This window comes from Pseudomonas sp. MAG002Y (assembly GCF_019400845.1).
Taxonomy (GTDB): domain Bacteria; phylum Pseudomonadota; class Gammaproteobacteria; order Pseudomonadales; family Pseudomonadaceae; genus Chryseomonas; species Chryseomonas luteola.
Map to the genome: position 1 here is coordinate 1 of NZ_WOEJ01000004.1, position 115343 is coordinate 115343.

Genomic DNA, 115343 nt, shown 5'->3' on the forward strand with positions numbered 1-115343 from the left:
ATCCATCAGTCTTACAGCACAAGCACCCACACGAATTGCTTGATTCAACTTGTTAAAGAGCGGTTGGTTAAGACCTTGTCTCAACCGAGGCGCGCATTCTACGCTAACCTCTTGTCCTGTCAAGCTTTTTGTTCAACCGGTCTAACCTGCCGAACTGCTTGCCGGACCTGCCGGATCAGGAAACCTGTTCTGGCAGCGGGAGGCGTATTTTACACAAACCCAGGGGCTTGTCAACCACCACTTCCCTCTTTCCGCTTCTGGCAGACCGGAGGCCTGACCCCGACTAAACAGCTAAGCCATTGATCTACAAGGCTTTCTGCTGTCCCATTGCAGCGGAAGTGGGGCGCATTATAGGCCCCTCCGCTCACAGGTCAAGCTTTATTTTGAACTACTCAGCTTTAATAACTATGCGGGCAAATGCCTTCTTGCCTGCCTGACAAACATGAGTAGCACCCAACTTGAAGACAAAGCTTCGATCTACTACTTCACCATCAACCTTTACGCTACCTGCGTTCAGCAAATCACGTGCAGCAGCTGAGTTCTTTACCAGACCTGCGCGATTGAGCACTGCGGCTACGGGCATATCCTCGGCAGTCGTTAACGTTACCTCTGGAATTTCCTCTGGCAGCTCGCCGTCCTTCATGCGATTGCCAGCAGAACGGTGAGCGGTAGCAGCTGCCTCCTCACCATGGAACCGGGCAACGATCTCCTCGGCCAACTTGATCTTGATATCGCGCGGATTGGCACCCGCCTCTACATCATGGCGAAACGCTTCAATCTCACTCATCGCCCTAAAGCTTAAAAGCTCAAAATATCGCCACATCAGCGAGTCAGGCATTGAAACGATCTTATTGTACATAACGCCAGGCGCTTCCTGGATACCTATATAGTTGCCAAGCGACTTGGACATCTTCTTGACGCCATCCAGCCCCTCAAGCAAAGGCATAGTGAGAATGGACTGCGCCTCTTGGCCATAGGCACGCTGCAACTCGCGGCCCATTAACAAATTAAATTTCTGATCAGTTCCACCAAGCTCGACATCTGCTTTCAATGCAACCGAGTCATATCCCTGAACCAGGGGGTACAAGAACTCATGAATAGCAATGGGTTGATTAGTCGCGTACCGCTTACTGAAATCGTCACGCTCAAGCATACGTGCGACCGTGTACTGAGACGCCAGGCGGATAAAGTCAGCCGGTGTAAGCTTGTCCATCCAAGCAGAATTAAACGCCACTTCAGTCTTCGCCGGATCCAATATCTTGAATACCTGAGCTTTATAGGTTTCAGCGTTTTCAAGAACCTGGTCACGCGTCAATGGCGGACGAGTCGTGCTTTTACCACTGGGATCGCCAATCATGCCTGTGAAGTCACCAATCAGGAAAATGACCTGATGACCCAGCTCCTGGAATTGACGTAGCTTATTGATCAGAACGGTATGGCCTAAATGAAGGTCTGGAGCTGTAGGATCAAAGCCTGCTTTGATACGCAACGGAGTCCCTTTCTCAAGCTTTGTAATGAGCTCAGATTCAACCAAAAGCTCGTCAGCTCCACGCTTGATCAGCGCTAACTGTTCTTCTACCGATTTCATTAGCCAATCCCGCTTAAATTAATGGCGCAACCATACAAGATCACCTGATAAAAACAAGATTTCCAGAAACCTCTACCTATCAGGCACATATTGAAAATTATTAAGGGTTGTTCGGAACTTTATTTGATTATATTTTAGGCAGTTATTCATGCTCAAAAGCACCGCTACGTCATGACACAACCAACTCCAAAAAGCCCGTTGTATCCTAAAAGCCATATCCTGGCTGCTAGTGGGGTCGCTGCGCTTCTGAGTTTGGCTCTGCTGGTGTTTCCTTCTCGCGATGTCGAGGCAAAGAAAACGCTCGTTAATATGGATATTCAGAATAGTGCTGAGCGCATTATTCAAGAAAAGGATGACCTTCGACAGCTAAGCACTCTCTCAGAGCCTGAAGCGTCCACAACTGAAAGTCCGTTCGCCAGTATTCCTGAGTCAACCGAAACGGCTCAAGAACCCAACTCAGCTGAACCCTCTTCTACCGAAAGCCTTGCCTCAGTTGACTCTCAGTGGAAAGTCGAAACTGTTAAAAATGGCGACACGCTTTCCACATTATTCTCGGCAGCCGGTTTGTCAGCAAACGTGCTGCAAGACGTTTTAAATAGCGACAAAGAAGCCAAAGCCCTTAGCCGAATTCACATAGGCCAAAAGCTCGAATTCAAGGTATCTCAGACCGGTGACCTGCTCGGCTTCCGAAGCAAGCCAAACGCCTTGGAAACCATCACGATCTCCAAAGCTGAAAGTGGTTATGACTTTAAGCGTGAAATAGCACAGCCTGATGTTGAAAAGGCTTATGCACGCGGCGTTATTGATAGCTCTCTATTTACAGCTGGCCGACGCGCCGGCCTATCCCACGATATGATCATGTCACTGGCCAACGTGTTCGCCTATGATATTGACTTCGCACTGGATATACGAGAAGGCGACGAATTCGAGGTCATCTACGAAAAGAAGGTGGTCGATGGAAAGCGTGTCGGCAACGGCAACATTTTAGCGGCGCGCTTCACCAACCGCGGTAAAACCTTTACGGCAGTCCGCTATACCAGCAAGCAAGGCACTACGAATTACTACACGGCTGACGGTAGCAGCATGCGTAGGGCATTTATTCGTACTCCAGTAGAGTTTACCCGTATCAGCTCCCGTTTTTCCCTGGGTCGTTACCATCCTGTCCTGAGCAAGATTCGTGCGCATAAGGGTGTGGACTACGCAGCACCAACCGGTACGCCTATCCATGCGACAGGGGATGGCAAAGTGGTAGAAGCTGGGCGCAAGGGTGGTTACGGAAACGCCGTAGTAATCCAGCACGGACAGCGCTACAGCACTGTTTATGGACATATGAGCAAATTCGGTCAAGGCATTCGACCAGGCGTACAGGTTAAGCAAGGACAGGTTATTGGATATGTAGGCATGACAGGACTCGCAACGGGACCTCATTTGCACTATGAATTCCGCATCAATGGTACGCATGTCGATCCGCTCGGCGTAAAGCTACCTATGGCTGATCCTATCGCAAAAAATGAGGTGAAACGTTTCTTGAGCCAAAGCCAGCCTTTAATGGCCCGCATGGACCAGGAAAAGTCCACTCTTCTTGCCATGAACAAGCGTTGACAGGTATGACGCTTTATATAGGGCTAATGTCTGGTACCAGCTTGGACGGACTGGACATTGCCCTTATTGATCAAACAGCTACTAGATGCACGCTTATCGGCTCTCATTATGTGCCGATGCCATCGAGCCTCAAACATAAGCTTCTTGAGCTGTGCAGTGCTGGCGACAACGAACTGGAACGTGCCGCACTGGCTGAGCAGGATTGGGTCCAGTTGGCTGCCCAAGGTATTGAGCAACTCCTCAGCGAAGCGCAGCTATCGACCTCGCATATCAGAGCGATTGGTAGTCACGGGCAGACAGTCAGGCATAGTCCATCTGATGGCTACACGATTCAGATCGGCAACCCGGCACTTCTTGCAGAGCTGACAGGGATTGATGTTGTTGCAGATTTTCGTCGACGGGATGTAGCTGCTGGTGGACAAGGTGCTCCCCTCGTCCCTGCTTTTCACGCGGCCATCTTTGGAGATCCGGCGAAAGAGCGAGCTATTCTTAACATCGGCGGATTTACCAATATTACATTGCTATCACCCGGCCACCCTATAGAAGGCTTTGATTGCGGCCCAGGTAATGTATTGATGGATGCATGGATAAACGAGCACAAAGGCGAGCCTTATGACCAGTTTGGTTCCTGGGCTGCCAGTGGCTCCATTTCATCCATGCTTCTTAATGCCTTTTTGTCTGATCCTTTCTTTGCCAAACAGGGGCCTAAAAGTACTGGGCGCGAGCTATTCAATTTAAGCTGGTTAAAACAAAAGCTCTCAGTGCTTCCTGCGATACCGGTAGCCGATGTTCAGGCAACCCTGGCCGAGCTTACCGCCATTTCTGTCTGTGATTCGCTGCGACTGGTTCAACCCACATGTGCCGAGCTATTTATCTGCGGCGGCGGTGCTCACAATGAGTTTCTGCTTAAGCGACTCTCTGCTCATTTACCAGAAACGCTCGTTACAACCACAGACGAACTTGGCGTTTCGCCAGACTGGGTAGAAGCAATGGCATTTGCCTGGCTGGCACATTGTTTTGTTGAGCGCATACCGGGTAACTGCCCGGACGTAACAGCGGCTAAGGGGCCTAGAATCTTAGGCGCGCTGTATCCTGCCTAAGCGAAAGCGCCGCGTTTAAACGCGGCGCCTCAGTAAAGCCTTCTTAGATTGAGAAAGACTGACCGCAGCCACATGTAGTTGCCGCATTAGGGTTCTTAATGACGAAACGCGAACCCTCCAGCCCCTCCTGATAATCGACTTCAGCGCCAGCCAGATACTGGAAGCTCATGGGATCGACAACCAGACTTACGCCGTCACGCTCTACAATGGTGTCGTCTTCAGCCGTATCTTCATCAAATGTAAAGCCGTACTGGAAGCCAGAACACCCTCCCCCCGTCACAAACACGCGCAGCTTAAGACGAGGGTTGCCCTCCTCATCGATTAAGTTCTTTACCTTATTGGCTGCACCGGGGGAGAACAATAAGGGAGTCGGAATGAAGGTTTCGATGGTCATGCTTGAATCTCCCGGCTTTCGCCGATACCAACTGCAATATGCAACATTATCCGCTTAACCCAGAAAAATGGTCAACTATTCTGCGACCGACCGATAATTAAAACTTAAATCGCTTATAAGGTGACGCCTGTAACACGGGCATCTACTATCTCTGGTTTTATATTGCCGGAGATACTTGATGCTCTATCTATGGATCAAAGCGTTACACATCATAGCTTTAGTCTGCTGGTTTGCCGGTCTGTTCTATTTGCCCCGACTGTTTGTCTACCACGCGCAAAGTGAAGACACCGTTAGCCGTGAGCGCTTCATTCTGATGGAGCGAAAGCTGTATCGAGGAATCATGCTGCCTTCAATGTTGGCTACGCTTGTTTTCGGCATTGTATTACTGGTCCTGAATCCAGGCTGGCTGAGTCAGGGCTGGATGCATACCAAGCTTGCACTTGTCTTTTTGCTGGTCGGCTATCACCACATGTGCGGTGCCATGCTGAAACGCTTTGCGCGAGGTGAAAACAAACACAGTCATGTATTCTACCGCTGGTTTAATGAAGCTCCTGTCCTGATCCTGATTGCGATCGTGATCCTGGTTGTCATCAAACCCTACTAAATTTCCAGACGCAGCATATCCTGACAATATGCTGCGTGCCTCTTCTATTGTGCGACAAGGAAGCTCGCCATGTCCGATACGCGTTACAAGATTACTTTTGATGGGCAATTGATCCCCGGTGTCAGTCGAGATGATGTACTGGAGAATCTTGCGAAACTTTTCAAAAGTGATACGCAGAAAATAGCCCAGCTGTTTCGCGGTCCCGTTACATTAAAAAGGGACCTTTCGGAACCTGAAGCTGATCGTTATCTGGCAGCCTTGAGACAAGCTGGCGCTCAAGCCAGGAAAGAACAGGACTTGGCCTCCATGCTTACGCTGGTTGAGGACAAAGAAACACCAGCAAAAGAAAGCACACGGTTAATGACTTGTCCAAAATGTGGACATGAGCAGACCAAGCGCGACGAATGCGAGCAGTGCGGCATTATTGTTGAAAAGTACCTGGCACGTCAGGCTGAGCTAGCGTCAGAGCCGCCCGCACCGTCAACTGCGCCAGTCATGGCCGCGTCTCCTTATGCTCCGCCTCAAGCAGACCTTTATACCCATGGCGAACATGAATACGGTACCTTGAAGGTCTTCAGCCTCAAAGGTCGAATAGGACGCCTGCGCTTTTTAGCTTGGTCGCTTGTAGCATCTGCCGCTTTTTTTGCCGCCTTTTTTGCACTACTGACAACGGTAGGGATCGCAAGTCTCATGACGTCGCATCCCTCAATCCTTACAGGGCTTGGGCTTAGTGCGCTGCTTGGTCTTGCAATGCTATTTATTAACCTGAGCATAGGTGTTCAACGCTTGCATGATTTAGGCTGGTCAGGCTGGCTCTGGCTTTTGAGCATCGTTCCGCTCATAGGAGGCCTGTTTACTTTCGTGCTGATGGTCTTACCAGGATCACGTACAGCCAATCGCTATGGTGCACCGCCTCCACCTAACGGCATAGCGGTCAAGCTTTTAGCGGGTATCTGGCTATTTATTGTGATCGCTGTGATTCTGGCCTCCCTTGTGCGCCCTAGCTAAGGGCACCCTGCCACGCCGGAGCGGTCCAACTCCATGCCGTACTTCTGAGGGAGCATCATGCCTCGCTATGCATTAATTACTGGCGCCTCTAGTGGAATAGGCCTTGCGCTTGCTGAAGCACTGGCGCGCCGCGGTCATCCCTTGATCTTACTTGCCCGAAAGCGGGAGGCACTTGAAAGCATTGCCAGTGAACTGGCCCAGCGATTTGGCGTGGAAGTACTTTATCGCGTTTGCGATCTGTCGGAGCCGCTGCATGTGACAGGGCTTCTGCACGAGCTTGAGCAGAGCGAGAAGGTTATCGACCTGCTTGTGAACTGTGCAGGCATGGGGACTGGCGGCCCCTTTCTTTCCTCCGACTGGTCACGCGAGCAGCACCTTATTGAGTTAAATGTGCTGGCCCTGACTCGCCTCTGCCATGCCCTAGGTGCGCACATGGCTCAACAGGGCGGCGGACAGATTCTCAACGTAGCTTCGACGGCCGCCTTCCAGCCCATTCCGCTTATGAGCAGCTATGCCGCCAGCAAGGCGTATGTCCTGCATTTTTCCGAAGGGCTGCGTGAAGAGTTAAAAAGCCGAGGCATTTCCGTCTCAGTGTTATGCCCCGGCCCAACGCGTACAAGCTTTTTCCGCAAAGCGGGCATGCAGACTGCCTCAATGGAGAAAGGCAAAACCATGATGGGCGCCGAGGAGGTTGCATTGATCGCCATGCATGGCCTCGCCAAGCGCAAGGCCATCATTCATTGCGGATGGCGAAACCGCCTGACGACAATGGTACCTCGTTTTTTGCCACGCTCACTTGTAAGAAAAGTTACCGCCAGAATAGGCCGCATGCTGACATCACCTTGACTTGCGTCTGTGCGCAAAAGATAACCCTCGCTACACTTTGATCTTCAAATACACAGGAGACATCCATGGACTGCCTGTTCTGTAAAATCGTGGCGGGAGAGATTCCAGCCCGCAAGCTTTATGAGGACGATCATGTCATTGCCTTCCATGACATATCGCCTCAGGCCCCCGTTCATTTTCTTGTCATTCCCAAGAAGCATATCGCCACGCTTCATGACCTGAGCGAAACCGATGACAAGACGCTAGCAGGTCATATCCTGTTTACGGCACAACGCCTGGCCCAGGAACAAGGTTGCGATGAAGGCTTCCGGGTGGTCATGAACTGTAATCCAATGGGTGGACAAACGGTTTACCACATCCATATGCATGTACTTGGCCAACGGCAAATGACGTGGCCGCCGGGTTAAGCGTTCCTTTACCCTCCCCTGATTTGAACCTGGAGACTGGAATGGCTAACGATCGTCACTATTCCCCTGCAGATCACCTGTTCATGCAGGTTGATGCCGCATTAAAAACACTACTGCCTTTCAATGGACACCCTAATAGGGCCTCCCCTGCGCTGAGTCATTCGGAAGCCGAGCTGGATGAGTCCAGCACCCGGCACGTGGCTGGACTGATGCGCATCAACCACACCGGAGAAGTGTGCGCACAAGCGCTCTATCAGGGACAGGCCTTGACAGCCAAGCTGCCTGAAGTCCGAAGCGCCATGGAAGAAGCCGCTGACGAGGAGATTGATCACCTCGCCTGGTGCGAACAGCGAATTAAAGAGTTGGGAAGCCATACCAGCGTACTTAATCCATTGTTCTATGGCCTATCATTTAGCATCGGCGCGACTGCTGGCCTGATCAGCGATCGTCTCAGCCTTGGCTTTGTCGCCGCGACAGAAGAGCAAGTCTGTAAGCATCTTGATGAGCACCTGATGCAGCTTCCTTCGGAAGACAAGCGCTCCCGAGCGATTCTTGAGCAGATGCGCATTGACGAGGAGCAACATGCGGATCATGCCCTGGATGCAGGCGGGCTACGCTTCGCTACGCCTATCAAACTTGGCATGACGCTTCTTTCAAAGGTCATGACCAAAAGCACATACCGCATTTAAGACAACAAAAAGGGCGCTCAAAGCGCCCTTTTAATTTCAACCTGCTGCTTAACGAGGCAGGTTACGACCAGAAAATATCTCACGCATCTCATGCTTGAGGCGTTGCGTTACCTGCTCACGCTGCTCACGCGAAAGATTCTGAGTAGCATCACCAAACAGGTAATTTTCTAGCTCGAACTCTTTCAATAGCATCTTGGTGTGGAACAGATTGTCCTGATAGACGTTTACATCCGTCATCTGATAGGCCGAACGCGTGTCTTCAGACAGGTAGTTCTGGATGGAATTGATCTCATGATCGATAAAGTGCTTGCGTCCTTCCACATCGCGGGTAAAACCACGAACGCGATAGTCGACAGTCACAATATCCGAATCAAACTGATGAATCAGATAATTCAATGCCTTTAGCGGTGAGATGACGCCACAGGTAGACACATCGATATCGACACGGAATGTGGCGATGCCGTCAACGGGATGAATTTCCGGATAGGTATGAACCGTAATATGGCTTTTATCCAGATGCCCTAGAATTGTTTCGCGTAGCGGACCGGGTGATTCCTCGATCTGGCTTTCGGTAGGCTCAACAGGCTGCTCCGAAATGAGAATGGTCACGCTGGCGCCCTGAGGGTCGTAATCCTGGCGAGCGATATTCAGAATATTGGCACCGATGATATCCACGACGTCTGTCAGGATCTGAGTCAGACGCTCGGCGTCATACTCTTCATCAATGTACTGTACATAGGCTTGCTGATCTTCTGACGTCTCTGCATAGCAGATGTCATAGATATTGAAGCTCAAGGTCTTCGTCAGGTTGTTGAAACCATGGAGCCTGAGTTTACTTTTCACCGTAGGGAACTCCCATAGGTACGGTCTCTGACCGTGGTCGTGAATGCCCGTCATCTGCATAAGGCGCAGGTGCGTAGGGCCGTTTCATACCTCTTCGCATTGGCGATTGTGGCTGTGCTTGTCGGGCCTTGCCCTGAAAAGGGGCGCATTATGCAGAGCCTGAGGGCTATCCGCCAGAGGTTGCGCCCGAAAGACGATGAATTGATGACAGTCAGGGCTTAATTAAGCTCTATGATCTCGTATCCGTGCGAAATCTCGACGCCCGCACGCTCCAGCATGATGGAAGCTGAACAATACTTTTCTGCAGACAGCTCAATGGCGCGCTTGACCTGCGCTTCCTTCAAGTCACGGCCCTTGACCACAAAGCGGATGTGTATCTTGGTAAATACCTTGGGTTCGGATTCAGCCCGCTCAGCCTCAAGAAAGGCCTCACAGCTCTCTACAGCCTGGCGAGATTTCTTTAAGATACTCATCACATCAAAGCTGGTGCAGCCACCCAAGCCGATTAGCAGAGCCTCCATTGGGCGGACGCCCAGGTTACGACCGCCATGATCAGGAGGGCCGTCCATGACAACCACATGGCCACTGCCCGACTCGCCCAGAAACATGGCCTCACCGGCCCATTGAATTCGTGCTTTCACCATGAGACTCCACAGCCAGTAAAAAAATAGAGTACCACAGCCCCATAAATGTGATGGAATGCCATCAAACTGCCATTAAACTGTTAGTCACGTCGCACACTTCACAAGTCGTGATCTGCAGAGTAAAAATTCACTTTAATTTAGTGGCAAACTTGCCGATATGTTCAAATCCCTGTAGACAAGGCTTGTCTCAACTTCAGGAACCAGCATGGCCGCTATTATTCCTCCTGCAAAACTTCAACATCTCGATAAACTGCTCGCGCATTGCTCGCGTCGCCGCTATACCGCCAAGACGACGATCATTTATGCGGGTGATAACAGTGAAAGCCTGTTCTTCATCCTCAAAGGGTCGGTAACGATTCTGATTGAGGACGACGAAGGTCGCGAAATGATCATCGCCTATTTGAATGCGGGCGACTTTTTCGGCGAGATGGGGCTATTTGCCAAGGAAGGAAGCGAACCCGAACGCAGCGCCTGGGTTCGTGCACGCACGGAGTGCGAGGTTGCCGAGATCAGCTACAGCCAGTTCAGAGAACTGAGCCAGCAAGATCCCGACATGCTCTTCTCGCTGGGCCGCCAGATGGCCGAGCGTCTGCGCCAGACTACGCGTAAGGTAGGTGATCTTGCCTTCCTGGACGTGACTGGTCGTGTCGCTCGTACGCTGCTTGACTTGTGCAAACAGCCCGACGCCATGACGCATCCGGACGGTATGCAGATCAAAATCACGCGCCAAGAAATTGGTCGCATCGTTGGATGCTCACGTGAAATGGTCGGTCGCGTACTCAAGTCTCTGGAAGAACAGGGCCTTGTCCATGTGAAAGGCAAGACGATGGTTGTGTTTGGTACTCGCTAAACACACCATGCTCTGACAAAAAAGCCGGCTCGCGCCGGCTTTTTTATTAATCACTCTACGTCGGGGGAGGAGATCCCCGCGCGTCTTTCAGGAAAGAACAGCCGGTGCAGCTCGTGTCCGGGATCCTCTGCACGCATGAATGCTTCACCTACTAAAAAGGCATGCACATCGCTGACTTGCATCAGCTCAACGTCAGCCCTGTTCAGAATGCCACTCTCGGTTACCACCAGACGTTCTCGTGGAATAGACGGCAAAAGGTCCAGTGTTGTTTCCAGGCTCACCTCAAATGTATGCAGATTGCGGTTATTGATACCGATCAGCGGCGTGTCGAGTGTTTTCAGCACTCGCTCCAACTCATTTGCATCGTGAACTTCAACAAGCACATCGAGGCCAACCGACTTTGCCGTAGCGGCTAGCTCTGCCATCAAGGTATCGTCCAGGGCGGACACGATGAGAAGAATGCAGTCAGCACCAATCGCACGGGCTTCAATGACCTGGTATGGATCGATCATAAAGTCTTTACGAATGATAGGTAATGAGCAGGCTGCCCGGGCTTCCTTCAAATAGGCATCGCTGCCCTGAAAGAAATCGATGTCCGTCAGGACCGAAAGACAGGTCGCGCCGCCTGCTTCATAGCTTCGCGCAATATCTGCCGGCACGAACTCCTCCCGCAGGACACCCTTACTGGGCGAGGCCTTCTTGACCTCAGCAATGACCGCTGGTTCTCTTCGCGCCACGCGATCCATCAGGGCCTGGGCAAATCCCCTTGGTGATTCAGAGGCCTGCGCCAAGGCCTCCAGATCGGCCAGTGGAAGCGCTGACTTACGCTGTGCTACTTCTTCAGCTTTGCGGGCCAGGATTTTTTGCAGAACGGTAGGTACGCTCACGCTTGATTCTCCACTTTGTATACCGCTGTAAAGCTGGCCAACTCATCCATTTTTTCCCGGGCAAGGCCGCTGTACAACGCGTCATGCGCCAGATTGACACCTTCTTGCAAACTTGAAGCTAGATCAGCTGCATACAATGCGGCTCCCGCATTAAGCACAATCATGTCAGCGGCCTTTTGCCCAGCCTCGGTTTTCCGACGCCCCAGGGCATCCCGGATCAGACCTAATGAAGCCTCCGGGCTGTCGACTGTAAGCCCGATCAAGCTCTGACTCTTGATACCAACATCCTCCGGAAGGACTTCATACTCTTGAATTTGTCCATCCTTGAGTTCAGCAACACGTGTAGGCGCCGCCAGGCTGAACTCGTCAAGCCCATCCCTGGAGTGAACAACCAGCACATGCTTGCTGCCTAGCCGCTGCAGCACTTCGGCAAGGGGACGGCACAGTGCAGGCGTGAATACCCCTACTACTTGATGCAAGACACCGGCTGGACTGGTCAACGGACCTAGCATGTTGAATAACGTACGCAGCCCCAGAGACTTTCGAGGGCCTGCAGCATGGCGCATCGCACTGTGGTGCGATTGGGCAAACATGAAGCCTACCCCTATCTCATTAACGCAACGGGCTATTTGTTCGGGCGTCAGGTTGAGATAAATCCCCGCCGCTTCAAGCAGGTCGGCACTGCCGCTTTTACCTGAAACAGCACGGTTGCCGTGCTTGGCTACTTTTCCCCCAGCAGCCGCGACAACAAAAACAGAAGCCGATGATACGTTGAAGATATTGGCACCATCTCCTCCTGTTCCCACGATATCCACAACGTGCTCAAGGCTGGGCAATTCAACCTTGGTAGCCAGCTCGCGCATCACGCTTACGGCACCACAAATTTCATCGATGGTTTCGCTCTTGATACGCATGCCCATGAGAAAAGCGCCGATCTGGGCATCATCACATTGCCCGGTCATGATCTGGCGCATGACGTCCTGCATTTCGCTTGTGGTCAGGTCGAGTTGACTGACGATTTTGCCGAGCGCTTCCTTGATATCCATGACTAGCGTGCGCCTCCGGTCTGCTTGAGGAAATTGGCCAGCAGGTCATGACCGTATTCGGTAAGAATCGACTCGGGGTGAAACTGGACACCTTCCAGCATGTACTCGCGGTGACGGAGCCCCATGATTTCATCCATGGTTCCATCTTCGTGTTGAGTCCAGGCAGTAATTTCCAGACAGTCCGGCAGCGTTTCTCGTTTCACCACAAGCGAATGGTAGCGCGTGACCGTAAAGGGGTTGGGCAATCCGGCAAATACACCCTCACCCTTGTGATAAACCAGGCTCGTTTTACCATGCATCGGCTCACGCGCTCTGACCACCTCACCTCCAAATGCCTGCCCCAGGCTCTGATGACCAAGGCACACACCCAAAGTAGGCACTTTGCCTGCGAAATGTTTCAGCAGTTCGAGTGAGACGCCTGCCTCATTCGGTGTGCAGGGGCCTGGGGAAACGACAATGCGCTCCGGCGCCAGCGCATCGATTTCGTTTACGGTCGTTTCATCGTTGCGTACGACTTTTACGTCTGCCCCTAACTCGCCCAGGTATTGCACGAGGTTATAGGTGAAGGAGTCGTAGTTATCCAGCATCAGTAACATAGTAGCGCTCCTTCAGGTACGCGAAGTCGTAGAAGTTTGTTCAGCCAGTGCAACCGCGCGGAACATCGCACGACGTTTATTGATCGTTTCTTCCCATTCCGCAGCAGGTTGAGAGTCTGCAACGATGCCCCCACCGGCCTGAACATGAAGCTCACCGTTTTTGATGACGGCAGTACGAATCGCGATGGCAGTATCCATATTGCCATTCCAGGCCAGATATCCTACGGCACCGCCGTAGACACCTCGCTTGACAGGCTCCAGCTCGTCGATGATTTCCATGGCGCGGATCTTCGGCGCGCCGGACAGCGTACCTGCCGGCAGGATGGCACGCAGGGCATCCATGGCATTGAGACCGTCCTTGAGCTGGCCGGTCACGTTGGACACAATGTGCATGACATTGGAATAACGCTCGATCACCATTTTTTCGGTCAGCTTGACCGAGCCGGTCGACGATACGCGGCCAACATCATTACGACCTAGATCGATCAGCATCAGATGCTCGGCAATTTCCTTTTCATCACTGAGCAGATCTTTTTCGAGCTCAAGATCCTGCTCCTCAGACGCTCCTCGTGGACGCGTTCCGGCGATAGGTCTAACCGTTACCAGCCCTTCCTCTACTCGAACAAGGACTTCCGGCGAACTGCCTACGACATGGAAATCACCGAAGTTGAAGAAGTACATGTAGGGCGTTGGGTTGAAGCAGCGTAGCGCGCGATAGAGGTCGATGGGGGCGGCCTTGAAATCGATGGACATCCGCTGGGAAGGCACGACCTGCATGCAGTCCCCAGCCAGGATATAGTCCTTGATCTTGACAACCGCCTGCTCGTAATCCGCCTGAGTAAAGCTGGCTCGAAACTTGGGCTCCTGCGCCTGAGGTGCACTGAAATCGAGCCCACGGCGCGGCGTAATAGGCCGACGCAGGCGCTCCAGTAATTCATCCAGGCGCGCTTTGCCTTGGTCGTAGGCATTTTCATCGGCCGGGTCGACCAGCACGATGGCATGCATCTTGGTAGATAGATTATCGAACACCACGACAGCATCAGATACCATCAGCAGGATATCGGGATTGCCCAGCGGGTCAGGATTGGGGCAGGCACCCAGGCGCTTTTCAACGTAGCGGACACAGTCGTAGCCGAAATAGCCGACCAAGCCACCATTGAAGCGCGGAAGGTTAGGCAGTGTGGGCACGCGATAGCGCTGCTGGAATGCTTCGATAAACGCTAGCGGGTCCTCGACCTCAACGGTTTCGACGACCTCATCGCCCTCATGAATCGTGGCTTGGTGGCCATAGACTCGCAATACGGTGCGACTGGGCAGCCCGATAATGGAGTAGCGACCCCATTTTTCACCACCTTGGACAGACTCAAGCAGGTACGTATTGGTGGTATCGGCCAACTTGAGATAAAGCGACAGCGGCGTGTCGAAATCAGCCAGGGTTTCGAATGTCAGGGGAATACGGTTATAGCCGGCAGCGGCCAAACGCAGGAATTCTTCGCGGGTCATGATCAGCCTCGTGGAGGGTAAAGGTCAGGTGCAAAACGCGCCGGGCATGCCGGCCAGGAATGAGTCAGGCGCGCCAGCGCCAACGCGCCAGGGCCTTGATGACCTTCATCCACAGTTTGCAGGTGACCACCACGATTCGATCTCTTCGCCGGGTAGATAGGAATACGGCCACACTAGCTCAGGCAACTCGCTGAATCAACCTCTTTGCCATAGCGAGTGTGGCATTTTATCGCTAAGCCAGTAACTGCCTAAGGTCGTCCAGTAGCCAGTCAGGTGACTCATCAGCTATGGGCTGACCATGATTGTAGCCATAGGTCATCGCGACGCAGCGCACTCCGGCAGCCCGTGCGGCGCGGATATCGTTACGTGAGTCGCCAATGAACAGGGCGTCGTCAGGCTTGGCACCCGCCTTGCCCATGACATAGAGAAGCCCGGCAGGATCAGGCTTTTGTTGAGGTAACGTATCCCCTCCTACGATCCATGAGAAAAAATCGCCTAACTGCATGTCATCCAGAAGTGGGCCAACAAAGCGCTCCGGCTTGTTGGTAATGACGGCCATCGCAATCCCTTTGGCCTTGAGCGTCGCCAGCGCTTCCTGAACGCCGGGGTACACGACTGTGAGCTCGTGGCTGCCCCCATAAAGAGACATGAAAAGGCTCAGTGCCTCATCTGCCTCAGCCTCCGTGATGTGGCTGTGCTCCATCTGATCTGCCAAGGCACGACGAACCAGCACACGGGCTCCATTGCCAATCCACAGCCTGACCTTATCCAGCCCTGCAGAGGGTCGACCTAGCGTTTCAAGCATGGCATCAACCGCTGCGGCCAGATCTGGGGCTGAATCGAGAAGCGTGCCGTCAAGATCAAACATGATCAGCCGTGGCTGCTTTCCATCAAACAAGGTTTCCAGCACGCCTTGACTCATACCGCACGTGCCTTGGCCAGCTCATTACGCATGGTCTTGATGACCTCTGCATAATCCGGCGCATTAAAGATGGCGGAGCCCGCAACAAACGTATCGGCACCGGCACGTGCGATTTCACCGATGTTGGAAACGTTGACGCCGCCATCGATTTCCAGACGAATCGGCAAGCCGGAGGCATCGATCAGCTCACGTGCCTCGCGCAGCTTGTCGAGTGTTTTCGGAATGAACTTCTGGCCACCAAAGCCCGGATTCACACTCATCAGCAACACCATGTCGATCTTGTCCATGACATATTTCAGGCAGTCCAGGGACGTCGCCGGGTTAAAGACCAGCCCTGCTTTACAACCACCTGCCTTAATGAGCTGCAGTGAGCGGTCGATATGCTCTGAAGCCTCGGGGTGAAAGGTGATGAACGAGGCGCCCGCCTCGATGAAATCACCGATAATACGATCCACTGGCTTGACCATCAGATGCACATCGATAGGCGCCGTCACGCCATACTTGCGTAGCGCCGAACAGACCATGGGGCCAATCGTAAGATTGGGCACATAGTGGTTGTCCATAACATCGAAATGGACGATATCGGCGCCCGCTGCGAGCACCTTGTCTACATCTTCACCCAGACGGGCAAAGTCAGCGGAGAGGATCGACGGAGCGATAGCATAAGGTTGCATGGAAAAGCCTCAAGGCAAGTCAGCGGAAAGCGGCATTGTACCCAATGCAGCGGCTGGGCATTCATGCATTAGAGAGCTGACAACCGGCATTTCTCCCCGCTGCTGTCTTGCACAGCACATCTTGCAGGGCACACTTGCCGCTTGTGGCGGTCAGTGCAAGTAGATGCCTCTTATTTGCGTGCCGCGGTAGACATCGCCCATGACAGCATGACCAAAGGTGATTAGTCTTCCGCCCATTCTGGACAGGACGAAGTGCACTTCATGTTTAGCCGACCCGGTGTGTTCAACAAGACCCTGCTGCTGATTGCTCTTGGCATGGCCAACAATGCCTCTGCCGAAGAAGCTACTACCCCGCCAGCCCCTGCTGCCGAACGAGCAGCTCCGATTGGACGCAGTCAGGATACTGCGCAGGCGCTGGAGCGCACGCTCCCCAAAAGCGAGCAGCAGACCCTGACGGCGGGCAACGAGCAATTCCTGGCGTTATGGAAACCTGCCAATACTGCCCAGCCTCAGGGAACGATCGTCCTGATACCGGGCGATGGCGAGTCCGCTGACTGGCCCAACACCATCAGCCCACTCAGGCAAAAATTGCCCGACGAAGGTTGGCAGACACTTAGTCTGACCCTGCCCGACCCGCAAAACCAGGCTCCACTGCCGCGTAACGCCAATGGGGCGACTTCTGCTCCTGCCGATGCCGATGCATCCACTGCAGAGGGTGCGTCCCCCACACCCGTAGAAGGTGTGACCGGCACCGCACCAACACCTGAAACCCAGGCTGAAATAGGTAGTGGCGAACCCGCACAGGCAGGCAAGGCACCCTCGGATGCCAAAGCATTGCAGGATGCCTATGCGGAGGGCGTCATGGCTAGACTGGCGGCCGGAATCGACTTTGCGCTACAGCGAGGCTCCAAGCAGGTGATTCTGCTCGGTCACGGTACCGGAGCCTATTGGGCAGCTCGCTACCTCGCTGAACGAGAGCCCAGCGAGCTTCATCACTTGATTATCATTGATGGCAAGGCACCGGTTAATTCGGGCTCAAATCTGGATGCAATCGTGCCCAAGCTCAAGGTAGCAACAGGCGACTTCTATCATAACCAGTCTTCGATCGCTCAAGCCTCGGCCCAGCAGCGCCGCCAGGCTGCCAAGCGGGAACAGGCCAGCGATTACATCCAGATTGCCCTAAAGACGATTCCCGGCGACCCCTCCAATGAGCAGGAACAGTTGTATCGTCGTGTGCGAGGCTGGCTTAGCACACACATAGCGGCAGGCGGTGGAGAGCAGCCTGCGCCCTAACGAAAGCCATGCCGTTCTTTGATAAGCCGATAGGCTGCGTGCAAGGCAGCGGTTTTTTCCGCTGCCTCCTGAACCACATATTTATTGGCGCCGGCACCTTGAACCTTGTCGGGATGATGCCTGCTGAGCAATCGCCGATAGGCTTGCTTGATACTTTTGCTATCGCTGCTCTCGCTTACCCCTAGCAGCGCCAAAGCCTCTTTATAGCCATTGTTTGCACGCGGCTTCTTCGCTGACCGCATGGGCTGCAGTTCATCTACTCGCGTTTGTGAGAGCCCGGCCCACAATCCCCATTGCCGGATCAGGTCCCGCTCACCAGGCCGGACGCTGCCGTTCACCCATACCATTCGCCAACAGGCACGAATGATAATTTCAGCCTGACTTTCCGCTGCAACCAGCCGGGTACGAGCCGAGCGAACTGCCGTTTTACCCTGATTGAACGCAGCGATTGCACGGCGGCGGCCCTCAACGTCCAAACCCAATCGCTTAATTTCACCTTCAGCCTGGCGAATATGTGCCGTCGACACTTGCCCCCCTGCCTTGGCCAGATGGCCGAGCAGTTCAAACAAGAGCTGATGCTCAAAACCAACCTGCCCCAGCCGCAGGCGCAGCGCAGACCAGGAGGTGAGTCCCAGCTTACGCTCGGCCGCATGCCCTAACATTGCACCCAGCAATGCTCCAGAAAGATCAGCTGCCGCCCAGCCGGTAAGCGCCCCGGACAGCGTTAAAGGCCATGGCCAGAACACTAGGCGCTCGCCTCGATCAGTTGCTCGACTTCTGCCAGCCGCTCATGGGTTCCTACATCGACCCAACGACCGGTATGCAGCGTCCCGCTGACGCGCCCTTCTGCAATGGCTGCGCGCAGTACAGGCGCCAACTTGAAGGCGCCTGCCTCGCAGGTGCGAAATAGATCAGGATGCAGTATTGCAATACCGCTGTAGGTAAACCTGTCGCAAGCCTCGCCAGCTTCAACCACGCGTCCATTACTCAAAAAGAAATCCCCTTCAGGGTGGTGAAGAGGGTTATCGACCAAAATCAGATGCGCTAAATCGCCGGCGGTCAGCTGTAACTGCCGATAGTCGTAATCCGTCCAGATATCGCCATTAGCCACCAGGAAAGGCTCTTTGCCTAACAGCGGAAGCGCCTTGAAGATGCCGCCGCCGGTTTCCAGCGGCTCACCTTCAGGCGAGTACACGATACTGACGCCTAACCGCGAGCCATCTTGCAGGTAGTCTTCTATCTGCTGCCCCAGCCACGCATGATTGATAACAAAATCGTTGAAACCAGCCGCCTTCAAAGCCCGAATCTGGTATTCGACCAACGGTACACCGCATGCTTTAACCAAAGGCTTTGGAGTATGCAAGGTAAGCGGGCGAAGCCGCTCTCCACGCCCTGCCGCAAGAATCATAGCTTTCATACGGTAGAGGCCTCCCGAAGCTCGGCGAGCAAGGCCTTCAAAGGCGCGAGTTCAGGGCGCCGCGCGATAACCGCCTCGATATAGGCGAAGAAACGCGGCACGTCAGCCAGATACTTGGGCTTGCCGTCTCGATGGCAAATGCGCGCAAAGATCCCGATGACCTTGAGGTGTCGTTGTACGCCCATCAGGTCGCTGGCTCGGTAAAAATCTTCAAAATCATCGCCAACCGGCAAGCCTTGCTGCCGGGCACGGGTCCAGTAAGTTTCGAGCCACCCTCTGACACACTTCTCCGGCCAGCTCAGGAAGGCATCCTTGAAAAGGCAGGTCACGTCATAGGTAATCGGGCCGTATACCGCATCTTGAAAATCCAGGACACCCGGATTTGGCGTACTGACCATCAAGTTGCGCGGCATGTAATCGCGATGCACCAAGACGCGCGGCTGCGCCAGTGCGCTGTCAATCAGCAGCTCACAGACCGACTCCCACGCGTCCTGTTGCGCCGCATCGAAGCGATGATCAAGAACGTAGCGGACATACCAGTCAGGAAATAGCTGTAGCTCACGCGCTAACAGGGCGCGGTTGTACTCTGGCAGATGACCTTCCGTCGGAAGAACCTGATAGGTCAATAACGCATTCAAAGCGTCATTAAAAAGCGCGTCGGCATTATCGTATGTCAGGACGTCAAGGTATGTTTGCCGCCCCAGATCATCCAGCAGTAAAAAGCCCTGTTCTATATCCTGAGCCAGGATTTCCGGCACATGCACACCGGTCTCGGCCAGTAGCGCGGCCACATGCACAAACGGCCGGCAGTCTTCCTGTGGAGGTGGTGCATCCATAACGATCAGGGTACGGCCGTCACATTCCCAGCGAAAATAACGACGAAAACTTGCATCGCTACTAGCGGGGGTCAGCTCGCCTTCTCCAGGCGCTCCCCAGCCTTTTTTATTGAACAATTCAGGCAGACACGCGTCCAGCCACTGACAGAGTTGGGTAAAGCGAACATCTTCAGACATTTATAACGGTTTCCCTCGGCCCTAGCCGTTGCGCAGGTCATGCTTTATTATCCGATATCTTTTTGAGCCCATCGAGAGGCCTGCGGTCCGTTTCCGGGCCGATGGCGCGCAGGATAACTTTAAGGATGGCCGTGAAATCCCCCGCGTTTCGCAGAAAGTTTCCCTTGCTGGTTACTGGCAGTCTGCTGGCTTTTCAGCCGCTGACCTCCGTTCTTGCTGCTCCGGCAGCCCAGCAGTTCAACTGCGCTCCTTCCGCCACAGGCGGCTGGGCGTGTAATACTACCGAGGCCACGAGTAATGTGCCTCCCCGCCCAGCTCATACGGAGTCGGCTGTCAGTGCAGGCGATGGCCCGCAGACCGCAGCCGCCCGCGAGCCGGAGAAGACGCTGGTCACCGAGAGCGAAGGCCGAGGCCTTGCTTCCCGAAGCGCGGACTATAGCCATCTGGATTGGGTGCCGCGTGAAAAGCTGACCCCTGCGCAGCTGGCGGAAACAGGCCCCTACTGCTCGGGCGCCTATGTCGAGCCACAGCGCCCCGGCATGAATGACAAAACGCCGATGAGCGAATCGCCGACGTACGTCACTGCCAAGGTGTCTCGCTATCAGGAAGAGACTCAGACCGCCACCCTCGCAGGTGATGTAATCCTGCGGCAAGGTCACATGCAGGTCGAGGCGAATGAGGCCAACCTGCATCGGACTGAAAACCGGGGCGAGCTGAACGGCAACGTCAAGTTCCGTGACAATGGCATGCTCGTGGTGGGCGACAATGCTCAAGTGCAACTCGACAACGGCGCTGTCCAGGTGGATAACGCCGAATACGTTGTGCACCAGAGCCGCATTCGGGGCAGCGCGCTGTATGTCAAGCGCGGCGAAGACGCCATTATCCGCCTGAAAGACGGTACCTATACGACATGCGAGCCGGGCAGCAACTCATGGACCGTCAAGGGCAATAACGTTACGTTGAACCCGGCGACCGGCCTGGGCTATGCCACCAACGCGACCCTGCGTGTCAAGGACTTCCCAGTCCTCTATACACCATTCATTTATTTCCCGATCGACAATCGTCGTCAGTCAGGCTTCCTGCCGCCGACCATTGCCTCGTCGAGCGATAATGGTCTTACCGTCGTAACGCCCTACTACTTCAACCTGGCGCCCAATTACGACGCAACTCTGTACCCACGCTACATGACCAAGCGCGGCCTGATGATGGAAGGTGAGTTCCGTTATCTGACACGCAGCAGCGAAGGTCAGATTAGCGCGGCGTACCTGAACGACCAGGAAAATGATCATGAAGGCATGCCGGAAGCAACGGACAGACGTTGGCTGTACGGTTGGAAAAACCGCACAGGCCTGGACTCCCGCTGGCTGGCAGAAGTCGACTACACCAAGATCAGCGATCCGTATTACTTCCAGGATTTGGATACCGATCTAGGCATCAGCAAACCCACCTACGTCAACCAGCAGGGCCAGCTGACGTACCGGGGTGATACCTATACGGCGCGCTTGAACGCTCAGGCTTACCAGATGGCTACGGTATCCGACGTGACACCGTATAACCGCCTGCCACAGCTGACGTTGGATGGACACCTACCCTACAGCCCAGGCGGTCTGCAGTTTACCTATGGTACTGAGTTTGTTCGGTTCCAACGCAGTCTGGATGACAAAACCTATTTTGACCTGGACGACGACGGTAACGAAATCAATCGTCGCTCTCGCCCTGATGTAAACCTGTTTGGCTTAACGCGAGCCGAAGGTGATCGTATCCATGCTGAGCCGGGTATTTCCCTGCCGATGAATGCCAGCTGGGGCTACCTGACGCCCTCTGTTCGATATGCTTATACTCGTTACGATCTGGATCTGGATAGCCAAGGTCAAAGTGATCTGAACTCTTCATTCTCAGACGCTCGCCGTCGCTTTGCAGGCTCTAGTCTACAAAGCTTCAACGATAGCCCAAGCCGTTCTGTGCCTATCGTAAGCATCGACAGCGGTCTGTATTTCGATCGTAATTCCAACCTGTTCGGCGAAGGCGGCAAGCAGACCCTGGAGCCTCGTGCCAAGTACTTGTATGTCCCATACAAGGACCAGGATGACATCCCGGTATTCGATACCAGCGAATATACCTTCAGCTATGACTCTCTGTGGCGCGATAATCGCTTCACAGGCAGAGACCGGATTGGCGATGCCAACCAGCTGGCCCTGGGTGCAACCTCCCGCTTCATCGAGCCGAGTGGCTTTGAGCGAGCCAATGTCAGCTTTGGTCAGCTGTTCTATTTCCGCGACCGCCGCGTACAGCTGCCAGGCTTGACGGAAGATGATATCGCCTATGCCCGCAGTCTAGGTCAGAAGGTCGATAATCCTCAGGCTGATTCCTGGCGCTCGCCCTATGCATTGGCAGGTATGTACCGCTTCAACCGCGACTGGCGCGTCAATGGAGAGTTCAACTGGGATCCGACCATTAACCACACGGACTCTGGCAGCGTAATGTTCCATTACCAGCCGGAAAACGATCCCCGGAAGATCGTCAACGCAGGCTATCGCTACAGAAGCAATACACGCATCTATGATCCAAACCTGGGCCGTTTCGCTTATAACAGCAGTGACTACAAAATCGACCAGCATGATTTTTCTGTCATCTGGCCGATCGTTCCGCAGTGGTCCGCCATTGCCCGTTGGCAATTCGACTACAACAAGAGCCGTACACTCGAGGCCTTTGGCGGCTTCGAATATGACAGTTGCTGCTGGAAGCTGCGTCTGATCAACCGCTACTGGGTTGATACGGATGATGACGTCTACTACAACTCACAAACATCCAAGTCTGACCGCGGCGTCTTCCTGCAGATCGTCCTGAAAGGGCTCGGCAACGTCTTTGGTGGTAAGACCGAAGGCTTCCTGGATAAAGGCATTCAAGGCTATCGTGAACGTGAAGACCAAGCTATGTAACGCCATGCGCCCACTTGCTTTAGGTGTGGCGCTGACTATCAGCTCAATGGCCCATGCTGCCGTGGTACCGCTGGACCGAGTGGTTGCCATTGTAGACAACGATGTGGTGATGGAGAGTCAGCTCAGGCAGCGCCTGACCGAGGTGAAGCAGAACATTGCCAAGCGGGGCGGCGAAGTACCGCCCGACAGTGCTGTAGAAAATCAGGTACTGGAACGGCTGATTCTGGAAGACATACAGCTGCAGATCGCTGAACGTAGCGGCATTCGTATCTCGGAAGACGAGCTAAACCAGGCGGTTGCCACAATCGCTCAGCGCAACGGACTGAGCGTGGCTCAGTTTCGTCAGGCGCTGGCTCAGGATGGCTTGACCTATGACGATGTTCGCGACCAGGTACGTCGTGAGTTAACTATCAGTCGCGTACGGCAGCGTCAGGTAGCCCAGCGCATTCAAATCAGTCAGCAGGAAGTGCAGAATTTCCTGAACTCCGATCTGGGCCGCATTCAGCTATCAGAAGAATACCGCCTGGCCAATATTCTGATTCCTGTGGCGGATAGCGCTTCTTCCAATGAAATCCAGGCTGCTGGCCAAAAGGCTATGCAGATCTATAACAAAGCTCGTCAGGGTGCTGACTTTGGCGAACTTGCCATTGCCAACTCGGCTGGCGATAACGCCTTGGATGGCGGTGAGATAGGCTGGCGGAAAGCCGCCCAGCTTCCACCTCCCTTCGATCAGATGATCAGCTCGATGAAGCCAGGTGACGTCACTGAGCCTGCTCGTGTACCGGGCGGTATTATCATTCTCAAGGTTGAGGAGAAGCGTGGCGGCGAAAGCTCGGTGGTTGACGAAGTTCATGTTCGCCATATCCTGCTAAAGCCAAACGAAATTCGCAGCGACGAGGAGACACGTCGTCTAGCGGAACGCCTGCGTGAGCGCATCGAGGGTGGTGAAGACTTTGCCGAACTGGCCAAGAGCTTTTCGGAAGATCCCGGTTCGGCACTTAACGGTGGCGACCTGAACTGGATCAACCCGGAGTCTCTGGTACCTGAGTTCCGCGAGGTCATGAACAGCACCTCTGCTGGCCAGCTGTCTCAGCCTTTCCGTACTCAATATGGCTGGCACATTCTGGAAGTCCTGGGTCGTCGTGCTACGGACAACAGCGAGCAGGTTCGTCAACAGCAAGCCCTCAACCTTCTGCGTAACCGCAAATACGATCAGGAGCTGCAGCTGTGGCTGCGCCAGATCCGCGACGAGGCTTACGTGGAAATCAAAAAGTGACAGGGCCAAAGCGCTTTGCTTTGACGCCCGGGGAACCAGCAGGCATTGGTCCGGACCTTTGCCTGCTGCTTGCCCAGCATCCTCAGCCCTACCCTCTTATTGCTATTGCCAGCCAGTCTTTACTGGCCGAGCGAGCCCAGCAGCTGGGCCTCTCAATTTCCCTTATCAGCGTTACGCCATCTGACTGGCCTGTAGAGCCCACTAACGGCGGGGCGCTTTATTTATGGGACACACCACTAGGCGCACCCGTGGTGGCTGGCCAACTGAACCCTGCCAATGGTCACTATGTTCTGGAAACCCTGACTCGGGCCGCGCAGGGCTGCCTCAATGGCCACTTTGCCGGCATGATTACCGCACCGGTTCACAAGGGCGTGATCAATGAAGCAGGCGTTGCGTTCTCCGGACATACCGAATTTCTTGCCGACCTGACCCATACTCCGCAGGTTGTCATGATGCTGGCAACGAGGGGCCTGCGCGTGGCTCTTGTCACTACGCACTTGCCCTTACGTGAAGTGGCGGACGCCATCACTGGCGAGCGTGTCCAGCGTGTAGCGCGGATACTTCAGGCTGACCTGCAAGAGAAATTCGGTATTCCGAAGCCGCGAATTCTGGTCTGTGGCCTCAATCCCCACGCCGGCGAAGGCGGACACCTGGGCCGGGAAGAGATCGAGATCATCGAGCCTGCACTTGAGCAGTTGCGTGAAGAAGGCCTTGAACTGATAGGCCCTTTGCCAGCTGATACACTATTCACACCCAAATACCTTGATCACTGCGACGCCGTGCTCGCCATGTATCACGACCAAGGCCTGCCTGTGCTCAAGCACAAAGGCTTTGGTGCCGCGGTCAATATTACCTTAGGCCTGCCGATCATTCGTACATCGGTCGACCATGGTACCGCCCTAGATCTGGCCGGAACGGGCCAAGTCGATACCGGCAGCCTGAGCGTTGCCTTGGAGACGGCCTATCAAATGGCCGAAACACATATCAATGACTGAGCTTTATCAACACAAGGCGCGCAAGCGTTTTGGACAGAATTTTCTTCATGATGCCGGCGTCATCCACCGCATCCTGCGCGCCATCAATGGAAAGGCAGGTGAACATCTGCTGGAAATCGGCCCTGGCCAAGGGGCGCTCACGGAAGGACTACTGTCCAGTGGCGCAACGCTGGATGTCATAGAGCTTGACCAGGATCTTATCCCCCTGCTCAAGCTAAAGTTTGGCCTGAACCCTCAGTTCACCCTCCATCAGGGTGATGCCCTCAAGTTCAATTTTGCCGAACTGGTTAGTGGCGAGAAGCTGCGTGTCGTGGGCAACCTGCCCTACAACATTTCCACTCCATTGATCTTCCATCTTTTGGACCATGCAGACGTTATCTCCGACATGCACTTCATGCTGCAGAAGGAAGTCGTCGAGCGGCTGGCAGCAGAGCCAGGCGGCGGCGATTGGGGACGTCTGTCAATCATGGTTCAATACCATTGTCGCGTTGAGCACCTTTTCAATGTGGGCCCTGGTGCATTCAATCCTCCACCCAAGGTGGATTCGGCCATTGTGCGCCTTGTTCCACATACCGAACGTCCGTATACCGCTAAAAATCCAAAGATGCTTGAGCGAGTCGTACGTGAAGCGTTCAATCAGCGCCGCAAGACTTTGCGCAATACACTCAAGGGTCTCATGAACAGTGATGCCATCGAGGCTGCCGGCGTTGAGCCGGGTCTACGCCCCGAGCAACTCGATATCGCAGCCTTTGTCCGCTTGGCCAATGCCTTGGCAGATCAGCCACAGAGCAACTAAGGTCATCTGAATAACCTGAATATTTAAGAGGTCAGCCTCAGTGTCCGACCCACGCTATTCCATTAAAGTAGCTGTTTCCACACGCTACCTGCCCGAGCAGTCTCAGGAGGCGCAGAATCGCTTCGCCTTCGCCTATGACGTCACCATTACCAATGAGGGCAGTCTGCCGGCACAGCTGCATGCACGGCACTGGATCATTACCGATGGCAATGGTCGAACCCAGGAGGTGCGCGGTGCTGGTGTGGTAGGCGAACAGCCTGTACTTGCACCAGGAGCAACGCACCAATACAGCAGCGGTACGGTGCTCGAAACCCGCGTAGGCAGTATGCGTGGCAGTTATCAGATGGAGGCCAGTGACGGCCATACCTTCGATGCCGTTATTGCGCCCTTCCGCCTCGCTGTTCCAGGTTCCTTACACTGATGACGCTTTATGCCGTTGGCGACTTGCAAGGTTGCCTTGACCCGCTCAAGTGCCTGCTCGAAGAAGTAGACTTCGATCCTGCCCAGGACCGTCTCTGGCTGGTTGGTGACCTGGTCAACCGTGGCCCGCAATCACTGGAAACGCTGCGTTTCCTGTATGACATGCGGGAATCCATCGTCACCGTACTGGGCAACCATGACCTTCATCTTCTGGCGGTTTCGCTCCATCCCGAACGCATGAAGAAAAGCGATACGCTGCGCAAGATCCTCAAGGCGTCAGACTGCGACGAGCTGCTCTCTTGGCTTCGCCAGCAGCCGCTTCTTCATTACGATGAGCCGCGCGATACGATTTTGGTTCATGCTGGTCTGCCGCCGCAGTGGACGCTGGAAAAGGCACTCTCCCTGGCCAAGGAAGTAGAAGCTGTTCTGCGGGATGATGAGCACTTTCCACAATTCATAGACGGCATGTACGGCAATGAGCCGGCACTCTGGGAAGACAGCCTGGAAGGGGCCACTCGCTGGCGTGTTATTACCAACTACCTGACGCGCATGCGTTTCTGCGCACCGGACGGCACGCTGGAGTTGAAAACCAAGGAAGCCTCCGGCAGTGCGCCTGACGGCTATGCCCCCTGGTTCAGCCATCCTGGTCGTCTGACGCGTCAGCATCGGCTGATCTTTGGCCATTGGGCGGCACTTGAAGGCCGCTGCGATGAGCCTGGCGTGTTTGCGCTGGATACCGGCTGTGTCTGGGGCAACAAAATGACCTTAATGAATGTCGATACCGGCGAGCGCCACAGTTGCGCCTGCCAGGAAGGAGGCTAAAGATGAGCGAGTTTCACTGCATTGATCCTGAACAGGCGCTGGAGCTGCGCCAGCGTGGCGCAACAGTTGTGGATATCCGCGACCCTCATAGCTACGCCACCCTGCATATTGCGGGCTCTCAGCGGATCGATAACCAGACCCTGCCCGACTTCATGGCCCAGACCGATATGGATCAGCCGCTGGTTGTCGTGTGCTACCACGGTCATTCAAGCCAGAGCGCTGCCGCCTTTTTTTCCCAGCAGGGCTTCAGCGAAGTCTACAGCCTCGATGGTGGCTTCGAAGTCTGGCGAAGCGTATATCCCGACGAGACGGAAAGCGGCTCGTTTTGATTGATCCTTCAAGTGCTTAGCACACGCTTTTGACGATCCCGTTACACATAAGTCTAAAGAGGGGCTTCCACATCTCCATAATCAGACTATTCTTGGATTAGGCCTTCCCATTCAGGGAGCCGGATTTCCGGCGGGCCATCGGTACGACCATTAGGTGTTCGGGGGAATTCCAAACGGTTGCTCCGTCGACTGTTGCTGTTTTCCGTGCACGCGTACGACCGATCCCAGCCGGCTCGAGGGTATCCAGCGAGGAGACGTCATGAGCATTTTCAGTCACTTCCAGGGGCGTTTCGAAGCGACTCGTCAGGAAGAATATTCCCTTCAGGAATATCTTGAGATCTGCAAGAAGGACCGTACTGCCTATGCCAGTGCCGCTGAGCGCATGCTCATGGCTATTGGTGAACCGGAGCTGGTAGATACCGCCAGCGATCCGCGCCTTTCGCGCATCTTTTCCAACAAGGTGATCCGTCGTTACCCTGCTTTTGCAGACTTCCACGGGATGGAAGATTGCATCGAGCAGATCGTTTCGTATTTTCGGCATGCTGCCCAAGGCCTCGAAGAGAAAAAGCAAATCCTTTATCTCCTGGGTCCTGTAGGGGGCGGTAAATCGTCATTGGCGGAAAAGCTCAAGCAGCTGATCGAGCGTGTTCCGTTTTATGCCATCAAGGACTCTCCGGTCTTTGAATCTCCGCTGGGCCTATTCAATCCTGATGAAGATGGCCAGATTCTTGAAGAGGACTATGGCATTCCTCGCCACTATCTGCGCAGCATCATGTCACCTTGGGCAGCCAAGCGATTGCAGGAGTTTGGCGGAGATATCAGCAAGTTCCGTGTTGTAAAGCTGCATCCTTCCATCCTTAACCAGATCGCTATCGCCAAGACCGAGCCAGGCGATGAGAACAACCAGGACATTTCCGCGCTGGTCGGCAAGGTCGACATTCGCAAGCTTGAGGAATATCCGCAAAACGATGCAGACGCCTATAGCTACTCAGGTGCTTTATGCCGAGCCAACCAAGGCTTGATGGAATTTGTGGAAATGTTCAAGGCACCTATCAAGGTGCTGCACCCACTCCTGACCGCGACTCAGGAAGGCAACTACAACAGTACCGAAGGTCTGGGTGCCCTGCCCTACAGCGGGATCATCCTGGCGCACTCCAACGAATCAGAATGGCATACCTTCCGTAACAATAAGAATAACGAGGCCTTCATCGACCGTATCTACATCGTCAAGGTCCCGTATTGCCTGCGTGTTTCGGATGAGATGAAGATCTACGACAAGCTCCTCATTAACAGCTCTCTATCCAAGGCTCATTGCGCGCCCGATACGCTCAAAATGTTGGCGCAGTTTTCTGTACTTTCACGCCTGAAAGAGCCTGAAAACTCGAATATCTACTCCAAGATGCGAGTGTACGACGGTGAAAACCTGAAGGACACCGACCCCAAGGCCAAATCGATTCAGGAGTATCGCGACACAGCAGGTGTCGATGAAGGCATGAACGGTTTGTCGACCCGTTTTGCCTTTAAGATTCTTTCACGTGTCTTCAACTTCGATGCCAACGAGATTGCAGCCAACCCTGTTCATTTGCTGTATGTGCTTGAGCAGCAGATCGAGCAGGAGCAGTTTCCGGCAGAAGTCCGCGAGCGCTACATGCGCTTTATCAAGGAATACTTGGCACCTCGTTATGTCGAGTTCATCGGCAAAGAGATTCAAACCGCCTACCTTGAATCGTACAGCGAATACGGACAGAACATTTTTGACCGCTACGTCTTGTACGCCGATTTCTGGATTCAGGATCAGGAATACCGTGACCCGGAAACAGGTGAAATTCTCAATCGCGCGGCGCTGAACGAGGAGCTGGAGAAGATCGAGAAGCCGGCAGGCATCAGCAACCCAAAAGACTTCCGCAACGAGATCGTCAACTTTGTGCTGCGCGCGCGTGCCAATAACAATGGCAAGAATCCCAGCTGGCTCTCTTACGAGAAGCTGCGCACGGTCATCGAGAAGAAGATGTTCTCGAACACCGAGGATCTCCTGCCGGTTATCAGCTTCAACGCCAAGGCAAGCAAGGAGGACCAACAAAAACACAACGACTTTGTGACTCGCATGGTCGAGCGCGGCTATACCGAGAAGCAAGTGCGGTTGCTGTCCGAGTGGTATCTGCGGGTACGGAAATCGCAGTAAAGAACGCAGTCGTATCGTCACAGGCAGAGGCGGCGTGACCGTGCTCTGCCGTGACCTGTCCGGCGGTAGGCAAATCGCAATATGCCAAGCCTATCGTAGGACCGCGGACTGCTCCATTTCCGAGCCCGGAGGGCGTCTATGAGTTATGTCATCGACCGGCGTTTGAATGGCAAGAATAAGAGCACGGTAAACCGTACACGTTTTCTGCGGCGTTACCGCGAGCACATCAAGAAGGCGGTCGAAGAGGCCGTGAGCCGCCGTTCCATTACCGATATGGAGCATGGCGAGCAAATCAGTATTCCTGGCCGCGACATTGATGAGCCCGTGCTGCATCACGGTCGTGGCGGCAAGCAAACGACCGTTCATCCCGGTAACAAGGAGTTTTCTTCAGGAGACCGCATTCCGCGCCCCCAAGGAGGCGGTGGTGGTGGCGCAGGCCAAGGCAAGGCCAGCAACAGTGGCGAAGGCATGGATGACTTCGTGTTCCAGATTACCCAGGACGAATTTCTCGACTTCATGTTCGAGGATCTTGAACTGCCGAATCTGGTGAAAAAACAGCTGACCGGCAGTGACACGTTCAAGACAGTACGTGCTGGTATCAGCAGCGAAGGGAACCCGTCGCGCATCAATATCATCCGGACTTTACGCTCCGCTCATGCCCGGCGAATTGCTCTGTCGGGCGGGAGCCGCAACAAGCTGCGCGAAGTCAAGGCAGAGCTTGCACGCCTGCGTGTCGAGGAGCCGGACAACATCACTGATATCCAGGCGCTCGAAGCCGAGATTGTGCGTCTGCGCGCCCGGATCGATAAGGTCCCATTCCTGGATACCTTTGACCTCAAGTACAACCTGTTGAGCAAACAGCCTACGCCAAGCTCAAAGGCCGTGATGTTCTGTCTGATGGATGTTTCCGGCTCGATGACTCAGGCGACTAAAGACATCGCCAAGCGCTTTTTCATCCTGCTCTATCTGTTTCTCAAGCGTAATTACGAGCGAATCGATGTGGTGTTTATTCGTCACCACACTAGCGCGCGTGAAGTGGATGAAGAGGAGTTTTTCTATTCCCGTGAAACGGGCGGCACGATTGTATCCAGTGCATTGAAGCTCATGCAGGAAATCATGGCGGAGCGGTATCCCCTCAACGAGTGGAACCTGTATGCCGCGCAGGCCTCGGACGGTGACAACTGGAATGACGACTCGCCTATCTGCAGGGATATCCTAGTCCGCCAGATACTGCCGTTCATGCAGTACTACACCTATGTAGAGATCACGCCACGGGAACATCAGGCCTTGTGGTACGAATACGAACAGGTGCGCGGGGCGTTTCCCGAGTCCTTTTCGCAACAGCAGATCGTATCGGCTGCCGACATCTACCCGGTGTTTCGTGAACTGTTCCAGCGGAGGCTTGTGTCATGAAGCGTCAGCCTATTTCCACCGGCTCGGAATGGACATTCGAGCTCGTACAGGCCTACGACCGGGAAATCGGTCGTATCGCCAAGCGCTATGCGCTGGATACTTATCCCAACCAAATTGAAATCATCACAGCCGAGCAGATGATGGACGCTTACGCGTCTGTTGGCATGCCTATCGGCTATAACCACTGGTCTTATGGTAAGCACTTCCTGCATACCGAAAAGCATTATAAGCGCGGGCAGATGGGCTTGGCCTATGAAATCGTGATCAATTCGGATCCTTGCATCGCCTATCTGATGGAGGAAAACACCATCACGATGCAGGCCCTCGTAATTGCCCACGCCTGTTATGGGCATAACAGCTTCTTCAAGGGCAACTACTTGTTCCGGACCTGGACAGACGCCAGCTCCATCATCGATTACCTAGTGTTCGCCAAGCAGTACATCACGCAATGCGAAGAACGCCATGGCATCGATGCGGTAGAGGACCTCCTCGATTCATGCCATGCGCTCATGAATTATGGTGTGGATCGCTACAAGCGGCCCTATCCCATTTCCGCTGAAGAGGAGCGCCGTCGGCAAAAGGAGCGTGAGGAGCTCCTGCAGCGACAGGTAAATGATCTCTGGCGCACCATCCCCAAGATGGGCGACAAGGATAAACACGAAGAGGATGCGCGTTTCCCGTCTGAGCCTCAGGAAAATATTCTTTATTTTCTTGAGAAACATGCCCCGCTGCTAGAGCCCTGGCAGCGTGAAGTTATCCGGATCGTGCGCAAGATCGCTCAGTACTTCTATCCGCAGCGGCAAACGCAGGTAATGAATGAAGGCTGGGCAACCTTCTGGCATTACACCTTGCTCAACGATCTCTACGATGAAGGCCTCGTAACCGATGGCTTCATGTTCGAGTTCCTGCAGTCTCACTCAGGCGTGATCTACCAGCCAAGCTTCGACAGCCCCTATTACAGCGGCATCAACCCTTACACCTTGGGCTTTTCCATGTTCCGCGATATTCGCCGGATCTGTGAGAGTCCTACCGAAGAAGACAAGCGCTGGTTTCCGGATATCGCAGGCAGCGACTGGCTCTCTACCGTTACGTTCGCGATGAAGAGCTTCAAGGACGAAAGCTTTATCCTTCAATTCCTGTCGCCCAAGGTTATCCGGGATCTCAAGCTGTTCAGCATTCTGGACGATGATCACCGTGATGAGCTGGAAGTCGCGGCAATTCATGATGATCGGGGTTATCGCCTGATTCGTGAGCAGCTGGCAGCCCAGTACAACCTGGGCAATCGTGAGCCTAATATCCAGATCTGGAATATCAACCGTCGCGGTGATCGCTCGCTCACGTTGCGGCATACCCAGCATGATCGCAAACCCCTGGGCGATTCTACCGAGGAGGTACTCAAGCACTTGCATCGCTTATGGGGCTTTGACATTCACCTTGAAACCGCTCAGGGCGATCAGATCGTCAGTACCCAGCACGTTCCGCCCCGGGACGGCCACCGGGACCTTGACCCTCGGCGTACCGACATCGCTATCTCGCCCATCTAAATCCAAGGCCTCCTGTGAGGCCTTGTTTCTTTACATCCTTTTTGGCGTTTACCTACTTCATCGTTATCCTGCTGCCTTCAGGAGGTGAAGCATGCAGATATACAAGGTGGGTGGCGCGGTCCGGGATCGATTGCTAGGGCAGCCCGTTACGGAAGTCGATTGGGTTGTTGTCGGAGGTACCGCTGAAGAGCTTACCGCTCAGGGTTTTCGCCCCGTCGGTGCGGACTTTCCCGTCTTCCTTCATCCCAAGACCGGTGAGGAATACGCCCTGGCGCGCACTGAACGTAAAAGCGGTCGTGGCTATGGCGGCTTCACCTTTTTTGCAGACCCGGACGTCACCCTGGAAGACGATCTCATCCGCCGCGATCTGACCATCAACGCAATGGCAGAAGACGAAGCGGGCCACGTGATTGATCCCTATGGTGGCCTGAAGGATCTACATGCACGTCTGCTGCGCCATGTGTCCCCAGCGTTCATGGAGGACCCATTGCGGGTACTGCGCGTAGCTCGTTTTGCGGCCCGCTATGCTCCGCTTGGGTTCAATGTCGCTCCGGAGACCCTTGAGCTGATGCAGCGCATGGCGACCAGCGGTGAACTGGACGCCCTGACACCCGAGCGCATGTGGAAAGAAATCTCCCGGGCGCTGATGGAGTCAAGGCCGGATGTTTTCATTCAGACCCTGCATGTCTGTGGTGCGCTGGCTGTACTGATACCCGAGATCGACTCCCTGCTCAAAGCCGATGCCGATCCGTCTACCAGCCATACCTTGCGGGTACTGCGCCAATGCGCCAGTCATAAGCAACCCCTTCCCATACGCTGGTCATGTCTACTCATGCAGGTGAAGGGCGATCAACACGAGCCAAACCAGGTTACCGACACGATCGAAGCCATCAATAACCGCTTCAAGTTGCCGCGTGACTGCAGTGAGCTGGCGTTATTGGTCAGCCAGTATCACCCGCACGTCCAGCGTGCAGCCGAGCTGAGCTCAACAGCGCTTCTGGCGCTATTCCAGTGCTTCGACCTGTTCCGTCGGCCGGCTCGCTTCGAGGAGTTCCTTCAAGCCTGTGAAATGGACCACTATGACGCAGCACTCCCCTATGCGCAGGCAAATTACATGCGCTCGGTTGCGCAGGCTGCACGCGCAGTAACAGTACAACCTTTATTGGAGAGAGGACTTAAAGGCGCCGAACTTGGGGAGGCTTTGAAGCAGTCGCGCCTCGAGGCCATCGAGGCGTATTGCCGTGACTATTCAGCTGGAAAGGCCTGACACAGCGTGGCTGGCGTCAATGCCTGTCCACGCCATGTAAACGGTACCGGCCATAAACGCTGGACCTTGGGCATCGCAGCCCAAAGAGAAGCGTAATCACGGCCATCGACAGGATGCCTGACTGTGGCGGCTAATAACGAGAGCGGCCAAAGCACGAAGGCATTCTTGAGAATTTCTGCCCGCGGCAGAATCAGCCCATCCAGGTTTCCTACGAGATCGCCATAGGTCAGAATGTCGATATCAAGCGGCAAACCCGTACGATCTGCCGCGTATCGACCATTATCAGCCTCGATGTGCTTTAAGCGAACACTCAAGTCAGCCAGGGACAATTCTGTCTGGGCCTTGACGACCAGGTTGAAGAACGGCTCGCTCTTGATACCCACGGCCTCGCTTTCAAAGACGGGAGAGCATGCCAGCTCTCCGCATAAGGCGGACAAGGCCTCCAGTGCCGCCGTCAGATGCTGCTCACGCGCGGTATTGCTGCCAAGGCCCAGGTATACCGTGGTCAGAGACATCCGCGCTCGATCTCCACACCAACCCCTGCCGCCGTCGGTACGGCACCCGGTTTGGTAATCTTCAGCCGCAACCCGGGCAATTGAAACTCCTGCATCAAGAGACTGGCCAGACGCTCAGCAAACGTCTCGACCAGCTGGAAGCTCGACTGCTGGGCGAACGCTGTAATACGTTCTGCCACCGCGGCGTAATTCAACGTCTTGTCTAGTTCATCGCTCTCGGCGGAAGGACGAATGTCCCAAGCCATGGTGACATCCAGACGCAAGCATTGACGAATTTCGCGCTCCCAGTCATACACACCAATAACGGTGTCAACTTCCAGTCCCTCGATGAATACCTTGTCCACGACCCTCTCCAGCGCCCATATGCGCATTATTTGAAAAGCCCAGCCACCGTATCGCGGTCAGACGAAGATTCCCATTAGAATCTGAAGGGACTGCCCCTCCGGGAACATCATCATGGTTTGGTTGCTGGCCACTTTTGCCTACCTGCTCGGCTCCGTATCGTTTGCCGTCCTGCTCAGCCGCGCCTTTGGCCTTAACGATCCCAGAACCAGTGGATCAGGCAATCCCGGTGCAACCAACATGTTTCGTCTTGGTGGCAAGCGCCTTGCCATCCTGACATTACTAGGCGACCTGAGCAAAAGCCTCGTCCCCATTCTCCTGGCACGTACCCTGGGCCTGTCAGAGGTCGAGCAGGCCTGGATCGGTCTGGCAGCAGTACTGGGCCATGTCTATCCGCTCTACTTTCAGTTTCGCGGCGGCAAAGGCGTCGCCACAGCGGCCGGTATGTTGCTAGGCCTGTATCCCTGGGCTGCATTGCTGGCGGCTGGCACCTGGGGAATCGTCTTCGCAATGACCCGTATCAGCTCCCTGGCTGCACTGGCCGCCACGTTGCTGTGCCTGCCGCTTATCGCCTGGCAACAACATGCCGCGTTATTGCCTCTGCTCGCGCTGACCATCCTTATCGTGCTTCGCCATCGTGCCAATCTCAAAGCCTTGCTGGCAGGGCGAGAACGTCACTTCTAGAGAGCGTGGCAGCTTTTATCTCAAAACATTTGCCAGACCACGCCCTTAACGTTACTCAGACCGCCGGCAACTGTTCCATTGGCCAACGCGCCTGCACCTGAATGGCGGGGCCATCCTGCTGACCGGCCAGCAGACGCTGGCAACCGGCATACGCAATCATGGCGCCGTTGTCCGTACAGAAACGTGGGCGGGCATAAAAGACATGACCACGTAGCTCCTTGAGCATGGTCTCCAACGAAGTTCTCAGCGCAGTATTGGCGCTGACACCGCCAGCAATTACCAGAGACTTGAGGCCTGTTTGCTTAAGGGCACGCTTGCACTTGATCGTCAGCGTCTCGACGACCGCACGCTGAAAGGCCAAGGCGATATCGCAACGCGTCTGCTCACTGTTATCCCCTGCCGCCTCGCATTGCTGCCAAGTGTTGAGTGCAAAAGTCTTTAAACCGCTGAAGCTGAAATCCAGACCAGGCCGGTCTGTCATCGGACGCGGAAAGACAAAGCGATCAGGATTGCCATTGAGCGCAAGTCGAGCAATCTCCGGCCCGCCTGGATAACCGAGCCCCAGGAGCTTGGCAGTCTTGTCAAAGGCTTCCCCCGCAGCATCGTCTACCGACTCGCCCAGAAGCTGATAACGGCCGATACCGTCCACCCGTACAAGCTGCGTATGGCCACCAGACACCAACAAGGCGACGAACGGAAATTCCGGCGGCTGCTCCTCCAGCATGGGCGCCAACAAATGGCCTTCCATGTGATGAACCCCCAACGCCGGAACACCCCATGCCAGACTCAGCGCCTGAGCAAAGGAGGCGCCTACCAGCAGCGCACCGACCAGGCCCGGACCGGCCGTATAGGCAATGGCATCGACATCGGCCGGCTTGCTGCCTGCCTCAGCCAATACCTGATTAATAAGAGGAAGCATTCGTTTTACATGGTCACGGGAGGCCAATTCAGGCACTACCCCACCATAAACACGATGCAAATCGATTTGACTGAATAGCGCATCGGACAAAAGTCCACGTTCGCTGTCAAAGAGTGCGACACCTGTTTCGTCGCAGGACGTTTCGAGTCCCAGAACACGCATGGGCAGATGGCCTTCGGCCTGACGATGAATGAAGGAAGGCATGATAATCCCACCCATTTGCTCAGACCAGTGCTTTCGTCCGGAAGCTTTGCATTTACCCCGGCGAAGCGTTACTATCCGCAACCCTTAAAAACCGACGCTTTACATGGCCAAGGCCTCAAGCGTTGAATCAACCCCCGGTAAAACATTGAAGGTACGACCTGGATGCCCGCCGTCAAAGTCAAAGAAAACGAACCCTTCGACGTAGCCCTGCGTCGTTTCAAGCGCTCTTGCGAAAAAGCCGGTGTTCTGGCTGAAGTTCGCAGCCGCGAGTTCTACGAGAAGCCTACTTCCGAGCGTAAGCGCAAGGCAGCTGCTGCTGTTAAGCGTCATGCCAAGAAAGTGCAGCGCGAACAGCGCCGCCGCGAGCGTCTGTACTGATCAGACGCCTGCAAGGCTAACGGCTCCGCCCGACCACTGGTCGGGCTGAACGTATGTGATCTGCTAATCCGCACCACCTGTCAAGCATGCCCCATGCCTGGCACTTCCTGTTGAACATCCTTTCGCAACGTGCGTTAGTATGCTCAAGTTTCGATAGTCGAATTTATAATTCAACCAAGCGACCTGCGCATGAAAGCAACCGTTTTTCATCGCGTATGCTAATGGCCCTCCCTGAGCCGAATGCACCATGGCCGGATTGATCCCCCAGAGCTTTATCGACGACCTGCTCAACCGCACCGACATTGTCGAAGTGGTAGGGTCACGCATCAAGCTAAAAAAAACCGGCAAGAATTTTAGTGCGCTCTGTCCTTTTCATAACGAAAAGAGCCCTTCGTTCAGCGTAAGTCCAGACAAGCAGTTCTATTACTGCTTCGGCTGCGGCGCAGGTGGAAATGCCCTCGGCTTTGTCATGGACCATGACAATCTGGAGTTTCCCGAAGCTGTTGAAGAGCTGGCCAGAAAAGCCGGTCTTGACGTTCCCCGGGAAGAAAGCACCAGTGGCGGCCCACGCAAGCCGCGGCAGATGGTGGACTCTCCGCTGTATGCGCTGCTGGCCGATGCAGCCACGTTCTATCGTCAGTCGCTCAAGAGTCACCCCCAGCGTAAAGCCGCGGTGGATTACCTGAAGAAACGCGGCCTGACCGGCGAGATCGCGCGTGATTATGGTCTGGGATTTGCACCGCCTGGCTGGGACAATCTGCTCAAGCATCTGGCAGGTGACGAGCTTCAGCAAAAAGCCATGATCGAGGCCGGCCTGCTGATCGAAAATACCGAAAACGGCAAACGCTACGATCGCTTCCGTGATCGGGTCATTTTTCCGATCAAGGACAGCCGTGGACGCGTTATCGCGTTTGGCGGTCGGGTACTGGGCGATGAGAAACCCAAGTACCTGAACTCTCCGGAAACGCCTGTTTTCCACAAGGGGCAGGAGCTGTACGGGCTGTTCGAGGCTCGCAGAGCCAACCGGGACCTTGACGAGATCATTGTCGTGGAAGGCTACATGGACGTGATTGCCCTGGCGCAGCAAGGCATACGAAATGCTGTTGCCACCCTGGGTACGTCTACCAGCGAGGAGCACATCAAGCGCTTGTTTCGTCTGGTGCCTCAGATTCTGTTCTGCTTTGATGGCGACAAGGCCGGTCGTAGCGCAGCATGGCGCGCGCTGGAATCAGCGCTCCCCACCCTACAGGACGGTCGCAAGATCCGCTTTCTCTTTCTTCCCGAAGGCGAAGATCCAGATTCTCTCGTCAGATCAGAGGGCCCGGACGCGTTTCAGGCACGCTTCGTCCAGCAGGCGCTGCCACTGGCCGAGTATTTCTTCCAGCAACTGGCAGCCGAGGCTGACCCGTCTACTCTGGAGGGAAAGGCGCACCTGGCGACATTGGCCATACCGCTGATTGAAAAGGTCCCGGGAAATAACCTGAAAGCGCTCATGCGCCTGCGCCTGACCGAGCTGACCGGGCTCAACAACGAGTCGCTCAATCAGTTTGCCAGCGCATCAGCCGCGATACCACGGCCTACGGACGAGCCTTACTACGAGCAGGATGCCTACTACGACAGCGGCTATGATTCACCTGCGCCTGCTGCGCCCTACCCGAGCACTCGCACAGGCAAGCCCTCGTATGGCGGGAAAAATGGGTTCCGCGGCAAGAAGTCGTTCGGCTTCAAAGGTGACCCTGCCATGCGTGCCCCACGCGAGCCGGTAAAGGTTGAACCGCCTACGCTTGCCGCATTACGCAGCCTGGTGCACCGCCCTTCGCTGGCCTTGCAGGTTCAGGATGCAAAGAACCTTGCCGAAGAAAATGACCAGTACGCACAGCTTCTTGTTGCCCTGGTTGATGCCTTGCAGAAGAAGCCCGAACAGAGCACGTTGCAGCTGCTGGCACGCTGGCACGGCACTGAACAAGGCAAACTATTACGTGTTTTAGCCGAAAAAGAGTGGTTGATTTCAGGTGATAACCTTGAACAACAGTTTTTCGACACCATTACTAGGCTTGCAGCAAGCCAGCGTGAACGCAGCCTTGAACAGCTGCTCCGCAAGGCGCGCCAAAGCGAACTCAGCATTGAAGAGAAGGACCGTCTGCGCGAGCTTCTTAGCCGCCCAGCTGTGCCATCAACCTGATTCTGGCAAGAAAGCCGCCTGATCGGCTATAATACTCAGCTTATTTTTGCCCGCCTATGCCTTCGTGGAAGGGTGTTTATGTCCGGAAAAGCGCAACAGCAATCTCGTCTTAAAGAGTTGATCGCCCGCGGTCGCGAGCAGGGTTACCTGACGTACTCGGAAGTCAACGATCACCTGCCGGAGGATATCTCCGATCCAGAACAGGTGGAAGACATCATCCGCATGATCAACGACATGGGGATCAACGTATTCGAAACAGCTCCGGATGCGGATACCCTACTGCTCGCAGAAGCGGATACCGATGAAGCCGCCGCTGAAGAAGCCGCCGCCGCACTGGCAGCAGTTGAAAGCGATGTTGGTCGTACCACCGACCCCGTGCGCATGTACATGCGTGAGATGGGTACCGTTGAACTCTTGACCCGTGAAGGCGAAATCGAAATCGCCAAGCGTATCGAGGAAGGTATCCGTGAAGTCATGAGCGCTATCGCTCACTTCCCGGGCTCGGTTGAATACATTCTCAGCGAATATGATCGGGTTACGTCCGAAGGCGGTCGCCTGTCTGACGTTCTCAGCGGCTACATCGATCCCGATGACGGCACGCTGCCTGAGAGCGAAAGCGATGACATTCCTGTGCCCAAGGCCAAGGATGCCGCTGCAGCCCAGAGCGACGACGAAGAAGAAAGCGAGAGCGATGATTCCGAGGAAGAGACCGAAAGCGGTCCGGACCCGGAAGAAGCTCGTCAGCGCTTCGCAGCCGTAGCCGAACAACTGGAGAAAACCCAAAAGGCGCTCCAGAAGCATGGCCGTAGCAGCGATCAGGCCATTGAAGAGCTGGTGGCCCTGGCCACGCTGTTCATGCCGATCAAGCTGGTACCCAAGCAGTACGAGATACTGGTAGGCCGCGTTCGCGAGTCGCTGGATCGTGTTCGTGCCCAGGAACGCGCCATCATGCAGCTGTGTGTACGTGATGCACGTATGCCCCGTGCTGATTTCCTGCGTTCGTTCCCGAGCAACGAAACCAACCTTGAGTGGGTAGACAAGGTTCTCAAGAACAAGCCCAAGTATGCCGAAGCGATTGAGCGCCTGCGTCCTGATATCCAGCGCAACCAGGAAAAGCTGATTGCCCTGCAAAAGGAGCTTGATCTGACAGTTGCCGAGATCAAGGAGATCAACCGCAACATGTCCATCGGCGAAGCCAAGGCTCGTCGGGCGAAAAAAGAGATGGTTGAGGCCAACCTGCGTCTCGTGATTTCGATCGCCAAGAAGTACACAAACCGTGGCTTGCAGTTCCTTGATCTGATCCAGGAAGGCAATATCGGTCTGATGAAGGCGGTAGACAAGTTCGAATACCGCCGCGGCTACAAGTTCTCCACCTATGCGACCTGGTGGATTCGTCAGGCGATTACCCGCTCCATTGCGGACCAGGCACGGACCATCCGTATTCCGGTTCACATGATCGAGACGATCAACAAGCTCAATCGTATTTCCCGCCAGATGTTGCAGGAAATGGGTCGCGAGCCGACGCCGGAAGAGCTGGGTGAGCGTATGGATATGCCTGAGGACAAGATCCGCAAGGTATTGAAGATCGCTAAAGAGCCAATCTCCATGGAAACACCGATTGGTGATGATGAAGATTCGCACCTGGGTGATTTCATCGAAGACTCCACCATGCAGTCTCCGATCGAGGTAGCGACCAGCGAAAGCCTGAAAGAAGCGACTCGCGATGTACTGGCAGGACTGACGGCTCGTGAAGCCAAGGTACTGCGCATGCGTTTCGGCATCGATATGAATACTGACCATACACTTGAAGAGGTCGGTAAGCAGTTCGATGTGACACGCGAGCGTATTCGTCAGATCGAAGCCAAGGCCTTGCGTAAGCTGCGTCATCCGTCTCGTAGCGAGCATCTTCGCTCGTTCCTCGACGAGTAAATGAAAAACCGGAGCAAACGCTCCGGTTTTTTATGCGCTTTATTTTGCCATTTGCTTCTATATGGGTATAATGCGCCCCTCTCGTAGGGCCTGTAGCTCAGTCGGTTAGAGCAGAGGACTCATAATCCTTTGGTCGAGAGTTCGAGTCTCTCCGGGCCCACCAGAAATTCGAAAGTATCACAGGGGCGTCGCCAAGCGGTAAGGCAGCAGGTTTTGATCCTGCCATGCGTTGGTTCGAATCCAGCCGCCCCTGCCATATCTCAGCGCCAAGCGCGTAATAAAAAAGGCTTACCTCGGTAAGCCTTTTTTATTTCTGCTCTCCTTACGCCTTCAGACCTGACGATCCGGAGGCCGAGCCCTGCGCGGAATGCATACCTGTCTCTACCAGGGTCAACCTCGGCTTAGCCGATTCAGTCGCCGTCGACTCGCCGAGAGGAAGCGTCACGCTGAACGTAGCCCCCTGTCCTTCGATGCTGCAGACACCTATCGTGCCACGGTGCGCCTTGACGATCTGATCGGCGATATAAAGCCCCAAGCCCAGCCCTGCAACGCCTTCGCTTCCACTAGCGCGCTCAAACTGGCGGAAAATACGCTCCTGATTCTCAGGCGAGATACCGATACCAAAGTCGCGTACGCTAAGTACAGCGCAGCCGTCCTTGACATCCAGTTTCACATGAACGGGCTTGCCTGCACCGTAGCGCATGGCATTGGTAAGCAGATTGGCAACAACCTGCTCGATTCGGAATTCGTCCCACTCCCCTTCGATGTATTCGGGAAGCTCTACCGTGACGTCACAGCCAGTCGCGTTGAGTTGCGGCATGAAATTTTCGACGATACTGGAAACCAGTTTCACCAGATCGAAACGGGAAGGTCGGATAGACAACTTGCCCGTCCGGATACGGGATACGTCGAGCATGTCATCGATCAGACGTACCAACTTCTGTACCTGACGCTCGTCCCTCTCGACCATCTCCATCAGCTTTTCAGGCGTAAAAGCTGCCATATTATTCTTGCCCAGGTAGATCTTGCGCAGCTGGGCTTCAAGAATCAGGGTATTGAGCGGGGTCTTCAGCTCATGGGAAACGATAGACATGAAGTCGTCGCGCATCCGCACCGCATGCTGCAACTCAACTTGCGTCTGGCGCAGCTCGGCCAGCAGCACCTCCTGCTCCTGACGGCTACGCTCAAGCGCCTCAAGCTGACGCCGCATGCCCTTGCGGTGCCGGTACAGGTCCACGAATACGCTGACCTTACTCTTGACCGCATGGATGTCGAGCGGCTTGTAAAGAAAGTCTACAGCTCCGCTCTCATAGCCTTTGAAGGCATAGTTGCGGTCATGACCGGCAGCACTGACAAAGACGATTGGAATATGTTTGGTCTTCTCGGTACTTCGCATCATTTCGGCAAGCTCGAAGCCGTTCATGACCGGCATCTGCACGTCCAGAATGGCAAGCGCAAATTCGTGCACGAGCAATAGCTCAAGCGCAGCCTCGGCAGAACCTGCCTTGAATACAGAGAGGTCCTCGTGTTTCAACAACGCCTCAAGTGCCAAAAGATTCTCTGGAAGATCGTCAACGATGAGAATCTTTGCTGTATTCACTTCTTTAAGCATTGTTCTGTTCCAGCTCGACGAGCAATGTATTAATGTCTCTGACAGGCAAAATGAAATCAGGAGTAAACAACTTGAGAGCCGCTTCCGGCATCGTAGGCACGAAGGCTTCAGCCGGATCCTGAACAACGGTCAACCCACCGGCACGGTGGATCGCTCTCAAGCCTGCCGCGCCGTCCTCATTGGCTCCGGTCAGTAGAACACCACAAAGGTGCTCGCCAAATACGTCTGCAGCACTTTCGAACAATACGTCGATTGAAGGCCGCGAAAAGTGCACACGCTCTTCCCGGCTCAGGGAGAGCGTTTTGTCCTGTTCGATCAGCAGATGGTACCCAGGCGGCGCAAAGTACAGTGTGCCAGGGTGCAGCGGTTCCTTTTCATCTGCTTCCTTGACGTCTATCTCCAGACGCAGTCGGAAAATTTCCGCTAGTTTACTGTCCTTGTCCTCGGGCATGTGTACTACCACGACGATAGGCAGGCGAAAAGTTTCGACCAAGCCGACCAATAGTACACTAAGTGCTTGTAGCCAACCCGCGGAAGCGCCTACAACAATTGCTTCAATTTGCCGCTGCGGCAGCGAAAAGAGGGTATCCGGCCCTTGTTTCATGACGATTATAACCGCCTGAAAAGTCGTTCTTTTTTGACGACCGGTTCGAAATGACCCGCATAGGCAGAGAAATCGAGCGACTCCTTGCTGCCGAGCCCGAGAAAGCCCCGGTGGCACAGCGACTCATGAAACAAACCGAACGCGCGATTCTGTAAGCCTTTGTTGAAATAGATCAGAACATTTCGGCAGGAGATGAAGTGCGTCTCAGAAAACACCATGTCCGTAGCCAGGCTATGGTCGGCAAAGGTGACATTGGCCATCAGTGACTTATCAAACAGCGCCCCATCGTAGGCGGCTGTGTAATAGTCGGAAAAGGAATTCTTGCCGCCGGCCAGCTGATAGCTTTGTGTGTATTTACGCACCCGCTCCAGCGGAAAGACGCCCTGCCGGGCACGATCCAGCGATTGTGGATTGATATCGGTGGCGTAAATCAACGTACGGTCCAGCAGCCCCTCTTCCTTAAAGAGGATGGCCATGGAATAGACTTCCTCCCCCGTACTGCACCCGGCAATCCAGATCTTGAGCGATGGATAGGTCTTGAGCACAGGGACTACGTGCTCTCGAATGGCCAGGTAATAGGTGGGGTCACGAAACATCTCGCTGACCGGAATCGTCAGGAACTGGAGCAGCTCGCTGAACAGTTGCGGATCATGCAGCACGCGAGCTTGCAGCTCTGAAATAGTTTCGCATTCAAACTTCGACAGCGCATGGAGCACCCGGCGCTTGAGCGAAGCGCCGGAATAATCCCGAAAGTCGTAGCTGTATTTGAGATAGATACCCTCGATGAGCAAGCGCAGCTCAATATCCAGGGTACGGTCGGGACACATGGTTACAGCTTCTCCAGTGACGGCATCCATACCCTGATTAATGAGAACAGCCGGTTCAGATCGACAGGCTTAGCCAGATAGTCATTGGCCCCGGCACGCAGACAACGCTCCTGGTCGTCCTTCATGGCCTTGGCAGTAATAGCAATAATGGGCAGTTTTTGCAGGTAAGGAATCTTGCGAATTTCCTGCATGGCCTGATAGCCGTCCATCATTGGCATCATGATGTCCATGAGTACAAGATCGATACCTTCGATCGTTTGTACCTTCTCCACCGCCTCAAGACCATTGCGGGCGATTTCGACGATTGCTCCCTTCTGCTCGAGCGCACTGGTCAGGGCGAAGATATTGCGTACGTCGTCATCTACCAACAGGAGCTTACGACCTTCGAATGCCTTGTCGCGGCTGCGGGCAGTCTTGAGCATTTTCTGGCGCTCAGGCGGCATGTCGGCTTCGATCTTGTGCAGGAAGAGTGTGACCTCATCCAGCAGACGCTCGGGCGAACGGGCTCCTTTGATGATGATCGAGCGCGAGTACTTCATCAGGTTCGCTTCTTCATCACGGGTCAGACTGCGCCCGGTATAGACAATGACCGGCGGGAAGGAGCAGATCTCTTCATTGGCCATGCGCTCAAGCAGCTCGTTGCCTTCCATATCGGGCAGTTTGAGGTCGATTACCATGCAGTCATAGATATTGTTGCGCAGCAGCTCAAGCGCTTCTTGGCCAAGCTCTACCGCGGTAATTTCCACATCCGAATCACCGATGAGCTTGGTGATGCTGTCGCGCTGCAGCGCATCGTCTTCGACCAAGAGAATGCGCTTCATCTTCTGCGAAAACTTGGCTTCGAGTCGACTGAAGACGGTCTTGAGTTCATCACGGGTGGTGGGCTTCATGGCATAGCCAACGGCCCCCATATGCATGGCTGCCTCGACCCGATCCTCGACCGACACCACATGCACCGGAATATGCCGTGTATGGGGGTTTTCCTTGAGCCGCTCAAGCACGGTAAGGCCTGAATGGTCGGGTAGGCGCATGTCCAGCAGGATGGCATCCGGCGTGAACTCGGTTGCGACATCAAAACCTTCATCAGCCCCGTGCGCCACTAGGCAGCTGTACTTCAGCTCATGGGCCAGATCGTAAAGAATACGCGCGAATTGTGGCTCGTCCTCAATCACCAGTACCTTGCGATCCGGGAAGGGGAAGCTTTCACGGTCGTCCGGGAACGGTCTCGGGCGGGCCGGGCTTATTTCGTCAGCCGTCACTACTGGCACCGATGACGGCGCGGCAGCAACGGATGCAGCAACCGCGACTGGAGCTGGCGCCTCGCTGGCAGGACGTGGCGCAGGAGCGGCCTGAACACGGGAAGCAGGTGCGTCGGCAATGAGTGGCTGCTCATATTGCAGGGGTAGGCGTAAGGTGAAGGTACTGCCCTGCTGCGGAACGCTCTGCACTTCAATGGAGCCCCCCAGCAGCTTGGCCAGGTCGCGGGAAATAGAAAGTCCCAGACCGGTACCGCCGTAACGACGGGTCGTTGCGCCATCGGCCTGACGGAAGGCTTCAAAGATGACTTCCTGCTGATCTGGCGCAATCCCAATGCCCGAGTCGGTGACCGCGAACGCGACCTGGTTCTGGTCGAGCGTCACCTTGAGCGTAACGCCGCCTCGCTCGGTAAACTTGAATGCATTGGAAAGCAGGTTTTTGAGAATCTGTTCGATACGCTGCCGATCCGAGTACACAAAGCCAGGCAGATCGTCGGCAAGATCCACCGTGAAAGACAGCTCACGGCTATCGGCCACGGGATTGAATGAGTTTTTCAGGGTGTCGACAACACGCTTGACGGACACCTGCTCAGGCCTGATTTCCAGCATGCCTGCCTCGACCTTGGAAATGTCGAGGATATCGTTGATCAGGTTGAGCAGGTCATTGCCAGCAGAATAGATGGACTCTGCAAAACGGACCTGCTCGGCAGTAAGGTTCGCATCCGTGTTATCGGCCAACAACTTGGCCAGGATAAGCGAGCTGTTGAGCGGAGTCCGTAGTTCATGGGACATGTTGGCCAGGAACTCCGACTTGTACTGGCTGGCACGCTCAAGCTCGCGAGCCCGCTCTTCCAGTTCAGTCTGCGCTGCGTTGAGCAGGTTGTTGCGCTCGTCGAGCATGTCGCGCTGCTGTTGCAGCTCATGGGTCTGCTCGGAGAGCTGCTCATTGGTCTGCTCAAGCTCGGCCTGCTGCTGCTCGAGGTGCGCCTGAGACTCCTTGAGCGCACGGGACTGCTCTTCGAGTTCTTCGTTGGCGGTGCGGAGTTCTTCCTGCTGTACCTGCAGCTCTTCGTTGAGCTGCTGGGTCTCGGCCAACAGCTTTTGCAGACGCTGGCGATACTTGCCGGCCTCGATGGAAGAACCAATCGCTGAGGAGACAAGCTTGAGCAACTCGGTATCCCGCGCTTCCAGACTGCGGGTAAAGCCGAGCTCCACCACACCATTGACCATACCATCACTTTCAATCGGTACGATCAGGGCCGCTGCGGCAGTGGTCTCGCCGACGGCCGAGCTGACCTTCAGATAATCACGTGGCAGATCCTTCAGCTCGATGATGCGTGACTCCAGAGCCGCCTGTCCCACCAGGCTTTCACCCAAGGCCAGCGTGCGTCTCGTGGAAAGGTTCTCTTCGCTCAACGCATATTCGGCTACGCGCTCCAGCTTGCGGTTATCGTCCTGGACGATATAGATCGCTCCCGCAGAAGCGCCCAGATAACGGGCCAGGAATTGCAGGATGCTTTGCCCTAGCAGAGGCAGTGTCTGCTGGCCAATCACCTGTTCGGAGAGCTGCATCTGTCCGGCACGGTACCAAGCCTGCCGTTGCATTTGCTCGGTATGATCGAGCTGCTGATCCAGCGCAGTGGTGTAGGTGCTGGACAGGCGTGTCAGCTCACGACGCCCCAGGAAGGCCAGCAGGCCGCTCAGCAAGAGGCTGACACTCAGGAACGAGGCCACGATGATAATCGTGGCCTGGCTGGCCGTTGCACTACGCTCGGCCCGTTGTTGCTGTTCCAGGGCAATGAAATCGTTGAAGTCACGGCGAATGGCATCGATCATGTCTTTGCCTTCCCCATCACGCACATGCTTCATGAAGTCGCCGTTCTGTTGGTTCAGCGCAATCATGCGTGCCGCATATTCGCGCCAGGAACGGTGCAGGCTCTCGATCCGCTCAAGCCGCCGGAGCTGAACCTCATTGTCCGAAACCTGAATTTTCAGCTCATCCAGCTGGGCTTGCACGGTAGGCAATGCGCGCTGATAGGGCTCAAGGAATGTGGGATCATCACTCAACAGATACCCACGCATCCCTGTTTCCAGGTCTACCACCAGCCTGAATATATTGTTACCGCTGCTGATGACCCGGTCGGTATGCTCGATCCATTGGTTGACGGAGAGAAGGTAATAAACGATAGCAACGAAGAACGCCGAGGTAAGAAAGCCGATCCCTAGAGGCAGGGTCAGGTTGCGGCTCAGGATTCGACGAAAGCTTTGCTGATCGACAGGCGACTCACGATTCATGCGTTACTCAATATCAGTCATGAATGAAAAAGCGGCCACCTGCTGCAAGGCAGCCGCAGTACGGCAAGCATGCACGAAAAAACGAAAAGCGAAGCGGCCCGCGTTAAATTAATTCAATCGCGGGCCGAATTATCCATTGCCTGGACTAGCGCCGAGCGATGATCCAGACAGCATGAATAATGCCTGGAATATAGCCCAAAATGGTCAGCAGGATGTTCAACCAGAAAGCGCCTCCGAGACCAACCTGGAGGAAAACGCCTAGGGGCGGAAGGATGATGGCGCAGATGATTCTGATCAGGTCCATTTGCAAGCTCCTCGTAACAGGCCGTCGAAACAGCTATAGGACCTATTGCACGGGAGTCGGTTCCTCGAATGCCGGGCAGAAAAAACCCCGCTGTAGCGGGGCTTTGCAGACTATGGAGGATTTCCGTATCGGGCACCGTCCTGGTGCAGTCCTCTAACTCCCTGTTTTAACTGGGGCGCTTCCTGCGCTGAACTCGATAGCTGAATGATATTCCCTATAAATGTAGGGTTAATAGAGCCAAGTCATGCAACATTCTGTAAGTATTTGCTTACATCAGAATTGCTCAGCCTCCAGCTCATACAACACACCGCTGCCTGCCTTTACCGAAGCCGTCAACGAATGAATGCGAGGTAGCAGTCGGGCAAAGTAGAACCGTGCCGTGGCGACCTTGCTACTGCGCAGCTCGGCATGATCGCTTTGCAATGCGGCTTCAGCCATGCGTGCCCACAGGTAGGCATAGGCGGTATAACCCAACACATGCAAGTACTCCACCGACGCTGCACCTATCTCGTTCGGATTGCTTTTGGCCTCGTTCATGACCCACTCGGTCAGGGCGTCCAGGTTATCCAGCGCTACTCGCAGCGGTTCGGCAAACTCGGATGACGTGCCATTCAGTATTTCGATATAGGCTCTGATCTCTTCCGAGAAAGGCCGATACAGGCTTCCCGCCGAACCTACAACCTTGCGCCCCATCAGATCCAGCGCCTGGATACCGTTGGTGCCCTCGTATATCTGGGTAATACGAACGTCTCGTACAAGCTGCTCCTGCCCCCATTCACGAATGTACCCATGCCCACCATAGATCTGCTGGCCATGCACGCAAATCTCGAGCCCCAGATCTGTCAGGAAAGCCTTGGCTACAGGAGTCAATAGCGCCACCATGCCTTCGGCACGTGAGCGCGCCTGAGCATCGTTGCTGAACTTGGCGATATCGAGCTGCATCGCAACATAGGTGGAAAATGCACGACCGCCCTCGTTCAAGGCCTTCATGGTCAACAGCATGCGACGTACGTCAGGATGAACGATGATAGGGTCAGCCGCCTTTTCAGGCGCAGACGGGCCGGTTGCCGCGCGGCTTTGCAGGCGCTCACGGGCGTATTCAACGGCACTCTGATAGGAGCGCTCTCCTGCTCCCAGCCCTTGAATGCCTACGCCCAGGCGTTCGTAGTTCATCATGGTGAACATGGCAGCCAGCCCTTTATTGAGCTCACCGACCAGATAACCCTTGGCGCCATCAAAGTTCATCACGCAGGTACTGGAGCCGTGAATACCCATCTTGTGCTCGATGGAGCCGCACGCCAGGGTATTGCGCTCGCCAAGGCTGCCGTCCTCATTGACCAGGGCCTTTGGAACGAGGAAAAGTGAAATGCCTCTGGAGCCGGCAGGTGCGTCCGGAAGCTTCGCAAGCACCAGGTGGATGATGTTTTCCGTCAGGTCATGCTCACCGGCTGTAATAAAGATCTTCGTACCGGTAATGGCATAACTGCCATCCGCCTGCGGTTCAGCACGAGTGCGGATGATGCCCAGGTCTGTGCCGGCATGGGGCTCGGTCAGGCACATGGAGCCTGCCCATACACCGGAATAGAGGTTGGGCAGATACCGCGCTTTCAGCTCTTCGCTGGCATGAGCATGGATGGCCAGGCAACCGCCTGCCGTGAGCATGGGGTACAGGCCAAAGGATAGATTGGCCGCATGGACCATTTCCTCGACCTGAGCAGAAATCACCTTGGGCATGCCCATACCGCCGTACTCGGGATCACCGCCTACGCCTACCCAACCGCCTTCGGCATAGACGGTATACGCCTCCCGGAAGCCTTTTGGCGTAATCACCTTGCCCCCATCCCAACGGCAGCCCTCTTCATCCGCATTACGGTTAAGTGGAGACAGAGTGCGGGCAGCCACCTTGGCCGCTTCTTCCAGAATGGCGTCGGCCGTCTCGGTATCGACCCGTTCCGCCAGCTCAGGTAACTGCTGCCACGCCTCCTGCACTCTGAACACATCGTTGAGCAGGAAACGGATATCACGTAGGGGAGCTTGGTAGTCAGCCATGGGGCAATCCTCCAGCAGAGGCGCAGGGTATCCGGCGCTTTTTTGTGAGTATTCCCTGAGTGTAGCGAACACGCCAAAAGGGCCATAGGTTCATGATGCGACCAGACAGTCAGCTTCGGTCACCCACCCGATCCTTGTTTGAGCCAACGAAAAAGGGACGCTGTTAGCGTCCCTTTTCAAGGCTTTTACAAGCCTGCCTTGGCTTTCAATCGCCACTCGTGAAGCAGCGGCTCGGTGTAACCGTTAGGCTGTTCGCGTCCCTTTAGAACCAAGTCCCGGGCGGCCCGGAAGGCATAGGACGTTTCGAAGTTGGGCGCCATGGGGCGATACAGGGAGTCACCTGCGTTTTGCTCATCCACGATACGGGCCATCCGCTGCAACGTTTCGATCACCTGTGCCTGATTGGTTACGCCATGGCGCAACCAGTTGGCAATATGCTGGCTAGAGATACGCAGTGTGGCGCGGTCTTCCATCAGGCCGACGTTATGGATATCCGGCACCTTGGAGCAGCCGACACCCTGGTCTACCCAGCGCACGACATAACCCAGAATGCCTTGGGCGTTGTTGTCCAGCTCCTGCTGAATCTCCTCGGCAGACCAGTTGGCAGACTCGGCAACCGGAATGGTCAACAGATCGTTCAGGATGCTGTCACGAGCGGCGTTGACATCGACCTGCTCCAGTTCTTGCTGGATCGCCTGCACATCGACCTGATGGTAATGCAGCGCATGCAGGGTCGCAGCCGTAGGCGATGGCACCCAGGCGGTATTGGCGCCAGCTTTAGGATGACCAATCTTTTGCTCCAGCATGGCGGCCATAAGGTCAGGCATGGCCCACATGCCCTTACCGATCTGGGCGCGGCCACGCAGCCCGCAGGACAAACCAACCAAGACGTTGTTGCGCTCGTAGGCGGCGATCCACTTGCTTCCTTTCATGTCGCCCTTGCGCAACATCGCACCCGCTTCCATGCTGGTGTGCATCTCGTCGCCGGTGCGATCCAGGAAACCGGTATTGATAAAGGCCACGCGGGAAGCCGCCTCGGCAATACAGGCCTTGAGGTTGACGCTGGTACGGCGCTCCTCATCCATGATACCCATCTTGATCGTGTCGGCAGGCAGTCCCAGCATGGACTCGACCCGTCCAAACAATTCAGCCGCAAAAGCCACTTCCTTCGGCCCGTGCATCTTTGGTTTCACGATATAAATGGAGCCGGTACGGGAGTTGCCACGGCGCGCCAGATCATGCAGGGCGATGGTAACGGTCATCACCGCATCCATGATGCCTTCAGGAATCTCCTGACCATCGGCATACAGAATGGCCGGGTTGGTCATCAGGTGGCCGACGTTACGTACGAACAGAAGCGAGCGGCCATGCAGCGACAGGCTCTCACCATTGGCCGCCGTATACTCACGGTCCGGGTTGAGCGTACGCGTGAAGCGCTTGTCACCCTTGGTCACCTCTTCGGCCAGATCACCTTTCATCAGGCCCAGCCAGTTACGGTAAGCCAGGACCTTGTCCTGTGCATCCACAGCAGTAATCGAGTCCTCCAGATCCATGATGGTGCTGACGGCCGACTCCATCAGGATGTCCTTCACACCAGCACAGTCGGTCTGGCCGATCTGGGAGTGACGATCGATCTGAATTTCAAAATGCAGACCGTTGTGCTTGAGCAGAATGGCCGATGGTTCGGATGCATCGCCCTGATAGCCGACAAAGGCTGACGGATCGGCCAGCTCGCAGGCCCCATTCTTCATGTCTACCACGAGACGGCCGCCGTCGACCCGGTAGCGCGTTGCCTCTTTATGGGAGCCTTTGGCCAACGGAACGGTTCGGTCCAGGAAGTCGCGGGCGTAAGCGATAACCTTGGCTCCGCGAGCGGGGTTGTAGCCCTTGGCTTTCTCGGCGCCTTCGTCTTCTGGAATGGCATCAGTGCCGTAGAGTGCATCGTAAAGCGAGCCCCAGCGCGCATTCGCAGCGTTCAGGGCATAACGCGCATTGAGCACCGGTACAACCAGCTGCGGACCAGCCTGCTGCGCGATTTCAGTATCGACATTGGCTGTGGTCGCCTGGACCTTCTCCGGCTGCGGCAGCAGGTAGCCAATGGACTCCAGAAAGCGGCGATAGGTCGCCATGTCCTTGATCGGGCCGGGATTGGTACGATGCCAGTCATCCAGCTTTGCCTGGATCTGATCACGCTCGGCCAGCAGTGCCTGGTTACGCGGTGCCAGGTCATGCACCAGAGCATCGAAGCCCTGCCAGAAAGCAGCGCTATCGATTCCCGTACCGGGCAACACTTGCTCCTCGACAAAGCGATGCAAGGAGGTGGCTACCTGTAAGCGATGGCAAGAAGTGCGTTGAGTCATGTCGTAATCCCTGTGTTCTTCTTATCGGTTCAACCCAAAACAGCCGCAGCACCCGCTTTGGCCACCTGTGCATCCTGATCGGCCTTGACGCCTGAAACGCCTACCGCGCCGACGACCTGTCCCTCGACCATGACCGGTACACCACCCTCCAGCATGCCAGCCAACACCGGCGCGGACAGAAAGGCAGTGCGTCCGCCGTTGATCATGTCTTCAAACCCTTTGGACTCACGGCGCCCTAGGGCTGCGGTCCGGGCTTTTTCCGTAGAGATGTAGCCGCTGGTTGGCGCGGCATTGTCGAGCCTGAGCAGCGCCAGCGGATGTCCGCCATCGTCCACTACCGCAATGGAGACGGCCCACTGGTTGCGCTCGGCCTCGGCGCGTGCGGCCTCCAGGATGCGATTCACTTCAGTGACGGTCAGGACGGCTTTGCTTTGCATGCAGATTCTCCACGTGAGGATGGTAGGGTTCGGAATTCAGAGCGGCATCGACAATCTCGATCCAATGTCGGACCGGTGTACGACTAACACCGCCCAGATGGGTCTGGCAACCGATATTGGCGGTAACGATCAGATCGGGCTGCCCACTCTCGAGCGCGGCGAGCTTGTTGTCTCGCAACTGACGAGACAGCTCCGGCTGAGTGAGAGAATAGGTGCCGGCAGAGCCGCAGCACAGATGGGCGTCTGGCACCGTCGCCAGCGTATAGCCCAGACGCTGCAAGACCTCCTCTACAGCGCCGCCCAGCTTCTGGGCATGTTGTAGGGTACAGGGGCAATGAAAGGCCAACCGGTGATCCGCACTCACCACCAGCCGCTCCAACGGCTCGGCACGAACCACCTCGACGATATCCTTTGCCAGCTCGGATACCCGGCGGGCCTTGGCGGCATAGGCGGGATCATCCTTCAGCAGATAACCGTAATCCTTGACGAATGCGCCGCAACCGCTGGCCGTCTGCACAATTGCCTCCGCGCCTGCTTCCACGGCAGGCCACCAGGCATCGATATTGCGGCGGGCACGGTCAAGGCCGTCATGCTGGGCATTAAGGTGAAACTCAACGGCGCCACAGCATCCTGCTCGCGGCGCATCGACCACGCTAATCCCCAAGCGATCCAGCACCCGCGCCGTTGCAGCGTTGATGTTGGGCGATAGTCCTGGTTGAACACAGCCCTCCAGCATCAACACGTGTCGCTCATGACGTACCGCCGGTCGCTCTCCCGCAGGGAGCGGATCGGCAGGAAGCTTGCTCTTTAGCGCATCCGGTAAGAGTGGGCGCAGTGTTTGCCCTGCACCCGCCAGTGCCTTGAATAACGCAGGATGCGGCAGCACGGTGCGCAAGCCGGCCCGCAGGAGGCGCTCCCTCATCGGGCGAGGCACGCGGCGCTCCAGCTCGGCACGACCGATATCCAGCAGATTGTGGTAAGTCACGCCGGACGGACAGGTCGTCTCACAGTTGCGACAGGTCAGGCAGCGGTCCAGGTGCAGCTGTGTTTTCGTTGTTACGGGTCCGCCTTCCAGCATCTGCTTGATCAGGTAGATACGCCCGCGAGGGCCATCCAGCTCATCGCCCAACAGTTGATAGGTCGGGCAGGTAGCGTTGCAGAAGCCGCAGTGTACGCAGCTACGCAGTACGCGTTCGGCCTCCGCTGCCTGCGGTAGGCGACGTGCTTCTTCACTTAGTATTGTTTGCATTACAGCTCCGCATACAGTCGACCAGGATTGAACAGCCCATGCGGGTCCATTTGCTGCTTGAGCTGACGCTGATATTTGAGAAGCGCAGGTGCCAGTGAGTGGAATGGCTCGCGCGTGATATCAGGCGTGAAACAGGTGGCATGCCCCCCGACCTGCTCGACAAGAGGCCTGAGCGTGGCGGCATCCATATCGCTTTTCAGCCACCGCTGGGCACCGCCCCAATCCATCAGGACCGAGCCGGGCAGCTCCAATACAGGGCTGTGATTGGGTAGCGACAGGCGCCACAGTGGACGTGGATCAGCGAAAAATTCCAGTCGGTGCTCGCGCAGATCAGTCCAGTACGCAACGGACAGGTCTTCACCTCCAATGCGATCCCGAGCGGCCGCGACAGAACCCTCACCGCCCTCCAGACGAATATGTAATGCGCGGCCATCATGGCAGGCCCCTGCCAGCGGAATGGCCTGGCGCTCCCACTCGGCCAGCTTGCTCAGCGCGCGCGGGGCATCCAGCTCCAACCTTAGACGGGTACACGTCCGCGGCTTGGGCAGAACCTTGAGAGACACCTCGGTGATCAGTCCCAGACAACCAAAGCTCCCAGCTAGCAGACGAGACAGGTCATAGCCCGCCACGTTCTTCATGACTTCACCGCCAAAGCGCAGGTGCTTGCCCTCGCCTGTGATGACACGGGTCCCTAGAACGAAATCCCGTACCGAGCCTACCCAAGGCCGACGCGGGCCGGAAAAGCCCGTCGCAATCATGCCGCCTACCGTCGCGCCCGGGCCAAAATGCGGCGGCTCGCAGGGCAGCATCTGGTCGTTAGCTTCCAATGCAGCCTCCAACTCAGCCAGTGGAGTGCCTGTCCGTACCGTCACTACAAGCTCAGTGGGATCATAGGTGACGATGCCTCGGTGGGCGCGCACATCGATTTCCATACCATCTACCGGTCGGCCCAGGTGACGCTTGCTGTCGCCGCCCCGGATGCGTAGCGGCTGACGTTGCTCAATAGCCTGGAGCACTTCGTCCTGAAGCGCCTGAGAAGCATCATGGGAAGCAGTCATGGCGTCCATCAAAAGCGCTCCAGTTCAGGAAAAGGCAGCTTGCCGTGATGTACATGCATGCCGCCAAACTCAGCGCAGCGGTGCAGCGTCGGCACGTTCTTGCCCGGGTTGAGCAATCCCTTCTCATCAAAGGCTTTCTTGACGGCGTGAAATAACGTCAATTCATCAGGCTTGAACTGCGTACACATGGAGTTGATCTTTTCTCGCCCTACGCCGTGCTCACCGGTGATGCTGCCACCTACCTCCACACACAGATCGAGGATCTTGCCGCCCAGCTCTTCTGCGCGCTCAAGTTCGCCCGGCTGATTGGCATCAAACAGGATCAGCGGATGCATGTTGCCGTCCCCGGCATGGAAGACATTGGCAACCCGCAGGCCGTAGTGCTCGGACAGATCCGCAATTCCCTTGAGAACGCCCGGCAATGCACGGCGGGGAATGGTGCCGTCCATGCAGTAGTAATCGGGAGAAATCCGGCCTACTGCCGGGAATGCGTTTTTGCGGCCTGCCCAGAATTTCTGCCGCTCGGCCTCGTCCCGGGCTAGCCGAATCTCGGTGGCTCCGGCCCGAGCCAGGACATCACGAACGCAATCGCAGTCAGCATGAACGTCAGACTCCACCCCATCCAGCTCACACAGGAGGATAGCCTCGGCGTCCACCGGATAGCCTGCATGGATGAAATCTTCCGCCGCTCGAATAGAGAGGTTATCCATCATTTCCAGACCGCCAGGAATGATGCCTGCAGCGATAATATCGCCGACTGCTCGACCGGCTTTTTCAATATTGTCGAAGCTGGCCATCAACACCTTGGCCGTTTGTGGCTTGGGCAGAAGCTTGACGGTTACCTCCACCACCACGCCTAGAAGCCCTTCCGAACCCGTGAACAAAGCCAGCAGATCAAATCCGGGCGTGTCGAGCGCCTCACTACCCAGGGTCAGACGTTCTCCCTCAATGGTCACAATGTCGACCTTCAGGATGTTGTGAACCGTAAGACCATACTTCAGGCAGTGCACGCCCCCTGCGTTCTCAGCCACATTGCCGCCAATGGAACAGGCGATCTGGGAGGACGGGTCCGGGGCGTAATACAGCCCGTAAGGATTGGCTGCCTGGGAAATCGCCAGGTTGCGCACGCCGGGCTGAACCCGTGCACGGCGCGCATCCGGGTCAACTTCAAGGATCCGATTGAATTTCGCCATGACCAGCAGCACGCCCTGCTCCAGCGGCAGAGCACCACCGGAAAGCCCCGTCCCTGCTCCCCGCGCAACGACCGGGACGTTATGCTCATGGCAGAGCCGCATTAAGGTCTGCACCTGCTCGACAGTACTGGGCAGCACAACAGCCATGGGCGTGGTGCGATATGCCGAAAGGCCGTCGCACTCATAGGGCTTCAGGTCTTCTCGCTCATGAAGGACCTGAACGCCAGGAAGCGCCGCTTCCAACGCTTTAATCAGGCTGGCTTTGTCAACCTTAGGCAGTACACCATCGACGCGTTCGTCATACAGGATATTCATTGCCAGATACCGATCTTGTTGTTTTTGTGCCGGAGGGCCTGGCCCTTTCAAGGCCATGAGCCTTTCTTTTACTCCCCGTTTGCCAAGGCGTCTATGCCACTAAAAGCTGGTCAGACCAGTTTTTTATTTTCTAGCCATAGCCAAAAGTCTTATCGTTGCAGACATCATATGCCTTGACGAAAGATCAGGCGCTCATGCTCACTAGCACTCTCCCAACTGGTCAGACCAGCACGATGAGTACGATTGAAAGCGCTAAACGTAGACACGTTGCCGATGCGGTCAGCGAACAGATTGAACGTCTGATCGTCGACGGTATTCTGAAAATCGGACAGGCGCTGCCCTCGGAGCGGCGCTTGTGTGACAAGTTAGGCGTCTCACGCGCAGCCCTACGTGAAGGGCTCGGATTACTGCGGGCACGGGGCATTATCGAGACAAGCCAGGGCCGCGGCTCTTTCGTAGCGCGACTCAGTGTCTCAAACGACACCAGCCCTCTTCTGCATCTTTTCAGCAGTCAGCCACGAACGCTATTTGACCTGCTCGAAGTCCGCGCCCTGCTCGAAGGCGAAGCCGCTCGGCTCGCAGCCCTCCGCGGTACCGAAGCCGACTTCGTATTGATTGGGCGGCGCTACAAGGAATTATGCGAGGCCTGCGAAAATCCAGAAGCGTTGGATGCCAATACCCATGCCCGGCTGGATCATGGGTTCCACCTTGCGATCAGCGAAGCCTCCCATAATCCCGTCCTTGTGCATACACTCCAGTCTTTGAACGATCTGCTGCTAGGGTCGGTTTTTGCCTGTATCGCTAATCTTTATCATCGCCCACCCCACCGTAAGCAGATCGATCGACAGCATACGCGTCTTTATCAAGCAGTAACCCAACGCCTGCCTGACCAAGCACACCGTGCGGCACTCGATCATATCCATAGCATCCGTGACAATTTGCGAGAGATCGAACAGGAAGAACAGCGTCTGGTACGGGCAACGATGCGGCTGGAGGGGTGGGTTTAACCATTCGGGCAGGTTTATTGCCCTATGGCAATTTATATGACGTAGATCACAGTAATATACTGTCTAGTTCGGCGCTCTCCGCGCCCTGTTCTTCAAGGAAAGAGGGCTCAGCAGGATGCTGGACGCAAATGAAAGCCATATCACCCTTTCGCTCGACGGCCTGTCGACAGACCTGCAGGTCCTGAGCTTCGAAGGCCACGAGGCCCTCAATCAGCCGTATCGTTTCGATATCGAGCTCGTCAGCGAGCAGCCCGACCTTGACCTGGAAAGCCTGCTACACAAACCGGCCTATCTTGCCTTTGGTCCAAGCGGTTGTGGTGTTCACGGACTTATTTACCGTGCCGCTCAAGGCGACTCGGGTAAGCGCCTGACGCGTTACCGTCTCAGCCTTGTGCCTCAACTGGCCTACCTGGCGCACCGCGTCAATCAGCGTATCTTTCAGCAGCTCACCGTTCCCAAGATCATCGAAGCGATCCTCAAGGAGCATGGCCTGTTCGAAGGGGCTTATCGCTTCCAGCTCGGCAAGACGGTCTATCCACCGAGAGACTACTGTGTTCAGTACGATGAAAGCGATCTGCATTTCATCCAGCGTCTCTGCGAAGAAGAAGGTCTGAGCTACCACTTTCAACACAGCGGCAGCGGCCATGTGCTCGTCTTTGGGGATGATCAGACTGTCTTCCCCAAGCTGTCCTCTGTGCCTTATCAGCAAGACTCTGGCTTAGCGGCTCAGCATGAAGTCGTTCGCCGTTTCGGTGTACGGTTGGCGACGCGAACCAGCCGTGTTACACGCCGTGATTACGATTTTGAAAAGCCACGCCTCTTGATGGAAGCGGCTTACAAGGGTTCATCTTCTTCTCCAGATCTGGAAGATTATGACTATCCGGGCCACTTTACTGACCGTACCCGGGGCAAACATCTTTCCCAGCGTGCACTGGAGCGCCATCAGTCCGATTCGCAGCTGGCAGAGGGGCAAAGCGACGCAGGCTTAGTCAGCGGGCATTTTCTTCCCTTAGCCAACCATCCACGTACATCTTGGAATGCCCTCTGGCTCATCCGGGAAGTCTTTCATGAGGGTCGCCAACCTCAGGTATTAGAAGAGTCTGTCACCAGCGACGTCTCCAAAGAGGATGGTTTCACCCAGGGCTACCGCAACCGCTTTACCGCTACCCCATGGGATATCCCCTACCGCCCGGCTCTTGAGCATCCCAAGCCCGCTGTTTTGGGCAGTCAAACGGCCATCGTGACCGGCCCCCAGGGCGAAGAAATCCATTGCGATGAATACGGTCGCGTAAAGGTCCAGTTTCACTGGGATCGTGAAGGCCAAGCCAATGAACAGACCAGTTGCTGGCTCCGTGTAGCCAGTAATTGGGCCGGTGACCGCTACGGTGGCATCGCCATTCCCCGTATCGGGATGGAAGTACTGGTGACGTTTCTCGAGGCTGACCCTGACCAACCTCTAATCACCGGCTGCCTGTATCACAAGGAGAACGTAGTCCCATACGACCTGCCCGCCAACAAAACGCGTACCGTCTTCAAGACCTTGAGCACTCCAGGCGGTGGCGGCTACAACGAGCTGCGCATCGAAGACAAGAAAGGTCAGGAACAGATTTATATCCATGCCCAGCGGGACTGGGACGAGAACATCGAGCACGACCAAAAGATCCGCGTCGGCCATGAGCGGCATGACCGCATCGAGGCAAACAGCTACACGGAATTCAAAGCCGAAGAGCACCACACAACAGACCTGGACCGTAAAACCGAGATCAAGGCCAATGACCACCTTACAGTGGGCCAGAATCAGCACATCAAGCTGGGTAACGGGCAATACATCGAGACCGGTAATGAGATCCACCTGTATGCCGGAAGTAAGGTCGTTATCGAAGCCGGGCTTGAACTGACCGCCAAGGCAGGCGGCGCCTTCATCAAGCTCGACCCCAGCGGCTTTACGTTGATGGGGGCAGCGGTAAACATCAACTCAGGCGGAAGCCCTGGTGTCGGCTCCGGCATTCAGATCCTGAGGCCGCTTATTCCATGGGCAGCGGATAGTGATAAGGCGGGGAAACTACCCAAGCTAGCACTAGCCAATGTACAGCTGCAAATGGCTATAAGGGCCCGGCAGTTAGGTGCAAGCCGTTGCCCAATATGCGAGGCATGTCGTGAAGGTGTGTGTGATATAGGACATTCAGCAAGATGAGCCCTGTCTACTCGTGGATCCAAACCCAAACAAATAAGCAGCGATCACTCTATTTAATTATTGACTCATTAGCCGAACCTAACCCTATACCAGAGCTATTCGGCTCAGGGGTCATCAAGGAATACGCCAATCTTTACCAAGGGACCTCCTATGAAGAGCTTTCTGCCATCGCACCTTGGCTAATCAGAATTAAAGACATGGACAACGTAGCTATTCAACGTCTAATTCAACATCCAGAAAGGGACTGGGGTTGGTTAGCCTGTACAGAATTTCATGAATTTTCTGCTATAAAAAAAACACTTACAGGACAGGATAGAAATACATGAAGATGAGCAAATATCTCTTTACCGTTTTCAAGATCCCCGCGTAATAGCTAGAAGCCTCGCCTATTTGAAACGTGAACAAGCTCCTTATCTTCTAGGACCCTTTGAAAGTGTTTATATTGGCACGCGGAAAAATGGAAAGAATATAAAAATCCAACCCCTAGCCTCTCTCAGTTACCAGAGCCGCCTTTCCCTTGGCTCTACTCCGAACCAGACGAGATAAAGCAAGAAATTAAAATCCTAAACTTGGAACAGTGGCTATGGGAAAAGCAACCAGCCGAAACAACTGAGCTGGCCAAGCAGTTACATATACGCACGTGGCTGAAAGACTGTTTAGCTAAAGCTGAAATTTACCAATGGAAAGATGCATATCAGCTATTTTTTCTGCTTATGCATAACAGATTAAACCAACTCAATCATCCAGCATGGGCGCCCCTACCAGACGAGCCTCCCTTAGCACACTTTAATCGCTGCCAAAGTTTCTTTAGGCCTCAGGAAAAATGAAAAATTTTATTTTGCTTTTACTTCTATCAACCCTTACATCTTGTTCTTGGGTTGGCACTTTCATAAAGGAAAGCGCTATTAGCAGTGTCAGCTATTCTAGTGGCAAACACTTTGATCTAACAGGGAAAATTCCTGAGAACTACTCTTTTCAAACCACTGCTTACTACCAACAGAGCGAACCAGCTGTCTGCACTTTTTATAGTGTAGGGACGGGCGGCTATGTTCCTCGCACTCATATTGAGCAGCATCGAGCGGACTACAAAGACAAGCCACAGGACTTTAGCTATCGAATACCGCTGTCGTATCATGAGGCCGGATGCGAAATGAAGTTAGTGAATGTAGATCTAACCGTATTCGCCAAATATAGTCCTAAAGATGGGGATTTTGGTCGCGATGGTGGCCGAATAGGTATTTATACAAATTTACCTGAAACAGCTAAGCATTTTCCTGCCAGCGGAAGACTGAGTTTAAAGGGAAAGTGTATGTGGCTATTTCGGCTAATGGGTAAAAACGATGTATTCACTAAAGGCCTTGTATGTCATGGCGCTGACGAAAACTGGCAAGTACCTGACGACTATGACAAACGTGACGGCGTAGGCACTTCGGTAAGACGCGATGAGCTTGACGGAAAAACCATTAATGTTGAAATCCAAAACTCTAAAGAAGAGCGTCCATTTTTCAGAGGATCTTGGTTAAAAACAGAATCTGGTTGGAAGCCCTGTATTGAAACAAAGAAGTATATAAGATGCCAAACCCCTCCCACATTTAGGGCATTCATTATGGACGGCCGCGTGTGTACGGTCTATCCGAACTGTACGGAATAAAACTCATGGATGAGACATTCAATAAAGCTTTTAATAGCCAAAGACAAAGCTGCCCCCGAAAAAATAATTGGGTTAGCTTCCGTTTGGTTGATGAGCTTGGACAAAGCGAACCTTACGCAAACCTATCCTATTCTCTAATAGATAGCCAGGGCCTAGAATACACTGGGACTCTTGATGAGAAAGGATATGCTAAGATTAGCAATATTTACTGTGGACCTTCTATCCTCAGATTCCCTGAAAAATACAAAGGAGACATTGATAGCTGGTACGACAAAATAACAACCCGTGAAAATTTTTCTCTTCCTATTACACAACTACAAGCTGCAGCAGAGCAAACCCAAAGGCGAAACAGCAATCAATTAAGTACAAACCCTAAGTTGGCAGTCAAGGAGAATGCTGACTTTTATCGAGTAGAAGTACGTGACTTAGTGGAGATTACTAGTCATCTCCCCCCTGCCTCGAATATATTAGCGCCACGCCCTTCAAGCAAACTTTCATCCAATTCAAATCAGCATGACGGTAAATCTTTCGGCATTGGCCTTGCACCTAATAAACATCACCTATTAGAAATCAAAGCTTTAACAGCTTGGAGACCACTGCTTTCCCTAACATCAGAATTTTCAGCACTTGATGCCTATCAACTCTCACTGCTTACTACTCTAGCTTATTCAGATTTTGGAGAGAAATATGCTGAAGGCCAAGATATGCCTCCAACTTATCCTTTCCCTGGCAGCATTGGCTATATCTTAAACAGCAGACTGGCACACATCGAAACTGGCGCATTAAATGAAGAGCCTGCGCGCTTTAAAGATGTTACTCCTTACCATCTTATTTTAGAAGAAGTTCCTTACTCCAAAAGGTTAGAAATCATTCCCTTCGACCCACTCTACTACACCAAAAAAAGTGAACAAAAAAAACCTTGGCAATTGCACAGTCTAAACGACACAGATACTAATACCCAAGCATATATTAGCCATGATGATCGAATGATTTTAATTGGTATCAGGGGCACTCAGGAGGCACCAGACTTCGCGCGCGATATAGATGCTAAACAAGTCCCTTATGAAGAAGGCATAGGGCAGGCGCACCGCGGATTTTATAAGGCCTTCCTTGCGGTTAAAGAATTTATAAAGCCTTATCTATTCAACTTTTACTCTGGTCAAAAGATCGTCGTAAACGGCCATAGCCTAGGTGGAGCCATTGCACTTTTAGTAGCCGAATAGTTACGCCGTGATGCTCAAGGCTATGATGTATTACTGTATACATATGGCGCACCTCGCGCTGGCGATAAAAAGTTCGTCGAAGGTGCATCCGAACTAATCCATCATCGGCTTGTTAACCATAACGACCCTATTCCAAGTCTCCCTGCAACATGGATGGACACAGACCAGCGAATATTTATCCCTGGAATAGCGGCACTTATTACAGGGGCGACAGGGATAGGCGGCGCGGCATTCTTGGCGGGTGTTGTCAATTTAAAAGGTGACAATTATCAGCATCACGGGACACTTCATCACTTTCTACCGCTCCCTATTGGCAGAGGGGAAACTACCTCAGTACTTTGGCAACCGGAATGTTCAGGAATTGAAGAAGCGGCGTGTACTTATTATGCAGCCAACATTAAAAATGACATGCCTGACAGAGCGTTATTCGTTGCACAGCTAGCTTCCATGTCACAACACTTTACTGTAGCTGGGTATGTTCCGGCTTGTCATGCAACGCTGTTACGCTGGAAAGCTAGCGCTGCGCAGGGAGGTCAAAGTTTGACCAAACGCGAGCAAGAATGGTTAGAAAAGGAAATCTGTAGTTATCAAAAAAACTTAGAGTTATGGGAAAAGCAAGCCTGGCAAAAATATGACGTCCTACATCGACATCAAGAAGTTTCCTTAAGTCTACGCAGGCAGCAATTTGAACAAGCTATTAGCTTTGTCGCTGCCGAAAGGAGGCGCTTACCCCGTACTTTAGGCCGTATCAGGGAGCTAGCTCAAAAGCCTATTTCGCTTGAAAATTTATACGGATCTCAAATAAATAACCCTATACTTTCTAGTCTAATAGTCCGGTGGCAGCAACACGATGAAAACCTACCGTCCAAAACCCCTCAATTAGCCGCTATACCTAGATCGTATAAACCCAGTTACGTCTAGTTGATCTATAAAAGGCTTAAGCTAACCGCTTCAAAAATGCGGTTAGCTGCCAAGTTACTAGAAGACATATCGCCAACATCGAAATCGTCAAAATACCAACCTAACGTAAAACTTAAAAATCAAAAATAAGGTAATTTAAATCTTTCGGACCAAAAAGCGACAAAACAATGTACATCTAAGTATTTATATGAAATGAGCCATAGGCGAAATTACAACTAACCATCTACATCGAAATTTAACCCTCTCATCGCCCAAATAAAAAGTTAATAGATTCATAATCCTTATGCTCCTCTTGATCACTCGAGCAGCCCATCAATACGTCATGTGAGGCCTGCTACTAAAATACGCCCCTAGAAGTCACATGAATACTGCATCCAATTATAGATGAAATGGAGTCAGGACTTTACTAAATAGCATTAGCGAAAATATATAGAAGCCCAACTAAGCTTTGCGGAGCCGTAGCAAATGCAAGCTCGACAAGTTTTCTTGACCTCGCTATATTACGAAAATACGCGAAATTATTTTTTAGGAGATATCGAACTCTTAAAAGTCACCAAACCGCAAGCGGATACGCCTGAAGAAGCCGAGTCAGTTGCAACTATGCTAATAGCTCAAAATGAGCTGATGGCCTGGATTCTTGATTATACAGCTGGACAGCCAATACGGCAGATCGAAGACTCTTTCGAAAAAGTAATTTCTGCCTACGAGAACTATCAACTAGCTCTCGGGCGTTATGAAAATGAACTTAAGATGTCGCCTCTAGGTCTTGACCAACTTGAAGATTATGAAGACTGCCTCCAACTGACCGGAATAGCTGTGTTACTTAATCGCAAGGATCTCCTAGAGCGTATTACTAAAATTGTTGATCCAGGATATGCAGCTGAAGATACGCTTTATGAAGAGCTTGTAGGAAGTGTACTACCCAATCGTGCAGAAATTGATGAATGGTACCATGATAAGCCTTACACTACCTTGATACATGCAATGTATGCCGAAACTAAAGATGAGGCCTCAAAACTTCTAAATCAGTATTGTAAAGAATGGTATCCGTCATTCAAACGTACAACGTGGCATGATACCCATTTTAGCATGACCTCAACCGAAGGCGCATATTTTGGTTACTGGGCTTTCGAAGCCGGCGCTGTGGCCTATCTTTATGGCATAGATGACAGCCAAATCAGTCATATGGTGTATCCCAAAGATTTGGTCGCTTATGCTCGCAACCAAAAAATAGCTCAATGAACCATAATTCAAGGCTTATGCAGGAGAAACCTTCTTCTGACCAGACTCTTGATCTTTAATACCAGGCAAACTCATTACAAGGTTTCTGCCTAATTATTAAAGGATCAAACAGAGGCAACGATCTGATAAATTATCCTAAGAAAAAGCGCTGTAGCTAAAGCAGGACCGTATATGGATACACCTGGCATCAAATACGGTCCCCATTTGAAATAACCAAGAATTATGTAGACAAATACAGTGCGCCTTATGGCTCTTGGTAAAGAGTTTTTCTAAGTACGCAAATAAATTAAGTTTTTCAAATTAAAGATGCCCACCCATTTAGGTGGGCGATCTTATTAGCACTCCATATAAACCACCTGCGTATGGGTGTATTCATACAACCCATGCTTTCCATCCGCCCCTCCAACCCCTGACTTGCGTACACCCGCATGGAAGCCTTGCATGGCTTCAAAGTTTTCGCGGTTGATATAGGTTTCGCCAAAATCAATTTCGCGGCAGGCTTGCATGGCTTTGCTCAGGCTGCGGGTATAGACGGATGAGGTGAGGCCGTATTCGGAGTTGTTTGCCAAGGCGATTGCCTCGTCCAGGCTGTCGACGATCTGGATTGGTAGGACGGGACCAAAGATCTCCTCACGCATGATGGTCATGTCTTCACGGCAGCCAGCCAGTACGGTGGGTTCGTAGTGGAAGCCTTGGGGAATATCTGCGACCTTGCCACCAGAGATGACTGTAGCGCCCTGACTGACTGCCGTACGCACACGTTCTGCAACTTTATCGAGTCCGGCCTGGTTGATCAGCGGGCCCATTTCTACCGAGGGGTCGGCAAGCGGATCTCCGTAGCGCGTTTCACTCATGGCAGCACTGACACGTGAGATGAATTCATCGGCTACGCCACGCTCGACGTATACGCGCTCGGCACAGTTACAGACCTGTCCGGTATTGATGATGCGTGAGCCGCGGATGGCGCGGACGGCGAGATCTAAATCAGCGTCGGCCAGCACGATAGCCGGTGCCTTGCCGCCGAGCTCAAGGTTGAGCTTGGTGAGGTTGGGTGCAGCCGACGCCATGATGCGCGCACCGGTAGCAACACTGCCGGTAAAGCTGATCATGTCGACACCGGCATGGGTGCTGAGCGTCCCGCCTACCTCCCCCGCTCCACTGACAACGTTGAACACGCCAGGAGGTAAGTCCGTTTCGGCGACCAGTTTGGCAAATTCGAAGCAGTTGATCGGCGTCTCTTCGCTGGGTTTGATAACGATGGTGTTGCCCGTTACCAAAGCTGGAGCCATCTTACGGGCAATGAGGAAGAACGGGAAATTCCAGGGCAGGATGCCTGCGACTACCCCCAGGGGCTTACGGAACAGAAAGATGTTTTCGTTAGGCCGGTCGCTGGTGATGATTTCGCCTTCGATGCGGCGCGCCCACTCTGCCATGTAGTCGATGTAATCAGCTGTGAAGTTGACTTCGACTTCAGCCAGACCACTGACCTTGCCTTGCTCTTCGGTAATGATGCGCGCCAGTCGAGGCGCATGCTCACGGATCTTGGCGGAGATTTTGCGCAAGTACCCAGCGCGCTCTATAGCGGGCTTTTTTGCCCAGGCTTTCTGGGCGGCACGTGCAGCCTCGATGGCGCGGTTTACGTCATCGCTGTTGGAAGCAGGCACGTCGGTCAATCGCACACCAGTGGCCGGGTTGAAAACACCAAGGTGCTCGCTGCTGGGCTGAAATGCGCCATTGATGAAGTTCTGATACGGTTGGGTCATGGCCGGTTCCTCTTGTTTTAGTAGGTTCGCGAAGGCGCGCTGACGGCCGGGCCTTCCTTGTAGCGACGCAGATTATCCAGGGCTGCCTGACGCATCAGGCTGATATCGATGCCCACGGCAATGAACTGGCAGCCCCAGCTCTGGTAGCGGCGAGCGTCATCCTCTTGAGGGGCAAGAATGCCGCTGACTTTGCCCGCGGCGCGGGTGGCATCGATGGCGTGCCGAATCTTGGCCTGCACGTCGGGATGACCAGGGTTACCGGGATAGCCCAACCCCGAGGACAGGTCAGCTGGACCGACAAAGACCGCGTCGACCCCCTCTACCGCAGCAATCGCTTCGACGTTCTCGACCCCTTTGGCCGACTCAACCTGTACGATCAGGCAGAGCTCCTCATGGGCAGTAGCCAGGTAATCCGGCACACCATCCCAACGGGTTGCACGGGCCAACCCACCGCCAACCCCACGAATACCATGGGGTGGATAGCGCATGGCCCGGACCAGCTCACGCGCCTGCTCGGCTGTTTCCACCATAGGCACCATCAGGGTCTGGACGCCGATATCGAGTAGCTGCTTGATCAGCACGCTGTCACCGGTTACGGCCCGTACTACAGGTTGGGTGGCATAAGGTGCGACCGCCTGGAGCTGGGCCAGGATCGTCGGCACGGTATTAGGCGCATGTTCGCCATCGATCAGCATCCAGTCATAGCCAAGGCTGGCAATGATTTCCGCCGCGTAGCCTGTAGCAAAGCCGGCCCAGATGCCGTAGGTGGTCTGGTCTTTCTTGAGCGCTGCCTTGAAGGCGTTGTGTGGCATCTGCATAAGAAGTCCTGTTGTGTTGAACGTTAGGGATCAGTGAGAAGCCAGATGCCCCCCTTTTTCAGGAAGCTTGACGACAAAGAAGTAGCTCGCAGCGCCGAGCAGTGCGATCAGGGCTGCGATGACCAGGGCGAGTGTGAACGAGCCGGTCTGCTGTACGACCATACCGGTCACGACTGGAGCAAAGGCACCGCCGAAATAGCCGCCAAAGTTCTGGATGCTGGCGAGGGAGGCCACCATACGTGACGGTACTGCCACACTGACGAGGGACCATGTGCCGGCTACTGCTACATTCAGGCAGAACAGTGCCGCACTGAATAACGCCATGACCGGGACGACGCCCTGGGCATAGGCGCCCAGGACCGTGAAGAAGCCTGCACCGATCAGGCCGCCGCAGATCGGCCATTTACGGCTGCGGCTGACGCTGGCGCCGCCACGGATCACGCGGTCTACCAAGAGGCCGCCGCTGATGACGCCCGCGGCTCCGGCGAGGAACGGAATACTGGCGACCCAGCCTGCGCTGGCAAGGGACAGATGATGGGTCCGCTCCAGATACGCAGGCAGCCATGTCAAGTATAAGGACAACATGTAGATGATGCCGACGTAGCCAAACACGATGCCCCAGGTCACACGCAGCTTGAAGAGTCCACGCCATTCGGCAAAGGTCATACGGCCCGTGCTGTCACCCTTGGCCATGCCTTCGTCGAGATAGTGTTGTTCCTGCGCGGTAAGGCTGACTTCATCACGGTTGCGATAGACGGCGTACCAGACGATTGCCACGCCCACACCCATTACGCCCATGGCGATGAACATCGCCCGCCAGCCCAGGCCCAGAAGCAGCGCGGCGAGAATCGGCTGGGCAATTGCCGGCCCGAGGGAGGATGCCATGTTGAAGATGCCAGACGGCAGCCCTCGCTCCTTGATGTTGAACCACTCGCTGACAACCTTAGCGCCGGCCGGAAATTGAGGGGCCTCACCGACACCCAGACCGATACGCGCCAGGATCATATGGTTCAGGCTACTGAGTAATCCCAGCATACCTTGGGCAATCGACCAGAGGCAGATCCCCAGGCCTAGGGTCAGACGGGCACCAAAACGGTCGAGAATGCCGCCGATCGGCAGCTGCGCCACGGCATACGCCCAGGAAAAGACGGAGAGCAAAAGCCCCATTTCGGTCGGCGTGAAAGACAGCTCCTGGCTGATGGTCTGGTTAGCGATGGCCAGGGTGCTGCGGTCCAGGTAATTGACGAACCCCGCCAGCACCAGCAGTGTCAGCGCTACCCATTGAATACGCTTGAGCCGGGCACTCTTGGCCGGGATCATGGTTTCCCGCGAGGTAGACGCAGTCCCCGTTGTTGCACTCGCTGTTACACCCGTTGTTGCACTCGCTGTTGCCTGCATATTGTTGTTATTCATCAAGGCTCTCCAGGAATCGAAATGGAGCGGTGTTCCAAATAAACCCGGAACCGGAAACGCTATTGCAAGTTCACGAACATTCCCCCGTCTACCAGTAGGGATGCACCAGTGACGTACCTGGCCATGTCCGATGCGAGGAATACGACCGGGCCGGCCAGGTCATCCGGCTCTCCCAGGCGTCCCAGGGGTGTCCGTTTAATCATGTAGTCGCGTTTTTCCTGATCGGCCAGGTCGTCCTTGTTGATATCGGTCTCGATAGTGCCCGGCAGTACGGCATTGCAGCGTATGCCGTACGGGCCAAGGGCAATGGCACAGGACTGCATGAGTGACAGCAGCCCGGCCTTGGTGGGTGTGTAGTGCGTCTGCATCGCGCCGCCCACCAATGCGCTGATCGAGCTGACGGCAATGATCGAGCCTCCCCTTCCTTGCTCCTTCATTTGATTGGCCGCTGCCTGTACGGCGAAATAGGCACCATTAAGATTGGTGTCTACGGTCTTGTAATAGACCTCGCGTGGCATATCGAGAAAAGCGTGAAAGGGACAGACGCCCGCGTTGTTGACGAATACATCCACACTGCCAAACGCCTCTACTGCCGCCTTGACGAGCTTGCTGCCGGTGTCCGGATCGGCAGCATCAGCCCCTACGTCGACCGCACGGCTACCGGCCTGCTCGATTTCCTGAATCAACGAGGCCACCTGCGGTTTGCTGGAATCGCTACCGCTGTGCCCGATGACGACCTTGCCGCCCTGTCGGGCGCACTCCATGGCAATAGCCCGGCCTATGCCACGGGAGGCGCCGGTGATGATGACGGTCTTGTCTGCGAGCAGCATGGTTGTCTCCTTGGGTTCGATAAAGTCAGGGCCGAGTCGTCTCTACTTCAAATAGTTGCCATACCCCACCATAGCAATCGAAGCCAGGATGACCACGATGCCTGTCAGCAGGATGCGTTTGTTACGTGCTGAGGTGCCGTGCCATTCACGGAAATACAGCCCCCACAGGTTCGACACGACAATGATGAAAGACATATGCAGCACCCATGAGCTGGCGTCGTTGTTGAGCCGACTCTCGCCCATGCCATAGAAGAAAAACTGTAGAAACCAGATCGTGCCGGCGCTGGCTGCCAAGAGGTAATTGCGCAGCAGCGGCGTCCGCGAGTCAGTGTAGTTGCGGAACGAGCGGTTTCGCCGATTGAGTAGCAGACACCAGATGGCGTTGGTGGTCAGCCCGCCCCACATGATCAGCATGAAAGTGACGTTGTTCTGGAACAGGCTATTGGTGCCCTGGGCTACAGCCGCTTCAGCCAGGGGCCGCCCGGCCGAAATGCCATAACTGAAGCAGGCGCTGAGCACGCCGGAAATGATGGCGACCGTCCACCCCTTGGCCAGGGAAAACTCTGCCACACTGGCCTGCTTGGTCGCCTCGGAGACCTCGCGCTCCTTGATGACACCCGCCCGCCCACAGATGGCAATGCCCACAAGCGAAATGGCAACGCCCGCCAGCACCCAATGTCCACCTGCGCTGGCGACCAGCTCGGTAAAGGAGCCTCGGGTTTCGTCGGTGAACAGGTCCTTGTAGATTGCAGGCATCAGCGCCCCAAGGGCGGAGGTTAGGCCCATGATGATGGACATGCCCAGCGAAAGCCCCAGGTAACGCATGGTCAAGCCAAACGTCAGACCGCCAACCCCCCACAGCACACCGAAGGTATAGGTCCAGAGCAACGTGGACGTATCGGCCTCGCCGATGATATGCGTGAAGTTGGGGACAGTCAGCACGGCCGCCACCAGTGGTACGAACAACCAGGAGAACAGGCCGCCAATGATCCAGTAGCTTTCCCAGGCCCAGCCCTGCACTTTCTTATAAGGGATGTAAAAACTGCCAGAAGCAAAGCCGCCAATAAAATGCAGGATGACACCCAGCAGGATGACCTCCATCAAGCATCTCCTGCCGTCAGTACAAAGACGGGCGAGAGCGGTACGCTTAACGGTGACTGGTCCGGGTTCGTTGCCATGATGTCTGCCATGTAATGCCACCAGCGCTTCATCACTGGCAAGTTGGGCAAGTCATCTAAAGCATGCTCACTGCGGTGCGTCAGTACGGCATAGAGCGCGTGCGTCTCAGGGTCAAGAAAGATGCGATAGTCCTCGACACCGGCGGCCAGCAGCGCGTCGACCAGCTCAGGCCAGATCTCATCGTGCCGGCGCTGGTACTCTTCAGCCTGCCCGGGATGCAAGGTCATACGGAACGCTTTTGTTGGCATTATGGCGGTCCCTTGTCTGGCGGCGCGGTTCCTCCGCGCCGCGCTCCTTTATCAGTGATCGTAGGGTCGATGTAGCTGGCACTCGGGGTTTAGCCGTACCCCAAAGCCGGGCTTGTCCAACACGGAGGCTTTCATGCGGCCATTGATCGGGATCGGCTCGTCCAAGAGCTGTGGGTTGAACATCGGCACGACCTTGTCCGCCTTGGGCGCCATCATCAGGAATTCCGAGAATGGGCTGTTGGTGCGGGTAATGACGAAGTGGTAGCTGTAGACGGAGGACCCATGGGGCACGACCAGCGCGTTGTGTGCATCAGCCAGCGCCGAGATCTTGATCAACTCGGTGATACCACCGCACCAGCCCACGTCCGGCTGGATGATGTCGCAACAGCCCATCTCCAAGAGCATACGGAAGCCCCAGCGGGTCGCCTCGTGTTCTCCCGTAGTGACCAGCATCCCGCTCGGCACTTGCTGACGGAGGGCGGCGTAGCCCCAGTAATCATCCGGCGGCAGCGCCTCTTCGATCCACTTGAGGCCAAACTCGCTTGCCGCATTGGCCAGGCGGGTCGCGTAGTTGAGGTCAAGGCTCATCCAGCAGTCGAACATCAGCCAGAAGTCGTCCCCCACCCGCTCACGCATGGTGGCCAGCGTTTCGATGTTCTTGCGCAGCCCTTCTTCACCCTCAGCGGGGCCGTGCTGAAGCGCCAGCTTGCCGCCGATAAAACCCATTTCCTTGGCCAGATCGGGCCGTGCGCCGGTGGCATAGAACTGAAGCTCGTCCCGCACGGGACCGCCCAGGAGCTGATGGACCGGCTCCTGGCGAATCTTGCCGAGCAGGTCCCACAAGGCCAAGTCCACGCCCGAAATGGTATTGAGGACAATGCCCTTGCGCCCGTAGTAGAGGGTCGCGTTGAACATCTGGTCCCAGATCTTTTCGATGTCCGTTACCTTGGCGCCTTCGATGAAGCGCGCCAAGTGCTTCTCGACGATAAAGGCGCCCAACTCACCACCCGTGGTAACAGCAAAGCCTACCGTCCCGTCGCTGGCCTCCACTTCCACCACCAGGGTGCCTAGTACGTTAATGCCAAAGCTGCGGCGGCTCTGCCGGTACTCGGGATACTTTGCCATGGGCGTGGAGATATGGTCGTCGATCCAATGACCATCGCCTTGGTCGTGATAATCCGCACCGCCGCCCCGTAGAGTGAAGGCACGAACGTGTTTAATGGTGGGCATGCTCATGGGCGTCTCCTGGCAGCGTATTAAGTGGCGTAGCGGCGCGTTTGATGGGCGTCGAAGGACTGAAGCGGTGAACAGCAAGAATCAGCAAACCGGCCAGAAGGCTGGCGCCGGCAAGGAAGTAGAGGCCGGCCGCGGTGGAGTCAAAGGCAGTCTCGGCCCAGCGCTTGAGGTTGGGTGCCATGAAGCCGCCCAACGCGCCGATAGAGTTGATCAGGGCGATGCTGCCCGCCGCCGCGCTTCCGGCGAGGTAGGCTGAGGGAAACGTCCAGAAGATCGGCTGGACGGCAATGAACCCAGAGGCGGCAAAACACAGAGCGACCAACGCCAGCAGCGGCGAGCCGAACGCTACCGAGGCGGCAATACCCAATCCGCCCATAGCGACGGTAAGCGCCGCGGTTGCACGGCGATTACCGGTGCGATCTGAATAGGCCGGAATCAGGTAGGCGGCTGCAAGCGCACATACCCAGGGAATGGACGTGACCAAGCCAACCATAAAGCCGACCTTCTGCTCTAGCAATCCCGCTACTTGAGTCGGCAGATAAAACACCACGCCATAAACGCTGGTCTGGATCAGGAAATAGATCAGGCACAGGTAGAGGACGCCGGGATGAGTCAGTACCTTGAGCAGGCTTTTACCGTGGGCGAGTTTCTCGCGGTCCTCACGGTCAAGCGTCTCTTGCAACGCCCGGCGCTCCTCAACGGCCAGCCATTTGGCATCACCCGGACGATTATCCAGATACCAGTAGGCCCAGACGCCTACAACGGTCGCCAGGAGTCCTTCCACCATGAACAGCCATTGCCAACCATCCAGCCCGCCCAGCCCGTCGAACTCGAGCAGCAGGCCGGAGAGTGGACTTCCGAAAATAAACGCCAGTGGCGCGCCAAAATAAAAGAACCCCATAGCCCTGGCACGGGCACCTTGGGGAAACCAGTATGTGAGGTAAAGAATGACGCCCGGAAAGAATCCGGCCTCGGCCACGCCCAACAGGAACCGCAGCACGTAAAAGGTCGTCTCGTTGTGAGCGAACATCATTGCCGCCGAGATCAGGCCCCATGTCACCATGATTCGGCACATCCAAAGCCGGGCACCGACCTTGTGCATGATCAGGTTACTGGGCACCTCCAGAAAGGCATAACCGAGAAAGAAGATCCCGGCGCCAAAGGCAAATGCCGCATCCGAAAGGCCAGTGTCTGCCTGAAAGGCAGCCTTGGCGAACCCTACGTTGGCGCGGTCCAGAAACGCCAGGACATACATGAGCAGGAGAAACGGCAAAAGCCGCCAGGAGACCTTCTTGATGATGTGCGGAGACAATGTGTTCACGCCAGTTTCCTCTTGGAATTGTTATGGGGCGTGGAGCGACGTACGAGACGGCAAGCACTAGCGTGTGGGCAGTCTCTCTCGATGACGTTTAGCGACAGAGGAAGAAAGGTCGAAACAGGCGTGAGGGCATCTGAATGTAGGGGCGGCATGAGGCAAGCGGAGCATGACGGTCACCTTGTTTTTGTTGTAGGCGCCTTGAATCTAAGCGCAGAAGCGATGCCTGACTAATCGAAATAAACTTACATCCGATACCCTTTATGCATCGGTCATGATTGCTGTGCCTGTCGTGACTTCCAGCGATAGGCCTGTCTGGAGTTGAGATAAAACACTTTCTCCTGAGCTACCGATGTTTTCGTAGCCAAGTAGGCCTGCGTCAGGCCAATGGTTTTATCCAGCGAGACGAGATGATCGCTGTTGGGCCAGTCACTGCCAAACAGGATGCGATCTTCGCCGAATAGCGACCATAATCGGTCCAGGTGCTCCTGGTAATACGCAACGTCCAGCCCCACTGTTCCCTGTATGCGCTGCGGCACTTCGGAGAGTTTCATGAAGGCCGTTGGTCGGGCAGCGAACGTCTCCAGGTCTCGCCAGTACGCGCGCTCTTCAGCAGGAGGGACCTGGGCATTAGGCAAGTGATCCGCCACGATACGAAGGTCTGGGACAGCATCACTTACCTCCAGCAGCGCAGCGATCAGGGATCGCGTCGGGTTGGCACTGTCCAGTGCTCTGCCGCTCTGAGCCAGAAGGCGCAACCCTTCGATAAAGCCAGGCTTTCGAAGGTCTTCTGTTAAATCACGATCCCATAGGTTGCCGTAGCGCATCCCCAGAAATAGGGGCTCGGCTGCCAGCCGGTCGAGGTCAGCCGCAAAGCGTTGATCGTTTGGCACCAGATTGCCGACAAAGCCCACCATGCCAGTATGGTGCCGTACGGCCTCAAGCAGCCAGTCGTTATCCTTTCGCCAGGGGCTGGCCTCTACGGCAATCGCACCCACGACGCCCAAGGGCGCTGCCTGGGCGAAATATTCGTCCGGCAATGTGCGGCGATAGATAGTATCGCCTGGTTCAGGCCACGGAATGCCCTCCGGGCGGTGCGTATCGAACAGATGAATGTGGGCATCAAGTCGTGGTCCCTGGTAAACCGCAAGGGTTTCGCGAGCCTGTGCGAATGCCTGTAGGGCAGGTGCCGCCATGGCTGCCAAGCCTCCAATCAGAAAGGGTCGTCTTCGCATAACGAAGCGTTAGTGTGCGTCGTAGCTACAACGGATAGATGACGTAGCCGGCAGGTGAGAGAAAGGAGGTGTGCATGGTGAATTCCTTTTTTATTGTTGGAGTCCACTCTTTAGCTGTGATGGCGCGTGATTACCAATAATAATTAGGTCAACACCGATACCCAGGCGGCATCGTTCGCTAAGGAAGAACAACAATGAACGTATCCGCATCCGCGCGCGCCCTATTCAATCGGCTGCGTTACAAGCACCTGCTCATGCTGGTCACGTTGGGCAATAGCCAGAACTTGCATCGCGCCGCGCAGGCCCTGAACATGTCGCAACCGGCGACCACTCGCATGCTGCAGGAAATCGAAGATGCCTTTGGCTGCGAGCTGTTTGAGCGCCAGACACGAGGTATGAAGCCTAATGCGCTGGGCGAAGAAGTCCTGCGCTTTGCCCGCACCGCCCTAACGCAGCTCGACCGCTGCGCCGAAGACATCACCGATCGCCAGCAAGGCGGCTATGGGTATCTCTCCATCGGCACCATCATGGGCGCAGCGCCCGATCTGGTCGTTCAGTCCATCGCCGACATGAAGCGTCAGTACCCTCGCCTCAAGCTGCGGATCATGGGAGACACCAGCGATCAGCTCATCGAATTACTGGACCAGGGCACCATTGACCTCGCTGTAGCACGTCAAAATGCGGAAAGTGACCGGAGCCGCTATCAGTTCGAGCCGTTGGGTAACGAGCATCTGGTCGTAGCCGTACGGGCCGATCATCCCTTGGCGGGGCGCGACCAAATCGACCTGAGCGAGCTGGTCAGCCAATGGCCCTGGATCTTACAGCCGTCCTCCAGTCCGGCCCGCATGGCACTGGAGCGAGCCTTCGAGCGGCTTTCGCTACCCTCGCCGCGAGACGTGATCGAATGCAGTTCGGTCTTTGCCATGCTGCAGCTGGTGCAGATGACCGAGGCGATTCTGGTGCTGTCCGAAACGGTAGTCTCGGACTATCTGCGGACCGGGCTCGTCGTGCCGCTTCCACTTGAAATCGAGGAAGAGATGGCGCCCTATGGCGTGCTGCTGCGCAAGAACGAACCCCTGAGCCAAGAGTTGGAGACCTTTCTCCAGCTCCTGCGCCGACGCGCCAATGATCTCGGACTCAGGCCATAAGCCTGACTGTTAAGCTATGGGCCTCTAACGGATAGATCACCTGACATGACCCCACGCATACCCTTCTGGCAAAACGCTGCGCAGCTCGACGGCGACGCTCCCCGCAAGTGGCTGTTTGAAGATGAGGGTTCCTTGACCCAGCGCCTGACGCAGCTCAGCGGTAACCGCTTTGCGGTGGACGTCATTACTGAAGGATGGCAGCCGCTAAGGGCAGATGAATGCAAGGCCCTGGACGCGCCGTCGGAGACGCTCGGCTGGGTACGCGAGGTTTTCCTGTTAGGTACGCAGACCCGCTGGGTGTTTGCCCGCAGCGTGGCAACGCGCGAGGCGCTCGAGGCCTCAGGGTTTGAGCTGGCTCAACTGGGCCAACGCCCACTAGGCGCTCTGCTGTTCAGCGATAACGCGTTTAACCGCGGCCCGCTGGAGGCCACGCGTTACCCTGCTGGCTGGCTTCCACAGGAAGAAGTGCAGGGTCAGGAGCCGCTCTGGGCTCGGCGTTCGGTCTTTCGCCGGGACGGCCTTGGCGTACTGGTTGCCGAGGTGTTTCTGCCGGCGTTCTGGCAGTTCCTGAAAGATCAGAGGCTATAATCGGCCAGCCCGCCGTAAAACGGCTCGGGCTTTCGTTCATTCCGATACGGCGCCGCAATGAAAAAGAACCGCTCCCGTAAAAAACCACAGCCCGCTGCCTCGCTTGCTACCGCCGCCCCGCAGAAAATCATCGGGACCACCCGGCCTAGCAGCCGCATCAAAGACTTCGTCCAACTGACGCGACTGGACAAGCCCATCGGCATCTACCTGTTGCTCTGGCCAACACTCTGGGCCTTGTGGATTGCGGGCGAAGGCCGCCCGAGCGTGAAGAACATTATTATTTTCGTGCTGGGTGTCGCCCTGATGCGCTCGGCGGGGTGTGTAATCAATGACTTTGCCGATCGAAACTTCGACGGTCACGTCAGTCGTACCAAGGCGCGCCCGCTGGCGACCGGCAGGATAACAACCAAGGAAGCTCTGATTGCCTTTGCCGTGCTGGTTGGGCTCAGCTTCGTGCTGGTGCTGTTTACCAACGCCATCACCATCTGGATGTCCTTTGGCGCCCTGGGTATCGCTGCGCTGTATCCCTTCATGAAGCGCTACACCTATTACCCACAGGTGGTGCTGGGCGCAGCTTTCTCCTGGGGAATGCCGATGGCCTTTACCGCCGAAACCGGCTCGCTTCCACCTGAGGCCTGGCTATTATTCATCGCCAACGTGATCTGGACGGTGGGATACGACACCTATTACGCCATGGCGGATCGGGAAGACGATCTGAAGATCGGCGTGAAATCCACTGCCATCCTGTTTGGCGACGCAGACCGCATCATCATCGCGACGCTGCAGGGCCTTACCTTGCTCTGCCTGCTCCTTGCCGGTGCGCGCTTTCACATGGGCGCGTGGTTCTATCTGGGCCTTGTGGTGGCGCTAGGGTGTTTTGTCTGGGAATTCCTGAGTACACGGGACCGGGACCCCATGAAATGCTTCAAGGCTTTTTTGCATAATCACTGGGCAGGCCTGGCAATCTGGATAGGGATTGTGGTGGATTATTTGGTGCGCTGATCAGGCGGCTTCAGCTTTTTCCCATGCCTTCGGCGCTTCACGTTCTCTGCACACTTACAGAGAACGTGAAGCCAGGGCGCAGCGCCTATTGGATACCGGAACAAGCGGTTCTGGTGACTTTACGGCGGCTTTCACGAATGACTCGCTTACCCCTCCCTGGCACAGGCGATCACTCAGTCGGGCTTGATGAGACCCTGACCCAATCAATCTGAAGTGTTTCACCGCTTCCCATCCGCTGCAAATGATCAGCGACCACCCCTTCCATCCGCTCCAGCTCTTCAGCAGGAAACTCGATCTTTGCTAATAACACGTCGCCTTGCGCCTCAAGGTGACAGGTTCCCGCCGGGAACTGAATGAAGCCCTTTCCGTCATCAAATTCCACCTGGAATTTATGCCCCCAGTGCTTGCATAACCGTGTGATGTAGCGGCCTGGACTGGCCGTGGCGATACGGGATTCGGACGATGCCATAATCGATCTCCTTGAAGAGGGGGTGGGTTTGTGTGCACGCCGCTGTTGCCAGGCGACAGCCAGCCCGCTGAGGCTGATGATCGTCATACCGACCAGGGCGCCCTCGTCAGGTACATGATCAAAGAAAATGAATCCCATCAACCCTGCACAGATAATCTGTCCGTAGCTGAAGGGTGCGAGCAATGCTGGCGGCGCATAGCGGAATGCCTGGGTCAGCAACAAGTGTCCGCCCATTCCACATGCGCCTAACCCTATCATCAAAATGGCATGCGTCCAGCTCGGCGGCTCCCAGAAGAAGGGCAACAGTGATGTCATGATCACACTGTTCACCAGCCCGGCGATGAAATTGCTGGTGGTAGGGCTGTCGGTCGAGGAAAGAATGCGGGTCAGGATCTGGTAGATACCAAACATCACTGCGGACCCCAGCGGTAGCAGAACAGCTGGCGTAAACAGCGAGCTACCTGGGCGAATGATGATCAGAACACCAACAAAGCCGGTCACCACAGCGATCCACTGCGGCCGGGTCACCCGCTCTTTCAACAGGGGCACCGACAGAGCCGTTACGATCAGCGGAGCGAGGAAATTGACCGCCGTGGCTTCTGCCAGCGGTAGATAACGCAGCCCGGCCGTAAAGAACAGGCTGGTCCCGATCAGGCACAACGCCCTGGCGATCTGCAGTCCGGGCCGCCGTGTGCGGATCACTCCCATCCCCATGCGAGGCCCGAAGACGCCCAGCATCAACACCGTATGGGAAACGTAACGGGCCCAGACGACCATCACGATCGGGTAGAAACCCGACAGGTATTTGGACATCGTGTCATGGCTGGCAAACAAGAGTATCGCGAGACAAATCAGCCCGATGCCCTTGAGCGGTTGCTCGGCAAGGCCGGAAGACGACTGAGGGCTCATTTATTGTCCTGATCGAGCACTACTGATTAGCAGGCTAAGCACTTGATCGCATAAAGGCCTGGCCCGCATGGGTAAGTCCAGTATTGAACAGATGAGCCGGGAAAGAAAAGCAGAAACAGCCCTGGGCAAGCATAACCAGGGCCTAAGGGAATCAGGCCGGCTGCACCTGACGGGCACCGCCACAGGCATTGCGCAGGCTGAACTCACGCAGCTCGTGCTCTTCGGCTTCCAGAACACCGGGCAGTCGTTCACGCAGGAACGCCACGAACGTCTTGATCTTGGCGTCCAGGTACTGACGGGACGGATACAAGGCGTACACGTTCAATTGTTGCAATTGATACTGCGGCAGGACACGAACCAGCGACCCGTCACGCAATCCTTCGATTGCAGAGTAAATTGGCAGGATTCCAATGCCCAGGCCCGCCTGGATCGCTTCAGTCATGGCATCGCCCACGTTGACCTGGAACGAGGTTGTGCCGATGGTGACCATCTCCTGCCCGTTGGGTCCGTCGAAAACCCACTTTTCCAGCGGCACGACCGGACTCACCAGTCTCATGCAGTCATGACTTGGCAGATCCGATGGGCTGCGAGGCAGGCCACGCGCTTCGACATAGGCAGGCGACGCACACAGGATGCTGTAGGTATGGCCGATGTTCTGGGAAACAAAGCCGGAATCCGGCAGCTCCGTCGCGACCACAATCGCCACATCGTAGCCTTCATCGAGCAGATCTGGCATACGATTGGCCATGGTGAGGTCAAAGTTGACCTCGGGAAACTGCTGACGATAGCCCGCAATCGCCTTGATCATGTAATGCTGACCGATCCCGGTCATGGAATGGATACGCAGCTTGCCGGCCGGCCGCGCATGGGCGTCGCTGGCTTCGGCTTCGGCCTCTTCAACATAGGCCAGGATCTGCTCGCAACGCAGCAGGTAACGCTGCCCCGCCTCGGTCAGGGCGATCCGGCGGGTGGTTCGATGGAGCAGGCGGGTACGCAGATGCGCTTCCAGGCTCGCAACGGCCCGGGAAACATGCGCGGTGGTGGTGCTCAGCACTTGCGCCGCGCTGGTAAAGCTGCCGCTTTCGGCAACACAGGCGAAAACGCGCATATTGTGCAATGTGTCCATGATGCCCCTCATTAGTTAGCAAATAAATTTTGCCATGAACGCAAGAGGGCCATTATTACAAAATGTGAGATAAACATTCACAAACCAGCCGGCTTATCTCAAGACAAGGGGTTTCCTAGAATTCACGTAGGTTTGAGCGACTCTCCCCTCGAATATCTGGACGCCTTCTGTGTCATTCCCCTGTAAGAATTCGCTGCTTGGCATAAGCTTTTTTGTTCTGACTTCAACAATCTCCGGCTGTATCAGCACCCACGGTATCGCGCCGGAGGCTCAACGTATCGATGCCGACACCCTGGCTACGGACGATGCCATCCGTGCGGCCAAGCTGGACGCCCAATGGCCGGCCAGCCAGTGGTGGCGCGCCTATCGTGATCCCCAGCTGGACCGGTGGATCGCTGAAGCCCTGACCAGCAATCCGTCACTGGCAGCCGCAGCGGCACGGGTACGCTCGGCCAAGGCAATGGCCGGACTGGTGGAATCCGCCGAGGCGCCCCACGTAAACGGCAGCGTTGACCTGCGCCGTTACACCTGGCCTACGGATAACTTCTATGGCCCGGGCGAGCTGGCCGACCGTACCACCTGGAACAACACCGCCTCCCTGGGACTCAGCTATAAGCTCGACTTCTGGGGACGCGAGCATGATGACAGCGAGCGTGCTCTGGATCGTGCCCATCAGGCAGCTGCCGAAGAACGTGTTGCGGTGCTCGAGCTGACGACCAACATCGTGCGAGCCTACATCCGGTTATCGTTGCAATATGCGCAACGTGATGTGGTCCACGCGACCCTGGAACAGCAGGAGCAGATCGCCAAACTGGCGAAGCGTCAGCTGGAAGGCGGCATCGGCACCCAGTTCGAGGTCAGCCAGGCCGAAGCATTGTTGCCGGAAACGCATCGACAGATCGAAGCCCTGGACGAAGCCATTGCGCTTTCTCGCAACCAGCTGGCCGCCTTGGCCGGTAAAGGTCCTGGCGACGCCGCCTCGCTGACACGCCCGCAGCTGCAACTGGGTGCCATGCCAACCCTGCCCTCCAGCTTACCACTGGAGCTGGTAGGTCATCGTCCCGACGTGGTGGCCATCCGTTGGCAGGTCGCCATGAACGCCAAGGGTGTCGATGTAGCCCGCGCCGATTTCTATCCCAACATCGATTTGATGGCGAGCATTGGACAATCGATGACCATGGGCACCTTCAAGGAATTGTTCACGGCCAAAAAGACGGGTTACTCCTTTGGACCGGCTATCTCGCTGCCCATCTTCGATGGCGGTGAGCGCCGCTCGCAGCTTGGTATCGCATCGGCAGGCTACGACGCTGCGGTTGCACATTACAACCAGACCATCATCGAGGCGCTGAAGGACATCTCCGATAACCTGATTCGTCTCGACTCGGCCAACAAGCAGGCCGACATGGCCCGTGAGTCCGTGGAAGCGGCGCAGCGCACCTACGACATTGCCCGCAAGGCCTTCGAGCGCGGCCTGACCGATTACCTGCATGTACTGGACGCCCAGACCCGTCTGTTTGCCCAGCAACGGGTGGAGCAACAGGTCCAGGCCATGCGCCTGAGCGCCCAGGCCGGTCTGATTACCGCTCTGGGTGGCGGTGCCATCGCGCCTGAAGACGGCCCGGACGAAAAGGACCTGAAACCGGCACGTGTCGATATTGCCAAAAAGCCCTAAGGCCCTCATGAAAGCAGAAACGACTTCCACCCCCTCCACCAGCGCGTTTCGCCAGGCGCTTAACGCCTGGGCGAGAAGCGACGGTGTCATGTGGATCTACCTGTTCAAGGTACTGATCGCAGCCGGCCTGACCCTCTGGCTTGCCATGCGCCTCCAGTTGCCGCACCCATCTTCAGCGGTCATCACCGTCTTCATCGTGATGCAGCCGCAGAGCGGCCAGGTGTTTGCCAAAAGCGTCTATCGGTTGCTGGGTACGGTAGCAGGCCTGATCGCCATGCTGGCGCTGGTTGCCCTGTTTGCCCAGGAGCGGGTGCCCTTCCTGGTCTGCATGTCAGTCTGGATTGGCCTGTGCACGGCCGGCGCCATGCGCTATCGCGATATGCGCAGCTACGGCTGTGTGCTGGCAGGCTATACCGCAGCGCTGATCGGCATTCCCGCTGTCATGAGCCCTGAAGGTGCTTTTATGTCAGCGGTTATGCGGGTGCTGGCGATTTCGTTGGCCATTATCTGCAGCGGTATCGTCTCGGCAGCCCTTTTTCCGCAGACCACAGGCGCAGCCATGCGCAACGCTTTGTACAACCGCTTTGGCACCTTTGCAGGCTACGTAGCCGATGTGCTGCGTGGCAAGCTGGAGCGGTATGTTGTGGAGAGCGGTGGAGTGCGCTATGCCGCCGAGGCCGTCGGGCTTGAAAACATGCGCAGCGCCACAGCTTTTGAAGATCCGCACATGCGCATGCGCAGCGGTCGTCTCTCGCGGCTGAACAGTGAGTTCATGACCATGACGACCCGTCTGCACGCCCTGAGTCGATTGCTCCTGCGGTTGCGCCAGCGGCAAGCTGACGTTGTACTGTCAGCATTCGACATGGCACAGGCTGCATTTCTGGAGCTCCTGGACAGCGTGCGTGGTCAGCCGCTGACACCACCGGACGCGGCAGCGGTCGCTGAACGTCTCTCGGCCTTGAGCGACCACACCCGCGTACGCATTCGGGAAGCCCGTGCTTCGCTACTTGCCAACACGCCCTCCAAAGAAGATCGGCTGGACTTCGAGACGGCTGCCGAGCTGCTCTTCCGTTTGGTGGACGATCTGCACAACTACGTCCAGACCCATGCGTCCCTGGCCGCTCCGCACCATGTACGCGAGCAATGGAAGGCGCGCTTCGTGGCCAAGGCCAATGCCATGGCAGCAACCGTGGCAGGTGTACGAACTGCCCTCATGGTGCTGCTGCTCAGCCTGTTCTGGATCATGACGGCCTGGCCCTATGGCGGCATGTTCGCCTCCAACGCGGCTGCCGTGGCCGCCCTCGCCTCGTCCAGTCCGATGCCCCACAAGACCGCCCAGCAGATGGCCATCGGTGCATTTTTCGGCGTTACCGTAGGCTTTTTCATGAACTTCTTCGTCTTCACCCAACTGGATGGATACTGGATGCTCATGTTCGCCCTGGCACCCGTCTTCATGCTGGGCAGCTTTGTGGCCCTGCGTCCGGGTTACATGGGTTACGGGCTGGGTAGCATGGTGTTTTTCTGCTTTACCTCGATTCCCGACAACCCACCGGTGTATGACCCGTCAAACTTCATTAACAACGGTATCGCCGTACTGCTGTCCATGGCGACCACAGCCGCGATTTCCTCGATCCTGCTCCCACCCAACAGCGCTTGGCTCTGGCGACGCCTGGAGCGTGACCTGCGCCGTCAGGTCGTTCGTGTAACGAGTGACCCGCTGCCAGGGCTTTCGAGCCGGTTCGAAAGCGCCACGCGCGACCTGCTCAATCAGGCCTACGGTTTGGCCAATGGCCGTCCGCAGGTGCAGAAGGCGCTGTTGGGCTGGACCTTTACGGTCCAGGAAGTCGGTCAGGCCATCATTGAGCTGCGTCAGGAGCAGGAGCGCCTACCGGCCGAGCCTCGATTTGCCGAAGCGTCCCCTTGGCGTCAGTCGATCCGCGCCATGGGACGTGCCCTGGCCCGCCTGTTCCTGAAGCCAAGCCAGACCAATCTGCAACGTGCGCTCACCGCGGTGGACCAGGCCATTGCCTGCGTTGAAGCGCAGCGTGAGCCCTATAGCCAGCATTTCGATGAGTCGCCGCTGCGTCGCATCCAGAGCCTCCTGCATTTCATTCGAACCTCCCTGCTCGACCCGCACGCGCCCCTGGCGCAATACGCTGCGCCGAGCGAGCCCGCCACAGGAATCGCCCATGCCTCGTGAGATTGCTTTCCACGGTGTGTACCTGCCCACCGTTACCGTGCTGTTCATTGTTGGCCTGCTGGTGATGTGGGTCGTTGATCGCCTGTTCGCCAGCATTGGGCTGTATCGCTTTACCTGGCACCCCTCCCTGTTCCGCCTGAGCCTGTTCGCCTGCATCTATGGCGTCATGGCGCTGACCGTCTATCGTTGAGAGCCTTGTTCCATGACCTTGAAGAACCTTTTTAGCGTATTGGCGACCCTGATCGTCGTGGTAGCCGCACTGGTGATAGGCCGGCTGCTCTGGGTGCATTATATGAACGATCCGTGGACGCGGGACGGACGCGTGCGCGCCGATGTCATCAACATCGCACCGGATGTGTCGGGCCTTGTGGTCAACGTGCCGGTGCATGACAACCAGCTGGTCAAGAAAGGCGACCTGCTCCTGCAGATCGATCCGTCTCATTACGAGATTGCCGTGCATCAGGCCGAAGCCCTGGTCGCTTCGCGCAAGGCAACGCTGGACATGCGCCTGCAAAACGCCAAGCGCCGCGCCGATATCGACAGCCTGGTCGTTTCCAAGGAGAGCCGTGAAGACGCTAGCAGCATTGCCGCGTCGGCCGAGGCAGATTACAAGCAGGCCCTGGCTCAGCTTGAGGCGGCCCGCCTGAACCTGTCCCGCACCCGCGTGGTGGCGCCGGTGGATGGTTATGTCACCAACCTCCTGGTCTACCGTGGCGATTATGCTTCGGCCGGTGCACCCAAGCTTGCGATCATCGACAAGAACTCCTACTGGGTTTATGGCTACTTTGAAGAAACCAAACTGCCCCACGTGAAGATCGGCGCACCCGCCGAAATGCGAATGATGAGCGGCATGGTGCTTAAGGGCCATGTGGAGAGCATTGCCCGGGGTATCTATGATCGGGACAACCCGCAGAGCCGCGAGCTGATCGCCGATGTGAACCCGGTATTCAACTGGGTCCGCCTGGCGCAGCGAATTCCGGTGCGCATTGCCATCGATGAAGTGCCTGAAGGCATAGAGCTGTCTGCTGGTACCACCTGTACGGTCGTGCTCGACGACGGTACAGGTCATGACCACCATAATTGGCTGGGCTTTGCCGACTGATACCGAGTTGCCTTAACAATCAACCAATAAAAAAGGGCTGCACCGAGAGGCGCAGCCCTTTTGGTTTTCAGCCCTGGCGAATCAATAGCCCAGAGCGAAGTCCTCTTCCGCCACATCCATCAGGCTGCCAGCCCCTGCCAGCATCGCTTCGACATGCATGCGGGTACGTGGCAGCAGACGCTGATAATAGAAACGCGCGGTCTGCAGTTTGGCCTTGTAGAACGCAGCCTCATCGGTTCCGGCAGCAAGCTTCTCGCTGGCTACACGCGCCATATCGGCCCAGAAATACGCCAGGCAGACATAGCCGGAGTACATCAGGTAATCCACCGCCGCAGCGCCTACTTCCTCACGATCCTTCATGGCGGCCATGCCGACCTTAAGGGTAACGTCGCCCCATTCCTTGTTCAGCTTGGCCAGCGGCTCGATAAACTCCTTGAGCTCAGCATTGCCTTCCTGCGCCTGGCAGAACTTGTGAACGATCTTGGTAAAGCCTTTGAGCGACTCACCCTGGGTCATCAGTACTTTACGACCCAACAGGTCGATGGCCTGAATACCGGTAGTACCCTCGTACATCATGGCGATACGGCTGTCGCGCAGGTTCTGCTCCATGCCCCATTCAGAAATGTAACCATGACCGCCATAGATCTGCATGCCATGGCTAGCCGCTTCGAAGCCCACTTCAGTCATGAAGGCCTTGGCAATCGGCGTGATGAAGGCCAGCAGCGCATCGGCTTTCTTTCGCTCTTCCTCATCCTGGCTGTAACGGGTCACATCTACCAGCTTGGCAGCAAAGTAGATCATGGCACGGTTGCCTTCAGCGAACGCCTTCATGGTCAGCAACATGCGGCGGACGTCCGGGTGGACAATGATCGGGTCAGCAGCCTTCTCGGGCGCTTTTGGCCCGGTCAGGGAGCGCATCTGCAGGCGTTCACGGGCATACCGGATACCGCCCTGGAAGGCGATCTCCGCATGGGCCAGACCTTGCAAGGCCGTCCCCACCCGCGCCGTGTTCATAAAGGTGAACATGCAGTTCAGGCCTTTGTTTGGCGGGCCGATCAGGAAGCCTTTGGCACTATCAAAGTTCATCACGCAAGTGGCATTACCGTGGATGCCCATCTTGTGCTCGATGGAGCCGCAGGTCACACCGTTACGCTCGCCTATGCCCCCTTCGGCATTGGGCAGGAACTTGGGTACGATGAACAGCGAGATACCCTTGGTACCCGCCGGTGCGTCAGGTAGGCGGGCCAACACAATATGCACGATGTTGTCAGTCAGGTCATGTTCACCGGCAGAGATAAAGATCTTGGTTCCGCTGATCGCGTAGCTACCGTCAGCCTGCGGCTCGGCACGGGTACGCAGCATGCCCAGGTCGGAGCCGCAATGAGGCTCGGTCAGGCACATGGTGCCTGTCCATTCGCCGGAAACCAGTTTGGTCAGGTAGGTGTGCTTCTGCTCGTCGGTACCATGGCTTTCAATGGTGTTCATCGCGCCATGGGAAAGGCCTGGATACATGCCCCAGGACCAGTTGGCCTGGCCGATCATTTCCGACAAGGCAATACCCAGCGACTCAGGCAGACCCTGGCCGCCATGAGCAGGATCATGCGGCAGACTTGGCCAGCCACCTTCTACGAATTGCTGATAAGCCTGCTTGAATCCTGTCGGCGTCTTCACGCCCGACTCGCTCCATACGCAGCCTTCCTTGTCACCGACACGGTTCAGCGGCGACAGGACCTGCTCGCAGAACTTGGCGCCTTCCTCAAGAATGGCGGCAACCATATCCGGGGTAGCATCCTGGCAGCCGGGCAAGCTCTGGTAATGCGCATCATAACCCAGCAGTTCGTCACGGACAAAGCGGATATCACGCAAGGGAGCCTTGTAGTCAGGCATGACTGTTACCTCTGGAATGCATTTTTATGGGAAGGCGCCGCAGGGATCTCCTGACCGGCGTTAAACAGTTGTTTGAAACTTATGTTTTCCTCTGAGGCCTGTCAAGCGTGTCTGACCACAGGCGACACCTGGATACAAAAACGCCGCGAGTGGTTATCCACCCGCGGCGCTTGTATTACACCTTCTCCCCCTGGAGGGAACAGAGGTCAGGCGTAGGTATCGATAAGGCTTCCCAATGTTGCACTGGCTGCCTGGATAACTCGAGAGCCCGCCAGGGCCTCGCGCTTACCCGCTTGCAACTCGACCAGCTGTGCGGCCTTATCTGCCTGATTCTGAGAAGCTCCATCGACGCTGCGAACCTGATCGACACGTGTCTGCGCATCATTTGGCAGGCTGCTGGCTGCAATGGCTGCACCGGCCTGATCGACACGGAACTGGCCCGCCTGATAGGCCGCCACCCCGTAAGTGAAACTGTTTCCGGAAATATTCATAAGCCGCTCCCTTTAACTGCTTGAGGCGTTTGGCCATTGAAGCAGATTCCGGCATCGAACCCTATGATTAAAACGTCATGCTTGCCGCTTCGCTTAGCGTCAGTTCGAATAACCAGGGAACGGTATCAGCCAGGCAATGCCTTCTTGTTAATCTTGCGCGCCCGCCTCTGGTTGGCGCCGAGGAAAAGCCTGGACATCCACTGGTGACTATGTGGGTTCCCATAATGCAGCAAGACCGTTGCGCGTAGTGTATTAGGATCACAAGGCTCATTGGCATGTATGCTTCTATATCCCCAGAAGATATAAAGATTGCCAGGAACAAGTTTTATTTTGATGGGCTTGAGCAGGTTGTACTTGATCAATAACGCTATGAACTTCTGGCTTAATGGATTTTGAATAAGTGCTTTCTCGATAATATTGATGGCCACACTGCTCCTGATACGGCGGGTATTGGGAAACATAATAAAATCGCCACACTGGTCAGTATCATTTGGGATGAAAACAGGCACGAGTGCCGTTAATGCCGTGGCGTCATAATGAAAATAGTTGGACTCTTTAAGACCGGTTTTACCTTGCAGGCAACGCACGGCCGGAAAGATCTCTTCCTCTTCCGGTACCCGCCTGCCCAGACCGGCTTCCTGAACATCCGCCAGCATTTTCCTGAACCTCACCGAGGTGCTCAGCGCCTCGAAAAGACTGCCGGTTACAGACTTTATGCCATGTAGCGCAAAATATTCGGAGTTATGTTTGTGAGTTTCCCGCAGAACATAGTCACGTGCACTTTCAAGTTGTTCCGTTGAAAGAAAGTGTTCAATGACGGCATAGCCTTGCCTCTCGATGTCGAGCACTAGCCGAGAAACGTCTTGAGCATCAATACGCTTGAAGACAGGCATACAAAATCCTTTTCCATTCTTGATATTGTTATAAAACTGGAACTACCACCAACGTCTGAACACCATGAGCAACTATCGGTAAGTTGTGTAGCAATAAAGATTAAAGGCATACAGTCACGCGCCATGCCGCAATCAATCATTAAGAAGTGATTGGCAGGCATAGCGAATAAACGGAAAGCACTCATAACCGCGACGAGAACATCTCTTTTAGTGAGGCGGGAAAGAGATCAATCGAGGCAAATGGACTATATGCGAAGCCGGAAAAAGCTGCGCAAAATTAAAGTAATCGCTGAAAAACTTTGTAATAAATAACGTCTATTCTGATATTAAAGTGCCTTATCACGAGCAGTCAGATACCAAAGGCGCATTAACGCGCCAATTGGCTTAAATCCAGATAATCCGCAACGGCCGCCGGCGTGGCTTCAGCCAGATAAGGAACAGTGCCCAGGCAAGGTGCAGGCAGGCGCTCATGAAGCGTGGCGAGGTTATCCTCCAGGCGTGATGTCTGCGGATCGACAATATTGGCAACCCAGCCGGCCAGGTTGAGCCCATCCTGCGCAATGGCTTCAGCAGTCAGCACCGCATGGTTGATACAACCCAACCGTACGCCCACTACTAGGATGACGGGAAAATCAACGGCCCTGGCTACATCTGACAGGTTCGCCTGCCCTTCCAGCGGCACGCGCCAGCCACCTGCACCTTCGACCAGCATGAAGTCGGCCTGTTTGGCCCGCATGGCCTGAATGGGCGCGACCAGGGCATCGACTGTCAAGGATACTCCTACCTCACGGGCCGCCAGATGTGGAGCAATAGCAGGCGCAAAGGCCAGCGGATTGACCTCGGCGTAACTCAACGGCAACGAACACTCGCCCCAGAGCGACAACGCGTCGCTGTTACGCAGCCCCTCGGGCGTCATCTCGCAACCAGAAGCCACAGGTTTGACCGCTGCCGTGGAAAGCCCCGCAAGGCGGGCTACATGCAGCAGGCCGGAAGCAATGGTGGTCTTGCCGATTTCGGTATCGGTGCCGGTAATGAAGTAAGCAGACATAAGATCAGGATTCTTTCTGGAAAATGCCGTAAACCACGCGATAGCAGGCCGGGAGACCTTGGGGCTGGCGGAAGCGCTCATACGCTTGCGCCAGGGCATTCAGGCGGGCGCGTCCGGTCAAGCCAGTAGCGCGGCCAGGGTTCACGTTATGGGCGCCGAGCGCCTTGAGTTCATGGGTCAGGCTGCGGACATCCGGAAAATGCAGAACGCGTGTTTCGACGTCTAGCACCTTCTGCTTGAGTCCACTGGCCGCACAGACCCGCTGATAGTCTTCAAACTGGCGGAAACGGTTAACGTGAACGAAACCATCCACTGCCTGCCAGCTGTCCCGCAACTCCTGCAGTGTACCGGTACACAGGCTGGTGAATGCAAACAGCCCACCGGGCCGCAGGATACGCTGGGCCTCGGATAATACCGCCGAAAGGTCGCCACACCATTGAATGGCAAGACTGGTAAACAGCAGATCGCACGCCTGGTCCTTGAGCGGCAGCCGTTCGGCATCACCCGCCACAAAGTGCTCGGCCCCGCCGAGTGGACGTGCATGGCGCAGCATGCCTTCCGCCAGGTCAACGGCGATACCTTGCGCGTCGGGATAACGGGCCGCTAGCGCCCGGGTGAAGTAGCCTGTACCGCAGCCCAGGTCGACCCAGCGCTCTACAGCCTGCTCGGGCATACGCGCCAGAAGCGCTTCGCCGACATCACGTTGCAGGCTGGCAACGCCGTCATAGCTGGCCGCCGCCCGGGAGAACGAAGCCGCCACTTGCCTTTTATCCGGCAAGGAGGCGCCCTCCTGCGTTATTACAGGTAAAGCATCAGCCATCACGGCCCTCATAAATGAAACGTTCAATCGCTGCGGCAATCTCGTCCGGACGCTCCAGCGGCAGGCCATGGCTGGCCGGCTCGAAGACATGAACTTCGATGTCGGGTATCTCATCCATCAAGGCTTGCGCAGCCGATACCGGTACCAGTGCATCGTTTGACGCAAACAGGTGAAGTTGCGGACCGCTATACGCCTGAAGCGCCTCGCGTGTGTCCAGTTGCGCCAGCAGCTCAAGCCCGGCCACTGCGACTTCACCGGACGTCTCCGGCAAGGCCACCTGCAGTAGGCGTGCAAGCGTCTTGCGGTCCCGAGCCCCCTGGCTGACCAGATGGGTAAAGCGTTTGAGCGTCAGCTCCGCATCGAGCGTGCAAGCCTCGTAAAAATCGGTGAAGACACTGCGTGACATTGCGCTTTGCCAACCATGACGGGCAACAAAGCAGGGATTGCTGGCCATAGTGATCAACCCCAGGGTACGGTCGCCCCGCCGCCGGGTAAGCTCACTGGCGATCATGCCACCCAATGACCAGCCACTTAGCCAGACGTTATCCGGCAGCCGGGCGTCAATATCATCGAACCAGCCACTGGCATCGGCCATGTCCGGCAAGGGTTCGATCAGTACATCCAGATATGGTGCTATTTCGAGGAGCTCATCACGCAGCGGCTCCAAGGGGGCCGTGCCCAGACCCCACCCGGGCAGCAGCACTAAAGTGTCACGCATGTTCCGTTCCTTTCAATTCCGACCAAGCTTCGGCAAGTGCGGCGAGCAGACGATCGACGTGCTGCTCGCTGTGTGCGGCCGACAGAGTAACCCGCAACCGGGCACTATTGTTCGGAACCGTAGGGGGACGGATCGCCGTGACGAGAATTCCATGGCGTTTCAGGGCAGCCGAAAAAGCCAATGCCTGCTCGCTACTGCCGACCAGGATCGGTTGGATCGGGGTAAAGCTGTCCATCAGCGAAAGGCCGATAACCTGCGCACCAGAGCGGAATCGCTGGATCAGTGCATTCAAATGCTCGCGCCGCCAGGACTCTGCCTGGAGCAGCTCTAGTGCCTTCAAGGTGGCGCAGGCCACTGCTGGCGGCTGGCTGGTGGTATAAATGTAAGGACGTGCGAACTGGATCAAGGTTTCGATCAGCTCATCGCTGCCTGCTACAAAGGCGCCTGCAGTACCAAAAGCCTTGCCCAGCGTACCGACCAGTACCGGAACCTCATCCATGCCCAGTCCGAAATACTCAGCTACGCCGCCTCCCTGCCTGCCCAACGGGCCAAAGCCGTGGGCGTCATCGACCATCAGCCAGGCGCCCCGGTTACGTGTCACTTCAACCAGGGCCGGCAGGTCGGCCACATTACCGTCCATGCTGAATACACCGTCCGTTACGACCAGCGTATTACCTTCAGCCTTGTCGAGCCGGCTGGCTAGGCTTGCCGCATCGTTATGCAGATAGCGGGAGAAGCGCGCGCCGGACAGCAGTCCTGCATCCAGCAGAGAGGCATGGTTGAGCCGGTCCTCAAGGACCGTATCACCTCGGCCAACCAGGGCTGTCACGGCCGCAAGGTTGGCCATGTAGCCCGTGGAGAACAGCAGTGCCCGAGGGCGCCCGGTAAACTCAGCCAGCGCCTCTTCCAAGGCATGATGGGGGCCGCTATGGCCGATCACCAGATGCGAAGCGCCCCCGCCTACGCCCCAACGCTCGGCACCCTTTTGCAGTGCCGCGATGACGTCCGGATGATTGGCGAGGCCAAGGTAGTCGTTGTTGCAGAACGCCAGGAGCGGCTGTCCGTCGACCACTACTTCAGGTCCTTGCGGGCCTTCTAGCAGCGGTCGGTGACGGTACAGCGCTTGCTCGCGGCGCTCGGCGAGGCGTCTGGCCAGGTCGAACGGCATGATCAGGCAGAAGCAGCGTCGTAGAACAGTGCAGAGTTCTTCTGCTCGATCAGGGCCTGCTCAATCGCGGCCTGATGCACTTCATCATCGTGCTCTTCGCGCTCTTCCGGCTTGATGCCCAGACGCTTGAACAGAAGCATATCCTTCTCGGCCTGCGGGTTAGTGGTCGTCAGCAGCTTCTCGCCGTAGAAGATGGAGTTCGCACCGGCAAAGAAGGCCAGGGATTGCATCTGCTCGTTCATCTGCTCACGACCAGCAGACAGGCGCACATGGGACTTGGGCATCATGATCCGGGCAACGGCCAAGGTACGGATGAAGTCGAACGGATCGACGTCCTTCTCCTGCTCTAGCGGCGTGCCCTTCACCTTGACCAGCATATTGATCGGGACGGACTCTGGATGCTCTGGCAGGTTGGCTAGTTGAATCAACAGACCGGCACGGTCATCCACGGATTCACCCATGCCCAGAATGCCACCGGAGCAGATCTTCATGCCCGCATCACGCACATAGGACAGCGTTTCCAGACGGTCTGCATAGGTACGCGTCGTGATGATGTTGCCGTAGTATTCCGGCGAGGTGTCCAGGTTGTGGTTGTAGTAGTCCAGCCCAGCTTCAGCCAACGCCTGTGTCTGCTCGCGGTCGAGCTTGCCCAAGGTCATACAGGTTTCCAGGCCCAGGGCCTTTACGCCTTTGACCATCTGCAGCACGTAGGGCATGTCCTTGGCGGACGGATGCTTCCACGCCGCGCCCATACAGAAGCGGGTCGAACCAATGGCCTTGGCCTCGGCAGCCGCCTTGAGCACCTTCTCCACTTCCATCAGCTTTTCTTTTTCAAGACCCGTGTTGTAGTGGCCGGACTGAGGGCAGTATTTGCAGTCCTCAGGGCAGGCACCGGTCTTGATGGAAAGCAACGTCGAGACCTGAACGCGGTTGGGGTCGAAATGCTGACGGTGAACCGTCTGTGCCTGGAACAGCAGGTCATTGAACGGCAGTTCAAACAGGGCACGGACATCGGCAAGGGTCCAGTCGTGACGCGTAGCGGTAGCGCTCATGGCTCAATCCTTCGGTATAAAAAGACGGCTGCTCAGGCAGCACACGAATAATTGCCGTCAACTTTATTCGATACGAAGGTTTACATCTGATCAAAAAATAATCAATAGCCCTATTTATTTAAGGTTTTGAAGACTGGCCCCCTTCAATAAGAGAGAGACTACGGCAGAGTCTGAAACTGTGAGCAGGATCGCTCGCTTGATTGAACCCATCGCTGGTAACGAACCCAACGGCATTTACAGGTTCCAAGCGACAACATGAGGACAAGGAAAGAAACATGCGTACAGAAGGGTTCTTCGACTGGCTTGGCCAAGCCCTTGGTCAGGTCATCCGCTTCATCATCGATCTGTTCAGCACCGTACTCAATGGCATTGGCGATGCCGTCCATGACTTCCTGCAAGGCATGGCTCGCGCCATCGGCATGGATGACTCCTACATCAGCTTCGTGGTACTGATCGTCGGACTGATTCTGCTCTATGCCGCGGTTCGTGCTTTTATGCGCCGCTCCATCATTGGCGGCATCATCTGGCTGGTGTTGGGCCTGATGGTCATGAGCTGGCTGATTCGCTGAGCCTCTTGCACGCCAGGGAGCGGCGTGCCTGATCCCAATTGATCGACACTGGCAAGGATGCCTATGAACCGCTTGAATACCCTGCTTGCTTACCGTCCTGTCTGGCTCAAACCTCATACGAACTGCGGGTTCTGCGGAGCAGGTGTAGAGTCCAGCCTGCCGCTATGCCTTGGCTGTGAGACTGACCTGCCCTGGCTGCTCATGGGGCATTGCCTTCATTGTGCGATTCCGCTGCCTGACGAGGGGCTGATCTGCGGGGCGTGCCTGAAAAGGCCTCCGTCTTTTGATCATGTCGTAGCGCTCTGGCGCTACGGATTCCCTGTTGCCAGTGCCATCAATCGATTCAAGCATCAAAAGCAATGGCCGCTGGGGCGGCTGATGGCGGATCTGCAGGCTCGCCATTTGATGCATGCCTTTGACGAGGGATTGCCTCGGCCTGACCTTCTGCTTCCTGTCCCAATGGCGTTGAAGCGCCAACGCGAGCGTGGCTACAACCAGGCCGCCATGCTGGCACGTTGGTTGGGAAAGTCGCTTAAGCTGTCTGTAGCCGACGATGTTATCCAACGGGTGCTGGAAATCCCGGCGCAACAAGGCCTCGATGCCGCCCAGCGTCACAAAAACCTGCGCAACGCCTTTGCCCTCACCACTGCCAAGGCCGTACGCGGTCGCTCGATAGCGCTCATCGATGACGTCCTGACCACCGGTGCAACTGCCGAGGCCCTCGCTAGCCTGCTCAAGCGTGCAGGCGCCCTGCGTGTCGATGTGTACTGCTTGGCTCGCACGCCCAGGCCTGGCGACTAAACGCTCTTTCCACCTTGCCATGGGAACGGGCCGGCTCGTACACTGATCTATCGTTATATACCTTTTTATACTCCGACCTATGCTCAGTCACTTGACTCATCACATGACCCGTCGTCCCCAGCGGTTTGCACTGCTGGAGCAGGTCGCCGCCCAGGGCTCCATTACAAAGGCTGCCAAGGCTGCAGGGCTGAGCTACAAGGCCGCCTGGGATGCCATCGATGAACTCAACAACCTTGCCGGCCAACCCCTCGTCGAGCGCAGTGTCGGTGGCAAAGGCGGAGGCGGCGCACGCCTGACCCAGGAAGGCGCACGGTTGCTGGCCTTGTATCACCGCCTTGAAGCGCTTCGCGAAAAGGTGATCGAAAGCGCTGAACACGTCGAGGACCTGGAGCGACTGGAGCGGTTGATGCTGCAAACCAGCGCGCGGAATCAGCTGCATGGGGAGGTTGTTGCTGTAGAACCCAAAGGGCATAGCGATCTGATCACGATCCGGCTGCCCGGTGGCCTTCAGGTGCTGGCACAAATCACCCGTGAAAGCACCGAGCGATTGGGCCTTGCACCGGGTCGCAGCGTTATCGTGCTGATCAAAGCATCGTGGCTAAGCCTCCATGAACACGCTCCTGTGGATGCGGCCAATGCACTTGAAGGCCGAGTCGACACCGTTACCCCCGCCTCCTCCGGACCTGCCGACATTCGCCTGAGCCTGCCCAATGGGCAAACGCTCTGCGTGCTGCTGCCAGCAGAAGCCGAGCTGTCTCCTGCTCCCGGTCAGACCGTATTCGCCTGCTTTGAACCCGACCAGGTCTTGCTGGGGGCGCCCCTGTGAAGAAGGAATCCTTGATGAACAAACGGCTTTTGACTGCTGCGGCGCTTGCCACGCTCTTTACCAGCGCCACCGCCCAAGCAGCTGACCACCTGCGCATCGCTGTGGCGGCCAATCTGCTGCCTGTTATGCAGACCATCGCCAACGATTACGAAAAGCAGACCGGCGCCAAGGTGGAACTGGCTGGCGGCTCCAGTGGTGCATTTTTCGAGCAGATTCAACGTGGCGCACCGTTCGACCTGTTCTACTCGGCAGACGCGATCCGCCCGGACAAACTGGCAGACGCCAGCAAGGGCACCGAAAGCCGGACTTATGCGTGTGGTCAGCTGGCGCTCTGGCAAACCAGCGGCAAGCCCGATATTCACAATCTGCCGTTCAAGCGTGTAGTGCTGGCGAATCCCGATACGGCACCTTATGGCGCCGCAGCCCTGCAGGCGCTGGACCGCAGCGGTGTACTGGAAACCGTTAAGCCGCGCCTGGCCTATGGACAGGACATTGGACAAACCTACAACTTCGTCAAAACCGGCAATTCACCCGCTGGCTTTGTAGCTCTCAGTCAGGTCAAAGCGGGGAATGTGCCGCCCGCGCAATACACGATTGTCGATGCCACGCTGTACGATCCTCTGACGCAAAAGCGCGTTATCCTGGCGAAAGGCGAGCAACTCGACGCCGCCAAGCGCTTCGTGGCGTTCTTCGATAACCAGAAAGAGACGTTGCACCAGGCAGGTTATTCTCTTCCAGGCGAGACGGGCTGTGCTGCTCAGTGAAGGAGACTGGCAGGCCCTGGCGCTGACGCTCAAGCTGGCTGTGCTATCCACGGCCCTGCTTCTGCTGATCGGTCTGCCGCTGGCAGCTTGGCGAGTGCGTAAGCAGACCCGCCTGCGCCAGGTATTGGATGCCGTGATCGCACTCCCTCTGGTGCTCCCACCCACCGTACTGGGCTTTTATCTGCTGGTCGTGTTTGCGCCAGACTCGATGCTGGGCAGCGCCTGGGAAACAGTGTTCGGTCACCCGCTGCCCTTCAGCTTTGCGGGCCTGGTCATGGGGTCCATGATCTACTCGATCCCCTTCGTGGTGCAGCCGCTTACGGTTGCCTTCCGCGAGCTGAATCCACGCCTGTTCGAGGCCGCAGCAACGTTGGGATGCGGCCGTATCGAGCGCTTCTTTCGCGTTACCCTGCCCTTGCTCAAGCGCGGCCTGCTGGTGGCTGCAAGCCTTGCATTCGCCCATACCCTGGGCGAGTTTGGCGTAGTGCTCATGCTGGGCGGTAGTATTCCGGGGCAGACCCAAGTGGTTTCCATCGCCATCTTCCAGCACGTGGAAGCCCTTCATTATGCCGAGGCCCACCGGCTGGCCGGCTTTCTTCTGGTGCTGTCGTTCCTGATCCTGCTGTTCGTCTACGGCAATGGCGATACACGGTCTTATTCGGCCCTGCGCGTCACCAGCCGCCGCTAATCGCGGCTGGCGGCCGAATCGCTTCTGACACGAAACGTTCCCGAACCGACAGGGCAGTATTTGTTACCAGATGTAACCTGCAACACCGCCGTCACAATGCCTCACTACCTTCGCCACGACCGTCCAAACCAGCCACGAAACCTGTTTCGACGACGCGACGTGAGCCGGCAGCCTGATTATTTCAAAACAAGGTCTGCGGGGTTCGTTGTACTCGCTCTCGCCTGGGGTTTTGCGCCTGCCACATCCTGTGAGGAGCGCCTTGATGAGCCTGCAAAACGAACAACACCTGAATAGTGATCTGCTTGATGACGATACCCCTACTGATCTGGAACGCATCGTCAATCTGAAGCGCCGCAGCTTTATTGGCGCCGGTGCCCTATGTGGCGCGGCCTTCTTCCTGGGCGGCAACCTGCTGTCCAACAACGCACTGGCGGGTCCGGTATCCGAAGCGGCTCGCTGGGGCAGCGCTGGACGTCCTTCACGTCCGCTGTTGGGCTTCAAGAACGTACCAGCTTCAACGGCTGACCAAGTCATTCTGCCGCCCGGCTATGAGTTCCGTACGCTGATCAGCTGGGGCGAGCCGCTGTTTTCCAACGTACCGGACTTCAAGCATGACGGTACGAATACCTCCGAAGACCAGGAGCTGCAGTTCGGGGATAACAACGATGGCATGTGCTTCTTCCCGTTCTACAACAAGTTCGGCCGTATCGATCCTGATCGTGCCCTGATCGCCATTAACAACGAATACACCAATTACGAGTATCTGTTCTCCGATGGTCGTCAACCGTCCTCCCCGGACGATGTACGCAAGGCGCTGGCTGCAGAAGGCGTCTCGGTGATCGAAGTTCGCCGTCGCGCGGGCCGTTGGGTCTTCAAGCGCGACTCCCGTTACAACCGTCGCGTGCATGGCAACGTGATGATGGATATCAAGGGTCCGGCTGCCGGCCATGACCTGCTGCGCACCTCCATCGAGCTGAGCGGCAAACGTGCCCGTGGCACCTTCCAGAACTGCTCCAGCGGCCAGACGCCATGGGGCACTTACCTGACGTGTGAAGAAAACTTCAATGGCTGCTTTGGCAGCACCGACAAGAACATCAAGCTCAACGCCGCGCAGAAACGTTACGGTTTGTCGGCCAATAGTGATAACAACTGGTACCCCTATAACGAGCGCTTCGATCTCGCCAAGCATCCGAATGAAGCCAACCACTTTGGCTGGATCGTGGAGATCGACCCGTTCAATCCGGACTCCACACCGGTCAAGCGCACCGCGTTGGGCCGTTTCAAGCATGAAAACGCTGCCGTAACCACGACCCAGGATGGCCGTGTCGTGGTGTACATGGGCGATGACGAGCGTGGTGAGTTCATCTACAAGTTTGTCAGCGACCGTCGTTACAACCCGAATACGCCCCTGGCCAACCGTGACATCCTCGACCACGGTACGCTGTACGTCGCCAAGTTCGACGATGGCGATGGTGATGTGAATCATCCCAAAGGCCGCGGCCAGTGGATCGAGCTGACCTATGGCAAGAACGGCCTGACCAAGGCCAACGGCTTCAATAGCCAGGCCGAAGTCCTGATCCATGCTCGTCTGGCAGGCTCGCAAGTCGGCGCTACCCGCATGGACCGTCCAGAGTGGATCGCGGTGAGTCCCATCAATGGACAGGTCTTCTGCACCCTGACCAACAACAGCAAGCGTGGCAGCGCCGATATGCCGGTCAACGGGCCGAACCCGCGCGCCAATAACATCTACGGCCAGATCCTGCGTTGGGAAGAGCCAAACCCGGCCGCACTGACCTTTGACTGGGATCTGTTCATCGTGGCGGGCAACCCGGTTGTGCATCCGGAAGATCCATACGATGGTTCGGAAAACATCAACGCCGACAATATGTTCAACAGCCCCGACGGCCTGGGCTTTGACGAAGCCGGTCGTTTGTGGATTCAGACCGATGGTGAAGACAGCAACGAAGGTGATTATGCCGGCATGGGTAACAACCAGATGCTGTGCGCCGACCCGAACACCGGTGAGATCCGCCGTTTCCTGGTAGGGCCGACTGGGTGTGAGGTCACAGGCCTGTCCTTTGCGCCGGACTATCGGACGATGTTTGTCGGCTTCCAACATCCCACCGGCGGCTTCCCGGACTATCTGCCTAACGGGCGTCCTCGCTCCACCGTCATTGCCATTACTCGTAAGGACGGCGGGATCATTGGGGAATAACATCTCCCCGCATAAAACCGGCAGCTAACCCTGCCGGTTTTTTTATGCCTGTTGATTGATGATCACTGGCACATGCATTGACATGATTTCGTCATACAAGCGCGCTAGCGTCGCGCCATCGCATACAAGGAGTCTGTTATGCATCCCGATACCCCTACCGATCTGGAACGTCTGGCCGGACTGACCCGTCGCCGCTTCATTGGAGCTGGTGCTCTGTGCGGTGCTGCCCTCTTTCTTGGCGGCCAGCTCATTCCGCGGAGCGTACTGGCACAAAGCGTGTCGCAAGCCACCGGCAGTGCCCTGCTGGGCTTTGAAAGCATTCCGATTTCCACAGCCGATACCGTGATCGTCCCGCCGGGTTATAGGGCGTCGGTACTTATCAGCTGGGGTGAACCACTGTTTTCCGATGTACCAGCTTTCAAGCATGACGGCACCGGCACAGCAGAAGCCCAGGAGCGCCAGTTTGGCGACAACAACGACGGCATGAGCTTTTTTCCGTTCCCGAACGATCCGAACCGGGCGCTCATGGCCATCAATAACGAATACACCAACTACCGCTACCTGCTGGCCCAAGGCAAGGTGCCTCAATCGGCCGAGGACGTGCACAAGGCCCTGGCCGCTGAGGGGGTCTCGGTTATCGAGGTGCGCCGTATTGACGGACAATGGCATTTTGCACGTGATTCCGAGTTCAACCGTCGTATCCACGGCAACGCGCCGATTCGATTCAGCGGCCCAGCGGCTGGACATGACCTGCTCAAGACCGAAGCCGATTCAAGCGGCACGCATGTACTGGGCACCTTCCAGAACTGTGCGAACGGCAAGACGCCCTGGGGCACTTACCTGACCTGCGAAGAGAATTTTACGGATTGCTTTGGCAGTACTGATGCAACAATCAAATTCGACGCTGCCCAGAAACGCTATGGCGTGACGGTCGAAAGCAAGGGCAACGACTGGCACAAATACAATCCGCGCTTTGACATGGCCAAGAACCCCAACGAGCTGAACCGGCACGGCTGGGTAGTCGAAATCGATCCGTTCGATCCCAAGTCAGAACCCGTCAAGCGCACCGCGCTGGGTCGTTTCAAACATGAGAACGCTGCGCTTGCCCTCACTGCGGACAACCATGTCGTGGTGTACATGGGCGACGACGAACGTGGCGAATTCATCTACAAGTTCATCAGCCGCGATCGCTATGATGCCGCCAACCCCAAGGCCAACCGCGAGCTGCTGGACCACGGCACACTGTACGTGGCGAAATTTGATGACGGTGACGGCAATCCCGATCATCCCAAGGGACGTGGCCAGTGGATCGAGCTGACCCATGGTAAGAACGGCCTGACCACCGAGAACGGCTTCAACAATCAGGCCGAAGTGCTCATCCATGCCCGCCTGGCCGGAACCCACGTAGGTGCGACGCGCATGGACCGTCCCGAGTGGATTGCCGTCAGTCCCAAGGATGGTCAGGTGTATTGCACGTTGACCAACAACAGCAAACGCGGCAGCGAAGGCCAGCCCGTAGGCGGGCCAAACCCTCGCGCCAACAACATCTATGGTCAGATCCTGCGCTGGAGCGAGCACGGCAATGATGCCGCTGCCATGGCCTTTGACTGGGACCTGTTTGTCATTGCCGGCAATCCTGAGGTGCACAAGGAGACTGCCAACGGCGGCTCGCACAACATCAACGCCCACAATATGTTCAACAGTCCCGACGGCCTCGGGTTTGATGATGCCGGTCGCCTGTGGATCCTGACCGACGGGGATTACAGCAACAAGGGTGATTTCGCTGGCATGGGTAACAACCAGATGCTGTGCGCCGACCCGAATACCGGTGAGATCCGCCGTTTCATGGTGGGACCGATCGGTTGCGAGGTCACCGGCATTACCTTCTCACCGGATCAGCGCAGCCTGTTCGTCAATATTCAGCACCCTGGCGAAGAAGGCGGCTCGACCTTTCCGGAACACCTGCCCGACGGTCGGCCACGTTCCTCCGTCATGGTCATCACTCGCGATGACGGTGGCGTGATCGGCGCCTGACGATAAGGCTCTAATACGCGGGTACGGCCCTTGAGGCGGTATCCGCGTAGCACGACGCTCGCTGTACTAAGGTCTTTTTTCTCTGCACCGTCAGGCGTTCCAGCGCGCGCGGCATTGCACCTTCGTCACGCCCAAGCATCCAACCTGCTAGCATTCCGATTCAGAACCGGCATATGGCCGCTTCCAGATGCGTTGTAGGAGGATATCCATGTCACACCCGTTCGATACACTCAGCCCTGACGTGGTGATCGACGCCGTGGAAAGCCTCGGCTATCTCAGCGATGCGCGTATCTTGGCGCTTAACAGTTATGAAAACCGGGTTTATCAGGTGAGCATCGAAGACGAACAGCCCCTGATTGCCAAGTTCTACCGCCCACAGCGTTGGACAGATGCCGCGATTCGCGAGGAGCACACCTTCTCTTTTGAGCTGGTGGAGCATGAAGTACCTGTCGTGGCGCCCTTGTCGCGTGATGGTGAAACCCTGTTCGAGCACGCCGGCTTTCGCTTTGCCCTGTTTCCCCGCCGCGGCGGGCGGGCGCCCGAGCCTGGTAACCTTGAGCAGCTGTACCGCCTGGGTCAGCTCCTGGGTCGCCTGCATGCCATTGGCGCCAGTCGCCCATTCGAGCACCGCGAGACGCTTGATGTACAGAGCTTTGGCCATGCCTCGCTGGATACGCTGCTGAGCGGCGGTTTCATCCCCAAGAGTTTGCTGCCTGCGTATGAATCCGTGGCACGTGACCTGATCAAGAAACTGGATACGTTATTTAATTCGGTTAAATACACGAATATCCGCGTCCATGGAGACTGCCATCCCGGCAACCTGCTCTACCGTGACGAGACCTTCCACATGGTGGATCTCGACGACTGCCGCATGGCACCGGCGGTACAGGACCTGTGGATGATGCTGGCCGGGGATCGGCAAGAACGCCTGTCGCAGCTTTCCGAGTTGATGGACGGGTATCAGGAGTTCCATGACTTTGCACCCCGTGAACTGGCGTTAATCGAGGGGCTGCGCTCCCTGCGTCTGCTGCAATACAGCGCCTGGCTAGCCCGCCGCTGGGATGATCCGGCCTTCCCGAAGAGCTTTTCCTTTTTCGGAACCGAGCGCTATTGGGGCGACCAGGTTCTGATGTTGCGCGAGCAACTGTCAGCGCTTGATGAAGAACCGCTGCGGCTGTTCTGACCCCTAAAGACACCAGGGCCGCCACAAACCGGGCGGCCCTGGTGTTCAGGCTCAATGACCGTTACGGGTCAAGCCAATCAGCGTATCGGCGACATCCTTGGTACGGTGTGATGTGCTTTCCGTGACGCTGCTGGAGCCTTCCAGCTCACCCAACAGCTCCGTCAAGGCATTCACGTCCTGGGACTGCACTTCAATCTGCTGTGCCACCTGCCGGATCTCCTCGGCCAGCTTGTCGATGTCGGTCCCGATCTCTCCCGCGTTCTGCTGAGTCTTCTCAGCCAGCTTGCGCACTTCATCGGCCACCACGGCAAAGCCGCGTCCCTGCTCACCGGCACGGGCCGCCTCGATGGCCGCGTTGAGTGCCAGCAGGTTGGTCTGTCCAGCGATCTGCTGAATCATTTGCACGATGGACTGGATCTTGAGGCTCGACTGCGCCAGATCGTTCGCGCTGCGCACCACGTTGTCCGCCTGATTGACGAGGCTCTTCACCGTGCTGCCTGCCTGATCGATCACCGTGCCCTGACGGCTGATGTTCACGCTCAGATCATCCATCGACACGTGCAGCTCACCGGCATAATGGTTCAGCTGTTCGGCAATCTGCTCCTGCTGCTGATCTGCCTGGTGCAGCGCGCCACCCAGATCTTCCAGCCCCCGGAATACTGGCTGGATATGATCATCAAGACCATTACTGTCGATGTAGCTGGCAAAGTTCTTGCGCTTGAATTCATCGATCTGCTTGACCACAACCTGGCTCAAGCCCGCCAGCTTCTTGATCTGCCGACGCAGGAAAAAGGCCTTGAACTCGCCATAATGCGCCGTGAAGTTATCGATGTATTCATCACGGAACGGCGCGCCTTCCGGGGTACGGAAGAAAAATACCGCCGTCAGCGTCTGGTTCAGGTTAAGCCCCAGAATCTCGCCAAAGGTAGAAAAGCCCACCACAGGAATATCATCGAATGCTTCGTTCATGCGGCTCAGGTCGTTGCCATTGTTCAGGCGACGCAGAATGCAGTCGTTGAGCAGCCCGCCTACCGGCTTGCCGGACTTGCCTTGCAGGAAGCGCTGAAGGTCTTTACGGGTGGCCTCAAGAATAGGCGTACGCTTGACCATCACCAGCTCTTCACCCGGCGCCACGTCACAGAAAAGGTGGATACGCTCCTTGTCATAATCGATCTGGGCAATGGAGCGAACAAACAGCTCCTCACCCACACGAATAGCAAACGAGTAATTGGCCAGACGCTTTTCCAGGTCCTTGGGCTCGCAGTTCAGCGATTCGCACAGGGCGGCCACCATCGAGCGGATATTGCCCTTGGAGTCGATCACCTGACTGATGTAGCGCTCTTCCAGCGACGCGGTGAGCACGCTCAGGCTGACAGACGTCGGCTCGAAGTTCTGGCTTTTGAACACACCGAAGCGGGCATTACGGGCGCATTTCAGAAATACGATCTGTACGTGGTTTTCGTAGCTGCGCTTGCCGTCATGGATCAAAGTCTTCACAAAGTCGGTCTTGCCACCAGCAGAGCCGCCTACGAACAGGCAGGGAAAACGGCCCGACTCGTAAAGGGCTTCCATGAAGAACGATTCGGATGCCGACAGGCCGTCAAACGTGACGTAAGCCAAGGTATCGCGATGGTCGATAGTCGTGTTGACACGCAGCCGCTTAATCGACTCGATCAGCTTGGCGATTCGCTGCTGCATGGACATACGTGGCCCTCGGGCGCGGATGTCCTGGCTTTCCAACGGCACATAAACGGTTTCGGCCGAAGCGATGATGCTGGCATCAAACAGCTGCAGCACAACCCGATCCCACTGGTTACCTGTGGCGCAGTAGAGCTGATCGTTCTGGCTGCACAGCTCACCGGAGGTCGTGCACAGGGTAAGGGCGGCGCCAGGGAAACGTTCGGCTACCTGGCGAGCCACCTTGTCCAGATCAACATGGGGCGAAACGAAACCGGCGATATAGGTCGGCTCGAACCGCAGGGTTTTCAGGTGGTTCTGCAACTGCCCGGAAGAGCTCAGTACGCTCATTACGCCGCCGGAATGGGCACTGGCGGGCTTGAGCCGGGAAAACAAGTTCATCATGAAATTTACCTGATAAAAAAGAATGCCAGACGTACGCCCACCCGCAGCGTTGAAGAACAGCACTACCCAGGATGATGGGCCGCCGTCCTCAGCAGCACGAATATGTGTGTATCAGGATGTCGACCCGCCGCAGAAGAACTGAAGGCCCTTTGTCATTGGACAAATCGATCGAGCCCATGGGAAAAGCGGCCTTTTCTTTGCTTGCGAGCTATGATTAGGGGCCTTACGAATACTAGAGACACATCATGTCCACATCCCCGCGCCAGGGTTACGTACTAGGCCTTACCGCCTATGCGCTCTGGGGACTATTCCCGCTGTACTTCAAACTGCTTGCCAGCATTCCTCCCGTCGAAATCCTGATCCAGCGTATCTTCTGGTCAGCCCTGATCGGGGTCTTGCTGCTTCTGATCTGGAAACATCAGGGCTGGTGGCGCGATTTGCGTGCCAATCCCTCCCGGATTGCCCGGTTATGGCTGAGTGGCCTGCTGGTGGGCGGCAACTGGCTGACCTACATCTGGGCGGTCAACAGTAACCATGTAATCGAAGCCAGCCTTGGGTATTACATCAATCCGCTCATCAATGTGCTGTTGGGCATGGTGGTGCTGGGCGAGCGTTTAAAGCCCCTGCAGTGGCTGGCCGTGGGAATGGCTGCCCTAGGCGTTGCCCAGCAGATCTGGACGCTTGGCCAGCTGCCCTGGGTATCCCTGGTGCTGGCCTTCAGCTTTGCTTTCTACGGACTGGTGCGCAAGGGCACCCAGGTGGCTGCCCTACCAGGCATGGTGGTCGAAACCTGGCTACTGGTCCCGCTGGCTGCAATTGCACTACCCCTGCTGACCCAGCAGGTCAGCCTGGAGCCGGCACTCTGGCAGTCGCCGATGGCCATCGTACTGATCCTGTCCGGTCCCGTTACGCTGGTTCCCCTGCTCTGCTTCAACGCAGCGGCGCGCAAATTGCCCTATTCGACATTGGGCTTCCTGCAATACCTGGCCCCTACGCTGGTGCTGATACAGGCAGTCTTCCTGTTCCACGAGCCCTTCCCCATGGAGCGGATGGCCGCCTTCCTGTGTATCTGGGCAGGCCTTGCCGTGTTCAGCTTTGACGCCTGGCGCTCCCTGCGTCGTTACGCAGCCCCCGCTGCCCGCACCTGACCGTCGTGGTTGTCACGGTAGACTGCCAGCTCGACCATCAAATCGTCCGCCAGGGTCTCCAGACTCTGGCGGAGCGTATCCAGCTCAAGGGCGGGCGGCAGGGCCAGCAGCGCCGTGGTGTGGAACAACTGTTCGCTGCTCATCGGCGCCGCCCGCACATCGGTACTGAGCCGCTCGACATTAACGCCTAGCCGGGTGAGCTGACGGGTAATGTCCCGAACGATCCCGGGACGGTCATTGCCCAGCAGATCCAGCTGGATGAGCTGAGGCTTGGGTGCCTGCTCTACCCGGCTTTCCGCTACCAGCACACGCATGCCCCTTACATCCAACCCTTTCAGCTGGGCAACCAGGGCGTCGCGCTGTTCCGGCGCGACACTGACGCTCAGGATTCCGGCGAACTGACCTGCCATGCGTGACATGCGGCTTTCCAGCCAATTGCCGCCCCGCTCGGCAACACAGTCGGCTAACTGCTCGACCAGACCCGGCTGATCCGGGGCAATGATGGTAAGGACCAGAACATCCACGATAGCGCTCCTTTTGGTTGATCATCTTTCCAGCGTAGAACAGCCAGCCAACCTTGCCGACCCACTTTTCATGAACGGACCTGCCATCGTTTTGCCTGTGGCAGACACTTTTCCAGCGAGGCCTAGTCACATGGCCAGATAGCCACCGAATGTCGGCGCGTCGTGCAGCCAAGCGAGGCGAACAATGAGTAGAAGAAAAACCATCGGCGGCCTGCAGATAGCCACCGCCCTTCACGAGTTCGTAAAGACTCAGGCGATTCCAGGCACAGGCATCGATATGGACCATTTCTGGCGTGGACTTGAAGGGCTGCTGGATGAGTTTGCACCTCGGAACAAGGCCCTTCTGGAGACCCGTAACCAGCTCCAGGTCCGTATCGATCAATGGCATCTGGCGCATGCCGGACAGCCACACGATGTGCACGCCTACCGCACCTTTCTTGAAGAGATCGGCTACCTGCTCCCCGAGCCGGACGAGGTCAGCGTCACGACAGCCAATGTCGACCCGGAAATTGCCCAGCTCGCCGGGCCGCAACTGGTCGTGCCGGTCACGAACGCCCGCTTTGCGCTCAATGCCGCCAACGCACGCTGGGGTTCGCTATACGATGCGCTCTATGGCAGTGACGCGATCCCTGAAGACAGCACGGTTGAAATCTGCGATAGCTATAACCCGCTCCGGGGCGAAAAGGTTGTGGCCTATGCCCGGGGATTCCTCGACGAAGCCGTGCCGCTTGCTGAATACTCCCATGGCAATGTCAGAGGCTACAGTGTCCAGCGTGGCGAACTCATGGCCGAGATTGGCGACAGTCGCTACGTTTGCCTGGCCGAGCCGGACGCCTTTGTCGGCTATCGCGGGCAGGCTTCGCAGCCGGAGGCCATTCTGCTCAGGCACCATGGGCTGCATATCGAAATCCAGATTGACCGCAACAACCCGATCGGCCAAGCCGATGCGGCAGGCGTGAGCGATATTCTGCTCGAATCGGCCCTGACGACCATCATGGACTGCGAAGACTCTGTCGCGGCGGTAGATGCCGAAGACAAGGTACAGATCTACCGTAACTGGCTGGGCTTGATGAAAGGTGACCTCTCCGAAGACATCACCAAGAACGACAAGGCCTTTACCCGGATCATGAACCCGGATCGGCCCTACATCGCTGCTGACGGCAGCGAGTTGGTCCTGCCGGGCCGTTCACTGCTGTTTGTCCGCAATGTCGGCTTTTTGATGACGACAGACGCCATCCTGGACCGCGACGGCAACGAAGTTCCCGAAGGCATACTGGACGCCGTCTTTACCAGCCTGTGCGCCCTGCACAACCTGAACGGCAACACGTCGCGCCCCAACTCGCGCACGGGCTCGGTGTATATCGTCAAGCCCAAGCTGCACGGCCCGGAAGAGGTAGCCTTTACCGGCGCGCTGTTCGGGCAGGTCGAGGACCTCCTTGGCCTACCGCGTCATACGCTCAAGATCGGTATCATGGACGAAGAGCGGCGGACCAGCGTCAACCTCAAGGCCTGTATTGCTGCGGTGAAGGAACGGATCGTGTTTATCAACACCGGCTTTCTTGATCGCACCGGTGATGAGATCCATACCTCAATGGAGGCCGGCCCTCTCATCCGCAAGGCTCTCATGAAGCGTGCCACCTGGTTCAAGGCTTATGAGGACAACAACGTGGACGTCGGGCTGGCCTGCGGTCTGCGTGGCCGTGCGCAGATTGGCAAGGGCATGTGGGCCATGCCGGACATGATGGCCGCCATGCTCGAACAAAAAATCGCCCACCCCCAGAGCGGAGCCAGTACGGCCTGGGTACCCTCGCCTACGGCCGCTACGCTCCACGCTATCCACTACCATCAGGTCGATGTGGCGGCACGGCAGGTCGAGTTGGCCAAGCGTACGCCGGCCGCACGAGAGGAGTTGTTGAGCATTCCGCTGGTTGATGTCGCCGAACTCAACGCCGAAGAGATCCAAGAAGAGCTGGACAGCAACGCACAGAGCATCCTGGGCTATGTGGTGCGGTGGATTGATCAGGGGATCGGCTGCTCCAAGGTGCCGGACCTCGATGATGTGGGACTCATGGAAGACCGTGCCACATTGCGCATTTCGAGCCAGCTGCTTGCAAATTGGCTGCATCATGGTGTGATTAATAGGGAACAAACGATCGAAGCTTTTCGTCGCATGGCTCTAGTGGTGGATCAGCAAAATGCAGGCGATCCCCATTACCGCGCCATGGAGCCTGATTTCGATGGCAATATCGCCTTTCGAGCTGCCCTGGACCTCGTTCTGGAGGGAGCGAAGCAGCCCAGCGGCTATACCGAGCCGATCCTGCATCGTAGACGTCGTGAGGCCAAGGCGCGGAGGCAATGAACAGGTCTCGCTGATACGCCTTTGAAGTAGCGGCTGACGGGACCTATGGAACGCACCATCAACTATATAAAAGGCGTTACCCATGACCAATCTTCGTCCCCTGTACGCTTCAGCGCTTGCTATCGCCTTGACCGGATGTGGCGAGCCGTCCAAGCTTGGCCCAGATGCCGCCTATGGCCCCAAGCCACAACTTCCCGAGCCCAAGACCAGCCTTATCCCACTGGTCAACGTAGCGCCCGCCACTGGCTGGCCAGAAGGTGGTAAACCTACTGCTGCCCAGGGCCTGCAGGTCAACGCCTTTGCCACCGGCCTTGATCATCCTCGCTGGATCTATGTATTGCCCAACGGTGACGTTCTGGTCGCCGAATCGAACAAGCCCACACAAGAGCCGGCGGGCTTCAATATCCGCAAGCAGGTTCAGGGCATGATGATGAGCAAGGCCGGAGCCGGCGTGCCCAGCGCTAACCGCATCACCCTGCTGCGCGATGCTGACCACGATGGCGTGGCCGAAACCCGAACGACCTTTCTGGAGGGCCTGCACTCGCCCTTTGGCATGACCCTGGTCGGCAATGACTTCTACGTGGCCAATGCCGATGCGCTGGTGCGCTTCCCTTACAAGGAAGGCGATACGACTATCCAGGACAAGGGCACCAAGGTGATCGATCTGCCTGCCGGCATCAACCACCACTGGACCAAGAACGTGATTGCAAGCCAGGATGGCAGCAAGCTGTACATCACGGTTGGCTCCAACAGCAACGTCGGTGAGAACGGCATGGACATCGAGGAAGGCCGTGCGGCCATCTGGGAGCTGGACCGCGCCACCAGCAAAATGCGTCTGTATGGCACCGGCCTGCGTAACCCCAACGGCATGGATTGGGAACCACAGAACGGCAAGTTGTGGACAACAGTAAACGAGCGTGACGAGATCGGCAGTGACCTCGTACCTGACTATGCCACCTCGGTTCAGGATGGCGGTTTCTATGGCTGGCCCTACAGCTATTACGGCCAGCATGTGGACGAGCGCGTCAAACCGCAGCGCCCGGACCTAGTCGCCAAAGCCATCGTGCCTGACTATGCCCTTGGCGCCCACACCGCCTCGCTGGGCCTGACCTTCTCCAAGGGCGATGCTTTGCCGGAGCAGTACCGTTATGGGATGTTCATCGGCCAGCACGGCTCCTGGAACCGCAAACCCAAGAGCGGCTACAAGGTGGTCTTCATCCCCTTCCAGGACGGCAAGCCCAACGGCGCACCCCAGGATGTACTGACCGGCTTTTTGAATCAGAAGGAAGAAGCCCAGGGCCGCCCGGTTGGGGTCATCAATGACAAGCAGGGTGATCTGCTGGTTGCGGATGATGTGGGTAACGTTATCTGGCGAGTAACCGCGGCCAAGTAAGCCTTAGGTGCCTGCACCCTTCAGCCGTGCAGGCACCTAGTCCGCTGCTGTAGCGCCTTGCCTGCAGCGGGCGCTTCATAGACATAGGTATCGCAGACCTGCCCGTTACGGTTTCGCCGATCACCCTGCCGCACGGCTGTCAAAACAAACCCTGCCCGTGTTGCCAGACGCTGACTCCTGATGTTTTCCGAGGAAGTGGTCAGCATGAGCGTGTCACTACCGCAGCTATCGACCAGATAGCGCAGGGCTTGGGTCATGAAGCCCCGACCGGCAAACGCTTCCGATGCCCAATAACCCACTTCATAGCCTTCAGTCAGCGGCGTAAGCCCGATACAGCCGATGATCCGCTCTTGCGGGTCAAGGAGGAAATAGCGCTTTTCGCCATCAAGGGTATCAAACCATTTGTCTGCCTCAACCAGGCTTCTCGCAGCCTCCTCAAGAGTCGTGCGGGGTTTGGCCCAACACAGAAAAGGCTCATGCAGGACATAGCTGGCATTCAGCGTTGCGCACAACGCCTGGGCCAGCTCCGCCTTGGGTCGCTGCAGGGAGAGTCCGACCAAGGGGACGACATCGGGAAATCTCATTACAACCTACTCAAGCATCAGGATGGGCGACTCGGCCAAGTCTACAGCGGACAGATAACTCCTAGATGCTGTGGCAGCGGAATGAATGATCATGACAAACCCCCAACTCATCTTTGAACCTCTCACTGGCAAGTAAGCAATCATCGGGACGTACGCTACCCAGCGTTATCTCATTGCGGAAGCCAACGAGGCAAAGACCGATCGGCATGAGTTGAGTGACGATGCCCTGCAACCATGAGCCGGATGGCAATAACGTCCTTCTTTATTTCAGTAGAACCTATTGCGAACGTCCTTTAAGCGCTCAAGAAAACAGCGTGTTATTCAGGCTTACATCTGTAAGCGCAAGGCTATCTCAAGCGTGCTGGTTGTTCTTTAGCGCTGGCTGATCATGACTTTCGCCGCTTCGCCCAAAGCATCGTCGAAATGACGAAAAAGCCCCTTCATAAAAGACGCTTTGCGCCTTATGACCAACAGCACGCCTCCCTAAGCTGATGCCATCTCCACACAACAACAAGGAATGGTCATGAACATCACGCTTCTCGGGGCTGGCCATATTGGCTACACCATCAGTCAACTGCTGCAGGACTCCGGGGATTACCGGGTGATTGTGGCTGACCGTGATCCCAACGCCCTGGCGCGACTGGCCGCGCTGGGCATCGAGACACGGGAAGTGAGCCCGGACGGCAATGACCTGGAGCAGGTACTTGAAGGCAGCGACGCGGTACTCAACGCCCTGCCCTACCACATGGCCATTTCGGTAGCCCGTGCCGCCAAGGCCACAGGCACCCATTATTTTGACCTGACCGAAGACGTCCATGCTACCAAGACGATCCGTGATCTGGCAGAGGACTCATCCACGGCCTTCATGCCGCAGTGTGGCCTGGCTCCTGGCTTTATCGGCATTGCAGCGCATACCCTGGCGTCGCGCTTCGACAGCGTGCGCGAGGTGAAGATGCGCGTAGGTGCATTGCCCGAGTTTCCCACCAACTCACTCAAGTACAACCTGACCTGGAGCGTGGACGGGCTGATCAACGAATACTGCCACCCCTGTGAGGCGGTTCGTCACGGTACGCTGAACCTTGTGCAGCCACTGGAAGGCTTGGAGCATTTCTCGCTGGACGGCGTGGAATACGAGGCCTTCAACACCTCGGGCGGCCTGGGCACCTTGTGTGAAACCTGGAGTGGTCGCGTCGAAACCCTGGATTACAAAACCGTCCGCTATCCAGGGCATCGTGACCTGATGAAGTTCCTGCTCGAAGAGCTGCGTCTGGCTAACGATCAGGAAACGCTCAAGCGCATCATGCGCGACTCGGTGCCCACGACGATGCAGGACGTAGTACTGGTCTTCGTGACCGTGAACGGCATGCGTGATGGCAAGCTGGTGCAGGAGGTGTTCAGCCGCAAGATCTTTGCGGCCGAACAGCGGGGCAAGCTGACCAGCGCCATTCAGATCACTACTGCCGCCGGAATTTGCACTGCACTGGACCTGTTCCGCGAGAAGAAACTGCCGCAGTCGGGTTTTATCCGCCAGGAAGAGATTGATCTGAACGTCTTTCTGAACAACCGGTTCGGCCGCGTTTACGGCGAACCGGCATAAGGCTACGCGTCGTGAGCCGTCAGCTACCGGGACGGCTCACTGCGGCGGTCGATCTTGCGGGTCAGAATGATGGAGGTCTGGGTCTGCTTGACCCCATCAATAGCACCGATCCGATCGAGCAGCTCATCGAGCTGCTCATGCCGTTCACAGCAGATAAAGGCCAGGTAATCGAACGCGCCGCTCACGGCCGACACCTCCTCTACTTCCGGCATCGAGGCCAGTGCCTTGATCACCTGCGCCGCGCTCCGGGGCAATACGCTAATGCTGCAATAGGCCCTGACCGCACCCGCCTCCACCGAGGCCCCCAATCGCACGCCATAACCTGCGATTACACCCTCGCGCTCTAGCCGGGCCAGCCGTGAAACCACTGTCGTCCTCGCCAGATTGAGCTTGCGGGCCAGCGTGGCCGTAGACTCGCGGGCGTTGGCCTGAAGCAGACGGATCAGTTGCCAATCGGTAGCATCGACTTTCGGATACATGAAGAACACGCGCCAGGGTTCGGAAAAGCGGAGCCTAGGAGGCTCTGCAGCCAGCGTCAATGCCCGGCTCCGCTTAACCCGGGTCTTATACTCTGCGCCTCTTCGCGCCCAGGCCGATGCTAGATAAATCGCAGCATCACGCGCACCACATCACTGTTCAGCGAGAGCGCTGCCGCCAAAGCACTGGCAGGGCTGATGCCAGACAGGCAAAAGACACTGTGCTCAGCGGTTCGGGCCGTATTCGTTGAGAGGGGACGCAGACATGCACCGGGACAAGCAATACCGTACCCAATACATGCAGCCATGCATTTAAAAAATGGCAGCCTTCCTTGGCTACCCAACGTCCGGAGTGAGCGCAGGTCAGAGGTGGAGCTCTCTACCTGCGCTCGTTAAGCGCGCCGGATCACGCGGTACGGCTTACGCCGAGAGAAAACGTCTTGGAAGGTTTGTTGCAGTAGTAGATACCCAGCAGAACCAGACCCCCGCCCACAATCATCAAAGGGGTGAGCTGCTCGCCCAGAATCACCACGCCCATCAGGACAGCAGACACCGGATTCAGGGCTATGAAGACACCCGACTGGGTAGCCCCGATCCGCTTGATGCCGTCGTAGTACCAGATATACGCCAATGCCGAGCCAATTACGCCTAGATAAGCCAGGCTGAAGCACTGAGCCTTGGTCAGGCTGGCAACAACGCCCCAGTTCAGATCACCCGTGCCGATCGACACACATAGCAGCAGTACCGTCCCGCACAACACCGAGAAGGTCACGGTATGCAGCGGGCCGATCTCGCGAACCAGAGGCCGCGAAAACACGCTGTAGATCACCCAGCTGACCACACAGCCAAAGATCACAAGATTACCCAACCAGCTACCGCCTGCGGCTTCAAGCACCGAGGCGTCTTTGCTGACGATGACCGTTGCGGCGCCCAGGATGCAGGCCGCAATGCCACCGCTCTTGACCAGCCCCAGCCGCTCGCGATCAACAAAGAAGGTCGTCAACGCAATCATGGCTGGATTCAGTGCCACAATCAGTGAGGCCTGTGAGGCGCTGATCAGGTGCAACCCGTAAAAAAAGCACAGGTTGTACGTGAAGATGCCAAAGAACCCGAGCCAGAAAAGATGAATCACCTGTTTCACGCTGAGCCTGACAAACAGGCGTCGTGTGACTGCCAGCACAAGCACTAGGGTGAGGCTGGCCAGCAGAAAGCGCAGGCCGGCAGATGCCAGCGGCGGCACCCCAGCTGACAGGTAACGCCCGGCCACGAAGGTTCCACCCCAGATCACCGAGACCGCCGTCAGTTTCATGTACACCAGGAGCTTGTCATCTGGCTGCGCCAGGGCTGTTGCGTCCGACATTCAAATCACCTTTGCCTACATCAACATCAGTCGCTCAAGCTCGGCTTGAGACTGTACGTGGGCCTTGCAGAAGTTCAGGGTCAGGTCGAGCAGCTCCCGTTGCGCACGACTGCCGCCCAGGCTCGTCCATTGATGTCGACTGGCGGTAAGAAGGTAATAACACTCCTCGTAGTGGCCTCGGGCGAACAGAGCAATGGCCCTAATAATGTCCAGACCGGCGAGATGCGCGTCAGGCTCGATACCAAAGCCGTCACTCTCGGCCATCATTTTCTCGATAAGCAGAGGCTGGTTGGCGCCGGCAAAGGCAAAGGCCGCGTGCATATTGTGAAAATGAGAGGTCGAGGTGGCGATGCTGCCAGACCAGAGAATGGCCAGCTCCTTCCAGACCTCATCAAATTCATGACTGTTGACATCCTCAAGCTTGAAGCGCCAGAGAAAGCCCACCGCATCTAGATCCTGCTTGGAAAAGCGGTCGTTCTTGAGCGCATAGAACTCCAGGAACGCCATCTTTGCCGCCGCGTGATTGCCCAGCTGCTTGTAGGTAATCGCAAGATGCCAGTACACGTGCATACGCATGCCCGGGTTGCGAATCCACTCTTCCTTGGAGTCTTCCAGGAAGTCCCGCAGCTCCACCCACATACCCTTTTCGTGCAAGGCATGGGCAACGGCGTGGATGCCGTAGATATTCGCGGAGCAGTACCGCACGGACTCCAGCCCCGTCGCCAGAGACTCATCGAATAGCCCGCACTCGCACAGCACGAATGACTTGATCGACAGGTAGAACGAGTACAGCGGATGCGATTCCTCCATGTACTCGTCACACAAGGCAAACAGCGGCTTCAGCTCGGCGGTTCGGCCGGTGCAGAAGTCCAGCATGTGAATAAAGAAAAGCGCCTGCACATCCGTGGGATACGCGTGAAGGTGTGCCTGAAAGAGCGAGCGTGCCCCAACGTAGTCGAATTCGACCCACTTGCGAAAGGCACGCACAATATTGATCAGCTCGGCAGGCATATCCTCCGAGATCGCATTGAGGTAACGGGCAAACTTGTAGATGTCCTTGAGTTCGCAGCCGGTAATGGCATCAAAGCCTTTGAGCAGCGAACGAAAGATGGCCTGGGTAGGCTCTTGGGCAATGACCGCCTCGGGCACGCCTTTGAGCGACAGGAACGGCACGTTGATTTCGGGCCATATGGACGAACAGCCGTCGGTTAGCAGACAGCCATTGAAACACCTGACATTAGCACTCATACCCGCCCCTCTATATCCCTATGCCGAGTAAGAAAAAGCTCTGGATAGCGTTAACCGGATAGCACCTGCTGTTGTCGCTCTTATCGTGCGTGGTGTCGGCTGCCGGTGCGTTACAGGGCAAGCCATCGCTCTATCCAAAGCGCCTATAACCCCATCAGGCAGTGCGCAGGACATGTTGTCATTGTGGGTAAGTCCTGAACGATGCGTATAATTCCACTAATCCTTACTCATAGAAAAATGAGTATTTACTCATGAGGCCAGCGAGGCGCCATGACCTTTACCCAGCTTGAAATCTTTGTGCTT

General features: G+C 56.1%; 101 protein-coding genes, 2 tRNA genes and 3 pseudogenes (1 of these 106 running past the window's edge). 53 read left to right on the forward strand and 53 right to left on the reverse strand.

The annotated features are described in order from the left end of the window. Positions 1-388 precede the first annotated feature (388 nt). Positions 389-1588 (reverse strand): tyrosine--tRNA ligase, encoded by a 1200-nt coding sequence (gene tyrS / locus GM154_RS06960; protein ID WP_150346496.1) that lies wholly within the window; start codon positions 1586-1588, stop codon positions 389-391. A 171-nt stretch (positions 1589-1759) separates the two neighbouring features. On the opposite strand from tyrS, the gene GM154_RS06965 reads away from it, so the two are divergent. Continuing rightward, positions 1760-3190: a peptidoglycan DD-metalloendopeptidase family protein gene (locus tag GM154_RS06965; RefSeq protein WP_219651568.1), complete on the forward strand. Its 1431-nt coding sequence runs from the start codon at positions 1760-1762 to the stop codon at positions 3188-3190. A 5-nt stretch (positions 3191-3195) separates the two neighbouring features. Continuing rightward, entirely contained in the window at positions 3196-4290 is a 1095-nt protein-coding gene (locus tag GM154_RS06970) for an anhydro-N-acetylmuramic acid kinase (RefSeq protein ID WP_150346495.1), read from the forward strand. A 43-nt stretch (positions 4291-4333) separates the two neighbouring features. On the opposite strand, the gene erpA is transcribed toward GM154_RS06970, so the two are convergent. Beyond that, positions 4334-4684, reverse strand: coding sequence for an iron-sulfur cluster insertion protein ErpA (gene erpA, locus GM154_RS06975; RefSeq protein ID WP_019367557.1), 351 nt, complete (start codon positions 4682-4684; stop codon positions 4334-4336). A 178-nt stretch (positions 4685-4862) separates the two neighbouring features. On the opposite strand from erpA, the gene hemJ reads away from it, so the two are divergent. From hemJ to coq7, 5 genes are all read left to right on the forward strand, one after another. Continuing rightward, complete coding sequence (gene hemJ, locus GM154_RS06980) at positions 4863-5288, forward strand: protoporphyrinogen oxidase HemJ (RefSeq protein WP_010795956.1); 426 nt, start codon at positions 4863-4865, stop codon at positions 5286-5288. Positions 5289-5357: 69 nt separating this feature from the next. Next, entirely contained in the window at positions 5358-6296 is a 939-nt protein-coding gene (locus GM154_RS06985) for a DUF805 domain-containing protein (RefSeq protein WP_219651569.1), read from the forward strand. Positions 6297-6353: 57 nt separating this feature from the next. After that, positions 6354-7142 carry an SDR family oxidoreductase gene (locus GM154_RS06990; RefSeq protein WP_219651570.1) on the forward strand — a complete coding sequence of 263 codons (789 nt, stop codon included), beginning with the start codon at positions 6354-6356 and terminating at the stop codon, positions 7140-7142. A gap of 65 nt (positions 7143-7207) precedes the next feature. After that, positions 7208-7549, forward strand: coding sequence for a histidine triad nucleotide-binding protein (locus tag GM154_RS06995; RefSeq protein ID WP_010795959.1), 342 nt, complete (start codon positions 7208-7210; stop codon positions 7547-7549). Positions 7550-7590: 41 nt separating this feature from the next. Continuing rightward, positions 7591-8238, forward strand: a complete 648-nt coding sequence (coq7, locus tag GM154_RS07000) for a 2-polyprenyl-3-methyl-6-methoxy-1,4-benzoquinone monooxygenase (protein WP_197871450.1) — start codon at positions 7591-7593, stop codon at positions 8236-8238. A gap of 48 nt (positions 8239-8286) precedes the next feature. Here coq7 and speD read toward each other — a convergent pair whose 3' ends face one another. Further along, positions 8287-9081: an adenosylmethionine decarboxylase gene (speD, locus tag GM154_RS07005; protein WP_010795961.1), complete on the reverse strand. Its 795-nt coding sequence runs from the start codon at positions 9079-9081 to the stop codon at positions 8287-8289. 218 nt (positions 9082-9299) lie between these two features. Further along, entirely contained in the window at positions 9300-9722 is a 423-nt protein-coding gene (locus GM154_RS07010; protein ID WP_026004192.1) for an OsmC family protein, read from the reverse strand. Positions 9723-9930: 208 nt separating this feature from the next. Between GM154_RS07010 and crp the strand changes: the two genes are divergently transcribed. After that, on the forward strand, positions 9931-10575 hold the full coding sequence (gene crp / locus GM154_RS07015) for a cAMP-activated global transcriptional regulator CRP (protein WP_010795963.1): 645 nt from the start codon (positions 9931-9933) through the stop codon (positions 10573-10575). A gap of 50 nt (positions 10576-10625) precedes the next feature. On the opposite strand, the gene trpC is transcribed toward crp, so the two are convergent. From trpC to rpe, 6 genes and pseudogenes are all read right to left on the reverse strand, one after another. Beyond that, a complete protein-coding gene (trpC, locus tag GM154_RS07020) occupies positions 10626-11462 on the reverse strand; it encodes an indole-3-glycerol phosphate synthase TrpC (protein ID WP_219651572.1) in 837 nt (278 codons plus the stop codon). Next, positions 11459-12508 carry an anthranilate phosphoribosyltransferase gene (gene trpD, locus GM154_RS07025; RefSeq protein ID WP_219651574.1) on the reverse strand — a complete coding sequence of 350 codons (1050 nt, stop codon included), beginning with the start codon at positions 12506-12508 and terminating at the stop codon, positions 11459-11461. The genes trpC and trpD overlap by 4 nt, the downstream gene beginning before the upstream one ends. Before the next feature lie 2 nt (positions 12509-12510). Next, a complete protein-coding gene (locus GM154_RS07030) occupies positions 12511-13104 on the reverse strand; it encodes an aminodeoxychorismate/anthranilate synthase component II (RefSeq protein ID WP_010795966.1) in 594 nt (197 codons plus the stop codon). A gap of 12 nt (positions 13105-13116) precedes the next feature. Continuing rightward, on the reverse strand, positions 13117-14607 hold the full coding sequence (trpE, locus tag GM154_RS07035) for an anthranilate synthase component I (protein ID WP_219651575.1): 1491 nt from the start codon (positions 14605-14607) through the stop codon (positions 13117-13119). Between the two features lie 64 nt (positions 14608-14671). Then, positions 14672-15529, reverse strand: a pseudogene (locus tag GM154_RS07040) (phosphoglycolate phosphatase). Further along, positions 15526-16203, reverse strand: a complete 678-nt coding sequence (rpe, locus tag GM154_RS07045) for a ribulose-phosphate 3-epimerase (protein WP_122041487.1) — start codon at positions 16201-16203, stop codon at positions 15526-15528. The pseudogene GM154_RS07040 and the gene rpe overlap by 4 nt, the downstream one beginning before the upstream one ends. Before the next feature lie 261 nt (positions 16204-16464). Here rpe and GM154_RS07050 point away from each other — a divergent pair, with 261 nt between their 5' ends. Then, positions 16465-17496, forward strand: coding sequence for an alpha/beta hydrolase family protein (locus tag GM154_RS07050; RefSeq protein WP_219651578.1), 1032 nt, complete (start codon positions 16465-16467; stop codon positions 17494-17496). Here GM154_RS07050 and GM154_RS07055 read toward each other — a convergent pair. The 3 genes from GM154_RS07055 to GM154_RS07065 are packed head-to-tail and all read right to left on the reverse strand — an operon-like array spanning position 17493 to position 19926. Then, positions 17493-18242 (reverse strand): DnaJ domain-containing protein, encoded by a 750-nt coding sequence (locus tag GM154_RS07055; RefSeq protein ID WP_219651580.1) that lies wholly within the window; start codon positions 18240-18242, stop codon positions 17493-17495. The genes GM154_RS07050 and GM154_RS07055 overlap by 4 nt on opposite strands. Next, positions 18242-18913: an N-acetylmuramate alpha-1-phosphate uridylyltransferase MurU gene (gene murU, locus GM154_RS07060; RefSeq protein ID WP_219651582.1), complete on the reverse strand. Its 672-nt coding sequence runs from the start codon at positions 18911-18913 to the stop codon at positions 18242-18244. Before murU ends, GM154_RS07055 begins: the two co-directional genes overlap by 1 nt. Further along, a complete protein-coding gene (locus GM154_RS07065) occupies positions 18910-19926 on the reverse strand; it encodes an aminoglycoside phosphotransferase family protein (protein ID WP_219651585.1) in 1017 nt (338 codons plus the stop codon). Before GM154_RS07065 ends, murU begins: the two co-directional genes overlap by 4 nt. Positions 19927-20051: 125 nt before the next feature. On the opposite strand from GM154_RS07065, the gene GM154_RS07070 reads away from it, so the two are divergent. From GM154_RS07070 to GM154_RS07120, 11 genes are all read left to right on the forward strand, one after another. Beyond that, positions 20052-22865, forward strand: coding sequence for an LPS-assembly protein LptD (locus tag GM154_RS07070; RefSeq protein WP_219651587.1), 2814 nt, complete (start codon positions 20052-20054; stop codon positions 22863-22865). Further along, positions 22846-24141, forward strand: coding sequence for a peptidylprolyl isomerase (locus GM154_RS07075; RefSeq protein ID WP_219651589.1), 1296 nt, complete (start codon positions 22846-22848; stop codon positions 24139-24141). The genes GM154_RS07070 and GM154_RS07075 overlap by 20 nt, the downstream gene beginning before the upstream one ends. Further along, on the forward strand, positions 24138-25136 hold the full coding sequence (gene pdxA, locus GM154_RS07080; RefSeq protein WP_219651591.1) for a 4-hydroxythreonine-4-phosphate dehydrogenase PdxA: 999 nt from the start codon (positions 24138-24140) through the stop codon (positions 25134-25136). Before GM154_RS07075 ends, pdxA begins: the two co-directional genes overlap by 4 nt. Continuing rightward, positions 25129-25932 (forward strand): 16S rRNA (adenine(1518)-N(6)/adenine(1519)-N(6))-dimethyltransferase RsmA, encoded by an 804-nt coding sequence (rsmA, locus tag GM154_RS07085; protein ID WP_010795977.1) that lies wholly within the window; start codon positions 25129-25131, stop codon positions 25930-25932. Before pdxA ends, rsmA begins: the two co-directional genes overlap by 8 nt. A 40-nt stretch (positions 25933-25972) precedes the next feature. Further along, a complete protein-coding gene (apaG, locus tag GM154_RS07090; RefSeq protein WP_010795978.1) occupies positions 25973-26353 on the forward strand; it encodes a Co2+/Mg2+ efflux protein ApaG in 381 nt (126 codons plus the stop codon). Beyond that, complete coding sequence (locus tag GM154_RS07095; RefSeq protein ID WP_219651593.1) at positions 26353-27174, forward strand: symmetrical bis(5'-nucleosyl)-tetraphosphatase; 822 nt, start codon at positions 26353-26355, stop codon at positions 27172-27174. The genes apaG and GM154_RS07095 overlap by 1 nt, the downstream gene beginning before the upstream one ends. Before the next feature lie 2 nt (positions 27175-27176). After that, on the forward strand, positions 27177-27503 hold the full coding sequence (glpE, locus tag GM154_RS07100) for a thiosulfate sulfurtransferase GlpE (protein WP_219651594.1): 327 nt from the start codon (positions 27177-27179) through the stop codon (positions 27501-27503). A 259-nt stretch (positions 27504-27762) separates the two neighbouring features. Continuing rightward, positions 27763-29685, forward strand: coding sequence for a PrkA family serine protein kinase (locus GM154_RS07105; RefSeq protein ID WP_010795981.1), 1923 nt, complete (start codon positions 27763-27765; stop codon positions 29683-29685). Positions 29686-29823: 138 nt separating this feature from the next. Continuing rightward, a complete protein-coding gene (locus tag GM154_RS07110; RefSeq protein WP_219651596.1) occupies positions 29824-31098 on the forward strand; it encodes a YeaH/YhbH family protein in 1275 nt (424 codons plus the stop codon). Next, on the forward strand, positions 31095-32642 hold the full coding sequence (locus GM154_RS07115; RefSeq protein ID WP_219651597.1) for a SpoVR family protein: 1548 nt from the start codon (positions 31095-31097) through the stop codon (positions 32640-32642). The genes GM154_RS07110 and GM154_RS07115 overlap by 4 nt, the downstream gene beginning before the upstream one ends. Before the next feature lie 91 nt (positions 32643-32733). Next, complete coding sequence (locus GM154_RS07120; protein ID WP_074826852.1) at positions 32734-33909, forward strand: multifunctional CCA addition/repair protein; 1176 nt, start codon at positions 32734-32736, stop codon at positions 33907-33909. Here GM154_RS07120 and folK read toward each other — a convergent pair. Both folK and folB read right to left on the reverse strand, forming a co-directional pair. Further along, entirely contained in the window at positions 33888-34424 is a 537-nt protein-coding gene (gene folK, locus GM154_RS07125; RefSeq protein WP_125888566.1) for a 2-amino-4-hydroxy-6-hydroxymethyldihydropteridine diphosphokinase, read from the reverse strand. The genes GM154_RS07120 and folK overlap by 22 nt on opposite strands. Then, a complete protein-coding gene (gene folB / locus GM154_RS07130) occupies positions 34415-34768 on the reverse strand; it encodes a dihydroneopterin aldolase (RefSeq protein ID WP_010795986.1) in 354 nt (117 codons plus the stop codon). Before folB ends, folK begins: the two co-directional genes overlap by 10 nt. Before the next feature lie 112 nt (positions 34769-34880). Between folB and plsY the strand changes: the two genes are divergently transcribed. Beyond that, positions 34881-35450 carry a glycerol-3-phosphate 1-O-acyltransferase PlsY gene (gene plsY / locus GM154_RS07135; protein WP_219651599.1) on the forward strand — a complete coding sequence of 190 codons (570 nt, stop codon included), beginning with the start codon at positions 34881-34883 and terminating at the stop codon, positions 35448-35450. A 55-nt stretch (positions 35451-35505) separates the two neighbouring features. On the opposite strand, the gene tsaD is transcribed toward plsY, so the two are convergent. After that, the gene (gene tsaD / locus GM154_RS07140) at positions 35506-36531 is read right to left on the reverse strand and encodes a tRNA (adenosine(37)-N6)-threonylcarbamoyltransferase complex transferase subunit TsaD (RefSeq protein WP_026004189.1); all 1026 of its coding nucleotides are present in this window, start codon (positions 36529-36531) and stop codon (positions 35506-35508) included. Between the two features lie 204 nt (positions 36532-36735). Here tsaD and rpsU point away from each other — a divergent pair, with 204 nt between their 5' ends. From rpsU to GM154_RS07165, 5 genes are all read left to right on the forward strand, one after another. Then, positions 36736-36951: a 30S ribosomal protein S21 gene (gene rpsU / locus GM154_RS07145; RefSeq protein WP_010795989.1), complete on the forward strand. Its 216-nt coding sequence runs from the start codon at positions 36736-36738 to the stop codon at positions 36949-36951. Between the two features lie 247 nt (positions 36952-37198). Then, the gene (gene dnaG / locus GM154_RS07150; RefSeq protein ID WP_219651601.1) at positions 37199-39133 is read left to right on the forward strand and encodes a DNA primase; all 1935 of its coding nucleotides are present in this window, start codon (positions 37199-37201) and stop codon (positions 39131-39133) included. A 78-nt stretch (positions 39134-39211) separates the two neighbouring features. Beyond that, positions 39212-41062, forward strand: coding sequence for an RNA polymerase sigma factor RpoD (gene rpoD, locus GM154_RS07155; RefSeq protein WP_010795991.1), 1851 nt, complete (start codon positions 39212-39214; stop codon positions 41060-41062). Between the two features lie 86 nt (positions 41063-41148). Next, positions 41149-41225 (forward strand) — tRNA-Ile (locus GM154_RS07160). An 18-nt stretch (positions 41226-41243) separates the two neighbouring features. Next, positions 41244-41318 (forward strand) — tRNA-Gln (locus tag GM154_RS07165). Positions 41319-41384: 66 nt separating this feature from the next. Here the strand turns inward: GM154_RS07165 and GM154_RS07170 are convergent. The 11 genes from GM154_RS07170 to glcD all read right to left on the reverse strand — a co-directional run bounded on the left by GM154_RS07170 (position 41385) and on the right by glcD (position 56621). Beyond that, complete coding sequence (locus GM154_RS07170; RefSeq protein ID WP_219651603.1) at positions 41385-42674, reverse strand: hybrid sensor histidine kinase/response regulator; 1290 nt, start codon at positions 42672-42674, stop codon at positions 41385-41387. Then, positions 42667-43278: a chemotaxis protein CheB gene (locus GM154_RS07175; RefSeq protein WP_219651604.1), complete on the reverse strand. Its 612-nt coding sequence runs from the start codon at positions 43276-43278 to the stop codon at positions 42667-42669. Before GM154_RS07175 ends, GM154_RS07170 begins: the two co-directional genes overlap by 8 nt. 5 nt (positions 43279-43283) lie before the next feature. Beyond that, complete coding sequence (locus tag GM154_RS07180; RefSeq protein ID WP_010795994.1) at positions 43284-44105, reverse strand: protein-glutamate O-methyltransferase CheR; 822 nt, start codon at positions 44103-44105, stop codon at positions 43284-43286. A 2-nt stretch (positions 44106-44107) separates the two neighbouring features. Further along, positions 44108-47656, reverse strand: coding sequence for a response regulator (locus GM154_RS07185; protein WP_219651607.1), 3549 nt, complete (start codon positions 47654-47656; stop codon positions 44108-44110). Positions 47657-47801: 145 nt separating this feature from the next. Next, complete coding sequence (locus tag GM154_RS07190; RefSeq protein ID WP_122041471.1) at positions 47802-47960, reverse strand: YqaE/Pmp3 family membrane protein; 159 nt, start codon at positions 47958-47960, stop codon at positions 47802-47804. A 273-nt stretch (positions 47961-48233) separates the two neighbouring features. Continuing rightward, the gene (locus tag GM154_RS07195; RefSeq protein WP_219651609.1) at positions 48234-50009 is read right to left on the reverse strand and encodes an acyl-CoA dehydrogenase C-terminal domain-containing protein; all 1776 of its coding nucleotides are present in this window, start codon (positions 50007-50009) and stop codon (positions 48234-48236) included. A gap of 185 nt (positions 50010-50194) precedes the next feature. Continuing rightward, on the reverse strand, positions 50195-52369 hold the full coding sequence (locus GM154_RS07200; protein ID WP_219651611.1) for a malate synthase G: 2175 nt from the start codon (positions 52367-52369) through the stop codon (positions 50195-50197). 29 nt (positions 52370-52398) lie between these two features. Beyond that, a complete protein-coding gene (locus tag GM154_RS07205; RefSeq protein ID WP_010795999.1) occupies positions 52399-52806 on the reverse strand; it encodes a heme-binding protein in 408 nt (135 codons plus the stop codon). Further along, on the reverse strand, positions 52775-54055 hold the full coding sequence (glcF, locus tag GM154_RS07210; protein ID WP_219651613.1) for a glycolate oxidase subunit GlcF: 1281 nt from the start codon (positions 54053-54055) through the stop codon (positions 52775-52777). The genes GM154_RS07205 and glcF overlap by 32 nt, the downstream gene beginning before the upstream one ends. Beyond that, a complete protein-coding gene (gene glcE / locus GM154_RS07215; RefSeq protein ID WP_219651837.1) occupies positions 54055-55113 on the reverse strand; it encodes a glycolate oxidase subunit GlcE in 1059 nt (352 codons plus the stop codon). Before glcE ends, glcF begins: the two co-directional genes overlap by 1 nt. Before the next feature lie 8 nt (positions 55114-55121). After that, positions 55122-56621 carry a glycolate oxidase subunit GlcD gene (glcD, locus tag GM154_RS07220; RefSeq protein WP_074826879.1) on the reverse strand — a complete coding sequence of 500 codons (1500 nt, stop codon included), beginning with the start codon at positions 56619-56621 and terminating at the stop codon, positions 55122-55124. Between the two features lie 233 nt (positions 56622-56854). Between glcD and glcC the strand changes: the two genes are divergently transcribed. From glcC to GM154_RS07255, 7 genes and pseudogenes are all read left to right on the forward strand, one after another. Continuing rightward, positions 56855-57628, forward strand: a complete 774-nt coding sequence (glcC, locus tag GM154_RS07225; RefSeq protein WP_219651839.1) for a transcriptional regulator GlcC — start codon at positions 56855-56857, stop codon at positions 57626-57628. A gap of 115 nt (positions 57629-57743) precedes the next feature. Continuing rightward, the gene (locus GM154_RS07230) at positions 57744-59822 is read left to right on the forward strand and encodes a type VI secretion system tip protein VgrG (RefSeq protein WP_219651615.1); all 2079 of its coding nucleotides are present in this window, start codon (positions 57744-57746) and stop codon (positions 59820-59822) included. Next, positions 59819-60148, forward strand: a complete 330-nt coding sequence (locus tag GM154_RS07235) for a DUF4123 domain-containing protein (RefSeq protein ID WP_219651617.1) — start codon at positions 59819-59821, stop codon at positions 60146-60148. The genes GM154_RS07230 and GM154_RS07235 overlap by 4 nt, the downstream gene beginning before the upstream one ends. Before the next feature lie 497 nt (positions 60149-60645). Next, the gene (locus tag GM154_RS07240) at positions 60646-61473 is read left to right on the forward strand and encodes a hypothetical protein (RefSeq protein ID WP_219651618.1); all 828 of its coding nucleotides are present in this window, start codon (positions 60646-60648) and stop codon (positions 61471-61473) included. Between the two features lie 5 nt (positions 61474-61478). Beyond that, a pseudogene (locus GM154_RS25920) lies at positions 61479-62831 on the forward strand (lipase family protein); the annotation flags it as partial. Between the two features lie 18 nt (positions 62832-62849). Continuing rightward, entirely contained in the window at positions 62850-63617 is a 768-nt protein-coding gene (locus tag GM154_RS07250; RefSeq protein WP_258019776.1) for a hypothetical protein, read from the forward strand. Positions 63618-64082: 465 nt separating this feature from the next. Continuing rightward, positions 64083-64859, forward strand: a complete 777-nt coding sequence (locus tag GM154_RS07255; RefSeq protein ID WP_219651621.1) for a PoNe immunity protein domain-containing protein — start codon at positions 64083-64085, stop codon at positions 64857-64859. A 335-nt stretch (positions 64860-65194) separates the two neighbouring features. Here the strand turns inward: GM154_RS07255 and aldA are convergent, their stop codons facing one another. The 9 genes from aldA to GM154_RS07300 form a co-directional block, all read right to left on the reverse strand. Continuing rightward, entirely contained in the window at positions 65195-66622 is a 1428-nt protein-coding gene (gene aldA / locus GM154_RS07260; RefSeq protein WP_219651623.1) for an aldehyde dehydrogenase, read from the reverse strand. A 17-nt stretch (positions 66623-66639) separates the two neighbouring features. Further along, positions 66640-67440: an HpcH/HpaI aldolase/citrate lyase family protein gene (locus GM154_RS07265; RefSeq protein ID WP_197871396.1), complete on the reverse strand. Its 801-nt coding sequence runs from the start codon at positions 67438-67440 to the stop codon at positions 66640-66642. 30 nt (positions 67441-67470) lie between these two features. Further along, a complete protein-coding gene (locus tag GM154_RS07270; protein WP_219651625.1) occupies positions 67471-68853 on the reverse strand; it encodes an MFS transporter in 1383 nt (460 codons plus the stop codon). Between the two features lie 59 nt (positions 68854-68912). Then, positions 68913-69683 carry an SDR family NAD(P)-dependent oxidoreductase gene (locus GM154_RS07275; protein ID WP_219651627.1) on the reverse strand — a complete coding sequence of 257 codons (771 nt, stop codon included), beginning with the start codon at positions 69681-69683 and terminating at the stop codon, positions 68913-68915. A gap of 42 nt (positions 69684-69725) precedes the next feature. Then, positions 69726-70784 carry an L-rhamnose/proton symporter RhaT gene (rhaT, locus tag GM154_RS07280; RefSeq protein WP_219651629.1) on the reverse strand — a complete coding sequence of 353 codons (1059 nt, stop codon included), beginning with the start codon at positions 70782-70784 and terminating at the stop codon, positions 69726-69728. Continuing rightward, positions 70784-71089, reverse strand: coding sequence for an L-rhamnose mutarotase (gene rhaM, locus GM154_RS07285; protein ID WP_258019752.1), 306 nt, complete (start codon positions 71087-71089; stop codon positions 70784-70786). The genes rhaT and rhaM overlap by 1 nt, the downstream gene beginning before the upstream one ends. 72 nt (positions 71090-71161) lie before the next feature. Then, complete coding sequence (gene rhmD / locus GM154_RS07290) at positions 71162-72346, reverse strand: L-rhamnonate dehydratase (RefSeq protein ID WP_019366663.1); 1185 nt, start codon at positions 72344-72346, stop codon at positions 71162-71164. Next, entirely contained in the window at positions 72327-73667 is a 1341-nt protein-coding gene (locus GM154_RS07295) for an MFS transporter (protein WP_219651633.1), read from the reverse strand. Before GM154_RS07295 ends, rhmD begins: the two co-directional genes overlap by 20 nt. A gap of 266 nt (positions 73668-73933) precedes the next feature. Next, complete coding sequence (locus tag GM154_RS07300) at positions 73934-74857, reverse strand: amidohydrolase (protein ID WP_219651635.1); 924 nt, start codon at positions 74855-74857, stop codon at positions 73934-73936. 233 nt (positions 74858-75090) lie between these two features. On the opposite strand from GM154_RS07300, the gene GM154_RS07305 reads away from it, so the two are divergent. The 3 genes from GM154_RS07305 to ubiA are packed head-to-tail and all read left to right on the forward strand — an operon-like array spanning position 75091 to position 77634. Next, on the forward strand, positions 75091-76044 hold the full coding sequence (locus tag GM154_RS07305; protein WP_197871386.1) for a LysR family transcriptional regulator: 954 nt from the start codon (positions 75091-75093) through the stop codon (positions 76042-76044). Positions 76045-76089: 45 nt separating this feature from the next. Next, positions 76090-76632: a chorismate lyase gene (locus GM154_RS07310; RefSeq protein ID WP_219651636.1), complete on the forward strand. Its 543-nt coding sequence runs from the start codon at positions 76090-76092 to the stop codon at positions 76630-76632. A 57-nt stretch (positions 76633-76689) separates the two neighbouring features. Further along, a complete protein-coding gene (gene ubiA / locus GM154_RS07315; protein ID WP_258019753.1) occupies positions 76690-77634 on the forward strand; it encodes a 4-hydroxybenzoate octaprenyltransferase in 945 nt (314 codons plus the stop codon). Positions 77635-77803: 169 nt separating this feature from the next. On the opposite strand, the gene GM154_RS25595 is transcribed toward ubiA, so the two are convergent. The 3 genes and pseudogenes from GM154_RS25595 to GM154_RS07325 form a co-directional block, all read right to left on the reverse strand. Continuing rightward, positions 77804-78103, reverse strand: a complete 300-nt coding sequence (locus GM154_RS25595) for a DUF2218 domain-containing protein (protein WP_167670396.1) — start codon at positions 78101-78103, stop codon at positions 77804-77806. Positions 78104-78139: 36 nt separating this feature from the next. Further along, positions 78140-79012: pseudogene (locus GM154_RS07320) on the reverse strand (DMT family transporter); the annotation flags it as partial. Between the two features lie 151 nt (positions 79013-79163). Further along, positions 79164-80138, reverse strand: a complete 975-nt coding sequence (locus GM154_RS07325; protein WP_010796020.1) for a LysR family transcriptional regulator — start codon at positions 80136-80138, stop codon at positions 79164-79166. Positions 80139-80307: 169 nt separating this feature from the next. Here GM154_RS07325 and GM154_RS07330 point away from each other — a divergent pair, with 169 nt between their 5' ends. The 4 genes from GM154_RS07330 to GM154_RS07345 are packed head-to-tail and all read left to right on the forward strand — an operon-like array spanning position 80308 to position 85112. Then, positions 80308-81810, forward strand: a complete 1503-nt coding sequence (locus GM154_RS07330) for an efflux transporter outer membrane subunit (RefSeq protein WP_219651639.1) — start codon at positions 80308-80310, stop codon at positions 81808-81810. Between the two features lie 7 nt (positions 81811-81817). Next, the gene (locus tag GM154_RS07335) at positions 81818-84010 is read left to right on the forward strand and encodes an FUSC family protein (protein ID WP_219651640.1); all 2193 of its coding nucleotides are present in this window, start codon (positions 81818-81820) and stop codon (positions 84008-84010) included. Next, on the forward strand, positions 84000-84200 hold the full coding sequence (locus GM154_RS07340) for a DUF1656 domain-containing protein (protein ID WP_010796023.1): 201 nt from the start codon (positions 84000-84002) through the stop codon (positions 84198-84200). The genes GM154_RS07335 and GM154_RS07340 overlap by 11 nt, the downstream gene beginning before the upstream one ends. Before the next feature lie 12 nt (positions 84201-84212). Further along, positions 84213-85112: an HlyD family secretion protein gene (locus tag GM154_RS07345; protein WP_219651642.1), complete on the forward strand. Its 900-nt coding sequence runs from the start codon at positions 84213-84215 to the stop codon at positions 85110-85112. Positions 85113-85193: 81 nt separating this feature from the next. Here GM154_RS07345 and GM154_RS07350 read toward each other — a convergent pair whose 3' ends face one another. From GM154_RS07350 to bioB, 8 genes are all read right to left on the reverse strand, one after another. Further along, positions 85194-86999, reverse strand: a complete 1806-nt coding sequence (locus tag GM154_RS07350; RefSeq protein ID WP_074826939.1) for a phenylacyl-CoA dehydrogenase — start codon at positions 86997-86999, stop codon at positions 85194-85196. A 206-nt stretch (positions 87000-87205) separates the two neighbouring features. Then, on the reverse strand, positions 87206-87490 hold the full coding sequence (locus GM154_RS07355) for a hypothetical protein (RefSeq protein ID WP_074826941.1): 285 nt from the start codon (positions 87488-87490) through the stop codon (positions 87206-87208). Positions 87491-87615: 125 nt separating this feature from the next. Then, positions 87616-88383: a hypothetical protein gene (locus tag GM154_RS07360; protein ID WP_219651644.1), complete on the reverse strand. Its 768-nt coding sequence runs from the start codon at positions 88381-88383 to the stop codon at positions 87616-87618. A gap of 367 nt (positions 88384-88750) precedes the next feature. Continuing rightward, complete coding sequence (bioD, locus tag GM154_RS07365) at positions 88751-89431, reverse strand: dethiobiotin synthase (RefSeq protein WP_219651645.1); 681 nt, start codon at positions 89429-89431, stop codon at positions 88751-88753. A gap of 4 nt (positions 89432-89435) precedes the next feature. Beyond that, positions 89436-90251: a malonyl-ACP O-methyltransferase BioC gene (gene bioC / locus GM154_RS07370; RefSeq protein WP_219651647.1), complete on the reverse strand. Its 816-nt coding sequence runs from the start codon at positions 90249-90251 to the stop codon at positions 89436-89438. After that, a complete protein-coding gene (locus tag GM154_RS07375) occupies positions 90244-90969 on the reverse strand; it encodes an alpha/beta fold hydrolase (RefSeq protein WP_219651648.1) in 726 nt (241 codons plus the stop codon). Before GM154_RS07375 ends, bioC begins: the two co-directional genes overlap by 8 nt. Further along, positions 90962-92137 (reverse strand): 8-amino-7-oxononanoate synthase, encoded by a 1176-nt coding sequence (bioF, locus tag GM154_RS07380; RefSeq protein WP_010796031.1) that lies wholly within the window; start codon positions 92135-92137, stop codon positions 90962-90964. The genes GM154_RS07375 and bioF overlap by 8 nt, the downstream gene beginning before the upstream one ends. Before the next feature lie 2 nt (positions 92138-92139). Then, positions 92140-93189, reverse strand: coding sequence for a biotin synthase BioB (gene bioB, locus GM154_RS07385; RefSeq protein ID WP_010796032.1), 1050 nt, complete (start codon positions 93187-93189; stop codon positions 92140-92142). Positions 93190-93464: 275 nt separating this feature from the next. On the opposite strand from bioB, the gene GM154_RS07390 reads away from it, so the two are divergent. The 8 genes from GM154_RS07390 to GM154_RS07425 all read left to right on the forward strand — a co-directional run bounded on the left by GM154_RS07390 (position 93465) and on the right by GM154_RS07425 (position 102269). Next, the gene (locus GM154_RS07390) at positions 93465-93758 is read left to right on the forward strand and encodes a hypothetical protein (protein WP_010796033.1); all 294 of its coding nucleotides are present in this window, start codon (positions 93465-93467) and stop codon (positions 93756-93758) included. A gap of 63 nt (positions 93759-93821) precedes the next feature. After that, positions 93822-94559: a ComF family protein gene (locus GM154_RS07395; protein ID WP_219651650.1), complete on the forward strand. Its 738-nt coding sequence runs from the start codon at positions 93822-93824 to the stop codon at positions 94557-94559. A 103-nt stretch (positions 94560-94662) separates the two neighbouring features. Continuing rightward, positions 94663-95385 (forward strand): TOBE domain-containing protein, encoded by a 723-nt coding sequence (locus GM154_RS07400; protein WP_219651652.1) that lies wholly within the window; start codon positions 94663-94665, stop codon positions 95383-95385. A 14-nt stretch (positions 95386-95399) separates the two neighbouring features. Beyond that, positions 95400-96149 carry a molybdate ABC transporter substrate-binding protein gene (modA, locus tag GM154_RS07405; RefSeq protein WP_010796036.1) on the forward strand — a complete coding sequence of 250 codons (750 nt, stop codon included), beginning with the start codon at positions 95400-95402 and terminating at the stop codon, positions 96147-96149. Further along, positions 96136-96837, forward strand: coding sequence for a molybdate ABC transporter permease subunit (gene modB, locus GM154_RS07410; RefSeq protein WP_019365508.1), 702 nt, complete (start codon positions 96136-96138; stop codon positions 96835-96837). Before modA ends, modB begins: the two co-directional genes overlap by 14 nt. Positions 96838-97099: 262 nt before the next feature. Then, a complete protein-coding gene (locus GM154_RS07415; RefSeq protein WP_019365507.1) occupies positions 97100-99052 on the forward strand; it encodes a PhoX family phosphatase in 1953 nt (650 codons plus the stop codon). A gap of 138 nt (positions 99053-99190) precedes the next feature. Continuing rightward, positions 99191-101086 carry a PhoX family phosphatase gene (locus tag GM154_RS07420; RefSeq protein ID WP_219651653.1) on the forward strand — a complete coding sequence of 632 codons (1896 nt, stop codon included), beginning with the start codon at positions 99191-99193 and terminating at the stop codon, positions 101084-101086. Between the two features lie 208 nt (positions 101087-101294). After that, positions 101295-102269: a serine/threonine protein kinase gene (locus tag GM154_RS07425; RefSeq protein ID WP_219651654.1), complete on the forward strand. Its 975-nt coding sequence runs from the start codon at positions 101295-101297 to the stop codon at positions 102267-102269. Between the two features lie 51 nt (positions 102270-102320). On the opposite strand, the gene GM154_RS07430 is transcribed toward GM154_RS07425, so the two are convergent. Beyond that, positions 102321-104348: a methyl-accepting chemotaxis protein gene (locus tag GM154_RS07430; protein ID WP_219651846.1), complete on the reverse strand. Its 2028-nt coding sequence runs from the start codon at positions 104346-104348 to the stop codon at positions 102321-102323. 248 nt (positions 104349-104596) lie between these two features. On the opposite strand from GM154_RS07430, the gene rarD reads away from it, so the two are divergent. Then, entirely contained in the window at positions 104597-105499 is a 903-nt protein-coding gene (gene rarD, locus GM154_RS07435; protein ID WP_258019754.1) for an EamA family transporter RarD, read from the forward strand. Here the strand turns inward: rarD and GM154_RS07440 are convergent. Beyond that, the gene (locus GM154_RS07440) at positions 105472-106023 is read right to left on the reverse strand and encodes a glycine cleavage system protein R (RefSeq protein ID WP_125888539.1); all 552 of its coding nucleotides are present in this window, start codon (positions 106021-106023) and stop codon (positions 105472-105474) included. The genes rarD and GM154_RS07440 overlap by 28 nt on opposite strands. Before the next feature lie 184 nt (positions 106024-106207). Here GM154_RS07440 and GM154_RS07445 point away from each other — a divergent pair, with 184 nt between their 5' ends. Together GM154_RS07445 and GM154_RS07450 are read left to right on the forward strand one after the other, a co-directional pair. Continuing rightward, on the forward strand, positions 106208-108382 hold the full coding sequence (locus GM154_RS07445) for a malate synthase G (RefSeq protein ID WP_219651656.1): 2175 nt from the start codon (positions 106208-106210) through the stop codon (positions 108380-108382). Between the two features lie 82 nt (positions 108383-108464). Then, positions 108465-109775: a sorbosone dehydrogenase family protein gene (locus tag GM154_RS07450; RefSeq protein WP_219651657.1), complete on the forward strand. Its 1311-nt coding sequence runs from the start codon at positions 108465-108467 to the stop codon at positions 109773-109775. Positions 109776-109795: 20 nt separating this feature from the next. Here the strand turns inward: GM154_RS07450 and GM154_RS07455 are convergent, their stop codons facing one another. Further along, on the reverse strand, positions 109796-110359 hold the full coding sequence (locus tag GM154_RS07455) for a GNAT family N-acetyltransferase (RefSeq protein WP_219651659.1): 564 nt from the start codon (positions 110357-110359) through the stop codon (positions 109796-109798). Positions 110360-110882: 523 nt separating this feature from the next. On the opposite strand from GM154_RS07455, the gene GM154_RS07460 reads away from it, so the two are divergent. Then, on the forward strand, positions 110883-111956 hold the full coding sequence (locus GM154_RS07460; protein ID WP_125888535.1) for a saccharopine dehydrogenase family protein: 1074 nt from the start codon (positions 110883-110885) through the stop codon (positions 111954-111956). A 23-nt stretch (positions 111957-111979) separates the two neighbouring features. On the opposite strand, the gene GM154_RS07465 is transcribed toward GM154_RS07460, so the two are convergent. The 3 genes from GM154_RS07465 to GM154_RS07475 form a co-directional block, all read right to left on the reverse strand. Further along, positions 111980-112435 (reverse strand): Lrp/AsnC family transcriptional regulator, encoded by a 456-nt coding sequence (locus GM154_RS07465; protein WP_026003906.1) that lies wholly within the window; start codon positions 112433-112435, stop codon positions 111980-111982. Between the two features lie 403 nt (positions 112436-112838). Beyond that, the gene (locus GM154_RS07470; protein WP_219651661.1) at positions 112839-113792 is read right to left on the reverse strand and encodes a DMT family transporter; all 954 of its coding nucleotides are present in this window, start codon (positions 113790-113792) and stop codon (positions 112839-112841) included. A 15-nt stretch (positions 113793-113807) separates the two neighbouring features. Next, positions 113808-115040 carry a tetratricopeptide repeat protein gene (locus GM154_RS07475; RefSeq protein ID WP_219651662.1) on the reverse strand — a complete coding sequence of 411 codons (1233 nt, stop codon included), beginning with the start codon at positions 115038-115040 and terminating at the stop codon, positions 113808-113810. A gap of 270 nt (positions 115041-115310) precedes the next feature. Here GM154_RS07475 and GM154_RS07480 point away from each other — a divergent pair, with 270 nt between their 5' ends. Beyond that, positions 115311-115343 carry the 5' portion of a LysR family transcriptional regulator gene (locus GM154_RS07480; protein WP_074826996.1) on the forward strand. It continues 870 nt past the right edge of the window, so the window shows 33 of its 903 coding nt (coding positions 1-33); its start codon is at positions 115311-115313; the stop codon falls past the right edge of the window.

What these genes read in the sequence shown, in the direction of transcription:
- tyrS (WP_150346496.1), bottom strand. Translation starts at nt 1,588, where the DNA reads ATGAAATCGGTAGAAGAACAGTTAGCGCTGATCAAGCGTGGAGCTGAC.
- GM154_RS06965 (WP_219651568.1), top strand. Translation starts at nt 1,760, where the DNA reads ATGACACAACCAACTCCAAAAAGCCCGTTGTATCCTAAAAGCCATATC.
- GM154_RS06970 (WP_150346495.1), top strand. Translation starts at nt 3,196, where the DNA reads ATGACGCTTTATATAGGGCTAATGTCTGGTACCAGCTTGGACGGACTG.
- erpA (WP_019367557.1), bottom strand. Translation starts at nt 4,684, where the DNA reads ATGACCATCGAAACCTTCATTCCGACTCCCTTATTGTTCTCCCCCGGT.
- hemJ (WP_010795956.1), top strand. Translation starts at nt 4,863, where the DNA reads ATGCTCTATCTATGGATCAAAGCGTTACACATCATAGCTTTAGTCTGC.
- GM154_RS06985 (WP_219651569.1), top strand. Translation starts at nt 5,358, where the DNA reads ATGTCCGATACGCGTTACAAGATTACTTTTGATGGGCAATTGATCCCC.
- GM154_RS06990 (WP_219651570.1), top strand. Translation starts at nt 6,354, where the DNA reads ATGCCTCGCTATGCATTAATTACTGGCGCCTCTAGTGGAATAGGCCTT.
- GM154_RS06995 (WP_010795959.1), top strand. Translation starts at nt 7,208, where the DNA reads ATGGACTGCCTGTTCTGTAAAATCGTGGCGGGAGAGATTCCAGCCCGC.
- coq7 (WP_197871450.1), top strand. Translation starts at nt 7,591, where the DNA reads ATGGCTAACGATCGTCACTATTCCCCTGCAGATCACCTGTTCATGCAG.
- crp (WP_010795963.1), top strand. Translation starts at nt 9,931, where the DNA reads ATGGCCGCTATTATTCCTCCTGCAAAACTTCAACATCTCGATAAACTG.
- trpD (WP_219651574.1), bottom strand. Translation starts at nt 12,508, where the DNA reads ATGGATATCAAGGAAGCGCTCGGCAAAATCGTCAGTCAACTCGACCTG.
- GM154_RS07030 (WP_010795966.1), bottom strand. Translation starts at nt 13,104, where the DNA reads ATGTTACTGATGCTGGATAACTACGACTCCTTCACCTATAACCTCGTG.
- trpE (WP_219651575.1), bottom strand. Translation starts at nt 14,607, where the DNA reads ATGACCCGCGAAGAATTCCTGCGTTTGGCCGCTGCCGGCTATAACCGT.
- rpe (WP_122041487.1), bottom strand. Translation starts at nt 16,203, where the DNA reads ATGCAACCTTATGCTATCGCTCCGTCGATCCTCTCCGCTGACTTTGCC.
- GM154_RS07050 (WP_219651578.1), top strand. Translation starts at nt 16,465, where the DNA reads ATGTTTAGCCGACCCGGTGTGTTCAACAAGACCCTGCTGCTGATTGCT.
- murU (WP_219651582.1), bottom strand. Translation starts at nt 18,913, where the DNA reads ATGAAAGCTATGATTCTTGCGGCAGGGCGTGGAGAGCGGCTTCGCCCG.
- GM154_RS07065 (WP_219651585.1), bottom strand. Translation starts at nt 19,926, where the DNA reads ATGTCTGAAGATGTTCGCTTTACCCAACTCTGTCAGTGGCTGGACGCG.
- GM154_RS07070 (WP_219651587.1), top strand. Translation starts at nt 20,052, where the DNA reads ATGGCCGTGAAATCCCCCGCGTTTCGCAGAAAGTTTCCCTTGCTGGTT.
- rsmA (WP_010795977.1), top strand. Translation starts at nt 25,129, where the DNA reads ATGACTGAGCTTTATCAACACAAGGCGCGCAAGCGTTTTGGACAGAAT.
- GM154_RS07095 (WP_219651593.1), top strand. Translation starts at nt 26,353, where the DNA reads ATGACGCTTTATGCCGTTGGCGACTTGCAAGGTTGCCTTGACCCGCTC.
- glpE (WP_219651594.1), top strand. Translation starts at nt 27,177, where the DNA reads ATGAGCGAGTTTCACTGCATTGATCCTGAACAGGCGCTGGAGCTGCGC.
- GM154_RS07105 (WP_010795981.1), top strand. Translation starts at nt 27,763, where the DNA reads ATGAGCATTTTCAGTCACTTCCAGGGGCGTTTCGAAGCGACTCGTCAG.
- GM154_RS07110 (WP_219651596.1), top strand. Translation starts at nt 29,824, where the DNA reads ATGAGTTATGTCATCGACCGGCGTTTGAATGGCAAGAATAAGAGCACG.
- GM154_RS07115 (WP_219651597.1), top strand. Translation starts at nt 31,095, where the DNA reads ATGAAGCGTCAGCCTATTTCCACCGGCTCGGAATGGACATTCGAGCTC.
- GM154_RS07120 (WP_074826852.1), top strand. Translation starts at nt 32,734, where the DNA reads ATGCAGATATACAAGGTGGGTGGCGCGGTCCGGGATCGATTGCTAGGG.
- folK (WP_125888566.1), bottom strand. Translation starts at nt 34,424, where the DNA reads ATGTCTCTGACCACGGTATACCTGGGCCTTGGCAGCAATACCGCGCGT.
- plsY (WP_219651599.1), top strand. Translation starts at nt 34,881, where the DNA reads ATGGTTTGGTTGCTGGCCACTTTTGCCTACCTGCTCGGCTCCGTATCG.
- tsaD (WP_026004189.1), bottom strand. Translation starts at nt 36,531, where the DNA reads ATGCGTGTTCTGGGACTCGAAACGTCCTGCGACGAAACAGGTGTCGCA.
- rpsU (WP_010795989.1), top strand. Translation starts at nt 36,736, where the DNA reads ATGCCCGCCGTCAAAGTCAAAGAAAACGAACCCTTCGACGTAGCCCTG.
- dnaG (WP_219651601.1), top strand. Translation starts at nt 37,199, where the DNA reads ATGGCCGGATTGATCCCCCAGAGCTTTATCGACGACCTGCTCAACCGC.
- rpoD (WP_010795991.1), top strand. Translation starts at nt 39,212, where the DNA reads ATGTCCGGAAAAGCGCAACAGCAATCTCGTCTTAAAGAGTTGATCGCC.
- GM154_RS07170 (WP_219651603.1), bottom strand. Translation starts at nt 42,674, where the DNA reads ATGCTTAAAGAAGTGAATACAGCAAAGATTCTCATCGTTGACGATCTT.
- GM154_RS07175 (WP_219651604.1), bottom strand. Translation starts at nt 43,278, where the DNA reads ATGAAACAAGGGCCGGATACCCTCTTTTCGCTGCCGCAGCGGCAAATT.
- GM154_RS07180 (WP_010795994.1), bottom strand. Translation starts at nt 44,105, where the DNA reads ATGTGTCCCGACCGTACCCTGGATATTGAGCTGCGCTTGCTCATCGAG.
- GM154_RS07185 (WP_219651607.1), bottom strand. Translation starts at nt 47,656, where the DNA reads ATGAATCGTGAGTCGCCTGTCGATCAGCAAAGCTTTCGTCGAATCCTG.
- GM154_RS07190 (WP_122041471.1), bottom strand. Translation starts at nt 47,960, where the DNA reads ATGGACCTGATCAGAATCATCTGCGCCATCATCCTTCCGCCCCTAGGC.
- GM154_RS07195 (WP_219651609.1), bottom strand. Translation starts at nt 50,009, where the DNA reads ATGGCTGACTACCAAGCTCCCCTACGTGATATCCGTTTCCTGCTCAAC.
- GM154_RS07200 (WP_219651611.1), bottom strand. Translation starts at nt 52,369, where the DNA reads ATGACTCAACGCACTTCTTGCCATCGCTTACAGGTAGCCACCTCCTTG.
- GM154_RS07205 (WP_010795999.1), bottom strand. Translation starts at nt 52,806, where the DNA reads ATGCAAAGCAAAGCCGTCCTGACCGTCACTGAAGTGAATCGCATCCTG.
- glcF (WP_219651613.1), bottom strand. Translation starts at nt 54,055, where the DNA reads ATGCAAACAATACTAAGTGAAGAAGCACGTCGCCTACCGCAGGCAGCG.
- glcE (WP_219651837.1), bottom strand. Translation starts at nt 55,113, where the DNA reads ATGACTGCTTCCCATGATGCTTCTCAGGCGCTTCAGGACGAAGTGCTC.
- glcD (WP_074826879.1), bottom strand. Translation starts at nt 56,621, where the DNA reads ATGAATATCCTGTATGACGAACGCGTCGATGGTGTACTGCCTAAGGTT.
- glcC (WP_219651839.1), top strand. Translation starts at nt 56,855, where the DNA reads ATGAGTACGATTGAAAGCGCTAAACGTAGACACGTTGCCGATGCGGTC.
- GM154_RS07230 (WP_219651615.1), top strand. Translation starts at nt 57,744, where the DNA reads ATGCTGGACGCAAATGAAAGCCATATCACCCTTTCGCTCGACGGCCTG.
- GM154_RS07235 (WP_219651617.1), top strand. Translation starts at nt 59,819, where the DNA reads ATGAGCCCTGTCTACTCGTGGATCCAAACCCAAACAAATAAGCAGCGA.
- GM154_RS07240 (WP_219651618.1), top strand. Translation starts at nt 60,646, where the DNA reads ATGAAAAATTTTATTTTGCTTTTACTTCTATCAACCCTTACATCTTGT.
- GM154_RS07250 (WP_258019776.1), top strand. Translation starts at nt 62,850, where the DNA reads ATGGACACAGACCAGCGAATATTTATCCCTGGAATAGCGGCACTTATT.
- GM154_RS07255 (WP_219651621.1), top strand. Translation starts at nt 64,083, where the DNA reads ATGCAAGCTCGACAAGTTTTCTTGACCTCGCTATATTACGAAAATACG.
- aldA (WP_219651623.1), bottom strand. Translation starts at nt 66,622, where the DNA reads ATGACCCAACCGTATCAGAACTTCATCAATGGCGCATTTCAGCCCAGC.
- GM154_RS07265 (WP_197871396.1), bottom strand. Translation starts at nt 67,440, where the DNA reads ATGCAGATGCCACACAACGCCTTCAAGGCAGCGCTCAAGAAAGACCAG.
- GM154_RS07270 (WP_219651625.1), bottom strand. Translation starts at nt 68,853, where the DNA reads ATGAATAACAACAATATGCAGGCAACAGCGAGTGCAACAACGGGTGTA.
- GM154_RS07275 (WP_219651627.1), bottom strand. Translation starts at nt 69,683, where the DNA reads ATGCTGCTCGCAGACAAGACCGTCATCATCACCGGCGCCTCCCGTGGC.
- rhaT (WP_219651629.1), bottom strand. Translation starts at nt 70,784, where the DNA reads ATGGAGGTCATCCTGCTGGGTGTCATCCTGCATTTTATTGGCGGCTTT.
- rhaM (WP_258019752.1), bottom strand. Translation starts at nt 71,089, where the DNA reads ATGACCTTGCATCCCGGGCAGGCTGAAGAGTACCAGCGCCGGCACGAT.
- rhmD (WP_019366663.1), bottom strand. Translation starts at nt 72,346, where the DNA reads ATGAGCATGCCCACCATTAAACACGTTCGTGCCTTCACTCTACGGGGC.
- GM154_RS07300 (WP_219651635.1), bottom strand. Translation starts at nt 74,857, where the DNA reads ATGGCGGCACCTGCCCTACAGGCATTCGCACAGGCTCGCGAAACCCTT.
- GM154_RS07305 (WP_197871386.1), top strand. Translation starts at nt 75,091, where the DNA reads ATGAACGTATCCGCATCCGCGCGCGCCCTATTCAATCGGCTGCGTTAC.
- GM154_RS07310 (WP_219651636.1), top strand. Translation starts at nt 76,090, where the DNA reads ATGACCCCACGCATACCCTTCTGGCAAAACGCTGCGCAGCTCGACGGC.
- ubiA (WP_258019753.1), top strand. Translation starts at nt 76,690, where the DNA reads ATGAAAAAGAACCGCTCCCGTAAAAAACCACAGCCCGCTGCCTCGCTT.
- GM154_RS25595 (WP_167670396.1), bottom strand. Translation starts at nt 78,103, where the DNA reads ATGGCATCGTCCGAATCCCGTATCGCCACGGCCAGTCCAGGCCGCTAC.
- GM154_RS07325 (WP_010796020.1), bottom strand. Translation starts at nt 80,138, where the DNA reads ATGGACACATTGCACAATATGCGCGTTTTCGCCTGTGTTGCCGAAAGC.
- GM154_RS07335 (WP_219651640.1), top strand. Translation starts at nt 81,818, where the DNA reads ATGAAAGCAGAAACGACTTCCACCCCCTCCACCAGCGCGTTTCGCCAG.
- GM154_RS07340 (WP_010796023.1), top strand. Translation starts at nt 84,000, where the DNA reads ATGCCTCGTGAGATTGCTTTCCACGGTGTGTACCTGCCCACCGTTACC.
- GM154_RS07345 (WP_219651642.1), top strand. Translation starts at nt 84,213, where the DNA reads ATGACCTTGAAGAACCTTTTTAGCGTATTGGCGACCCTGATCGTCGTG.
- GM154_RS07350 (WP_074826939.1), bottom strand. Translation starts at nt 86,999, where the DNA reads ATGCCTGACTACAAGGCTCCCTTGCGTGATATCCGCTTTGTCCGTGAC.
- GM154_RS07355 (WP_074826941.1), bottom strand. Translation starts at nt 87,490, where the DNA reads ATGAATATTTCCGGAAACAGTTTCACTTACGGGGTGGCGGCCTATCAG.
- GM154_RS07360 (WP_219651644.1), bottom strand. Translation starts at nt 88,383, where the DNA reads ATGCCTGTCTTCAAGCGTATTGATGCTCAAGACGTTTCTCGGCTAGTG.
- bioD (WP_219651645.1), bottom strand. Translation starts at nt 89,431, where the DNA reads ATGTCTGCTTACTTCATTACCGGCACCGATACCGAAATCGGCAAGACC.
- bioC (WP_219651647.1), bottom strand. Translation starts at nt 90,251, where the DNA reads ATGGCTGATGCTTTACCTGTAATAACGCAGGAGGGCGCCTCCTTGCCG.
- GM154_RS07375 (WP_219651648.1), bottom strand. Translation starts at nt 90,969, where the DNA reads ATGCGTGACACTTTAGTGCTGCTGCCCGGGTGGGGTCTGGGCACGGCC.
- bioF (WP_010796031.1), bottom strand. Translation starts at nt 92,137, where the DNA reads ATGCCGTTCGACCTGGCCAGACGCCTCGCCGAGCGCCGCGAGCAAGCG.
- bioB (WP_010796032.1), bottom strand. Translation starts at nt 93,189, where the DNA reads ATGAGCGCTACCGCTACGCGTCACGACTGGACCCTTGCCGATGTCCGT.
- GM154_RS07390 (WP_010796033.1), top strand. Translation starts at nt 93,465, where the DNA reads ATGCGTACAGAAGGGTTCTTCGACTGGCTTGGCCAAGCCCTTGGTCAG.
- GM154_RS07395 (WP_219651650.1), top strand. Translation starts at nt 93,822, where the DNA reads ATGAACCGCTTGAATACCCTGCTTGCTTACCGTCCTGTCTGGCTCAAA.
- GM154_RS07400 (WP_219651652.1), top strand. Translation starts at nt 94,663, where the DNA reads ATGACCCGTCGTCCCCAGCGGTTTGCACTGCTGGAGCAGGTCGCCGCC.
- modA (WP_010796036.1), top strand. Translation starts at nt 95,400, where the DNA reads ATGAACAAACGGCTTTTGACTGCTGCGGCGCTTGCCACGCTCTTTACC.
- GM154_RS07415 (WP_019365507.1), top strand. Translation starts at nt 97,100, where the DNA reads ATGAGCCTGCAAAACGAACAACACCTGAATAGTGATCTGCTTGATGAC.
- GM154_RS07420 (WP_219651653.1), top strand. Translation starts at nt 99,191, where the DNA reads ATGCATCCCGATACCCCTACCGATCTGGAACGTCTGGCCGGACTGACC.
- GM154_RS07425 (WP_219651654.1), top strand. Translation starts at nt 101,295, where the DNA reads ATGTCACACCCGTTCGATACACTCAGCCCTGACGTGGTGATCGACGCC.
- GM154_RS07430 (WP_219651846.1), bottom strand. Translation starts at nt 104,348, where the DNA reads ATGAACTTGTTTTCCCGGCTCAAGCCCGCCAGTGCCCATTCCGGCGGC.
- rarD (WP_258019754.1), top strand. Translation starts at nt 104,597, where the DNA reads ATGTCCACATCCCCGCGCCAGGGTTACGTACTAGGCCTTACCGCCTAT.
- GM154_RS07445 (WP_219651656.1), top strand. Translation starts at nt 106,208, where the DNA reads ATGAGTAGAAGAAAAACCATCGGCGGCCTGCAGATAGCCACCGCCCTT.
- GM154_RS07450 (WP_219651657.1), top strand. Translation starts at nt 108,465, where the DNA reads ATGACCAATCTTCGTCCCCTGTACGCTTCAGCGCTTGCTATCGCCTTG.
- GM154_RS07455 (WP_219651659.1), bottom strand. Translation starts at nt 110,359, where the DNA reads ATGAGATTTCCCGATGTCGTCCCCTTGGTCGGACTCTCCCTGCAGCGA.
- GM154_RS07460 (WP_125888535.1), top strand. Translation starts at nt 110,883, where the DNA reads ATGAACATCACGCTTCTCGGGGCTGGCCATATTGGCTACACCATCAGT.
- GM154_RS07465 (WP_026003906.1), bottom strand. Translation starts at nt 112,435, where the DNA reads ATGTATCCGAAAGTCGATGCTACCGATTGGCAACTGATCCGTCTGCTT.
- GM154_RS07470 (WP_219651661.1), bottom strand. Translation starts at nt 113,792, where the DNA reads ATGTCGGACGCAACAGCCCTGGCGCAGCCAGATGACAAGCTCCTGGTG.
- GM154_RS07475 (WP_219651662.1), bottom strand. Translation starts at nt 115,040, where the DNA reads ATGAGTGCTAATGTCAGGTGTTTCAATGGCTGTCTGCTAACCGACGGC.